Origin of the sequence: Pseudomonas soli (assembly GCF_021283165.2) — a bacterium.
In the GTDB taxonomy this organism is placed as follows: domain Bacteria; phylum Pseudomonadota; class Gammaproteobacteria; order Pseudomonadales; family Pseudomonadaceae; genus Aquipseudomonas; species Aquipseudomonas soli.
This window is the reverse complement of the sequence record NZ_CP128543.1, coordinates 5,591,103-5,700,045: the sequence shown is the minus strand read 5'-3', so window position 1 is coordinate 5,700,045 and position 108,943 is coordinate 5,591,103. Positions and strand designations below refer to the sequence as shown.

The window sequence follows — 108,943 nt, the reverse complement described above, 5'->3', positions numbered from 1 at the left end:
CGGCCTGGAAACCCCGGATGACGGCAGCATCGTGTTCCATGGTGAGGACGTGTCCGGGCACGACGTGCGTGATCGCAACGTCGGCTTCGTGTTCCAGCACTACGCGCTGTTCCGCCATATGAGCGTGTTCGACAACGTCGCCTTCGGCCTGCGCATGAAACCCAAGGGCGAGCGCCCGAGCGAGAGCAAGATCGCCGAGAAGGTCCACGAGCTGCTGAACATGGTCCAGCTCGACTGGTTGTCCGATCGCTACCCCGAGCAGCTGTCCGGTGGCCAGCGCCAGCGTATCGCCCTGGCCCGTGCCCTGGCGGTGGAGCCCAAGGTATTGCTGCTCGACGAGCCGTTCGGGGCGCTGGATGCCAAGGTGCGCAAGGAACTGCGCCGCTGGTTGGCGCGGCTGCACGAAGACATCAACCTGACCTCGGTATTCGTTACCCACGACCAGGAAGAGGCCATGGAAGTCGCCGACCGCATCGTGGTGATGAACAAGGGCGTAATCGAGCAGATCGGTTCGCCGGGCGAGGTGTACGAGAAACCGGCCAACGATTTTGTCTACCACTTCCTGGGTGACTCCAACCGCCTGGCGCTGAGCGAAGGCCACCATGTACTGTTCCGCCCGCACGAGGTGTCGTTGTCGCGCCATGAGACCGAAGGCCACCATGCCGCCGAGGTCCGCGATATCCGCCCGTTGGGCGCCACCACCCGGGTCACCTTGAAGGTGGAAGGGCAGAGCGAGTTGATCGAGGCCGAGGTGGTCAAGGATCATGACAGCCTGACCGGGTTGGCGCGGGGGGAGACGTTGTTCTTCCGGCCGAAGGTGTGGCAGAAGGTGGCGGATATCTGAACTACTGGATGTGAATGAAGAACCCGGGCCTGGTCCCGGGTTTTTTGTTACCTGGCGGACGCAATCGCGGGGCAGTTGCCCACATGCCATTCGAGCATTTTTTTCATGCCTTCCAGGCATGTCGAACACCCGACCCGGCTAGAGGTCGCTGGTGCCAAGGCTTGCAGCGGACCGGACAAAATCGATAGCAAAAAAAGCTATAACAATAAATTTAAACATTCCTTCATGGCCTAAGCCCCTGCCGTCGATGATTCAGCCACACACCTGAATCAACACCCCAGGAGTTTCTAGCAATGGGTAATGTCCAGTCGGCCGTCAGGGCCTTTGAGCAGCCTTGGCACCCGGCATCGGGCGACCTGGTCGAGCTCGGACGCACGCTACGCCTGCCGCTTGGCCAGTTACGCCTGCAACGCACGCCACTGAGCGGCCTCAAACGACGCGACAAGCTGGCGTTGGTGCTGCTGGTGCTGGCCCTGCACGGTGCCGTCGCCTACTGGATCAACCAGGCACCGACCCCGGCGTTGCCCATCGTTCCGCCGCAGATTCCGCCCATGACCATCGAGTTCGCCGCGCCCGCGCCGCCGGTCGTCGAGCTGCCGCCGCCAGCCCCGGCAGCGCCTGTGGTCGAACCGCCACCGCCGGTGATCGACGAGTTGGCTGCCAAGCCAAAGCCCAAGCCGAAAGTCTTGCCCAAACCTGTGGCCAAGCCACAGCCAAAACCGCAGCCGAAACCGAAACCGGTCGAGGCGCCGCCACCCACGCCGACGCCCGTGGCCGCGCCGGCTCCGCCTGCGCCACCCGCCCCGGCCCCGGTGACGCCAGCCTCGGCCAACGCCGCCTACCTCAAGAACCCGGCGCCGGAATATCCGCAGATGGCCCAGCGCCGTGGCTGGGAGGGCACCGTGCTGCTGCGCGTCGAGGTGCTGCCCAGTGGCAAGCCAGGGCAGATCCAGATCCAGAAAAGCAGTGGTCGCGACGCTCTGGACGCCGCCGCGCTAGCCGCGGTGAAACGCTGGAGCTTCGTCCCGGCCAAGCAGGGCGAGGTGGCCCAGGTGGGTTGGGTCAGCGTACCGATCGATTTCAAGCTTCGTTAACTTGCGAGCGCACACAGGAAGGACTTCATCATGAGCTTGTTGGCATCTCCCCTCGAATCCGTTGAAGGCGCGGTCATCTGGCTGCTGGTCGGCTTCTCCGTCGCCACCTGGGCGTTGGCCCTGGTCAAGGTCGTGCAGTTCGTGCGCCTGAAGAACCAGGACAAGCGCTTCCACCAGCAGTTCTGGGCCGCGTCCAGCCTCGACTCTGCCGCGGAGCCGGCCCACGATCTGCCAGGCCCGGCTGCCCGTGTCGCCCAGGCGGGATTCGCGGCGATCGCGGTTGGCGAGCCTGGTCACGCTAACGATTTGAGCCAGGCCATCAACCACCAGGACCGCCTGGAGCGCGCCCTGCGCCAGCAGATCGTTCGCGAGCGTCGTTCGCTGGAAACCGGCCTGGCGGTGGTGGCCAGTATCGGCAGCACTTCACCCTTCATCGGCCTGTTCGGCACGGTGTGGGGCATCATGGAAGCGCTCAAGGGCATCAGCGCGGCGGGCTCGGCGAGTTTGGAGACCGTGGCGGGGCCGATCGGTGCCGCACTGGTGGCCACCGGCGTGGGTATCGCCGTCGCGGTGCCGGCGGTGCTGGTCTACAACTACTTCCTCCGTCGCCTCAAGCTGACCGCCGCCGACCTCGACGACTTCGCCCACGACTTCTACAGCCTGGCGCAGAAGAGTGCCTTCCGCGTGCTGGTGCATCCGGCGGTGCAGCGCCAGCACACCGGCTTCACCCAACCTGTGAAGGAGGCGTCCTGACATGGCCTTCTCGACCCAGGACAGCGATGAAGTGTTGAGTGAAATCAACGTCACGCCGTTGGTGGACGTCATGCTGGTGCTGTTGGTGGTGTTCATCGTCACCGCGCCGTTGCTGACCAACGCCATCCCTATCAACCTGCCCAAGACCGAGGCCGTGGCACCGGTGGAGCAGAAGGACCCGCTGGTAGTGAGCATCGACGGCAGCGGCAAGCTGTTCATCAACAAGGACGAGATCCAGCCCGACCTGCTGGAGACCAACCTCAAGGCTGCCAAGGACAAGGACGCCGAGCTGCGTGTGCAGTTGCAGGCCGACGATGGTGTGAACTACGGCGAGGTCGCCCGGGCGATGGCGGCGATCGAGCGTGCCGGGATCAGCAAGCTGGCGGTGATCACCGCGCGCTGACCGGCGATACCTTCTTCAGGCAAGTGCTTAGGGGCCATTTTCCTTGGCAGGGGATGGCCCTTTTTTTATGCGCGAAGCCAAGCCTCCTCCATATAAGTTTTTTGGTTATTAATAAATAGCTTCTTATTCCTTTACGAATATATCCCCCTCCCTATACTTGCACCCAAGCACGCAAACTTCCGGAGGCGTCCCCATGCGCAATGAGTCGATTCGTTACCTGATTGTGCCGGGCTGGCAAGGATCGCCAGACAACCATTGGCAAAGTCACTGGCAGCGCAGCCTGCCCAACAGCGCACGGGTCGAGCAGAGCGACTGGCTCACGCCACAACGACGCGATTGGGTACAGGCGCTGGAACAAGAGATTGCCGCCGAGCGCTCGCCGGTGATTCTCATCGCCCACAGCCTCGGCTGCATCACAGTCGCGCATTGGGCCGCCCAGGCCAGCCCTGATTTGCAGCAAAGGGTGCGCGGCGCGCTGCTGGTGGCACCGGCGGATGTCGAGCGGCCGAACTGCGCGCCAGCCCTGCGCAATTTTGCGCCGATTCCCCTGCAGGCCCTGCCGTTCCCCAGCCAGGTGGTCAGCTCCGACAACGACCCGGCGGTGAGCGTGCCGCGCGCGTTGTACCTGGCGCAGGCCTGGGGCGCCGAAGCCGGGCTGCTGGCCAACGCCGGGCATATCAACGTCAAGTCCGGGCACCAGCGCTGGGAGCAAGGCTTTGCCTATCTCTACCGGCTGCAGGCCCGTGTCGACCAGCGCGCCCTGCGCCGCGCCTGATCCACAGGTTTTCATCGACTGAGCTGAGTCCCTCGACCGCTTGCGGCCGGGGCGGGAGTATTCCATGACATTTCACACACCATTCGGTCAGCCGCTGCTGACCTTCCCCGAGCTGGACAAGAGCCCGCTGAGCATCCGCGCCAAGGCGCTGGTGTTCGTCGACCCGCGCTCCCAGGCGCTGCGCCAGGCCCTGGAACGGCTGGCGCCACAACCGTTGCCGGTGCTGATCCGCGGCGAGACCGGCACCGGCAAGGAGCTGCTGGCCCGGCAGATTCATCGCGCCAGTGATCGGGGCGGGTTGTTCGTGTCGGTCAACTGCGCGGCCATCAGCCCGACCTATGCCGATGCCGAGCTGTTCGGCTATAGCGCGGGTAGCCAGGGTGGTACTGCCAGCAGTCGCGCCGGATGGTTCGGCTCGGCCAATGGCGGCACCTTGTATCTGGACGAGATCGCCGACCTGCCCCTGGCGATCCAGGGCAAGCTGCTGGCCGCCCTGGAGAATCGTGAGGTGATCCGGGTCGGCGCCACGCAGCCGCAGGCGGTCGATGTGCGGCTGGTGGCCGCTTCCAGCATCGACCTGGCGCTGGCAGTGCGCGCGGGGCGTTTCAACGAGCGGCTCTACCATTACCTGCACGAAGGCGAGCTGGAGTTGCCGGCGCTGCGTGATCGGGTCGGCGATATCCTGCCGTTGGCCGAGTACTTCGTGGGGATCTACAGCGTGCGCCTGGATCGGCCGGTTCCCCTGATCAGCGAGGCGGCACAACAGGCGCTCGAAGCGCATGCCTGGCCGGGCAATACCCGCGAGCTGGAGAACGTCATTCACTTCGCCCTGCTGGTCAGCGATGGCGATGAAATCCTCCCTGAGCACCTCGACCTGCCGGCCACCCGCCCACTGGCCAACCTGGCGCGACAGCTGGAACAGCTACGCCGTGGCGGCGAAGCGCAGACCCTCGCTGAACTGCGTGGGCTGCTGGGCGAAGCCCTGGCGCGACTGGGTGAAACCGCGCCTTAGAGCCGCGCGGTGTCGCTCATGACCAAAGGTCATGATGGCGATTTGTTTTTGGAATAAGCAGCTAAGTAAAAGATATTGTTACGGAATAAAAATAATCGGTATTGTCCGGTTCACGCCCACCCGAACGGATGGGCACCCGACTCGCCATCTGCGATGGCCCAGCTATAGAACAAGGATCACCATGAAAAAGACCCTGCTGACCACCGCCCTGGCCGCCGCCCTGTCGTTCGCGGGCCTCGCCAACGCCGCTGAAAAACTGGTGGTCGCCGCCACGCCTGTGCCGCACGCGGAAATCCTCGAACTGATCAAGCCGACCCTGGCCAAGGAAGGCGTGGACCTGGAGATCAAGGTCTTCACCGACTACGTCCAGCCCAACGTGCAGGTCGACCAGAAGCGCCTGGACGCCAACTACTTTCAGACCCTGCCGTACCTGAAGAACTTCAACGAAGGCAAGGGCACCCACCTGGAGACCGTGATCGGCGTGCACGTCGAACCGTTTGGTGGCTACTCGAAGAAGGTCAAGAGCCTGGCCGAGCTGAAGGACGGCGCGACCGTGGCCATCCCCAACGAAGGCAGCAACAGTGGCCGTGCCCTGCTGCTGCTGCAGAAGGCTGGGCTGATTACCCTGAAGGATCCGAAGAACGCCCTGGCCACGCCGAAGGACATCGCCGAGAACCCGAAGAAGCTCAAGTTCAAGGAGCTTGAATCGGCCATGCTCCCGCGTGTGCTGGATCAGGTCGACCTGGACATGATCAACACCAACTATGCGCTTGAAGCCGGCCTGAACCCGGCCAAGGACGCCCTGGTGATCGAAGGCAGCGATTCGCCATACGTGAACTTCCTGGTTGCCCGCCCGGACAACAAGGACAGCGCGGCCATCCAGAAGCTGGCCAAGGCGCTGACCAGCCCGGAAGTGAAGGCATTCATCGAGAAGAAATACAGCGGTGCGGTACTGCCGGCGTTCTGATACGCGACCTGGTACGAAAAACGCCGACGCATTTTGCGTCGGCGTTTTTGTTTGGGCTGGCTTGAAGAGGGGGCAGCCAGTAGTGGCGCTTCAGCGCTGACTGGCCAGGGCCCGGCGCAGCGCCAGGAGCCACAGCAGTTGTTCGTTCGAAGCAGGCAAGCAGGGGCTGTTCATCGTTGTCTTCCTTGTTGAATGTGATGGGCCGTGCAAGTCACAGTTTGAAATCCCTTGGAGGGGAAAATTCTCGGAAAGATCCGCGTTTGGTGAAGGAAATTTCAGAGCGTCACGGGGTGGTGATATAGATATGCGATAAAGATATTTATAAAAATATTTTTATGCCTTTAGAGTCTATGAATCGTGCTTACCGGCACAGCGCCACTATTCGTGAAACGACGCCGAGCAACCCTCGTGCCGACCCTGGACCTTCCCATGCCGTACCTTCGTGACCCCGTGCCGAGGCCCTTTCCATGAGCTTCGACACCGCTTTCATGCTTAGCACACTGCCGGCCTTCTTCAAGGCCGTTGGCGTGACCTTGCAAGTCGGGGCGATCGCAATCGCCACCTCATTGCTGGTGGCGCTGCTCAACGCGACGATCCTGGTATTGCGAACGCCCTACCTGTGGCGCCTGGTCAAGGGCTACGTGGAGCTGGCCCGCAACACTCCGTTGCTGATCCAACTGTTCTTCGTCTACTTCGCCTTGCCGAGCCTGGGGGTGAAGGTATCCGGCTTCGCTGCCGCGATCATCACCCTGACGTTCATGGGCGGTGCCTACCTCACCGAGGTACTGCGCGCCGGGGTCGAGGCCGTGCCGCGGGCGCAACTGGAGTCCGGGCGCTCCATCGGCCTTTCCGAGGGCCAGCTGCTGCGACATGTGATCCTGCCCCAGGCCGGCATCCTCAGCCTGCCGGCACTGTTCGCCAATTTCGTCTTCCTGCTCAAGGAAACCACCGTGGTTTCGGCGGTGGCGGTGCCGGAGATTCTCTACACCACCAAGAACTACATCGCCCTGTACTACAAGACCTACGAAATGCTCGCCGTGCTGACCCTGCTCTGCGTGCTGATCTTCCTGCCGCTGTCGCTGCTGCTGCGCTACCTGGAACGGAGGCTGCAACATGGCCAGTTCGGGCATTGAGCTGCTGTTGGTTTCGCTGCCGCAACTGGCCATGGGCGCCGGGCAGACCCTGGCGATCTCGGCCCTGGGCATCCTGTTCGCCACCTTGGGCGGCGTGCTCTACGGCGTGCTGGCGACACTCGGTAGCCGTTGGCTAAATATCCTGCTGCAGGTGTACCTGGAGCTGTTCCGGGCGATTCCGGTGCTGGTCTGGCTGTACCTGGTGTTCTTCGGCTTGCCGATCTTCTTCGGCCTGAGCATCCCCAGCTTTTGGTGCGCGGTGCTGGTGCTGGGCCTGTGGGGCGCCAGCGAGGTCGGCGAGGTGGTGCGCGGTGCCTTGCAGTCGCTGCCACGCGGTCAGCGCGAGGCGGGGTTGTCTATCGGCCTGGGCGGCTGGCAGCTGTATGCCTATGTGCTGCTGCCCCAGGCGCTCAAGCGCATGACCCCGCCGACCATCAATATCTACACGCGGATCATCAAGACCAGCTCGCTGGCGGTGCTGATCGGTGTGGTCGAAGTGATCAAGGCGGGGCAGCAGATCATCGAACGCACCTACGAGTCGGTGCTGATCTACGGCGCGCTGTTCCTGTTCTTCTTTCTTGTCTGCTATCCGCTGTCAGCCGCCTCCCGCGTGCTGGAGCGGCGCTGGGCCCACGCATGAATCCATTGATCGAATTCCAAGGCTTCAACAAGTTCTTCGGCCAGCACCAGGTGCTCAAGGATGTCGACCTCGCGGTCCAGGCCGGCGAGGTGGTGGTGATCCTCGGCCCCAGCGGCTGCGGCAAGAGCACCCTGCTGCGCTGCCTCAACGGCCTGGAAGAGGCCCAGGGCGGCAGCCTGCGCCTCGACGGCCAGGAGTTGCTCGGCCCCGACACCGACTGGCGCCAGGTGCGCCAACGGGTCGGCATGGTGTTCCAGAGCTACCACCTGTTCGGCCACATGAGCGTGATCGACAACCTGCTGCTGGGGCCGCTGAAGGTGCAGAAGCGCGAACGCCACGAGGCCCAGGCCCAGGCCGAGGCTTTGCTGGCCCGGGTAGGGCTGCTGGACAAGCGTGACGCGTTCCCGCGCCAGCTCTCCGGTGGTCAGCAGCAACGCATCGCCATTGTCCGTTCGTTATGCATGAACCCACAGGTGATGCTCTTCGATGAGGTCACCGCCGCCCTCGACCCGGAGATGGTCAAGGAGGTGCTGCAGGTGATCCAGGGTCTGGCCCGCGAAGGCATGACCCTGCTCATCGTCACTCACGAAATGGCCTTCGCCCGCGCGGTGGCCGACCGCATCGTGTTCATGGAGGCCGGCAGGATCCTTGAACAGAACCACCCTGAGCGCTTCTTCACTCAACCGCAGACCGCACGCGCGCAGCAGTTCCTGGAGAAATTCTCGTTCGTCGAAAGCCTGCCCAAGACACTGTCTAAGCCATTGCACAAGGAACTGTCATGAAGACTGCCCCGTTCGCCAAACTGCTCGCGCCATTGTTGGGCCTGGCCCTGCTGGCCGGCTGCAACAAATCCGAAGATCCGGCCAAGCCCGCCGCCGCCTCGCCGCCCAGCAGCTACCTGGAAACCATCAAGGCCCGCGACAAACTGATCGTCGGCGTGTTCACCGACAAGCCACCGTTCGGCTTCGTCGATGAAAGCGGCCGCTACGTGGGCTTCGACACCGACATCGGCCGGCGCTTCGCCAAGGACCTGCTGGGCGACGAGAACAAGGTCGAGTTCGTCGCCGTCGAGCCTGCCAGCCGCATCCCGTTCCTGCAGAGCGACAAGGTCGACCTGATTCTCGCCAACATGACCGTCACCCCGGAACGCAAGGAGGCCGTGGACTTCACCAACCCCAACCTGCGCGTGGCGGTGCAGGCCATCGTCGCCGACGGCAGTCCGGTGCAGAAGCTCGACGACCTGGCCGACAAGACCATCATCGTCACCACCGGCACCACCGCCGACATCTGGCTGACCAAGACCCACCCGGACTGGAAACTGCTCAAGTTCGAGAAGAACACCGAGTCGCTGGCCGCGTTGGCCAACGGTCGGGGTGATGCCTATGCCCAGGACAACCTGATCCTGTTCAGCTGGGCCAAGCAGAACCCGGGCTACCGCGTGCTGCCACAGCTGCTGGGTGATGAAGCACCGATCGCCCCGGCGGTGAAGAAGGGCAATACCGAGTTGCGCGATTGGGTGAACACCGAACTGGCCAAGCTCGGCGAGGAGAAGTTCTTGCTCAAGCTGTACGACCAGTACGTGCGCAAGGAACTGAGCGACGATACCAAGCCTGAGAGCGTGATCGTCGAGGGCGGCAAGTGGCAGGGTTGATTATCTGAACGGGGCCGCACAGCGGCCCCCTCCGGTCTCAGCAATTGCGCGGTAACCAGTTCAACAGGAAATCATTCACCACCTGCGGATTCTCCAGGCTGGAGATATGCCCGGCGAATGGAATCTGTGCCGCCAGGCATCCAATCAACTGCGCCATCTCGGCGGACTCCGCCGGTGGCCTTGGGATGTCCTGGTCGCCACAGAGCACGATGGTCCGCTCTCCCGGCAGTTCACCGAGTCGCGCCAGCAGGTCTGGCCGGCCGAAGATCACCCGGCCCATCGGGTCGAGGCTGTCGCGGATGGTTTCGGCGCTGCTTGCCTTGAGGTCCGCACGGAAGGACTCGCGCACCTCGGGCACCGTCTGGCCACCGGCATGGAAGAAGATCGGCACCACGACGTCCAGCAACGGGTCGATGAGGGCTCCCGCTTTGCTTGCCGCATCCAGCAAACCGAAATACTTCAGCCGCGTCGCCTCGGGCTCGGCCCCCAGGTAGGTGTCCATCAGCACCAGGCGGTCGACTCGTTCAGGGTGGTCGACGGCCAACTGCGCGCCCCACATGCCGCCAACCGACAGCCCGACCAGGTGGCACTTCTGGATATCCAGGGCATCGAGCAACGCCAGGTGCTGGCGAGCCAGGGCGGCCATGTCGACGGTACTGGCGGGCGGGGCTGTGGAATCGCCGTGCCCCCACAGCTCAGGCACGATGACCCGGAAGTGCCGTGACAGGGCGTCGATCTGCGGTTGACACATGGCGGACGACCACAGGTAGCTGTGGCCCAGCAGCACTGGGAAGCCATGGCCCTGGTCGACATAGCTCATGCGTGCTCCGTCGATCTCGATGAAGTGTTTCTGCATTGCGTGACCTCATGGATTGCGAGAGGGCCGCTGTGCGGCCCCGGTTTCTATCTGGGCATCAGCCGCAGCGTGCTTTGCGCCGGAATCACCCCCATCCGCGCCTTGTGATAGCGCCCCTCGATGTAGTCCTCGGCCTGGTCGCCATAGTGCCGGTCGAACGGCACGCCACTCTGTCCGACCGGGTTGATGGTCAGCGCGGCGCCGGCGTCGGCGAAGTCGATCAGGCGGCGGGTGGATGGCCCGTAGGTGACCGGCCAGGGCGCCGGTCCGATTTTCGCCGACAGGTTGTTCGGCACCTCATGGGTCCCGGGCGCGGCGTAGGGCCCGACATTGAACAACAGGTTCAGCGGCTTCTTCACGCCCAGCGGATGGTTATGGGTGAGGGTATGGGCCTTGCCCCACTGCCAGCTGGCCGGATCCTTGCCGAAGGTCTCGCGCAGGTGCTTGAGGCTGCGCTGCCAGGCCAGGCGCACGATGGCGTTGCGATCGGTGTGTTCGTTGCTACCGCGCAGATTCCACCACGGTGATTGAGGGTCGCCAGCCAGGCGAGGCAGCGCGGCGTCGATGGCACGGGTACTGATCAGCACCGGGAACCAGGTGTCGCCCAGCTCGTCGTGCAGGGCGGCGAACGCCAGCTCGTAGAGGAACTGGTTGAACAGCGTGGCGCTGGTGGAGTCCAGCGGGTAGTCGCCGCGCCAGGCCGCCAGCTGCTCGACCAGTTCTTTCTCTTCGTCGCCCTGGGCGACGTTGCGCAAGGTGCCGAGCAGCGGTGCCAGGGTACGCGGGCCATAGTCGGTGCTGGTGTCCAGCTGCAAGGCCTGGCTGTTCTGGGTGTCCCACTTGATGTCCGGGTCGCGTAACAGGCGATCGAGCTGGCGTCCTCGGTCGGCCAGGTTGTAGTAGCCGGGCACGGGCAGTGCGCCCGGTGGTTGGTAATTGGCCGAGACGATATAGCCGTTGGCCGGGTTCTCCTGCTGTGGATTGGCACTGAACGGGTAGAACCCCGGCTTGGCGGCCTGGCCGCTGCCCCCGTCGAGGATGAACGCCGGGTTGACGCCATCCGGGCGGATCGGCAGGCGCGCCGCCGCCCACCAGCCGATGTCGCCACGGGCATTGGCCCATACGAGGTTCAACCCTGGCGCCTGGATCTTGCTTGCCGCCTCGCGCATCTTGTCCAGGGTGTCGGCGCGGTTGATCTGGTAGAAGCCCTCGAGTATCGGGTTCTCGGTTTCCAGGAAGGCCCACCACATGGCGATGGGCGTCGGGCCGGCGGTGTCGCCGAGCACGCTATTGACGATCGGACCGTGGGGTGAGCGGCGCAAGGTGATGCTGGCCGGCTGCGCATCCTTGACCGCGATCTGCTGCTCGGTCTTTTCCAGCGACTGCCAGCGGCCATCGACCATCACCTGCTCGGGGTTCTGCGGATTGGTCCGCTCCGCGATCAGGTCGACGTCGTCGTTCTGGAACATGGTCAGGCTCCAGCCGAAGTCGCGGTTGTGGCCGAGCAGGGCGAACGGGTTGAGCGCCTGGAAGTAGCCATACAGGTTGAAGCCTGGCGCCGACAACTCGGCTTCGTACCAGATCGCCGGCACCGCGAAGCTGATGTGCGGGTCACCCGCCAGCAGTGGCCGGCCGCTGCGGGTATGGCTGCCGGCCACGGCCCAGGCGTTGCTGCCCTCGAACTGCGGAATACCCGCATCGCCCAGGGCCTCGTGGCTGAGCCGCGCCAACTGCTCCAGGCTGCGCCAGTCGGCGGCGGCCAGCGGCGTGGCCACGGCGCCGTCGGGCTGCCAGTCGAGGTCGAAGATCTTCAGGTACTCGGGGCCGAGCTGATCGCGAATGTAGGTCAGCGCCGGGTCGGTGCGGAACGCGGCGGCGAAACTGTAGGCGAGGTAGCCGGCAATGCTCAGGGTGTCCTCGGCGGTGAAGGGGCGCGGCGTGATGCCGAGCAGGTCGAACTCCATCGGCTTGGGGTGGCTGGCCTGCCACTGGTTGATGCCGTCCAGGTAGGCCTGCAGCGCCTGCCAGGCCGGTGACTGGCGGTCCTGGCGCTGCACCATCAAGGCCGCCTGGTCGCGAATGCGCAGGCTGCGGAACAGGGTATCGGTGGGCAGCAACTTCTCGCCCAGCACCTCGGCCAGCTCGCCGCGCGCCAGGCGGCGCATGATCTCCATCTGGAACAGACGGTCCTGTGCTTGCACGTAGCCGAGGGCGCGGTACAGGTCCTGCTCGTTCTGCGCCTGCAGGTGCGGCACGCCACGGGCATCGAAGCGCACGCTGACCGGCGCCTGCAAGCCGTTGATGGCCGCTTCGCCATCTCGCTGGGGCTGCTTGCCCTGCACGTACCAGTAACCGCCGCCCGCGGCGGCCACGGCGATCACCACCGCCAGCAAGGTCAGGCTGCGCTTCATCGAGACTCCTTGTGCACTCGAGCGAAAGAATGTGGTCCGATCATCGGCGGATTCGCGAACTGAGCATAGCCCCCCGAAAGGAGTTTCCATGTCCCTGAGCGAAAAACAGAAAATGCTGGCAGGCCAGCTCTACCATGCCGGCTGCCCCGAGCTGCAAGCCGATCAGGCGGCCAACCGGCAGTGGTTGCACCGCTACAACGGCAGCGTCGAGCAACCCAACGAAGCGCGTCATGATTTGTTGAAGGCGCATTTCGCCAGCGTGGGCGAAGGCGTGGTGATCCGGCCGCCGTTCCACTGTGACTACGGCTACAACATCAGCGTGGGCGCCAACACCTTCATGAACTTCAACTGCGTGATCCTCGACGTGCTGCCGGTGCGCATCGGCGCCGACTGCCAGATCGCCCCGGCGGTGCAGATCTACACCGCCGACCACCCGCTGGACCCGGCGCTGCGCCGCAGTGGCCTGGAAAGCGGGCGCCCGGTGATCATCGGCGACAACGTCTGGATTGGCGGCGGGGCGATCATCCTGCCTGGGGTGACCATCGGTGATAACGTCGTGGTCGGCGCCGGCAGCGTGGTGACCCGGGATGTGCCGGCGGGAGCGGTGGTGGTGGGTAATCCGGCGCGGGTGCGTCAATCGATCCAGGGGCAATAGCAGCCGACCGCCAGGGTATTCGAGGCCTGCACCCGACGCCCTTGTGCCAAGGCCTTGAGGATCGGCTCGATGAAACTGTTGCTCGAGTTGCATACCGCGCCTTCGCTGTAGGGGCCGAAGTAGGCGAGGTTGCCGTCGTGGTCCCAGATCGCCACGGCGGGGCTGGCGGGCAGGTGCTCGCTGCCGGGCAGGCTGGCCAGGGGCTTGAGTGTTCCCAGGTTGGCCGGCAGTTGGCCGTGGCTGCCAGGCTTTTGCACGACATGGAAGCTGACCCCGAGCGGTGCGAAGTGCTCGACCAGTTCGCCCAGGTGTTGCTGGTTGCCGACATTGCATGGGCAGGCCGGGTCCCAGAAATGCACCACGCGGATCGGGCCCGGGCCGGCCAGTTCGGCTGGGAGGCGCAGTTGGCTGCCGTCGAAGAAGGTGGCCTGGTTGTCGAACGGACGCAGGTAACGGGACTGGAAGCTGTCGTAGGCCCACCAGGCGGTGGCAGCGCAGAGCAGCAGTGCAAGGAATATCAGAAGTCGCTTCGCCATAGGGGCCCGGTCGCGGTACCTGCAGGAGCGGGCTTGTCCCGCGATGGCTGCGGTGAAGCCAGCATCGCTATCGCGGGGCAAGCCCGCTCCCACGAGGTCGCGTGTTTCGTTGAGAAAGGCAGCAAGCTTGCCATGACGCGGCCCAGAGCTGAATATCGCAGATCAATACTTGCTTCACTCTGGATGTACCGATGCCCGCCAGTTTCCACCCCGACCTGCTGCGCGCCAGCCTGTCGCCCCTTGCCGATCGCCACCTGCTATCCACCCAGGGCCAGGCCTACCAGGGCTTCTACGGCCTGGGTCTGTCCGCGCACAGTTGGCTGGGTGGCTTCCAGGTGGCGGGCTTCGACCTGGTCGGCCAGGTCTGGCTGCCCGAGCGGCCACAGGCGACGTTGTTCCTGCTGCATGGCTACTACGATCACATGGGCTTGTACCGCCACGTGATCGAATGGGCCCTGGGGCGCGGCTACGCCGTGATCGGCTGCGACCTGCCGGGGCATGGCCTGTCCAGTGGCGAGCGGGCCAGCATCGATGATTTCGGCATCTACCAGCAGGTGCTCGAGGCCCTGTTCGAACAGGCCCGCTTGCTCGACCTGCCACGGCCCTGGCATCTCTGTGGCCAAAGCACCGGTGGGGCGATCGTGGTCGACCACCTGTTGCATCAGGGTGAAAGCAGCCCTGTCGACGGCGAGGTGATCTTGTTGGCCCCCCTGGTGCGCCCGCGTGCCTGGGGCTGGTCGAAGCTGAGCTACCGGGTGCTGCGCCACTTCGTCAACGGCATCGAGCGGCGCTTCAGCGAGAACACCAATGACCCGGCCTTCCTGCCCTTCCTCGAAGCCGACCCGCTACAACCACGGCGTCTGCCGACCGCCTGGGTCGGTGCGTTGATGAAGTGGGTCCGGCGCATCGAAGCCGCGCCCAGGAGTACGCGGCGGCCGCTGATCGTGCAGGGCGAGGCGGACGGTACGGTGGATTGGCCGTACAACCTCAAGGTGCTCAAGGCCAAGTTTGCCGAGCCGCAGATCCTCATGCTGCCCGAGGCGCGGCATCACCTGGCCAACGAGCTGCCCGGCATCCGCCAGCGCTACTTCGAGTTCATCGGCCAGCGCCTGGGCTGACTCACTTCAGGTTGGCGGCGTTCTGGCCCACGGCCAGGGCGGCGCGAATCGCGGCCACCGCGGCCTTGTAGTAGGCCTGGCCGTCCGTCGATTCGGCGAAGGTGGCGAACTGCTCGAGCTCGGCGTCCGACAGGTCGCGATAGACGTACAACAACGTGTTGTTCAGGTCCTCGCCCACCTGGTTCATCAACCGCTGGCGCTGGCCATCGAGCAGGTTCTGGGCCTGGCCGCCGCCGAACAGGCCGGGCAACATCGAGCTCAGGCTGTCGGCCGCCACGCCGGCGATCGCCAGGCTGACCTCGGCGCCGGCCTCGCGGGCGGGCAGGGCCTGGGCCAGGTGGCCGACGATCAGCACGCGGTTGTCGCTGGCCTGGATTTTCGGCAAGCCCTTGGCGTGCTTGGCCAGTTGATCCTTGCGCGTGGCAAGCAGTTCGGCGGCCACGACCTTGCGCCCCAGCGGTGACTGGAAGAAGGCCAGGGCTGGCGAGGGGTTGGGCAGGTTGGCGCGCAGTTGTGCCTGGGCCCGTTGGTCCATGGCCTGGGCCTGGAACCGTTGGTTGCTGTTGTTGACCAGCGCCTGGTAGACGGCAGGCGGCAGGCTATTGCGGTAGCGCTGCTGGGCGGCGCTCACGGCATCGTTGAAATGGGCGCGCTGGTCGGGCCAGCCGGCGACCTTGTACAGCTGATCGAGGGTGTCTGCCCAGACAGGCATGGTGCAGATCATCAGCAGAAGCAGGGAAAACAGACGGCGCATTCAGGACTCCTGTCGGCAGGCCGCTATTGTCCTTGGCGTGGCGGGGCTTTGTCGAGTCGCCAGCGGCGCTTCCTGACCAAGTGGCGCTGTGCGAGCGATGGCCGAATGGCTATGATGCGCCATGCACATACCTTCCGAACATCCGCTGCTGTCGACCATCGTCGATGACCTGGCCACCCGTGGTTGGTCGCAGCAACCCCTCTTCCTGCCCGACGAACTGTCGCGCGCGCTGGCGGCCGAATGCCGTCGTCGTTACGCCGAGGGTGAGCTGAACCCCGCCGGCATCGGCCGTGGCGCCGCGCAGGAGATCCGCGAGGCGATCCGTGGCGACCAGATCCAGTGGATCGACCCCGGTGAATCGGAGGTCTGCGACCGCTACCTGGGGGCGATGGACAGCCTGCGCCAGGCCATCAACCAGGGATTGTTCCTGGGGCTGGAGGACTTCGAGTGCCACTTTGCCCTCTATCCGCCGGGCGCCTTCTACAAGCGCCATCTCGACCGCTTCCGCGACGATGACCGGCGCATGGTGTCGGCCGTGCTGTACCTCAACGAGGGTTGGCAGCCGAAGGACGGTGGACAATTGCGCATGTTCCTGAAGGGCGATGTCGAGCACGACGTGGCGCCATTGGCCGGCAGCCTGGTGGTGTTCCTGTCGGGTGAGGTCCCGCATGAGGTACTGCCGGCAGGGCGTGAACGCCTGTCGTTGACCGGTTGGTTCCGGCGCCGTGGCAATGAGCCGTTCTGAGCTGCCGAAGGTACTGGTCAGCGCCTGCCTGCTGGGCCAGCCGGTGCGCTATGACGGGCGTGCCAGTGGCCATCCCGATGTATTGCAGCGTTGGCAGGCTGAAGGCAGGGTGGTGCCACTGTGCCCGGAGGTTGCCGGTGGCTTGCCGACACCGCGACCGCCCGCTGAGATACCCGGTGGGCAGGGCGGGGCGGTGCTGGACGGGCAGGCACAGGTGCTGACGGTGACCGGCGACGATGTCAGCGACGCCTTTCTCGCCGGGGCCCGCCTGGCGCTGGAACTGGTGCGCCGGCATGGCATCCGTGTGGCGGTGCTCAAGTCGGGCAGCCCCTCGTGTGGCAATCTGCAGACCTATGACGGCAGTTTCAGCGGTGTGAAGGTGGCGGGTGAGGGCGTGACCACGGCCTTGTTGCGGCGCGAAGGGGTGCAGGTGTTCAGCGAGCTGGAGCTGGAAGAGGCGCAGCGAGCGTTGAGCCAGATCTGATCGCGGGGCAAGCCCGCTGCCCCGCGATGCGGTGTTACTGTCCGGCGCTCGCCTGCTTGGAACCCTTGAGCCATTTGCTTTCCAGGTCAGCCAGGCGGCCGTCGTCCTTGATCCGTTGCAGGGCATTGTTCAGAGCCGTCTCGAAGGCTGGATTGTCCTTCAGGTACGGAATCACCAGATTCTGGCTGGCCAGGGTCCGAATGGTGTCGAGTTGGTCGCTAGGTTCGACGTCTTGCTTGTTGAAGGCCATGTCGAACTTGCCGCTCTCCACCCCGGGCAGCACCTCTTCGGCTGCGGTCTCGACGAACTCGGCCCGCACATCCAGCTCCTTGGCCAGGGCCTGGCCCAACTCGATCTCGAAACCGGTCAGGTGTTCGTCTTCCTTGAACGCATAAGGTGGTGAATCGCTCAGCACGGCAATGCGCAGTTCGCCACGGTCGTTGATTTCGTCGATCAGTTCGGCCTGGGCCAGTGGGCTGAACAATACCGCCAACAGAATGCCAATGGTCAAACGCATGAGTGCCCCTTTCTTGTTCGGCAGGTGAATGTCATTCGCCGAGGCTTTCTTTTCTGCCGCGGTCGAACGCAGCCTATGACCGTGTAGCCGCGTTAATGTTTACGCCGGCCTGAAATATTTCTGCCGTTGTTTTTGAACCTCTGCCTGGTTGGTTGGACTATGGTGAAGTACCGCTGTGCTTCGTTTAAGTGATAGCGGTCAATTGAAGTGAATCACAGGAGAAGTGAATGAAAAGCCTATTTTCGCGTGCTGCCGTTGCCGGTCTGCTGATGGGGGCGTCGGTGTTCGCCAGTGCTGCGGATGCGCTGAAGAGCCAGCAGCCACCGCAGGGCGCCAAGGTCTTCATCGTTTCCCCCGCCGACGGGGCCACGGTCGACAAGACCTTCACCGTCAAGTTCGGTATCGAGGGCATGGGCCTCAAGCCAGCGGGTGACCAGACCCCGCACACTGGGCATCACCACCTGCTGGTGGATGTGGACAAGGCCCCGGTCGCCGACATGCCGCTGCCGACCAGCCTGATGCCGGAGAACAACGCCCCCCTGCCGGCCGGCCCGCAAGTACTGCACTTCGGCAAGGCGCAGACCGAGGCGACCATCACCCTCACCCCAGGCAAGCACACCCTGCAACTTGTGCTGGGCGACAAGTATCACGTGCCGTTCAAACCGAGCGTCGAGTCGCAGAAGATCACCGTCAACGTCAAGTGATGCTGAACCTGTAGGTGCGACTTCAATCGCGAACTAGATACCGCGGTGCTTGGCACCCGCTTTCGCGGGTGATCGCGGCTGAAGCCGCTCCTACAAGATCGCAACAACGAAAAAGGGAGGCCACCAGGGCCTCCCTTCTTCATGCAGCCGGCAAACTCAGAACAGTACGCGCGAGCGAATAGTGCCCTTCACATGCTGCAGTTTTTCCTGGGCCAGATCGGAGTACTCGGCATCGACGTCGATGACTACGTAACCCACTTTTTCGTCGGTCTGCAGGAACTGACCGGAGATGTTGATACCGTTCTCGGCGAACACCTTGTTGATCTCGCTGAGCACGCCCGGGATGTTTTCGTGGATGTGCAGCAGGCGGTGCTTGCCCGGGTGGGCCGGCAGCGCGACCTCCGGGAAGTTGACCGACGACACCGAGGTCCCGTTGTCGCTGTACTTGACCAGCTTCTCGGCAACTTCCAGGCCGATGTTAGCCTGGGCTTCGGCGGTGGAACCACCGATGTGCGGAGTCAGGATCACGTTGTCCAGGCCGCGCAGCGGGCTCTCGAACTCTTCGTCGTTGGAGCGTGGCTCGACCGGGAACACGTCGATGGCGGCGCCGATCAGGTGCTTGTCCTTGATCGCGGCGGCCAGGTGGTCCAACTCGACCACGGTGCCACGGGCGGCGTTGATCAGGATCGCGCCTTTCTTCATCGCACGGATTTCCTTCTCGCCGATCATCCACTGGGTGGACGGCAGCTCAGGAACGTGCAGCGAGACGATGTCAGCCAGGCCCAGCAGTTCGTTCAGGCTGGTGACCTGGGTGGCGTTGCCCAGCGGCAGCTTGGTCAGCGGGTCGTAGAAGTAGACCTGCATGCCCAGGCCCTCGGCCAGCACCGACAGCTGGGTACCGATCGAGCCGTAGCCGACGATGCCCAGTTTCTTGCCGCGGATCTCGAAGGAGTTGGCCGCGCTCTTGATCCAGCCACCGCGGTGGCAGGAGGCGTTCTTCTCGGGGATGCCGCGCAGCAACAGGATGGCTTCGGCCAGCACCAGTTCGGCCACCGAACGGGTGTTGGAGTACGGTGCGTTGAACACCGCGATGCCGCGGTTGCGGGCCGCGCTCAGGTCGACCTGGTTGGTGCCGATGCAGAAACAGCCGACCGCAACCAGTTTCTTCGCACAGTCGAAGACCTCTTCGGTCAGCTGGGTGCGCGAGCGGATGCCGATGAAGTGGGCATCGGCGATCTTTTCCTTCAGCTCTGCATCCGGCAGCGAGCCAGTGAGGTACTCGATGTTGCTGTACCCGGCAGCCTTGAGGATATCCACCGCATTCTGGTGGACGCCTTCAAGAAGAAGGAACCTGATCTTGCTCTTGTCGAGAGAAGTCTTGCTCATCTGCGTAAACCTGTATCCCGGAGAAAAATGGCGAGGGGGGTGAAGCGGCGCGGCGTCGGCCTTAGCACGAACAGCGGGAGGGCTATGCTAGCATACGCGACACAATCTGAGCCCATCCCGACAGGTGAAGCGTGCTCAGGGTGACTATGAATAAGTCGAGAGTTCCAGCGATGACCCAGTCCGTGGTAATTGATGAACTGATGACCCTGGTCGACCCTGGCAAGGTCCTCACCGACCCAGCCTCGCTCGATGCCTACGGCAAGGACTGGACCAAGCACTACCCGCCAGCGCCCAGCGCGATCGTCTTCCCTAAAACCATCGAGCAAGTCCAGGCCATCGTGCGCTGGGCCAACCGGCACAAGGTCGCCTTGGTGCCATCGGGCGGGCGTACAGGGTTGTCGGGCGCTGCCGTGGCCGCCCATGGCGAGGTGGTGGTCGCCTTCGACTACATGAACCAGATCCTCGCCTTCAATGAGTTCGATAGAACCGTCGTGTGCCAGCCGGGCGTGGTAACCCGGCAGCTTCAGCAGTTCGCCGAGGATCAGGGGCTGTACTATCCGGTGGACTTCGCCTCTTCCGGTTCCAGCCAGGTCGGCGGCAATATCGGCACCAATGCCGGCGGGATCAAGGTGATTCGCTACGGCATGACCCGCAACTGGGTGGCCGGGCTGAAGGTGGTCACCGGCAAGGGCGAGCTGCTCGAGCTGAACAAGGACCTGATCAAGAACGCCACCGGCTACGACCTGCGCCAACTGTTCATCGGCGCCGAAGGCACCCTGGGGTTCGTGGTGGAGGCGACCATGCGCCTGGACCGTGCGCCGCGCAACCTTACGGCGATGGTGCTGGGCACGCCTGACTTCGACGCGATCATGCCAGTGCTGCACGCCTTCCAGGGCAAGCTCGACCTCACCGCCTTCGAGTTCTTTTCCGACAAGGGCCTGGCCAAGATCCTCGCCCGGGGTGATGTGCCCGCGCCATTCGAAACCGACTGCCCGTTCTATGCCCTGCTGGAGTTCGAAGCCAGCACCGATGAGGTGGCCAACGAAGCCCTGGCCACCTTCGAGCACTGCGTCGAGCAGGGCTGGGTGCTGGACGGGGTGATGAGCCAGAGCGACACCCAGCTGAAGAACCTGTGGAAGCTGCGCGAGTACCTGTCCGAGACCATCTCCCACTGGACACCGTACAAGAACGACATCTCTGTCACCGTCTCGAAAGTGCCGGCGTTCCTGCGCGACATCGACGCCATCGTCGGCGAGCATTATCCCGACTACGAGGTGGTCTGGTACGGCCATATCGGCGACGGCAACCTGCACCTGAACATCCTCAAGCCCGACCATATGAGCAAGGATGACTTCTTCGCCTCCTGCGCCAAGGTCAACAAGTGGGTGTTCGAGATCGTCGAGCGTTACAACGGCTCGATCTCCGCCGAGCACGGCGTGGGCATGACCAAACGCGATTACCTGGGCTACAGCCGCTCACCGGAAGAAATCGCCTGCATGAAGGCGATCAAGGCGGTGTTCGACCCGAACGGCATCATGAATCCGGGTAAGATCTTCGCTCCCGAATAAAAAGCAGTGTTCACAGGAGTCGGCCATGAGTTACCAGCACCAGTACGTAGACGGCACGCGCATCCACTTCCCGCTGGGCAAGGTGGTGTGCATCGGCCGCAACTACGCCGAGCATGCCAAGGAACTGGACAACCCCATCCCCAGCGAGCCGCTGCTGTTCATCAAGCCCGGCAGTTGCGTGGTGCCCCTGGAAGGTGGTTTCAAGATTCCGACCGAGCGTGGCTCGGTGCACTACGAGGCGGAAATCGCGGTGTTGCTGGGCAAGCCGTTGTCGACCAAGCCGACCGAGGAAGAGGTGCTCGACGCCATTTCCGGCTATGCCCCGGCTTTGGACCTCACCCTGCGTGACCTGCAGAGCAAGCTGAAGGAAAAGGGCCTGCCGTGGGAGCTGTGCAAAAGCTTCGATGGTGCTTGCGTGCTGCCGCCGTTCGTCTCGGCAGGGGCTTTCGAGGACGTGAAGGACATCGGCATACGCCTGACCATCAACGGCGAGGTGCGCCAGGACGGCAACAGCGCGATGATGCTCAACCCCATCGTCCCGATGATCCAGCATATGGCCGCGTGTTTCTCGTTGCAGGCGGGTGATGTAATCCTCACCGGCACCCCGGCGGGCGTGGGGCCGTTCGAGGTTGGTGACGAGCTGGTGCTGGAGCTTCCAGGTGTCAGCCGGTTCGAGAGCCGGGTGCTCTGACCCACAGGTTCGCGCCTTTCCTACAAAAAGTGCAGAGACGTTTACCGTTTTTTCACACCCTTTGCGGATAATGCGCGAACCTACGCCTACCCTCAGGACCCTTGCATGCCCTTTCCTTCCCGCGCCTCCGTGTCCCCCAAGCGCCCGTTCTACCGGCGCTGGCCGTTCGGCCTGGCAGCAGCAGCGGTTATCGGCTATGGCGTCATCTCGGCCATGCACTGGGACGACCGCGGCCTGCTGTGGATAAAGGAAGGTTTCGAAAGCCAGGCTGAACGCCAGGAAAGCATCTGGCTGCCCAGCTACGTGGTCGACATCGATGCCAAGCCGTTGCCTGGTATGGAGCGTGACGAGGCGTCGGACCTGGCGTTCAACCCGCACACCCGGTCGTTGTTCGCAGTCATGGGAAAGCACCCGTTCCTGGTCGAGCTCACCCTCGATGGCGATGTGCTGCGCAAGATCCCCCTGGTGGGCTGGTCCAATCCGGAAGGCGTGGCGATACTCGAGGATGGCCAGATCGCCATCGTCGACGAGCGCAACCATGACCTGACGCTGGTCAAGGTGGATGCCGCCACCACCTCGCTGAACCGTGCCGACTACCAGTCCCATGACCTGGGTGAAGCGGATGAGGGCAACAAGGGCTTTGAAGCCATTGCCTGGGACCTGATGCGCCAGCGCCTGGTCATCGGCGCCGAGCGTCCGCCCAAAATGTTCACTTGGGGCACTGATGGCCGTAGCCCGCTGAAGGGCGAGAAGCAGCCGCTGGCCAGCGACGAACTGGACCTGCGCAACTTGTCCGCGCTGGGTATCGACCCGCGCACGGGGCATCTGCTGGCATTGTCGGCAGACTCCAACATGCTGCTCGAGCTTGACGAAAAAGGTGAGCAGGTCAGCTTCATGACCCTGCTGGGCGGGTTCAATGGCCTGGCTGACACCATTCCCCGGGCCGAGGGAGTGGCAATGGACGACCAGGGCAACCTGTACATGGTCAGCGAGCCGAATCTGTTCTATCGCTTCAAAAAGAACTGACCGATCAGACATTTCTGATGGTGGCATTAAGCTTTGCTTCAGTTGATAGTGGTTAGCTACGCGCTCCTATTGCCGAGTCCGCCCGCATGCGCCGCCACGTTCGCCTGATCTTCGTCTTCTTCGTGTTTGTCTGCCTGCTCGTGCTGGGGGCTGCCGGGCATGAGTTCCGCTTGTTCGAGCGGGGCTGGTTCAACCTCAAGGCTTGGTGGCAGCCGGCCGAGCAGAGCATCGGCCTGGATCGTTACCAGGTGGTGCTTGAGGCCAGGCCTGTCGAGGGCCTGGACGACGACATCTCGGCGTTGACCTATGATCCCGACCGCAAGAGCCTGTTCACCGTCACCAACGCCCGGTCGGAGCTGATCGAGTTGTCGCTGGATGGCCGTATCCTGCGCCGTGTTCCGCTGACCGGCTTCGGTGACCCCGAGGCGGTGGAGTATGTCGGGCCCAACAGCTATGTGATCACCGATGAGCGTCAGCAGCGGCTGATTCGTGTGCGCCTGGACGATGACACCCTGTTTCTCGATGCCGCCGACGCAGAGCAGTTGTCCCTGGGCATAGGCCTGAATGGCAACAAGGGGTTCGAGGGGCTGGCCTACGACTCGGCAGGCAAGCGCCTGTTCGTGGCCAAGGAACGGGACCCGATGATGATCTACGAGGTGCACGGCTTTCCCCACGACAATCCCGACAAACCCTATGCCGTGCATGTGGTGCAGGATCGCAAGCGTGACCGGCGGTTGTTCGTGAGGGATCTATCGAGCCTGCAGTTCGACGAACGCAGCGGGCATCTGCTGGCGCTGTCCGACGAGTCGCGGCTGGTGCTGGAGCTTGATGTGAAGGGGCGGCCGCTGAGTACCTTGTCATTGCGCAAGGGGTTCCAGGGGTTGAAGCAGACCGTGCCACAGGCTGAGGGGATTGCGATGGATGACGCCGGGACCATCTACCTAGTCAGTGAGCCGAACCTGTTCTATGTGTTCAAGCAGCCTTGATGGGTTGAGAATGGCACTGGCTTCGCCGGTGCTCGCTTGCAAGCCAGCTCCCACAAGGCAGCGCGGACCCTGTGGGAGCTGGCTTGCCAGCGATTCGAGGGCGCAGCTCTCGCTGGCGATTACTCGGCCTTCAGGCTCTTCACGCCTTCAGCGGTACCCAACAACAGCACATCCGCCGGTCGCGCCGCGAACAGACCATTGGTAACCACGCCGACGATGGCGTTGATCTGGCTTTCCAGCTCCACCGGGTTGGTGATCTGCAGGTTGTGCACGTCGAGGATGACATTGCCGTTGTCGGTCACCACGCCTTCGCGGTAGACCGGGTCGCCGCCCAGCTTGACCAGCTGGCGCGCCACGTGGCTGCGCGCCATCGGAATGACCTCGACCGGCAGCGGGAAGGCACCCAGCACCGGCACCAGCTTGCTGGCGTCGGCGATGCAGATGAAGGTCTTGGCCACTGCGGCGACGATCTTTTCGCGGGTCAGGGCCGCGCCGCCGCCCTTGATCAGGTTGAGGTGGGCATCGCTCTCGTCGGCGCCGTCCACGTAGAACTCCAGCTCGCTGACGCTGTTCAGCTCGTAGACCGGAATGCCATGGCCCTTCAGGCGCTGCGCAGTGGCTTCGGAGCTGGCGACGGCGCCGTCGAAAGCGGTCTTGTGCTGGGCCAGGGCGTCGATGAAGAAGTTGGCGGTCGAGCCTGTGCCGACGCCGACGACGCTTTTTTCATCCAGCTTTGGCAGGATGAGGTCGACGGCGGCCTGGGCGACGGCCTGTTTGAGTTGGTCCTGGGTCATGCGGGCTCCGGGAGGGGCAGGGCGGATATCGAAAGTTGCCTAGTATAACGGCTCCGGCGGCTTTGCTGTGGTCGCCCGACGTGGCGCTGCGGTAGACTCCCAGCCCTTGTCCCGCGGCCCAGTGATGCTTTCCGATGCTCGAACAGTACGTCAAGAAGATCCTCACCTCGCGCGTCTACGACGTTGCTGTCGAAACCCCGCTGCACACTGCCGGGCAACTGAGCAAGCGCCTGGGCAACACGGTGCTGCTCAAGCGCGAGGACCTGCAGCCGGTGTTCTCGTTCAAGATCCGCGGGGCCTACAACAAGCTGGCGCAACTGAGCGCCGAGGAGCTGGCCCGTGGCGTGGTCACCGCCTCGGCCGGCAACCATGCCCAGGGCCTGGCACTGGCGGCGCGGGAGCTGGGTATCAAGGCGACCATCGTCATGCCCAAGACCACCCCGGAAATCAAGATCGAAGGCGTGCGCTCGCGTGGTGGCAAGGTGTTGTTGCATGGCGACAGCTTCCCCGAGGCGCTGGCCTACTCGCTGAAGCTGGTGGAGGAGAAAGGTTTCGTCTACATCCACCCCTACGACGACCCACACACCATTGCCGGGCAGGGCACGGTGGCCATGGAGATTCTGCGCCAGCACCCGGGCCAGCTAGACGCGATCTTCGTGCCGGTCGGCGGCGGCGGTCTGATCGCCGGTATCGCCGCCTACGTGAAATACCTGCGCCCGGAAATCAAGGTCATCGGCGTCGAACCGGACGATTCCAATTGCCTGCAGGCCGCCATGGCCGCCGGTGAGCGCGTGGTGCTGCCGCAGGTCGGGCTTTTCGCCGACGGCGTGGCGGTGGCGCAGATCGGCCAGCACACCTTCGATATCTGCCGCCACCACGTGGACGAGGTCATTACCGTCAGCACTGACGAGATCTGTGCCGCAATCAAGGATATCTACGACGATACCCGCTCGATCACCGAACCTGCCGGTGCCCTCGGCGTTGCCGGAATCAAGAAGTATGTCGAGCTCAAGGGTGTGGCCGGGCAAACCCTGGTAGCCATCGACTCGGGCGCCAACGTCAACTTCGACCGCCTGCGGCATGTGGCCGAGCGCGCCGAGCTGGGCGAGAAGCGCGAGGCGATCATCGCCGTGACCATCCCCGAGCGCCCTGGCAGCTTCAAGGCCTTCTGCGAGGCCATCGGCAAGCGCCAGATCACCGAATTCAACTACCGCAAGCACACCTCCGACGAGGCGCACATCTTCGTCGGCGTACAGACTCACCCGGAAACCGACCCGCGTGCGGCATTGGTACAGCAGCTGACGGAGCAAGGTTTCCCAGTCACCGACCTGACCGACAACGAACTGGCCAAGCTGCATATCCGTCACATGGTGGGTGGCCACTCGGCCGGGGCCAGCGATGAGATGGTGCTGCGTTTCGAGTTCCCGGAGCGGCCCGGTGCCCTGTTCAACTTCCTCAACAAGCTGGGCGGGCGTTGGAACATCTCGATGTTCCACTATCGCAATCACGGCGCCGCCGACGGGCGCGTGGTCGCGGGCCTGCAGGTGCCGGAGGAGGAGCGTCACCTGGTGCCGGCAGCCTTGGCCAAGATCGGCTATCCATACTGGGACGAGACCGAGAACCCGGCTTACCGGCTATTCTTGGGCTGAACACGCTTCACCTCGCGGGGGCGGGCCTGCCCCGCGATGAGGCCGAAAGCGAAAAAGCCTGCTGAAGGATGATTTTCACATGGAACACCTGACCACCCTCAAGACCCTGCACATCCTCGCCACGGCCCTGTTGCTGCTTGGCGCCCTGGGCCTGGCGGGCTGGACCTGGCATGCCCGGCGCAAGGGCGATGCCGAGGCCTACGGCAAGTTGTTGCGCCGGCCGCTGGTGTTCGTCTGGCTGCTGATGGGGCTGTGCCTGCTTAGCATGCCGTTCACCGGCTGGTGGCTGGTGCACCTGGTCGGCTGGCCGCTGGGGCAGACCTGGGTGCTGGCCTCCAGCGTCATCTATACCCTTGGCGCGTTCGCCGTGTGGTGGCTGGTGGCGCGCCTGAACCGGCTGCGCAAGGCCGAAGTCGTAGGCTTGAAGTTCACCCTGGCGCTGGCGGTGTTCAGCGGTGTGTGCTTCCTGTCCATCGCCGGCCTGATGGGCGCCAAGCCGGTCTGATGACACTCGTCAGCCTGCTCCCATTGGCAAACTCTGGGAGCGGGCTGGCCCCGCGAGAGGCTGACGCAGTCGCGTCACCTTGCCTTCACGCAAACCCGGTATACCAGTGCCACGCCCGGTGTGGCGACGCTCGCTCAATACGCAGTCTTCACCTCGCCGCAGATAAGCTTGGCGGGCGCGTTGCTGCGCGCTCAGGCTTTGTGGAACAATGCGGCGACATGCGTTTGCGAGGTTGCTGCCGTGATCGACCCGGATGGTTTTCGCCCCAATGTCGGGATCATTCTCACGAATGATGCCGGGCAGGTGCTATGGGCTCGGCGGATCAACCAGGATGCCTGGCAGTTTCCCCAGGGTGGCATCAACCCTGATGAAACGCCGGAAGATGCCCTGTACCGCGAGCTGAACGAAGAAGTGGGCCTGGAACGCCAGGATGTGGAAATACTTGCCTGCACCCGTGGCTGGTTGCGTTATCGTTTACCCCAGCGCCTGGTGCGCACCCACAGCCAGCCGCTGTGTATCGGCCAGAAACAGAAGTGGTTCCTGTTGCGCCTGGTGAGCAACGAGCAACGGGTGCGCATGGACCTGACCGGCAAGCCGGAATTCGATGGCTGGCGCTGGGTCAGCTACTGGTATCCGCTGGGCCAGGTGGTGACATTCAAGCGCGAGGTGTACCGCCGCGCACTGAAAGAGCTAGCCCCGCGCCTGCTGACGCGCGACTGACGACGGAGTCCGACCCCGAGCCATGCTCAATACGCTGCGCAAGATCGTCCAGGAAGTGAACTCCGCCAAAGATCTCAAGACGGCGTTGGGTATCATTGTCTTGCGCGTAAAGGAGGCGATGGGCAGCCAGGTCTGCTCCGTCTATCTGCTTGACCCGGACACCAACCGCTTCGTGCTGATGGCCACCGAGGGCCTGAACAAGCGTTCCATCGGCAAGGTCAGCATGGCCCCTAATGAAGGCCTGGTCGGCCTGGTGGGTACCCGCGAGGAGCCACTGAACCTCGAGAACGCGGCCGACCACCCCCGTTACCGCTACTTCGCTGAAACCGGCGAAGAGAAATTCGCTTCCTTCCTCGGCGCACCGATCATTCACCACCGCCGTGTGGTGGGTGTCTTGGTCATCCAGCAAAAAGAGCGCCGCCAGTTCGACGAAGGCGAAGAGGCTTTCCTGGTCACCATGAGCGCGCAGCTCGCCGGGGTTATCGCCCACGCCGAGGCGACGGGTTCGATCCGTGGCCTGGGCCGTCAGGGCAAGGGCATCCAGGAAGCCCGTTTCGTCGGGGTGCCGGGTTCTCCGGGCGCCGCAGTCGGTCGATCGGTGGTGATGTTGCCGCCCGCCGACCTGGAGGTGGTGCCGGATCGCACTGTCGAGGACATCGACAACGAACTCAAGCTGTTCAACAATGCCCTGGAGGGCGTGCGCGAGGACATGCGCAAGCTGTCGGCCAAGCTTGCCACCCAGTTGCGTCCCGAAGAGCGTGCGCTGTTCGACGTGTACCTGATGATGCTCGAGGACGCCGCCCTTGGTGGCGAGGTGGTCGAGGTCATCAAGACCGGCCAGTGGGCCCAGGGCGCCTTGCGCCAAGTGGTCGGCGAACACGTCAATCGCTTCGAGCTGATGGATGACGACTACCTGCGCGAGCGGGCATCGGACGTCAAGGACCTGGGCCGGCGCCTGCTCGCGTACCTGCAGGAGGCCCGTTCGCAGTCACTGGTCTACCAGGACAACACCATTCTGGTCAGTGAAGAACTGACCCCCGCCATGCTCGGCGAGGTGCCGGAGGGCAAGCTGGTGGGCTTGGTGTCGGTACTCGGCTCGGGTAACTCCCACGTGGCGATCCTGGCCCGGGCCATGGGTATCCCCACGGTCATGGGGGTGGTCGACCTGCCTTACTCGAAGGCCGATGGCATCGAGATGATCGTCGACGGCTACAAGGGCGAAGTCTTCACCAACCCCGGCGAAGTGCTGCGCAAGCAATACAGCGACGTGGTCGAGGAAGAGCGCCAGCTGGCCAAGGGGCTCGATGCCCTGCGCGAACTGCCGTGCATCACCCCGGACGGCCACCGCATGCCGCTGTGGGTCAACACCGGCCTGCTCGCCGATGTGGCCCGCGCCCAGCAGCGCGGCGCCGAGGGCGTGGGTCTGTACCGCACGGAAGTACCGTTCATGATCAACCAGCGCTTCCCCAGCGAAAAGGAGCAGCTGGCGATTTACCGCGAGCAGCTGCAGGCGTTCCATCCGCTGCCGGTGACCATGCGCAGCCTCGACATCGGTGGCGACAAGTCGCTGTCGTATTTCCCGATCAAGGAAGAAAACCCGTTCCTCGGCTGGCGCGGCATCCGTGTGACTCTCGACCACCCGGAAATCTTCCTGGTGCAGACCCGCGCCATGCTCAAGGCCAGCGAGGGCCTGAACAACCTGCGCATCCTGCTGCCGATGATTTCCGGCATCCATGAGCTTGAAGAAGCCCAGCACCTGATCCACCGCGCCTGGGGCGAAGTGCGTGACGAAGGCACCGATGTGCCGATGCCGCCGGTAGGGGTGATGGTGGAGATCCCCGCCGCGGTGTACCAGACCCGCGAACTGGCGCGGCAGGTCGATTTCCTTTCGGTCGGCTCCAACGACCTCACCCAGTACCTGCTGGCCGTGGACCGCAACAACCCACGGGTCGCCGATCTGTACGACTATCTGCACCCGGCGGTGCTGCAGGCCCTGCAGACGGTGGTCAGCGTGGCCCACGAGGAAGGCAAGCCCGTCAGTATCTGCGGCGAGATGGCCGGTGATCCGGCTGCGGCGATCCTGCTGATGGCCATGGGCTTCGACAGCCTGTCGATGAACGCCACCAACCTGCCGAAGGTGAAGTGGATGCTGCGCCAGATCAACCTGAGCAAGGCCAGGGAGCTGCTGGCCGACGCCATGAGCCATGACAACCCGCAGGTTATCCACAGCTCGTTGCAGCTGGCGCTGAAGAATCTCGGGCTGGCGCGGATGATCGGGCCGAACAAGACCCTCTGATCGCCTGTACCGACCTCATCGCGGGCTCCGAAGCAAAGCTGTTGGTGCGAGCCCGTGGGAGCGGGCTTGCCCCGCGATGAGGTCTAATCAGATCTCCAGGCTAACCTCGCCCAGATGCCCACCAAACGGCCCGAAACTGCGTTCGATCATGCGCCGCCGGCCTTGGTCATCGACAATCAGCACCGTACTCGCCCGCGTCCCATAGTTCTGGCTGGCGATGAACACGCTCGACAGCAGCCGCTCGGTGGCCAGCCCCACGCCGGTCTCGGGCAGTTCGCCGGCCGGTGCGGGCTGTGCATCGCCCAGCAGCGTCAGTAGCTGCTGTGGGTCAGCGTTCTCGAGCAATCCCTCAAGCCCGCTGCGAGCCTTCAGCAGCTTCGGCCACGGCGTATCCAGTCCGGCATTCGACAGCCCGTACACCCCCGGTTCAAGCAGGCGTGGTGCCGGCTCGCGGGCATGCAGGTAGCCCAATCGCTCGCCATCGCCGACCAGCAGGTTGAACCCCGAGTACTGGTCACTGCGGCTGGCCACCTGGTCCAGATAGGCCTCGACCCCCAGTTCGCCCTGCAGATAGGCCGCCACCAGTTCACCGCGGGACCGTGGCCCCAACGGCTGGCGTGGATCACGGATATTGGTCAGCGCCGCAAAGCGCCCGTTCGGCCCGACACCCAGCCAGGTGCCACCGGCTTCCAGGTCACGCCCGGCGTGCACGCCCGGGGCGTCCTCCCAATTGCCCAGGGCCTGGGTCGGCCGCGCGTAGAACTCATCACGGTTGGCCGCGACGATCAGTGGTCGGGCTGTCCCCGGCCGCCAGGCGAATACGATCAGGCACATAGGTTGTCCCCTGTGTTTTCGGCCACTCTACCCGCGCCGCCGGCCGCTATCCACCATCTGACACAGAGTTCACTAGAGCGCCGGGCGTGGCTTCCGTTACCATGCCAGATTGTTTTCCACTGGGGCCACGAATGGAATTCGCTCTCTATCTGCTGTTGGGCGCCTGCGCCGGCGTGCTGGCCGGGCTGTTCGGCGTCGGTGGCGGCATCATCATCGTGCCGGTGCTGGTGTTCAGCTTCACCTTGCAGGGCTTCGACCCTTCGGTGCTGACCCACCTGGCGGTCGGCACCTCGTTGGCGACAATCGTCTTCACCTCGATCAATGCCGTGCGCGAGCACCAGCGCAAGGGCGCGGTGCAATGGCCGATCTTCGCCTGGATGACCGTGGGCATCCTGCTCGGCGCGTTGGTCGGGGCCAAGACCGCCTCGCTGATACAGGGCCCGATGCTGCAGAAGATCATCGGTGTGTTCGCCCTGGTGATCGCCGCGCAGATGGCCCTGGATTTCAAGCCCAAGGCCAGCCGCGGCATTCCCGGCAAGCCCGGCTTGACCGCCGCGGGCGGGGTGATCGGCTGGGCCTCGGCCATTTTCGGTATTGGCGGTGGCTCATTGACCGTACCGTTCCTCACCTGGCGCAGCCTGCCCATGCAGCAGGCCGTGGCGACTTCGTCGGCCTGTGGCCTGCCGATTGCCTTGGCCAGTGCCTTGGGCTTCATGTGGCTGGGTTGGCACGAGGAACACCTGCCGGCCCACAGCCTGGGCTACGTCTATCTTCCGGCGCTGGTCGGCATCGCCGCCACCAGCATGTTCTTCGCCCGCTACGGCGCGCGTCTGGCGCACAAGCTGTCGCCGCGCGTGCTCAAGCGTCTGTTCGCCGCGCTGCTGTTCTGCGTCGGACTCAGCTTCCTTATCTGAACCTAGAGGAAAGACAATGCTGCCTTACCCGCAGATCGACCCGGTGGCCGTGGCCCTCGGTCCACTGAAAATCCACTGGTACGGCCTGATGTACCTGATCGGCATCGGCGGCGCCTGGCTGCTGGCCTCGCGCCGGTTGAACCGCTTCGACCCCACCTGGAGCCGCGAGAAGCTTTCCGACCTGGTGTTCTGGCTGTCGATGGGCGTGATCGTCGGCGGGCGCCTGGGTTACGTGCTGTTCTACGACCTGCACCAGTACCTGGCCAACCCGACGCTGATCTTCGAGGTGTGGAAGGGCGGCATGTCGTTCCACGGTGGCTTCATCGGCGTGATGCTCGCCGCCTTGTGGTTCGGCAAACGCAACAACAAGTCGTTCTTCGAGCTGATGGACTTCGTCGCGCCGCTGGTGCCGATCGGCCTTGGCGCTGGGCGTATCGGCAACTTCATCAACGCCGAACTGTGGGGCAAGGCCACCGACGTGCCGTGGGCAATGATCTTCCCGCCGTTCAGTGACCCTGCGCAATTGCCGCGTCACCCGTCGCAGCTGTACCAGTTCGCCCTCGAAGGTGTGGCATTATTCGTCATCCTTTGGCTGTACTCGCGCAAGCCGCGCCCGACCATGGCCGTTTCCGGCATGTTCGCGCTGTTCTATGGCATCTTCCGCTTCATCGTGGAGTTCGTGCGCGTACCCGACGCACAGCTCGGCTACATCGCCTTTGGCTGGTTGACCATGGGTCAGTTGCTCTGCGTACCGATGATTCTCGGCGGCATCTTCCTGATCTGGTGGGCCTACAACCGTAAACCGTCGGCCAAGGCCACCGTCTGATTTCCACGGCAGGGGCGCTCCCCTGCCGTTCTTGTTACAGGTAAGCCATGAAACAGTATCTAGACCTGGTCCGTGACGTCATAGACAACGGCACGCTGCAGGAAAACCGCACCGGTATCCGCACCATCAGCCTGCCCGGTGCCATGCTCAAGTTCGACCTGCAGAAGGGCTTTCCGGCCATCACCACGCGCAAACTGGCGTTCAAGTCGGCGATTGGCGAGATGGTCGGCTTCCTGCGCGGCGTGAAGAACGCCGGCGAGTTCCGCGAGCTGGGCTGCAAGGTCTGGGACCAGAACGCCAACGAAAACGCCCAGTGGCTGGCCAACCCGTTCCGCCAGGGGCATGACGACCTCGGCGAAATCTACGGCGTGCAATGGCGCCAGTGGCCCGGCTACAAGCGTATCCCGCTGAGCAACCCGGCCGCCATCGAGATGGCCGAGAAGGCCGGTTTCCGCCGTATCGCCCAGGACGAGGAGGACGGCCAGGCGTTCGTCATCCTCTACAAGGCCATCGACCAAGTGCGCCAGTGCCTGGACACCATCGCCAACGACCCGGGCAGCCGGCGTATCCTGTTCCACGGCTGGAACTGCGCCCAGCTCGACGAGATGGCCCTGCCACCGTGCCATTTGCTGTACCAGTTCCACCCGAATGTCGAAACTCGGGAAATCTCCCTGACCCTCTACATCCGCTCCAACGACCTGGGCCTGGGCACGCCGTTCAACCTCACCGAAGGTGCCGCGCTGCTGTCGCTGTTCGGCCGCCTGACGGGCTACACCCCGCGCTGGTTCACCTACTTCATCGGCGATGCCCATGTGTACGAAAACCACCTGGATATGCTGGGCGAGCAGATGAAGCGTGAACCGCTGGCGGCACCGAAGCTGGTGATCAGCGACCGCGTGCCGGCGTTTGCCGAGACCGGCAAGTACGAGCCGGAGTGGCTGGAGAAGATCGAACCGAGCGACTTCTGGCTGGAAGGCTACGAGCACCATGCGCCGATGACGGCGCCGATGGCGGTCTAACTCAAGGAAGTGGGGGGGCCGCAAAGCGGCCCCAAGTCTCTAATGCCCGTGGCTGCGCCCCACATGGGAATGCTCGATCTCCGGCACCGACACCGCCCCATTCGTCTCCAACTGCTGCAAGATCGCGCACTCCGCCCCCTGCGCATTGCACTGCTGCCGCAGTTCCACCAGCTGCGCCTGCAGTGCCACCAGCCCATCGATCCTCGCCTGCACATGCTCGATATGCTCGTCGATCAGCGCGTTGACGCTGCCGCATGAGCCATCGGGGCTGTCGCGCAGGTTCAACAGGCTACGGATCTCGTCCAGGGTCATGTCCAAGGTGCGGCAGTTGCGGATGAAGGTCAGGCGCTCGACGTGGGCCTGGGTGTAAAGCCGGTAGTTTCCATCGCTGCGGGCAGGTTCCGGCAGCAGCTGTTCGCGCTCGTAGTAGCGGATGGTCTCCACGGCGCAGTCGGTGGCCTTGGCCAGTTCTCCGATCTTCATGGCAAATCTCCTGCAAAGGGCTTGACCCTATAGTGGCTACAGGGTGTTCACTTGGCAACAACCCACTCTGTGGATCTCTACAGAGGCCAGCGCTCAGTTAAGGATGATTCCATGAACCAGCCTGTCAGCCCCGACCGCAAGCATGATCACGCCCATGACCTCGATCATGGCCACGCGCCCCACGCCCACGGCTGCTGCGCCAGCAAGGGCGCCCCGGCCCTGGTGCAACTGACCGAAAAGGCCAGTGGCCAGGCGCAGCTCAGCCGCTTCCGCATCGAGGCCATGGACTGCCCTACCGAGCAGACCCTGATCCAGGACAAGCTCGGCAAGCTGGCCGGCATCGAGCAACTGGAATTCAACCTGATCAATCGTGTGCTCGGCGTGCGCCATACGCTCGAGGGCACCTTCGAGATCGAGCGGGCCATCGATAGCCTGGGCATGAAGGCCGAACCCTTGGCCGCCGAGGATGATGGCGCCGCCAGCGCGCCCCAGGCCAGCAAGACACGCTGGTGGCCGCTGGCGCTGTCCGGTGTTGCGGCGATCGCCGCCGAAATCGTGCACTTCTCCGGCAAGGCACCGGAGTGGGTGGTCGCCGCGCTGGCCCTGGCGGCCATCCTCGGCTGCGGCCTCGGTACCTACAAGAAGGGCTGGATTGCCCTGAAAAACCGCAACCTCAATATCAATGCGCTGATGAGTATCGCCGTGACCGGCGCGGTGCTGATCGGCCAGTGGCCGGAAGCGGCCATGGTCATGGTGCTGTTCACCGTTGCCGAACTGATCGAAGCCCGTTCCCTGGACCGCGCGCGCAATGCCATCGGCGGGTTGATGCAGCTGGCCCCGGACATGGCCACCGTGCAACAGGCTGATGGCCAGTGGCGCGAGGTAGAGGTGCGCGAGGTGGCAATCGGCGCACGGGTGCGGGTGCGCCCAGGCGAGCGCATCGGCCTGGACGGCGAGGTGGTCAGTGGCCAGTCCAGTGTCGACCAGGCGCCGATCACCGGGGAAAGCCTGCCGGTCGAGAAGTCGGTCGGCGACAAGCTGTTCGCCGGCACCATCAACCAGGCCGGCGCGATGGAGTACCGCGTCACGGCCGCCGCCGGTCAATCGACCCTGGCCCGCATCATCAAGGCCGTCGAAGAAGCCCAGGGCGCCCGTGCGCCGACCCAGCGCTTCGTCGATCAGTTCTCGCGCATCTACACCCCGGTAGTGTTCGCGGTAGCGCTCGCCGTGGCGCTCATCCCGCCACTGTTCATGGCCGGTGCCTGGTTCGACTGGATCTACCGTGCCCTGGTGCTGTTGGTGGTGGCCTGCCCGTGCGCGCTGGTGATCTCCACCCCGGTGACCATCGTCAGCGGCCTGGCCGCGGCGGCACGCAAAGGCATCCTGATCAAGGGCGGTGTGTACCTGGAGGGCGGGCGCAAGCTGGACTTCCTGGCCCTGGACAAGACCGGCACCATTACCCACGGCAAGCCGGTGCAGACCGACAGCAAGGTGCTCGACCCACTGTTCGAAGGGCGCGCCCAGGCGCTGGCCGCGAGCCTGGCCGCCCGTTCCGACCACCCGGTGTCGGGTGCCATCGCCCTGTTCGCCAGGGGCCAGGATCTGGTTCTGAGCGAAGTCACCGAGTTCGCCGCCCTGGCCGGTCGCGGTGTGCGCGGTGATATCGAGGGCCAGACCTACCACCTGGGCAACCATCGCCTGGTGGAAGAGCTCGGCCTGTGCTCCCCGGAGCTGGAAGCGCAACTGGATGTGCTGGAGCGCCAGGGCAAGACCGTGGTGCTGCTGCTCGACCGCTCCGGCCCGTTGGCGTTGTTCGCCGTGGCCGACACGGTCAAGGACAGCAGCCGCCAGGCCATCGCCGAGCTGCACGAGCTGGGTATCAAGACGGTCATGTTGACCGGCGACAATCCCCACACCGCCCAGGCCATTGCGGCCCAGGTGGGGATCGACCGTGCCGAGGGCAACCTGCTGCCCGCGGACAAGCTCGCCAGCATCGAGAACCTGTACGCCCAGGGGCATCGTGTCGGCATGGTCGGCGATGGCATCAACGACGCGCCGGCCCTGGCCCGCGCCGAGATCGGCTTTGCCATGGCCGCCGCCGGTACCGACACCGCCATCGAGACCGCCGATGTGGCGCTGATGGACGACGACTTGCGCAAGATCCCGGCCTTCGTCAGGCTGTCGCGCCAAAGCGCGGCGATCCTCACCCAGAACATCGTGTTGGCCCTGGGGATCAAGGCAATCTTCCTGGCTATCACCTTCGCCGGCATGGCCACCATGTGGATGGCGGTATTCGCCGACATGGGCGTGAGCCTGCTGGTGGTGTTCAACGGTCTGCGCCTGTTGCGCAAATAACGCCTGTGGCGTGAAAAAGAGGTTCTGCCAATGCTGAGCGCCGAGCTCAAAGCCTTCTACATGGTGGCCCGCCTGGGCAGCATCACCCTGGCGGCGAAGAAGCTCGGGCTCAGCCAGCCCACGGTGACCACGCAGATCCGCAACCTCGAGGGCCAGTACAACGTCGAGTTGTTCTACCGCGGCGGCCGGCGCCTGGTGTTGAGCGAGGAGGGCGTGCGCCTGCTGCCGATGGTCAAGGCGCTGCTGCAACAGGAAGCCGAAATCGAGTTCGAGTTGCGCAACAGCGGCCAGGCTCAGGGCAGCCTGCGCATCGCCGCTACCGCGCCGTACTACATCCTCGACCTGGTGAAGATCTTCCGCGAGCGCCTGCCACAAGTGGAGGTGGCGGTGGAGATCGGTAACTCGCAGCAGGTGCTGCAAATGCTCGAGGACTACCGGGTGGATATCGCCGCCTCGTCACAATTGCTCGAAGACGCACGCCTGGTACGCCGGGTGCTGGGCACCGACCCGTTGGTACTGGCGGTGCACCGCAATCATCCCTTGGCCCAACGCCAGGCGGTGTCGATCGAGGTGGTGGCCGGGCATTGCCTGCTGATGCGCGAAAAGGGCTCGACCACCCGCAAGCTCACCGAGCAGATGATGCAGGACGCCGGGGTTAAAGCCGGGGCGCTCTTGGAGATAGGCAGCCGCGAGTCGATCCGCGAGGCGGTGCTGCGCAACATTGGCATCAGCATCATTGCCCGACATGAGGTGCCGCATAACCCCGAGCTGCGGGTGCTGGCGCTGGACGACGCACCGGTGATGCACGAGTACCTGTACTGCCTGAAGGAGCGGCGCCAGGCGCGGTTGCCGGCGGCGTTCCTGGGGGTGGCGCAGGAGGTGGTGGGTTCGCAATTCTGACAGTTCTCTACTGGTTGCACCGGCCTCATCGCCGGCAAGCCGGCCCCCACAGGGTTGGCGCCGACTTGCTTTTGTGGGAGCTGGCTTGCCAGCGATAGGGCCCTCAAGGCCACTACAAAATCTGCCTATACCACTATCGCCGGCTTTTGCCCCAACGCCACGGAACCTTCGCACAGCCTGCCTAGCATGGCCCACATCGCTTCGATGAGGACCTGCCATGAACCACGTCACCCCGGGCGCACAGATGAAAGTGCGCGGCATCCACAAACGCTTTGGCGCTTTCACCGCGCTCAACAACGTGTCCCTCGACATCGCCGCTGGCGAGCTGGTGTGTCTGCTCGGTCCCTCGGGCTGCGGCAAGACCACGCTGCTGCGTTGCATCGCCGGCCTCGAGCGCCAGGACCGCGGCACGCTGTACATCGGCGACCGCGATATCTCCGAGCTGCCGCCCCAGGCCCGTGACTACGGCATCCTGTTCCAGTCCTACGCACTGTTCCCCAACCTCACCGTTGAAGCCAACATTGCCTATGGCCTGACCGGCGGCAACCGCGAGGCCTCGCGCCAGCGGGTGAGCGAGATGCTCGAGCTGGTGGGCCTGGCCGGCAGTGAGAAGAAATACCCCGGCCAGCTCTCCGGCGGCCAGCAGCAGCGCGTGGCCCTGGCCCGCGCCTTGGCGCCGTCGCCCTCGCTGCTGCTGCTCGACGAACCCATGTCGGCCCTCGACGCCCGTGTTCGCGAGCACCTGTGCACTGAACTGCGCCAGCTGCAACGCCAGTTGGGCATCACCACGCTGATGGTCACCCACAACCAGGACGAAGCCATGCTGATGGCCGACCGCATCGCCGTGATGAACAACGGCCAGGTCGAGCAGTACGCCAGGCCCCAGGAAATCTACGACCAGCCGGCGACACCCTTCGTCGCTGAGTTCGTCGGCCAGGGCAACTGGCTGCCGTTCCAGCGCAGCAGCAATAGCCACGCCCAGGTCGGCGGCATGCACATGCGCCTGGCCGACAACGCCAGCACCGTCAGCAGCGGCCGACTGTTCTGCCGGCCCGAGGCGATCACCGTCAACCCGGTGGTGCACGAGGAGAACCTGTTCCCGGCCAAGGTTCGGGAAGTCACCTTCCTCGGCAATCGCTGCCGCATGAGCTTCGAGCTCGAAGCCCTGCCGGGCCATGCGCTGCTCGCGGAGCTGGCGCCCGAAGCCATGCCGCGCCTGGGTTCGCAGGATATCTGGGTGGCCCTGCCGCCGCAGAGCCTGCAGGTGTTCGCCTGAGATGGCCGCGCCCATGACCCTGCCGCTCACTCACGGCAACGACAGGCCACGCAACGGCGTCGCCCTGGGGGATCGACTGTTCGTCGTCGGTGGCAAGAGCCTGTTGCTGAGCCTGCTGGTGCTGGCGGTGCTGCTGCCGTTGCTGGCGATCTTCTGGCGTGGCTTCAGCGCTGAAGCCGGGCAGGGCGGGGGGCTGCTGGCCGCCCGCGAACTGTTTGCCAGCGCGAACTTCCACTGGCTGCTCGGCAACAGTCTGTCGGTAGCCCTCACCGTTGCCGCCATCGTTGTGCCGCTGGCCTACCTGTTCGCCTATGCCCTGCAACGCACGTTGATCCCGGCCAAGGGGCTGTGGCGTGGCATTTCGCTGCTGCCGTTGCTGGCGCCGTCGATGCTGCCGGCGATCGCGCTGGTCTATCTGTTCGGTAACCAGGGCCTGCTGCGCGGGCTGCTCAGCGACAACATCTACGGCTTCTGGGGCATCGTGCTTGGCGAGGCCATCTACACCTTCCCCCATGCGTTGATGATCCTGCTCTCGGCGCTGTCACTGGCCGATGCACGACTGTTCGATGCCGCTTCGAGCATGGGTGCCGGACCTGCCCGGGCATTCTTCAGCATCACCTGGCCGGCCACGCGCCAGGCGGTGTTCGCGGCGTTCTGCCTGGTGTTCACCCTTACCATCACCGACTTCGGCGTGCCGGTAGTGGTCGGTGGTGATTACCAGGTGCTGGCGCTGGAAGCCTACAAGGCGGTGGTCGGCCAGCAGCAGTTCGGCCGTGGTGCGCTGATCGGCATGGTGCTGCTGGTGCCGGCGCTGCTCAGTTTTGCCGTGGATGCCTGGCTGCGCCGCCGCCAGGGCGAGGCCATGAGCGGCCGCGCCCAGGTGTTCGAGCCGAAGCCTTCGAAGCTGCGTGATGGCTGCTACCTGGCCATCGTGTTGCTTGTCTGCGCGGCGCTGCTGGCGGTGATAGGCATGGCGGTGTACTCGTCGCTGGTCAAGTTCTGGCCGTACAACCTGTCGCTGTCGCTCAAGCACTACATGTTCGAAGACACCGCTGGTGGCGGCTGGCTGGCCTATCGCAACAGCGTGACCATGGCCATCGGCACCGCGCTGATCGGCAGCGTGGTGATCTTCACCGGTGCCTACCTCATGGAGAAGACCCAAGGCCAGCGCCTGCTCAATCAACTGCTGCGCCTGCTCAGCTTCATCCCCATGGCGGTGCCTGGCCTGGTGCTGGGCCTGGGCTACGTGTTCTTCTTCAACCTCAACGGCAACCCGTTGCACGTGTTCTACGGCAGCATGGCGCTGCTGGTGGTGTGCACCATCTCCCACTACCTGACCACCGCGCAGATGACCGCCACCACCGCCCTGCGCCAGCTCGACGGTGAGTTCGAAGCCGCCGCGCTGTCACTCAAGGCGCCGCTATACAAGCACTTCGTGCGGGTCACCGTGCCGATCTGCCTGCCGACGCTGCTGGACATCATCCGCTACCTGTTCGTCTCGGCGATGACCACGGTGTCGGCGGCGATCTTCCTCTACAGCCCCGACACCATCCTCGCCGCCGTTGCCGTGCTGAACATGGATGACGCCGGCAACGTTGGCGGCGCCGCTGCCATGTCGACCCTGATCCTCTTGACCAGCGCCGCCGCCTCCCTGCTGTTGGCCGGCGCTTCGCGCGGCCTGCTACGCCGCTCCCAGGCCTGGCGCCAACGCGCCCCCGGCTATTGACCTACTGCCCACACCGATAGGAACCGCATCATGTTCAAGCCCCTTGCACTTGCCGCTGCCGTATCCGCCGTGTTCAGCCTGCAGGCTTCGGCCGCCACCCAGCTGACTGTCTACACCGCCCTGGAGGCCGAGCAGCTCAAGAGCTACAAGCAGGCCTTCGAGAAGGCCAACCCGGACATCGAGATCAAATGGGTGCGCGACTCCACCGGCATCATCACCGCCAAGCTGCTGGCTGAAAAAGAGCGCCCACAGGCTGACGCCGTGTGGGGGCTGGCGGCCTCCAGCCTGGCCATCCTCGACCAGAACGGCATGCTCGAAGCCTATGCGCCGAAGGACCTGGGCAAGATCTCGCCCAACTACCGCGACGCCGCCAATCCGCCGGCCTGGGTAGGCATGGACGTGTGGGCCGCGACGATCTGCTTCAATACCGTCGAGGCCGAGAAGCAGGGCCTGAGCAAGCCGGTGAGCTGGCAGGATCTGACCAAGCCTGAGTACAAGGGCAAGATCGTCATGCCCAACCCGGCCTCGTCCGGTACGGGCTTCCTCGATGTGAGCGCCTGGCTGCAGACCTACGGCGAGCCTCAGGGCTGGGCCTACATGGACGCACTGCACCAGAACATCGGCCAGTACGTACATTCCGGCTCCAAGCCATGCAAGCTGGCGGCAGCAGGTGAATTCCCGATCGGCATCTCGTTCGAGTACCCGGCCGTGCAGCTCAAGCGCCAGGGCGCACCCCTGGACATCGTCCTGCCCAAGGAGGGGCTGGGCTGGGAGATCGAGGCCACGGCGCTGATCAAGGGCTCGCCGAAAGCCGATGCCGCCAAGCGCCTGGCCGACTTCTCCGCCAGCCCTGCCGCCATGGAGCTGTACAAGGAGAACTTCGCGGTGCTCGCCGCCCCCGGCATCGCCAAGCCGCAGACCGAACTGCCGGCCGACTATGAGCAGCGCCTGATCAAGAACGACTTCGCCTGGGCCTCGAAGAACCGCGACCAGATTCTCGCCGAGTGGCGCAAACGCTACGACGGCAAGTCGGAGAAAGTCGCCCAGCAGTAAGGCCCTCATCGCGGGGCAAGCCGGCTTCTATACTCAAGCTGCCCCGCGATGGCGTCAGACCAGGCAACGCAGGAGCCCACGCAATGCCAACTTCTTCCCGGATCATCGACGACACCTTCGCCTTGTACGAGCGTCATGGCAGCGCCGACTATATCGGCGAGGCCATCACCCAGATCGAGCACATGTCCCAGGCAGCCCAGCTCGCCATGGCCGAAGGCTACGACGACGAAGTGATTCTGGCCGCCTTCTTCCATGACATCGGCCACCTGTGCGAGGGCGAGGACATGGGCGGTTATGGCGTTGTCAGTCATGAGCGCATCGGTGCCGAGTATTTGCGCCGGTGTGGTTTCAGCGAGCGGCTGGCCAGGCTGGTGCAGTATCACGTCGAGGCCAAGCGCTACCTGACCTTGCGCCAGCCCGGATACTACGATCGTTTGAGCGAAGCCAGCCGACGCACCTTGGCGTACCAGGGTGGGATGATGAACGATGCCGAAGCCGATGCGTTCGAGGCCGACCCGTTGTTCAGGGTCAGCCTGCGCCTGCGCGAGTGGGACGAGATGGCCAAGCGGGTAGGGGTGCCGGTGATGGATCTGCAAGTGTTGAAGGCAAAGGCATTGGCCGTGCTCTGAACTATCTGGCGACTCTCCCTGCTGCAAGATCCCGCATCACTTCTCCCGGTGCTTGCTCCGTTCCTCTCCCCATACTTCTCCTCCTGGCAGCCGCTTGTCGTAGTGGTGGGTATGGTGTTGATAATTGTCTGTTGGTGGTTATACTAACCACCAATCGGCCGGCCCAAGGAATGGGTGAATGAACAGCCGTGAAATGATTGCTGTGATCGAGGCGGATGGCTGGTATCTGGTGCGCTCCAAAGGCAGCCACCATCATTTCAAGCATCCTGAAAAAGCCGGGCTGGTCACCATCCCGCATCCCAGGAAAGACCTGCTGCCCGCGACTGCGGCCAGCATCCTGCGCCAGGCACGCATCTGCTACGCCAGCTGACGAGGAGACTCATCACCATGTTGTTCCCTATCGCGATCCTCCCCGGTGACGACCAGCACGCCTGGGGCGTGGAAGTCCCGGATATCCCTGGCTGCTTTTCGGCGGGCGAAGACCTCGACAACGCCATCGCCATGGCGCGTGAAGCGATCGAAGGCCACCTCGAACTCCTGGCCCAGGACCAGCAGGAAATCCCCAGGGCCAGCAAGGTCGGCGTGCATGCGGCCAACCCCGCCTATGCCGGCTGCACCTGGGCACTGATCGATATCGACATCACCCGCTACCTGGGCAAGGCCGAGAAGCTCAACATCACCTTGCCGGCGTACCTGCTCACCCGCATCGACAGCTACGTACAGAACCACCCGGAGCACAAGAGCCGTTCGGGCTTCCTGGCCGAGGCGGCGCTGAGGATCCTGCAGGGTGATGGCAAATGATCAGGCGATATTGCCCCTGGGCAATCGTACGCTGACCCGCAACCCGCCCCCTTGGCGGTTCCTCAGCTGCAGTTCGCCGCCATGGCTGGCAACGATGCGCTGGGCGATGCTCAGCCCCAGCCCATAGCCGCCAGAGGCCTGGTTGCGTGAGTCCTCGCCGCGCACGAAAGGCTCGGTGACAGTCGCCAGCAAGCCCGGGTCGATGCCCGGGCCGCGATCGTCGATGTGGATGTACCCATCGGTTGGCGTGCTTTCCAGCACCACCGCGACTTCCCTGGCATAGCGCAGGGCATTGACCAACAGGTTTTGCAGGCACCGTTGCAGTAGCAGGGCATCTACCTGGGCCTGGCCCACCTGGCCATGGATCGATAATGGCTCTTCGGCGTTGGCCAAATCCGCGCATTGGCGTGCCACCAGGCGGTCGAGGTCGACCGTTTGCAGGTTCTGCTGCTCGCCCGCCCGCAGGTAGTCGAGCACCTGGCCGATCATGCCGTCCATCTGTGCGATGTTCTGGCGCAGGCGCTCCTTGTGTTCGCTGTCCTCCAGCCGTTCCAGGCGCAGGCGCATGCGCGTCAACGGCGTACGCAGGTCGTGGGACACGGCGGCGAGGAAGTAGGCCTTGTCGTTGACCATGCGGATCAGCCGTTGCTGCATGGCATTGAAGGCCTGGGCGGCGTGCCGCACTTCCTCGGGGCCGTCCAGCGGCAACGGCGCCTGTTCCAGATTGCCACCCAGGCCACGGGCGGCATCGGCCAGGCGGCGCAGCGGGCGCAGGCACAAGCGTACCGCCACCAGGCACACCACCAGCACGGCGGCGATGCGCAGGGCATAGACCCGCAGCAGGTAGTCGCTGATCAGCACCCATGCCGACTCGCCGCTCCAGCCCTGCAACTCCTGGCCATCGATGACCAGCCAGTGGCCATCGGCGAGGGGCACGGCAAACTCGATATGCGCCTGGGCGGTGCGCAAGCCGAACAGGCTGCGCCAGACGATGGGCTGGCCCAGTTCGTCGGTGAGCCGGACCTTGAGCAACCTCGGCCGCACATCGCCCCCCAATTCGTAGGCCAGTGCCTGATGCAGCAACAGCTCGATGCGCCGCCAGCCGCGCCGTTGGTCATGCTCACCCTCGGGCGGCGCTTCGGCGCAACGCAGCTGGTAGTGCTTCGGTACCTGGCGTGCCGTGCCATGGCAGTCGGCCTGGGCGATCAGGGGCGCGCTGCGCGCCGCGATCAACCGCACCGGCGCTTCCAGCACCTGGGCGAAGCGTACGTCGAACCAGATGCTGCTGGACATCAACTGGATCACCAGGGTGCCGCTGATCATGATCAGCAGCAGTTGGCCGAACAGCGTGCGCGGCCACAGCCGGCGAAGCAGTCGCACCTCAGGCGCCCAACGCTTCGCGGGCCAGGCTCAGCAGATAGCCTTCGTTGCGGATGGTGAGGATCTGCACGCCTTGGCCTGGCGCCCGGCGCAGTTGTTGGCGCAGGCGGCTGATGCACATGTCCACCGAGCGGTCGTCGGGCAGATGGTCGCGGCCGAACGCGCTGCGTGTCAGGTGGTCCCTCGAGACCACGCGGTTGTTGGCGTCCAGCAGTTCACGCAGCACACGGTAGTCGGAGCGTGGCAGGTTGAAGGCTTGGCCGTCAGGGTGAACGAGCAACCGTTTGACGTGATCGAGACGAAAACCCGCAAACAATTGTGGCTCGCTATCCGAAGTATCGGGCTCTACCTCCAGACGATGGGGGCGGCGCAACACAGCCTTGATCCGGGCGACCAGCTCGCGCGGCTCGAAGGGTTTGGCCAGGTAATCGTCGGCGCCTACTTCCAGGCCGATGATGCGGTCCAGAGTGCTGCCCCTGGCCGACAGCATCACCACCGCCAAGCCCGGCTGCGCCTGTAACTGCCGGCACAGGCTCAGGCCGTCCTCGCCGGGCAGCATCAGGTCGAGTACCACCAGGTCGACCTTGTGCCGGGTCAATTGCGCGTGCATCTGCTTTCCATCGACAGCAGCGAGAACCTGATAGCCGGCGTCCGTCAGGTAATCGCAGAGAAGTTCGCGAATCTCGTCGTCATCATCGACGACCAGCAAGGTGGTGTTCATGGCTGTGGGTACCTGTGGAAAGAGGAACTGCGCTGCTCGTTACGTTCGATTACATCCCCATACAAGCCATCCATGGAGCCTAAGGGGTAGATGCCTAGAATCGTAACAAAAAATCATCTGCGAATACGAAGCCTTCCCAAATGGTATGCAAGAGCATCATGACTGACACAACCCCCTTGGTCCGAGGCGGCAGTCGCCTCTCCCCGCTTGCCTTCTGCGTGGCCCTCGGGCTTAGCGGCACAGCCTTCGCTGACGGCCCGGTGCTGGAACTGGGCGCCACCAACATCGACAGCAGTGCGTTGCCGCTGGCCGACGATAGCGGCCAGATCGGCTACACCGTGCAGAACACACGCAGCTCCACGGGCTTGCAGCTGACACCCCGGCAGACGCCACAGTCGGTCACCAGCATTACCCGCCAGCAAATGGAAGACCGTGATATCCACACCCTCGAGCAGGCCCTGGACACCACGCCGGGCGTGAGCATGAGCAAGATGGAAGTGGGCGGGCGCACCGACTTCCGCGCCCGTGGCTACTCGATCAGCAACTGGAAGATCGACGGCTTGCAGTTCCCCGGCGGTTCGGACTTCAGCGGTGGCGGCAACGCGCTGAACATGGACCTGTACGAACGCATCGACATCGTCCGTGGCGCCAACGGCCTGCTCGGTGGCACCGGTGACCCTTCGGCTACCGTCAACCTGATCCGCAAGGCGCCGACCCGGACCTTCGGCGGCAGCGCCTACGCCACCTATGGCAGCTGGGACAAGCGCCGCCTGGGTGCTGACCTGAACCTGCCGCTGTCCGAGGACGGCCGCCTGCGTTCGCGTCTGGTCATGACCCAGCAGGACGCCGGCTCGTTCCGCGACAACCAGTCCGAACGCTCCCGCGCGGCCCTGGCCAACTTCGAATTCGACCTGGACGATGCCACCACCCTGGGTGCCGGCTACCAGTACGAGTACAGCAAAGTGGTCGGCGGCGGCTGGGGCGCCAACATCCCGATCTGGTACGGCGATGGCAGCAAGACCGACCTGCCGCGCAGCACCAACGTGGTACCCAGCTGGAGCTTTGGCGAATACATCACCCGCACCGCCTTCGGCTCGCTGGCGCACCGTTTCGACAACGACTGGAGCCTGGACCTGAAGGTTGCCCAGAGCAGCGGCGAGGCGCTCAACCACCGTGGCCTGGCCAAGGTCAACTCGTCCGGCCGTGGCGTCTACGGCGGCTACTGGAACCAGGACGGCAGCGGCGCGGTGCTCAACGGCCTGCACAGCTCCACCGACACCACCCAGCAATCGGCGCAGATCGACCTGTCCGGCCCATTCCAACTGTTCGGGCGCACCCATCAGGCGATGGTCGGCTACAACGACAGCCGCACCGTGGCCTGGTCACCGCAGTACACTTGCAGCATGGTCGGCGGCGGCAAGGCAGTGAACAGTGGGGTGGGTTGCCAGTTCCGGGCGAACAATGGCCTGGGGCTGGGCAACTGGCTAGACGGCGTGGACGACGACTACGCCATGCTGGCCTCAAAAACCGGCCTGCACAGCAAGACTACCACCCGTCTTCAGGGCATGTATGCCGCCACCCGCCTTAGCGTCACCGACCCCCTGTCGCTCATCCTCGGTGTGCGCAGCACCGACTATTCGGCTACTACCGTCAGCGTCAACGGTGCGCGCAGCAACCAGCAGAACAACGGCATCGTCACCCCTTACCTGGGCGCGGTGTACGACCTCGACGACAACTACTCGCTGTACGCCAGCTACACCGACATCTTCAACCCGCAGACCGAAGAGAGCGCCAGCGGCACCAAGGTCGAGCCGATCCGTGGCCAGAGCTACGAAACCGGGATCAAGGGTGAATGGTTCGATGGTCGCCTGAACGCGTCCGCGGCCTACTTCCGCACCAGGCAGGAGAACAAGGCGGTGATGGACGGCGACCTGCTGACGCCGACCGGCGCCACTGCCTACAAGGCCGGTTCCGGCCAGGAAACCGACGGTATCGACCTGGAAGTCGCCGGCGCCCTGACCCCGAACTGGAACGTCTATGCCGGCTACACCTACCTGCACTTCCGCCGCCTGGACAGCGACGGGCGCAGCGACCCCTCGCACCTGTTCAAGGCCTCGACCACTTATCGCCTGTCCGGCCCGCTGGATCGCCTGACCCTGGGCGCTGGCGTGACCGCGCAAAGCAACATCCGCGCGGTGTCCACCCCCGCCGGGCAGCCGAGCAACGGAGTTAGCCGCAGCGCCAGCGACGTAAACTGGTCGGGCTATGCGATCTGGAACGCCATGGCCAAGTACCAGCTGACCGACGACACCAGCGTCAGCCTCAACGCCAACAACCTGTTCGACAAGCACTACTACACCCGTTACGGGTTCTATGCCGGGGCAATCTATGGCGACCCGCGCAACCTGGCGGTGACCGTGAGCACGGCGTTCTAGAAGAGCTTTTGACACCGCTACTGCTGGTTGATTTTTGATCATGTTCCTTATACGTTACATTTATCTAAATTTGTCACGTATAAAGAACATGGATCACTCATTGATCGTCGAGCGCCTGGGCGCGCAGGTTCGCACGCGAAGGCTTAACCGGGGATTGACCCAGCAGGCGCTCGCAACCTTGGCCGGTATCACCCGGCAAAAGATCATTGCCATGGAGAAAGGTAGCCTCTCAGTGGCCATCGGTGCATATGCACGTGCATTGGCGGCGCTCGGCTGCGAACTGCAGGTCATAGCGGCGGTGATGCCGACGCTTGACGAAATCGAGGGGATGTTCGAATGACGCCGCTGATAGTCGCGACACCCGAGGGTGACAGTGGAGCATTGCTGACCAGTGCAGGCGACTACCTCTTCCGCTATGGCCCGCACACCGGAAGACGTGCTGGCGTTTTCGCTATCCGGCAACAAATCCTTGTTTGCGTCGCGGCAAGGCCTGCTGGACTTCGCACCGCTTTGCGACGTGAGCTACCCGGCTGAAGTCATTCGCAAGCAGCTTGAAGCATTGGAGCGAACACTGGCCAGGGAGTCCGCGCTTTGCGATCAGGCACCCAAGGTAGTTGCCGCCATCAAGGCAAGCGCGGCGCCGTTCATTCAGACTTTTGGTTGAGCGGCATTTCCTGTCCGGGCGCGGCATGCGAAGTGGCTATGGTCGCATCCAGATGATCATCGAGCTGTTCCCAATCCTCGCCGAACAACTCCACCGGGTGCATGGTCCGGTCCGCACCATTGCCGCAGGCCAGCGCCTTGGCCGGGCAGTACAAGTCGCAGCCCCAGCAGATCCGTTCGGGATGGCTGGGGTTCGTGGGAAATCGCTTGGCCATGGTCTCCCTCCATGAAGTGGATGCCTGCGCTCAGGCTATGCCGCGCATGGCCAAGTGGCTTGATCCGGATCAATACCGCTAGCGGATCGGCCCGGGCGCCTGCACCTGTTTCATCAGGTCGTCATTCCACTGCCCCTCCACCTGCACATGCGCGGCGGCACCGAGCATCACCGCCTCGATCAGGTTGTGGTTGAGGTAGGTGTACAGGCCGGGCTGGCGGAAGGTGTACAACGCCGCCCCCGCCGCGCCGCCGGGGATGAACCAGGTCTCCAGGTTGCGCTGCGGCGGGTTGGCGAACTTGCCCGAGGCCCAGACGTAGTCGCCGTGCCCGCCGATCAGGTGCGGGCGGGTATCACGGTTGGCCTGGGAATGAACGATCAGCACGGTCTCGCCCACCTTGGCGGTGAGCGCCTGCTTGCCGGTCAGGGCGCCGACGCTGCCGTTGAACACCACATGGCTGGGCACCAGCCCCTTCATCAGCTGGCTCATGTCACCGAAGCTGGCCATGGGGTTGGCGTAGCGCTTGTACTTGCCGTCCTTGTCGCGGGGGATGTAGTAGTCCTGCTCGCCGATGTACCAGGCCTTGTCGTACTGCAACGGGCGGCCCTCAGGGTCTTTCAGGCCGTCACGGGGCAGCACCATGATCGCGCCGTTCATGCCACACACTACGTGCCAGGGAATCATCGCCCCGCCCGGCGCGCAGTGATACACGAACACCCCGGCACGGTCGGCCTTGAAGCGCAGCACCACCTGCTCGCCCGGCTTCACATGGGTCAACTCACCGCCGCCGAGGGCGCCGGTGGAGGCGTGGAAGTCGATGTTGTGCATCATGCTGTTGCTGGCCGGGTTGACCAGCGTGAGCTCCACGTAGTCGCCCTCGTGCACCACCATCAGCGGGCCGGGCACCGAGCCGTTGAAGGTCATGGCGTGGATGTAGGCGCCGGTGCTGTCGACAGCCAGTTCCTTCTCCTCGATGACCATGCGGAACTCGACAATGCGCGGCTTGCCGGGAGCGCGCTGGCTGTGGGGGTGCACCTGTGGCGGTGCCACCAGTTCGACGCTCACCCGCTCCAGTTTCGCCAGGTCAGGCACCGGGCCGGCGGCGGGCGAAGCGGTAGCGGCCTGGGCCAGGCCACTGCCAAGCGCCGAGGCACCGACGCCCAGCAACACAGTGCCGGCCAGCATGCCACGCCGGGTCAGGGACACGCCTTCTTGCTCGTTCATGGGACTTCTCCTTAAGTCGACGAAAGTCGTCGGGCACAGGAATAGCCGCTTTGAAATTAGGGTTTATTGAGCGAAAACAAGAAGTGGAGAGGGCGGACAATGTGTCGCAGGAGCGGAAACGAAAAAGCCCCGACATTCGTCGAGGCTTTTGAGGATGGTGCCGGCACCAGGAATCGAACCCGGGACCTACTGATTACAAGTCAGTTGCTCTACCATCTGAGCTATACCGGCACAGGGGCGTCATTATAGCGATGGATTCGGCGCTGTAAACCACTTCGTTGCATCCAGCGCACAAAACCCTAAGTCACCGAACTGAAAGGAGAATTTTCTTACCAGCCGCGGTGCATGGAGTTGACGCTTGGCTCGGGCTGGCCGGGGTTGAAGAACAGCTTGCCGTTGTCGCAGCCGCGCTTGCGGCAGCTGCCGTCGGCGTTGTGCAGGGGCAGGCCGCGGTCACCGCCCAGCTGCATGCCGGGCATGTTCCAGTTCAACGGGGCCGGCTTGCTGGATGGCGTGCTGTTGGCGCAGCCGGTCATGGCCAGGGCGAGGGTCAGCAGGGCGAAAGGCTTGGTGTGTTTCACGATGTTCGAGTCCGTTCCGGGATCAGTCTTTGTTCAGGATGCGCTGGATGGTGCCGCCGCAGGCCATGTAGCAGGAGTCGTAGTCATTGCCGCAACTGTAGCTGCTCCCTGTATTGAAGGGGTAGCTCGGGTAGTGGCAACTGTGACGCGCTTCCTTCTTGCTCTTGCCGTTCTGGCAGTACTGGTAGGCCCTCATCTCGGCCTGGTACAGCGCACGTTCGCTGTTGTCCTGCAGGCGGGCCATCTGCTGGCAGTGGTTGCGCTCCGTCGAACAGCTGTTGATGCAGTTCATGCCATGCGCGCTGGGCGGTGGCGAGTATCTATAGGTGTAGCTCGGGCCGCAGCCGGTCAGGGCCAAGGCCAGGCAGGCCAGCACGAGGGCGGCCAGGCCATTGTGGAAAAGTGCCATGGGTGTTGCAGTCCTTGATCATTCGTCGCTGAACTCCAGCAAATCGCCGGGCTGGCAGTTCAGGGCGCGACACAGCTTCTCCAGGGTCTCGATCTTGAAACCCTTGATCTTGCCGTTCTTCAGCAGCGACAGGTTCGCTTCCGTGATACCGATGATTTCCGCCAGGTCCTTGGAACGCATCTTGTTCCGGGCCATGACGACGTCGAGGCGGATGATTATCGGCATAGGAAGCAGTCAGACATAACAGTTGTGTTCATCGCTGATGGTCTTGGCGTCACGCATGAGCAGCGAGAAGGCACACAGCAGGATGCCTTTCATGATCTCGTAGACAGCCTGCGATGATACACCGATCGAGAAGCTGAAGCTCCTTTCCCCGGCCGGCAGGTCGATGGCCAGGGCCAAGCCCTGCAAGGTGTAGGTCACCGGCCACAGCAACGGGGTGAAGATGCACAGCAGGCCGACCCACCACAGCAATTTGATATTGGCCGAGGTCCAGGTCTGCCCACGCGAGAGGCGGTGGAAGAACAGGCCGGTCAGGCCGAGGGCCACAACGGAAATCAGCGTGGGAATCATGTCCACCGCCAGTACCAGGCCGATGGCCAGGGGGGATGCCTGGTAGCCGGGTTCGAGCAGCAGCGGCATCTGGTCGCCGTAGGCTTGCAGGTAGCCGTTGAAGATCTCGGGGAAGTCGAAGATGAAGAGCAAGGGCGTGATGGTCAGCTCGACGACCGCGGTTGTCCAGGCCAGGTAGGCGGCGAATGCGCCTATGGTGCGTAGGCGCGAACGCGCATAGGCCACGGATCTACTGTTCATGGGGTGCCTCCGTACAGTGATGAACGGAGCGGATTATTCTTGAATAATTATCGTAAAACAATAATTAATTTTGAGTATTTACCGATGGCGACGGTTTGTCGCAGGGGTGGCCTTGCTGGTGATCGCGGGGCAAGCCGGCTCCTGCAAAGACAACGTGGGGATTATAATTTACGAAGCTTTCAGCAAGCTTTACGGGGGTTTTTCTTGAGAAGTCCATTTTTCACGAGAAATAATTAGACTCAACCTATCATTTTGACTAAATCGATCAGCCAAGCTAATCTTGTGTTCATTATGTTGAACAGTAAAGCTTTCAAGCTCCTCTCTTCCTCCCGCCTGGTCTCCCGTGAACGTCACTGGACCGGCGACCTCTAGCGCCACCCTCCCTCTACAGCCGTAAACGTCTCTGTCTGGCGCCGATGCCTGTGCGCTCGGCTGCTGTCGCCCATGGGAGGGCACCATGCGTTCTTGGATCTACCTGATCGTTGCCATCACCTTCGAGGTGATGGGCACGGCGTCGATGAAACTCGCCGCCACTCATTTCCCTGTGATGGGACATACCGTCATGTACGTCATGATCTGTCTGTCGTATTTCTTCCTGGCCCTGGCGGTCAAGCGCGTGCCGGTGGGTGTGGCCTACGCGCTGTGGGAAGGGTTCGGCATCGTGCTGATCACCTTGATCAGTGTGCTCTGGCTCGGTGAAAGCCTGGGCTGGACCAAGGCCCTGGGCCTGGCGGTGATGATCGCCGGCATCCTGCTGGTCAAGGCCGGTACCCGCGCCAAGCCCGTCGAGCGTGAAGGGGAGGCCGTGCCATGCTGATTCCATTTGCCTGGCTGGGCCTGGCCATCGTGCTGGAGGTACTGGCCAACCTGCTGCTCAAGTATTCCGACGGTTTCCGCCGCAAAGACCTGGGCCTGGCCTCGATCCTCTGCGTGCTGGCGGCGTTCACCGCGCTGGCGCAGGCGGTGAAGGACATCGACCTGTCGCTGGCCTACGCCATCTGGGGCGGCTTTGGCATCCTTGCCACCGTGGCCATGGGCTGGGCCTTGTTCGGTCAGCGTCTGGCCGGGCGTGGTTGGTTGGGTCTTGCGTTGCTGCTGGTAGGCATGGGCTTGCTCAAACTGGCTTGACAACTGCCCTTCCAAAGCGCTTGGCAAAATTGCTTATGCACAATTGGCCGCTTGGCCGCTTGCGCGAAAGGCATGCCGATAGGGGCTACCACCGGTCTTTGCGCAAAGGCCTGTTTTTACTGGCTTTGAGGCCCACGACGGAATAAGCAAAGCAGCGCAAATAGCCCAAGGATCCAAGATTTCGTGATTTTCATCACAAGCTTGTACACAGAGTTATCCACAGGCTGTCAACCGCGCTGCGGCGTTGCGTCGCGCTCACCCAGCAGCAACAGGTTGCGCGGGGTCAGCGGGTAATCGCAGAACACGCCTAGCCGTACCGAATAGCCTTGCTCCTGCAGGAACAGGGCGCGATCGAGCACCAGCCACATCTCCAGTGGGCGGCGGAACAGGTTGCGTACCTGTTCGAGGTTGCGTACCTCGGCCAGGCGTTGCTGGCCGGCTGCCTCCAGGGCAACCCAGTCGGGTTGGCCGTTGATCGTCAGTTGCTTGAGCTCGGCCAGGTCGCGACAGTAATGCTCGAAAGGTTTTGCCAGCCAACTGACCGGCAGCGAAGGGGTGGGCAGGTATTCGTCCACGTCCCGTTGTTGGCGCTGCAGCAGGTCGAACCCGAGGCGGCGGGCCATGGACTGGTCGCGCTGGCGGCGGGTGCGCTGGCTGGAGGTGACCGCTTCGCTCAGCGGCAGGCCCAGGTCGTCCTGGGTCAATGCCAGGGCCGAGGCCTGGGCGGCGCCGGAGAGCGGCTGATAGCGCTTGCCCTGGATGCGGTTGTAGCAGCAGGGCGCGACGGCGATCTGTCGGCATCCCTGCTCGCTTGCCAGTTGCAGCAGCCGCACATGCAGATCGCCGCAGGCGTGCAGGGCGACCGCGCTCTTGCCGCCATCCAGATGCCGGGCGCTGTCCATGGCCATGACGTCCTGCTGGACATGGGTGGCAGCCAGGTGGTGATGCTCGCTCAGGGCCTTGCCGGCGCTGACCAGCTCGGCGTCGTACTCCAGGCAGGTCAGCTGCTGGCCGGGTTGCAGCAGGCGCCTGCCCAGGTGGCCTTTGCCAGAGCACCAGTCGAGCCAGTGCCGCGCAGGCTGGCTGAACGCCAGGCGGCGGCTGAAGGCTTCGATCTGCTGCCACTTGCGGCCGGGGACGTTGACGTCGAGACGGTGCGCGGCGGGGTGCAGGCCGGCATCGGGCAGCTCGCCGACGACGGACAGTGCCTGCGCCTGTGCGGCCAGTTGTGGAAATGGGGCCGGGGCTGCAGGTTGCTCGGGGGCTTCGGCTTGCTCAAGGGTACGTTGGCGCAGCCAGCAGGACAGCTCGGTGTGTTCGTCTTCCCAATCCAGGCGCAAGTGGTTGAACGGGCGCGGGCGCCACAGTTGTTGGTGCTGCAGCAGGAAATGGTCGAGGGCCTGGAAGCGCTCGAGCAGGTGCTGGTCGTGGAGGTAAGGCGTGGTCGGCATGCAGGCACCGCAGCGCTATCAATAGGGGCCGCCAAGCGGCCCCGATGGTATTTACAGCCTCAACGCCCTTGGCAGGCATCCACGCGCAGCCAGCGCTCCAACAGCTTGAAGCCTTGCACCAGCACGAACGAGATCAGCAGGTAGAACACCCCGGCGGCAAAGAAGATTTCCACCGGCAGGTAGGTGCGGGCAATGATGGTCCGTGCCATGCCGGTCAATTCAAGCAAGGTCACGGTACTGGCCAGGGCACTGGCCTTGAGCATCAGGATCACTTCGTTGCTGTAGGCCGGCAGGCCGATGCGCGCGGCGCGCGGCAGCATGATGTAGAGCAGCGTCTTGCCCCGCGACATGCCCAGTGCTCGGGCCGCTTCGATCTCGCCCTTGGGGATCGCCTGCAAGGCACCGCGCAGGATCTCGGCGATATAGGCGGCGGTGTGCAGGGTCATGGTCAGCACCGTGCACCAGAACGGATCGCGCAGGTACGGCCACAGCGAGCTGTTGCGCACCACGTCGAACTGGGCCAGGCCGTAGTACACCAGGAACAGCTGCACCAGCAGCGGCGTGCCGCGGAAGAAGAAGATGTAACCGAAGGGCAGGGCGCGCACATACCAGTGTCGCGACGAGCGCGCCACGCCCAGTGGAATGGCCAGGATCAGGCCAGCGATGACGGCGATGGCTACCAGTTCCAGGGTCAGGGTGGCACCCTGGGCCAGGCGTGGCAGCCACTTGATGATGACTTCCCAGTTCATTTATTCGGCCCTCATGAAGCCGCGAGCGGCGCGCTTTTCCAGGAAGTGCATGCCGGTCATGGCAATCACGGTCAGGCCCAGGTATATGCAGGCGGCCACGGCGTAGAAGGTGAACGGCTCCTTGGTGACGGTCACGCCGATCTGCGCGTGGCGCATGATCTCTTCCAGGCCGATCACCGACACCAGCGCAGTGTCCTTCATCAGGATCATGAACAGGTTGCCCAGGCCCGGCAGGGCGATGCGCCACATCTGCGGGAGGATGATCCGTGACAGGATACGGCCCTTAGACAGACCAAGGGCCAGGCCCGCTTCACGATGCCCCTTGGGGATGGCCAGGATCGCGCCGCGGAATACTTCCGTGGCGTAGGCGCCGAAGCACAGGCCGAGGGCGATCACGCCAGCGGTGAAGGCACTGAGCTCCAGGCCAGGCATGTTCAGCAGTTCGCCAAGGCTGTTCATCAGCCCGACGGTGCCGAAATAGATGAGCAGCACCCAGAGCAGTTCGGGTACGCCGCGTACCAGTGTGGAATAAGTGCCGCCAAGCCATTGCAAGGGCTTGACCGGCGAGGTCTTGGCCAGGGCGCCGAGCAGGCCCAGGACCAGCCCCAGCAGCAAGGCGCAGAGCGCCAGTTTTACGGTCATCAGGGTACCGGCCATCATGGCCGGGCCGAATCCGTGCAGGTCGATATTCATGGGTAAGTTTGTTCAAGGGACAGGCACCGCCAAGGCGGCGATGCCTGTCGGGGCGAATCAATAGATGCTGAACGGGAAGTACTTGTCGTTGATCTTCTTGTAGGTACCGTCGGCGACGATTTCCTTCAGTGCGGCATTGAGCTTGTTACGCAGCTCGTTGTCGCCTTTGCGTACTGCGATGCCGACCTTGTCGCTTTCGTTCACCGGGTCGCCTTTGAACTCGTAGTTCTTGCCGGCTTCGGATTTCAGCCAGTCGTAGTTGGCGTACTTGTCGGCGAGGATGGCGTCGACGCGGCCGGAGGTCAGGTCCAGGTAGGCGTTTTCCTGGCCGTCATACAGATTGACCTTGAATTTGCCGTCCATACCGCCGTGATCGTCCAACCAGGTAGCGGCCTGGGTGGCGCGCTGGGTGCCAATGGTCTTGCCTTCGAGCGATTTGTCGTCTGTCTTGAAGTCGACGTTCTTCGGCGCGATGAACTGCTGCTTGTTCGAATAGTACGGGTCGGTGAAGTCCACGGCCTGCTTGCGCTCGTCGGTGATCGACAGCGAGGAGACGATGAAGTCGAACTTCTTGGCGTTCAGGGCGGGGATGATGCCGTCCCAGTCGGAGGTGACCACTTCGCATTCGACCTTCATCTTGGCGCACAGGGCGTCGCCGATGTCTTTGTCGAAGCCCACGACCTGGCCGCTGGCATCTTTGTTGTTGAACGGCGGGTAGGCAGCCTCGATGCCCATTTTCAGTTTCTCGGCTGCCATGGCATTGGCCGAGAACACCAGGGTGGCGGCAGCGGCCAGGAGGACTTTCTTATAGGTCTGCATTCGTGTTGCTCCGTTAGCGGTGGCTGGACATGAATTGCTTGCAACGCGCCGAGGTCGGGTTTTCGAAGACCTGCTGCGGCGATCCTTGCTCTTCGACCAGGCCCTGGTGCAGGAAGACCACTTCACTGGACACCTGGCGGGCAAAGTTCATCTCGTGCGTCACCAGCAGCATGGTACGGCCTTCTTCGGCCAGGGCGCGGATGACGTTAAGCACTTCCTGGACCATCTCCGGATCGAGCGCCGAGGTTGGCTCGTCGAACAGGATGACCTTGGGCTTCATGGCCAGGGTACGGGCGATGGCGGCACGTTGTTGCTGGCCACCGGAAAGCTGGGCAGGGTAGCTGTGGCGCTTGTCGAAGATGCCGACCTTGTTCAGCAGCGCCTCGGCATGCTCGATGGCCTCGGCCTTGCTCTGGCCGAGCACGCGGCGCGGCGCCTCGATGATGTTGTCGAGGATCGACATGTGCGGCCACAGGTTGAAATTCTGGAAGACAAAGCCGATCTCGCTGCGCAGGCGGTTGATCTGGCGGTTGTCGGCGGCGATCAGGTCGCCGTTTTTCTGCGCCTTGAGCTTGAGGGCTTCACCGGCGACCAGGATCTCGCCCTGGTGCGGGTTCTCCAGCAGATTGATGCAGCGCAGCAGGGTGGACTTGCCAGAGCCGGACGAGCCGAGGATGGAGATCACGTCACCGTCGCGCGCGGTCAGCGAAATGCCCTTGAGAATTTCCTGCTCGCCATAGCGTTTGTGCAGGTTGCGGATTTCCAGCGCGGGCGTGGCCTGAGCCATTTGCGGTCCTCATGTGTTCGGGTGCGTTCCCAGCTGTTGGCGGCCTTCCTGGCGAGCGCCACGCTAGCATAGCGGCGCAACGGCGGCCAACCGGGTCGCGGGGTGCTCGGGTCGCTGGTGGGACAGTTTGTCGCATCGCTGCAGTGGACTGTCGCCAGGATGTCCGCAATAGCGTTTTGCCCAGCACCGGAGCCTTGATGAAAAAAGGCGCGATGGTGCCAGCTTTGGCCCGGTCTGGGAAGCCGTTTTTAGCCGGGTGGCACTGTGTCGCGGACTTGACGGGGGCAAGGTTGCGCCTGTTGGTTGCGCTTTCTGATGCGCAGAATTCGTGCACAGGTGTTACCCAGGAGCACCTTTGGTGCGTTTGTAAGTGGGTATTTCAGTAATCCAGACTTGGCATGGGGTTTTGGTGGCCTTTCGGTCAAAGCTTGGCGCAATGCCCTGCAAGCCGCGCCGTTATTGGTGGCAGAAACATTTCAGACGAAAGTCATTCTCAGGTGGCCCGCTTATTGCCCTCTGGAAACCACTGAATGCGGCGACGCCTATCCACACCTCGGCGCGCTGGCCAGTCATTCGTGTAGTCCACCTCCTTACAAAGGTAGTTTTATGAGCGGTAACAATTCCAATGACCTCGCTCAGGGGCTCAAGCAACGGCATGTGACCATGCTGTCCATCGCCGGCGTGATCGGCGCAGGGCTGTTCGTCGGCTCCGGCCACGCCATCGCCGCCGCCGGCCCCGCCGTGCTGCTGGCCTACGCCGCGGCCGGTACCCTGGTCGTGCTGGTGATGCGCATGCTCGGCGAAATGGCCGTCGCCTCGCCTGACACCGGTTCCTTCTCCACCTACGCCGACCGCGCCATCGGGCGCTGGGCCGGTTTCACCATCGGCTGGCTGTACTGGTGGTTCTGGGTGCTGGTGATTCCGCTGGAGGCCAACGCCGCCGCCGCCATCCTGCATGCCTGGTTCCCCTCGGTGGACCTGTGGGCGTTCTCGTTGATCATTACCCTGGCGCTGACCATCACCAACCTGTTCAGCGTGAAGAACTATGGTGAGTTCGAATTCTGGTTCGCCCTGCTCAAGGTGCTGGCGATCATCGGCTTCATCGTCGTCGGTTGCGCGGCCATGTTCGGCATGGTGCCGAGCAGCCAGATCAGCGGCGTCAGCCACCTGTTCGACACCCAGGGCTTCATGCCCAATGGCCTGGGCGCGGTGCTGGCCGCCATGCTGACCACCATGTTCTCGTTCATGGGGACCGAGATCGTCACCATCGCCGCCGCCGAATCGAAGGATCCGGGCAAGCAGATCAGCCGCGCCACCAACTCGGTGATCTGGCGTATCTGCCTGTTCTACCTGGTGTCGATCTTCCTGGTCGTGGCCATGGTGCCGTGGAACGATCCGGCCCTGGCCGAGAAAGGTTCCTACCAGACTGTCCTCAGCCTGATCGGCGTGCCGAACGCCAAGCTGATCGTCGACATCGTCGTGCTGATCGCCGTGACCAGCTGCCTGAACTCGGCGCTGTACACCTCTTCGCGCATGCTCTTCTCCCTGAGCAAGCGTGGCGACGCCCCGGCGGTTGCCCAGCGCACCACCAAGGCCGGCACCCCGCACTGGGCTGTGCTGTTGTCCACCGCCGCAGCCTTCCTGTGTGTGTTCGCCAACTTCCTGGCCCCGGCCGCGGTGTTCGAGTTCCTGCTGGCCAGCTCCGGCGCCATCGCCCTGCTGGTGTATCTGGTGATCGCCGTGTCGCAACTGCGCATGCGCAGCCAGCGTGAAGCCAAGGGCGAGAAGATCTCGTTCAAGATGTGGATGTTCCCCGGCCTGACCTGGGCGACCATCGCCTTCATCATCGCCGTGCTGGCGGTGATGGCGCTGCGCGAGGATCACCGTGCCGAGATCATCGCCACGGCAATCCTGAGCATTGGTGTGGTGGCAGCTGGTCTGCTGGTGCACCGCAAGCGTGGCGCTGCTGCGCGTGTGGCGTTGGATAGCTGATCCACAAGTGAAATGAAAAGGCCGCGTCCTGTGAAGGGCGCGGCCTTTTTTGTCTGCACAGGTTTTGGAAGCGGGAGCGGTTCGACTCAGCCGAACTGCTTCTGCTGTTGCTGCTGCTTGGCCACGACCTCCGAGGCGGTGACATAGGCGTCCTGGAACTCGTCGCTCTCCAGCCAGGCCATGGTCGCGTCCTCGTCGGCGCCGTCCAGCCATTTGCGGTAGGCGGTGAACACCAGGACGATATAGTCGGTGGCGTGCTCTTCCTTGTGGCCCTTGAGCACCAGTGCCAGCAGTGGATCGACCAGGAACACCGAGATCATCGGCACTAGACCGTTTGCCTGGGCTTCCTTCATCTTTTCGAACAGACTGTCGTAGCTGCCCGATTCCATGGCCTTGTTGAACACCTGCTCGACACTGGCGCTGTCGCCGGCGCTGGCCTTGACCGCCTGGCCGCTGCGCACCATGCGGTTCTGCTTGGCCTTGGTGGCGGCGCGCTTGGCGCGTTTCTGTTGCTTGGTGCTGGTGGCCATGGGTGGATCCTTGGGATGACTGGTAAAGGCGCGTATTGAAGCGTAGTTGCGCGAGAAACCCAAGAGGCCGCCTAGCGGCCCCAAAGTGTTCAGCTTACCAGCGCCGCCGGTTCATCCTCTTCGAACCCACGCGAAGCCCGCCCGACCAGCAACGGATCCGGTGCATGCGCCACGCTGTGGTCCTTGCCTGGATAATCCAGCGAGTGCAGGAAGTGACGAATGCAGTTGATCCGCGCGCGCTTCTTGTCGTCCGACTTGATCACCGTCCATGGCGCATCGGCCGTGTCGGTATGGAAGAACATCGCTTCCTTGGCAGCGGTGTAGTCCTCCCACTTGTCCAGCGACTTGATGTCGATGGGCGAGAGTTTCCAGTGCTTGAGCGGGTCGTCGCGGCGAGAAATGAAACGGCGCAACTGCTCCTCGCGGTTCACCGAGAACCAGAACTTGAACAACAGGATGCCACTGTTGCACAGCATGCGTTCGAGGTCAGGTGCCTGGCGCATGAACTCCAGGTATTGCAGCGGCGAGCAGAAGTCCATCACCTTTTCGACCCCGGCGCGGTTGTACCAGGAGCGATCAAAGAACACCATTTCACCAGCGGTGGGCAGGTGTTGCACATAACGCTGGAAGTACCACTGGCCCTTTTCCTGCTCGGAAGGCTTCTCCAGTGCCACGATCCGCGCACCGCGCGGGTTCAGGTGTTCCATGAAGCGTTTGATGGTGCCGCCCTTGCCCGCGGCATCACGGCCCTCGAACAGTACGACGATGCGCTGGCCGGTTTCCTTCACCCAGTTCTGCACCTTGAGCAGCTCGATCTGCAGGTCGTGCTTGGCCTTCTCGTAGTCCTGGCGGCGCATGCGCGTACGGTAGGGGTAGCTGGCCGGCAGGCGTGCCGAGGTACTGTCCTCGCTGCTGCCCTTGCGGGCGTTGGCCACTTCCAGGGCGGCGGGCTGTTGGCTGACCTGGGTAATGGTCTCTGGCGCGGCGGCGCTGGCGACCGGCTTGCGCTGGCGCGGACGACGGGTGCGAGGGCTGGGCTTGACGCTGCTGCCGGCCTCGGCAGGCGATGGCAGGAGGAGGGTGGCGGATTCTTCGCTCATGGAGGTCCTTGCGGGGTCGTTCGAATGTCCACCTGCCATCCTATGAGCGCATGGCAAGTGGCTTTTTGATGTCGATCAACCGGGCATGAAGGAGCTAGAAGAAAAATCGCAGGCAACAAAAAACCCGCACTAGGCGGGTTTCTTGTGTCGCTTCGGGTAACTTTGCAACCACCAGAAGCTGAAGGTGGTGCCCAGAGACGGAGTCGAACCGCCGACACGAGGATTTTCAATCCTCTGCTCTACCGACTGAGCTATCTGGGCGACGGGGTGAATTAAATAGATTTTCTCAGAGGCCGTCAACGACTTTTTCAAAAAAATTTAAATTAATTCCGTCGGTTACGTTTTCTGGGGTCAATTCGAGGGTGGAACGTAGCCTTCGGCCTGGGCGTAGTCTTCACCGGCGAAGAACTTGTCCATCTCGGCCTGGATGAATTTGCGGTCCTCGGCATTCATCATGTTCAGGCGCTTCTCGTTGATCAGCATGGTCTGGTGGTCCTGCCACTCCTTCCAGGCCTTCTGCGAGATGTGCTCGAAGATGTCCTGGCCCTTGGCGCCCGGGTAGGGTGGGCGGTCGAGGCCTGGGAGTTCTTCGTTGTACTTGCGGCACTTCACGGTGCGGGTCATCGCTTCTCTCCTGCAATCAGTTCGTCGGCCGCGCGTTGCAGCAGCTTCTTGACCGGGGCGGCGAGGCCCAGGCGCGGCGGGGTGGCGAGGTTATACCAGAGCCAGTCGGGCTCGGCCACGTGCGCGCCGAGGGGGTCGACACGCACCAGCCATGGCTCGATGGCCAGCTGGAAATGGCTGAAGGTGTGGGTCAGTCCGTCGAGCGCCTGGCTGCCGGCCAGGCGCAGGCCGTGCTGGTAGGCGAGGTCTTCGAGCTGCTCGAGGCTGTCCAGCTCCGGCAGGCTCCACAGGCCGCCCCACAGGCCGGTGGAGGGCCGACGATAGAGCAGGATCGCGCCTTCGTGGTTGGTCAGCAGCGGCATCAGGGTCTTGCGCTGGGGCAGGGCCTTGCGCGGCTTGGGCTCGGGGTAGCGGGTCTCTTCGCCGTGCAGGTGCGCTTCGCAACCGCGTTGCAACGGGCAGATCAGGCAGTTGGGCTTGCTGCGCGTGCACAGCGTCGCGCCCATGTCCATCATCGCCTGGGTGTAGTGGTTGGCCCGGGTCATCGGTGTGAAGCGCTCGGCGCTGGCCCACAGCTGGTTGGCCACCTTCGGCTCGCCCGGGTACCCGGCCTGGGCGGTGAAGCGGGCCAGTACGCGCTTGACGTTGCCGTCGAGGATCGGCGCGCGGATGCCCATGCTGATGCTGGCGATGGCCCCGGCGGTGGAGCGGCCGATACCGGGCAGCTCGGTGAGCTGCTCGACGCTGCGCGGGAACTCGCCGCCATGTCGCTCGACGACGATCTTAGCGGCCTTTTGCAGGTTACGGGCACGGGTGTAGTAGCCCAGGCCCGTCCACAGGTGCAGCACCTCGTCCTCCGGCGCCTCGGCCAGCGCCTGCACGGTGGGCAGGGCCTGCATGAAGCGGTCGAAGTAGTTGAGCACGGTGCTGACCTGGGTCTGCTGCAACATGATTTCAGACACCCACACCCGATACGGGGTGATGCCCTGTTGCCAGGGCAGGTCATGCCGACCGTGCTGGTCGTACCAGTCCAGCACGGCGCTGGAGAACTGCTGGGGTGTCATCGCTTGAACAGCCCCTTCAATGCATCTTTGAGTTCAGGGCTCACCTTGTCTCCGAGTTTCTCTTCGAGCTTTTCATCGATCTTGTCCTTGAGGCGGTTGCCGGCAAGCTTGGCGGCAACCTTGCCCAGGCCGTCCTGGTCCAGGCGGCAGGCCTTGGCACCCAACTCCAGCGGGCCGCGGCAGCGCAGCGGCACTTCGACGCCGACATAGCGCTCGTTGACCTGGCAGGCCGGGTCGGGCATGGCGCGTTGGTCGCCTTCGACGACCACGCCGACGTTGTAGTCCATGCCCAGCACGCGCAGGTCGAGGTCACCGTGGCCGTTGACGGTCAGGCCCGGGATACGCACCTTGAGGTCCGGATTGCTGGCCACGCCGTTACGCATTACCAGGCTGCCGCGCAGCTCCTGGAACGGCGTGTCCTTGCCACGGGGTTCGCCGCTGAGCTGCTTGCGGTTGAGGGTGGCGATGGCCTGGCACAGTTGCTGTTCCAGGTTGGCATTGACCAGCACGCCGTCGTTGATGGTGAAGCTGGCATTGCCATTGAGCGTATCGACCAGTGCCTTCTGGCTGTTGCCGGTAGCGGTGAGGTCACTGTTCAGGGTCAGCAGGCCCTTGACCGGCGGTGCCTGTTCCGGGGATTCACGCTTGATGAAATGTTCGACTGGCACGCGGTTTATCTTGGTGTTCACGCCGATCTGCGGCACGGCAGGGCGTACATCCACGGTGCCCTTGGCCTCGAAGGTGCCGTTGTACAAGGCGCCGCGCAGGGTCTGCAGGGTGACCAGGCCGCCTTGGCCGCTGGCGGTCAGCTGCGCGTCGCTGATCGGCAGCCTGTCCAGCGTCAGGGCGCCGAACGACAGGTCGGCCTGCAGATCGAGGGCGCGCAGGCGATCGACCGGCAGCAGCTTGTCGCTGCTCCAGGCGACTTGCGTCGGTGCGTCGGGTAGCGGCGTGGAGCCGGCGCCGGCGACGGCAGTGGCTTCCTGCTGCTTGACCTCGGCCTGGCGCGCAGCGGTGGCACCCTTGGCTTCCTCGCTCTTGGCCGGCAGGTAGCGGTCGGCGTCGAACTTGTCGCCCTTGAGGCGCACGCGCAGGGCCTGCTTGGCGAAGTCTTCCACGGCGACCCGGCCGGTGAAGGTGCTGTCGTCCAGCTTCACCGCCAGGTCTTCGAGGGCGATGCTGTTCGGCGTGCCTTGCAGGCGGGTGACCAGTTCCAGCTTCTTGAACGCTGCCGCGTCGGCGGTGGCGGGCAGCGGGTGGCCGATACCGTCGAGGAAGGTGCGCAGGTCGAACTGGGCGATGGACAGGCCGCCGCTGACCTGCGGCGTCTTGTCGAGGTCGCGCACGTTCAGCTCGCCCAGGGCGCGCAACTGGTTGGCCGAGACCTTCAGGCCGCTCCATGAGGCGACATTGGCCGCCAGGTCGACCAACACCTGGCCTTGGGCGGCGAAGGTCATGGTCTTGCCGGCCAGTGGCTCGCCCGAGGTTTCGCCAGACAGGCGCATGTCCTCGAGGTTGTAGCGCTTGAGACGCCGGTCGAAGCGCAGTTCGCCGGTCAGTTCGGTACGCGCCTTCAGGTTCGGCTGGCTGGCGCTGAGGAAGGCGCTGGCCTTGAGCGGGATGTTCACACCTTCGTGCACGGGGCCGGTGCTCAACTGAATGCTTTCTGCGCCGTAGGTCTGGCCGGCTTTCTCGTCGGTATAAAGCACGCGGGCGTTGTTGACGGTCAGGCTGTCGATATCGAGCTTGACCGAGCGCTCGCCACTTTCCGGCTTGGCAGGTTCCGTCGCTGAGCTTGCATCGGGCGTGCTTGTCGGCGCGTTGGCGATCGCCGGGTCCGGCAATGGCTTGCCGATGTCTTCCCAGTTGCCATGGCCGTTGGCATCGCGGGTCAGCGTCAGGTTGAGGCCTTCGACCCGCACGTCGCTCATCTGCACTTCACGGCGCAGCAGCGGCAGCACGCGTACAGACAGGCCGAGCATCTGCAGGTCGGCGAATGGCACCTTGGGGTTTTTCAGCGTGGCGATGCTGGCCTCGTGCAGTTCCAGGCCCAGCCAGGGGAACAGGCTCCAGCCGATGTCGCCGTTGAGGGTCAGTTCCACGTGGGCCTTGTCACGGGCCAGCTGGCGGATTTCTTCTTTGTAGTCGTTGGGATCGAATAGGTGGGTCAGGGCGAAGCCCAGCGCCACGATGATCAGCAACAACCCGAGAAGCCCCAGCCCCAGGATTTTGCCGAACGCTTTCATGGGCGAGTCCTTGTAGTCCGATTATGAATTTCAGCGGCGAGTATAGCGCTGTGGCACTTGGCTCTGCGTATCCGACATTTCGACAGTGGCAATGGCAGCAGTTCATTTATTGCTTGTCCTGGCCTCATCGCCGGCAAGCCGGCTCCCACAGCGACCGCGCAGGCCTCAAGACTTGCGTTGTCCCTGTGGGAGCCGGCTTGCTGGCGATGCAGACGCCACCGATAGCGGATTGATCGTTTCAGTTGACAAAAAAAACACGATATCAGATTGCTTTCATGTCACCCGCTGCTGGTAATCTTGCGCCCGCCCGTGGAGCCCCGCGACCCATTGTCGCGGGTGATGCCTGAAGCGGCCGGGCTGCCTTGCGTGCAGCCATACAGAGCCGTCCACGCGCACAGCCCACCTACAAAAGGATCAATCCATGAACAGCAGTATCACGGCGGGAGCGGCGGCGAGCACGCCGGGCTTCCTGTCGAAGGAGCGCATCATCGCCCGCCCGGGCTTCAACCGCTGGCTGGTGCCGCCGGCGGCCCTGGCCATTCACCTGTGCATCGGCATGGCCTATGGCTTCTCGGTGTTCTGGCTGCCGCTGTCCCAGGCCCTGGGTGTCAGCGCGCCAGTGGCCTGCGCCGCCGACATGGGCTTCGTCGCCCGTCTGTTCAGCGCCGAGTGCGACTGGCCGATCTCCATGCTCAGCTGGATCTACACCCTGTTCTTCGTGTTCCTCGGCTGCTCTGCCGCGGTACTTGGTGGCTGGTTGGAGCACGCCGGCCCGCGCAAGGCCGGCCTGGTCTCGGCACTGTGCTGGTGCGGCGGCTTGCTGATCTCGGCGATTGGCGTGAAGACCCACCAGCTGTGGTTGATGTGGCTGGGTTCGGGGGTGATCGGCGGGATCGGCCTGGGCCTTGGCTACATTTCGCCAGTGTCTACCCTGATCAAGTGGTTCCCGGACAAGCGCGGCATGGCCACCGGCATGGCGATCATGGGCTTTGGTGGAGGTGCCATGGTGGGCGCTCCTCTGGCCACCGCGCTCATGGGCCACTTCGGCAGCGCGACCGAGGTGGGCGTATGGCAGAGCTTTGTCGCCATGGCCGCGATCTACTTCGTGTTCATGACCGCGGGCGCCCTGGCCTACCGAGTGCCGCCAACCGGCTGGAAGCCCGAAGGCTGGACACCGCCGGCGAAGAAAGCCAACGCCATGGTTACCGACCGCCACGTGCATGTGAGCGTGGCCTGGAAAACCCCGCAGTTCGCCCTGGTGTGGTTGGTGCTGTGCCTGAACGTCTCGGCCGGTATCGGCATTCTCGGCATGGCTTCGCCACTGCTGCAGGAAGTGTTCGCCGGCAAGCTGCTGGGCAACGAGCTGACCTTCAGTGAGCTGAATGCCGCGCAACTGGCGCAGATTGCCGCGATTGCCGCCGGTTTCACCGGCCTGCTGAGCCTGTTCAACATCGGCGGGCGCTTCTTCTGGGCGTCGTTCTCCGACTATATCGGCCGCAAGAACACCTACTTCGCGTTCTTCGCCCTGGGCGTGGGGCTCTACAGTCTGGTGCCGAACATGGGTCACATCGGCAACGTGGCGCTGTTCGTGGCGGCCTTCTGCATCATCCTGTCGATGTACGGCGGCGGCTTCGCCACCGTGCCGGCGTACCTGGCCGACCTGTTCGGCACGCAGATGGTCGGTGCCATCCATGGTCGCCTGCTGACTGCCTGGGCGGCGGCCGGCGTACTCGGCCCGGTGCTGATCACCTACCTGCGCGAGGCGCAGCTGGCGGCGGGCGTGGAGCGGGCCGCGGCCTACGACATGACCCTGTACATCCTGGCCGGCCTGCTGGTGCTGGGGTTCATCTGCAACATGCTGGTACGCCCGGTGGCGGACAAGTACTTCATGACCGACGCCGAACTGGCGGCCGAGCGCGCGCTGAGCCATGACAAGGGCGCCGATTCCGCGCGTTCGCTGGAGTGGCACGCGGCGCCGGGCAGCCTGCCGCTGGTGCTGGTGGCCTGGGCGGTGGTGGTGATTCCGCTGGCCTGGGGGGTGTGGATCACCCTGCAGAAGACTGCGGTGCTGTTTCATTGATGGATGACACGGCTGGCTGACTGGCTGGCTTCAAGGGCCCTGTCGCGGGGCAAGTCGCATCGGCGCACCGCGATGGGGTCAACAGAAAAATCTGCTTGTATAGACCTGTAGGTCTCTCCCACCCCCGAATTACTAGCCCTGCCATATGTCATCCGCGTTTCAAGCTGGCGCGTTCTGGGCCTATAATGGAGCCCTTTTCGCCCAATGATTTTGCGGAGCTGGTGATGGTCGAACGTAAGGCTTCCGTCGAGCGCAATACCCTGGAAACCCAGGTCAAGTGCTCGATCAACCTCGATGGCAGCGGCAAGGCCCGATTTGAAATCGGCGTGCCTTTCCTTGAACACATGCTCGACCAGATCGCTCGGCATGGGCTGATCGACCTGGACATCGAGTGCAAGGGCGACCTGCATATCGACGACCACCATACCGTCGAGGACGTCGGCATCACCCTGGGCATGGCATTCGCCCAGGCCATCGGCGACAAGAAAGGCATCTTCCGCTATGGCCATGCCTATGTGCCGCTGGACGAGGCCCTGTCGCGCGTGGTCATCGACTTCTCCGGTCGTCCGGGCCTGCAGATGCACGTGCCGTATACCCGCGCCACCGTGGGCGGCTTCGATGTCGACCTGTTCCAGGAGTTCTTCCAGGGCTTCGTCAACCATGCCCTGGTGACCCTGCATATCGACAACCTGCGTGGCCACAACACCCACCACCAGATCGAGACCGTGTTCAAGGCGTTCGGCCGCGCGCTGCGCATGGCCGTTACCCTCGACGAGCGCATGGCCGGGCAGATGCCGTCCACCAAAGGGTGCCTGTAAATGCAGACGGTAGCCGTAATCGACTATGGCATGGGCAACCTGCACTCGGTGGCCAAGGCCCTGGAGCATGTGGGCGCCGGCAAGGTGCTGGTGACCAGCGATGCCGCGGTGATTCGTGAAGCCGACCGCGTGGTGTTCCCGGGCGTCGGCGCGATCCGCGACTGCATGGCCGAGATCCGCCGCCTGGGCTTCGACAGCCTGGTGCGAGAAGTCAGCCAGGACCGCCCGTTCCTCGGCATCTGCGTAGGCATGCAGGCCCTGCTCGAGCGCAGCGAGGAAAACGACGGTGTCGACTGCATCGGCCTGTTCCCCGGCCAGGTGCGCTTTTTCGGTAAAGACCTGAAGGAAGACGGCGAGCACCTGAAGGTGCCGCACATGGGCTGGAACGAAGTCGGCCAGACCATCGACCACCCGCTGTGGCATGACATCCCCGACCGTGCGCGTTTTTACTTCGTGCACAGCTACTTCATCGAGGCCGGCAAGCCGGGCCAGGTGGTCGGTCGCGGCCACTACGGCGTCGATTTCGCCGCCGCGCTGGCCGAAGGTTCGCGCTTCGCCGTGCAGTTCCACCCGGAGAAGAGCCATACCCATGGCCTGCAGCTGCTGCAGAACTTCGTCGCCTGGGACGGGCGCTGGTAAATGAGCCGATCGAAGACCAAGGCCCCGATCATCACCCTGACCCCGGAGCAGGAGCGCGAGGCGCTCGACACGCTCAAGCGCTTTCTCGAAGACCGCTTCGAGCTGGAGCTGGGGTCGTTCGAGGTGGCCGAGGTCCTCGAGCTGTTCAGCAAAGAGATTGCACCCCATTACTACAACAGGGCGATTGCCGATGTTCAGCTGCACCTCAAGGAGCGGTTCGAGAGCATCGAAAGCGACCTGTGGGCGCTCGAGAAGCCCTGAATTCCAACGATTAGACAGGTTCCTCACATGCTGATTATCCCCGCTATCGATCTCAAGGACGGTGCCTGCGTACGCCTGCGCCAAGGCCGCATGGAAGACTCCACGGTATTTTCCGACGACCCGGTGAGCATGGCCGCCAAATGGGTCGAGGGTGGTTGCCGCCGCCTGCACCTGGTCGACCTAAACGGCGCTTTCGAAGGCCAGCCGGTCAACGGTGAAGTGGTCACGGCTATCGCCAAGCGCTATCCGACCCTGCCGATCCAGATCGGCGGTGGCATTCGCTCGCTGGAAACCATCGAGCACTACGTCAAGGCTGGTGTCAGCTACGTGATCATCGGCACCAAGGCGGTCAAGCAGCCTGAGTTCGTCGCCGAAGCGTGCAAGGCGTTCCCTGGCAAGGTCATCGTCGGCCTGGACGCCAAGGACGGTTTCGTCGCCACTGACGGCTGGGCCGAAGTGAGCAGCGTGCAGGTCATAGACCTGGCCAAGCGTTTCGAGGCCGATGGCGTCTCGGCGATCGTCTACACCGACATCGCCAAGGACGGCATGATGCAGGGCTGCAACGTGCCCTTCACCAAGGCCCTGGCCGAAGCCACGCGTATTCCGGTGATCGCCTCGGGCGGCATCCACAACCTGGGCGATATCAAGGCCCTGCTGGACGCCAAGGCACCAGGCATCATCGGCGCCATCACCGGCCGTGCCATCTACGAAGGCACCCTCGACGTCGCCGAGGCCCAGGCCTTCTGCGACAACTACCAAGGCTGAGGAGCGACCATGGCACTGGCCAAGCGCATCATCCCTTGCCTGGACGTGGATAACGGCCGGGTGGTCAAGGGCGTCAAGTTCGAGAACATCCGCGATGCCGGCGACCCGGTGGAGATCGCCCGGCGCTACGACGAGCAGGGCGCCGACGAGATCACCTTCCTCGACATCACCGCCAGCGTCGATGGCCGTGACACCACCCTGCATACCGTCGAGCGCATGGCCAGCCAGGTATTCATCCCGCTGACCGTGGGTGGTGGCGTGCGCACCGTGCAGGACATCCGCAACCTGCTCAACGCCGGTGCCGACAAGGTGTCGATCAACACCGCCGCGGTGTTCAACCCGGAGTTCGTGGGCGAGGCGGCGGACCGTTTCGGTTCGCAGTGCATCGTCGTTGCCATCGACGCCAAGAAAGTCTCCGGCCCGGGTGAAACCCCGCGCTGGGAGATCTTCACCCACGGCGGGCGCAAGCCTACCGGGCTGGATGCGGTGGAGTGGGCGAAGAAGATGGAAGGCCTGGGGGCTGGCGAGATCCTGCTTACCAGCATGGACCAGGATGGCATGAAGAATGGCTTCGACCTGGGCGTGACCCGCGCCATCAGCGATGCACTGGGGATCCCGGTGATTGCTTCCGGTGGCGTAGGCAACCTGCAGCACCTGGCCGACGGTATCCTGGAAGGGCATGCCAGCGCGGTGCTGGCGGCGAGCATCTTCCACTTTGGCGAGTACACGGTACCGGAAGCCAAGGCCTACATGGCTTCGCGCGGTATTGTCGTACGCTGAAAAAATGATTGGGGCCGCAACGCGGCCCCAATTGAATCACCCGTGATTCTTGCCGAGCAACGCGTGATACAACTCGGTATCCCCGAGTATCCCCACCACCTTGTCGTTATCCTGCAGCACTAGCTTGTTGCCGGTTTGATAACGGATCTGCAGTGCCTCGCGCATGCCGATATCGGCGTGCACCACGGTTGGCCTGCGCTCCAGCAAGCCGACGTCCTGCCCTGGCGCCCAGTTCTGCATGTCCAGGCCATTCTGGCCCTGGCGTGCGCGCTTGAGCGAGCCGCCTTCGCCAAGGTCCAGCCATGAGTCGATGCCAGGGTCCAGGCACACCGAACCGTTGACCCGCCGGCAATTGTCCAGGCTGCGCATCAGGCTGCGGCCGCACAGCACGTTGAGCGGGTTGGTGTGGGCGACGAAGGTGCGCACGTATTCGTCGGCCGGGTTGAGCACGATCTCTTCCGGCTTGCTGTACTGGATGATGCGCCCGTCCTTCATGATAGCGATGCGGCTGCCCAGTTTCAGCGCCTCGTCCAGGTCATGGCTGACGAACACGATGGTCTTGCTCAGCTTGCTCTGCAGGGCCAGCAATTCGTCCTGCAGACCCTGGCGGATCAGCGGGTCGAGTGCCGAGAATGGCTCGTCCATCAGCAGGATGTCGGCGTCCATCGCCAGCGCCCGGGCCAGGCCCACGCGCTGCTGCATGCCACCGGAGAGTTCGTCCGGTTTCTTGTTGCGCCACTGGGTCAGGCCCACCAGCTCGAGCTTTTCATCCACCAGCTTGCGCCGTTCCTTCTCTGGCCGGCCCTGCATCTCCAGGCCGAAGCTGATGTTCTCGCGCACCGTCAGCCAGGGCATCAGGGCGAACTTCTGGAACACCATGGCGATGCGCTTGGTGCGCATCATCTTTAGTTCTGCCGGGGTGCAGTGGGCGATGTCGATGTGCTTGCCTTCGTGCTCGACGAACAGCTTGCCGCGGCTCACGGTGTTGAGGCCGTTGATGCAGCGCAGCAGGCTGGACTTGCCCGAGCCGGACAGGCCCATCAGTACGCAGATCTCGCCCTTGTTGATGTCCAGGTTGGCCTTTTCGACGCCGACCACCAGGCCCGTCTGCTTGAGGATCTGCTCGCGGGTCTTGCCCTGGTCGAGCAGGGCCAGCGCCTCGCGCGGCTTGCTGGAGAAGATGACGTCGACGTCTTCGAAACGAATGATGCTCATGCCTCACCCCTTACCGGCAGCTCCGGTTGCTTGCAGATACGGTCGAGCATGATCGCCAGCAGCACGATGGCCAGGCCCGCTTCGAAGCCCAGGGAGATATCGGCGGTGTTCAGTGCGTTGACCACGGGTTTGCCCAGGCCGTCGGCGCCGACCAGGGCGGCGATCACCACCATCGACAGCGACAGCATGATGCATTGCGTCACCCCGGCGGCGATGCTCGGCATGGCGTGGGGCAGTTCGATGCGGGTCAGCAGCTGGCGGCGCGAGCAACCGAAGGCCTTGCCAGCGTCCATCAGCTCCTGCGGCACGTCGCAGATACCCAGGTAAGTCAGGCGGATGGGCGCTGCGATGGCGAATACCACGGTGGAGATCAGCCCCGGCACCACGCCCAGGCCGAACAGGGTCAGGGTCGGGATCAGGTAGACGAAGGTGGGCACGGTCTGCATCAGGTCCAGCACCGGGCGCATGGCGGTGTAGAACATCGGTTTGTGCGCGGCGGCGATGCCCAGCGGCACGCCGATGACCACGCAGACCACCGTGGCGAAGGTAACTTGCGCCAGGGTTTCCATGGTCTCCTGCCAGTAGCCCAGGTTGAGGATCAGCAGGAACGACAGGGCGACGAAGACGGTGAGCGCCCATTTGCGCTGGATCAGGTGCGCGAGGGCGGCGAACAGGGCGATGAGCACGAACGGGTTGAACCAGGTCAGGGCGCTGGTGACCCCATGGATCATGAACTCCAGGCCTGCGGCGATGGCGTCGAAGTAGCTGGCGCCATTCTGGGTCAACCATTCGACGAATGAGGCGATGTACTGCCCCAGGGGTATTTTCTGATCGATAAGCATGATAGCGAGCTTCCACCTGCAAAGATTGAAATCAGTCCGGGGTGGGCACGGTCCCACCCCGAGGTGTTGCCATGGCGTCTTGCGTTATTGCGTCAGTTTGGCCTTGGCCGCCTCAAGGCCGGGTTTGCCATCCACGGTGGTCACGCCGGCGAGCCAGGCGTCGAGTTTGCCAGGGTTGTCCTTCAGCCATTTCTTAGCGGCCGCCTCGGGCTTCATCTTGTCGTCCAGGACATAGCCCATCATGGTGCTTTCATCCTTGAGCTCGAACGACAGGTTCTTCAACAGCTGGCCAACGTTGCCGCATTCCTGTGCGTAGCCCTTGCGGGTGTTGGTCAGCACGGTGGCCTTGCCGAAGTCGGGACCGAAATAGGCATCCCCACCGGTCAGGTACTGCATCTTGAAGCGGGTGTTCATCGGGTGCGGTTCCCAGCCGAGGAAGACGATCGCGTCTTCACGCTTCTGCGCCCGGTCGACCTGGGCCAGCATGCCCGCCTCGCTGGACTGCACGATCTGGAACCCGGCGTCCTTCAGGCCGAAGGCGTTGTCGTCGATCATTTTCTGGATGGTGCGGTTGCCGTCGTTGCCCGGTTCGATACCGTAGATCTTGCCCTTGAGCTCCTGCTTGAACTTGGGAATGTCGGCGAAGTCCTTCAGGCCCTTGTCATACAAGGCCTGGGGCACGGCCAGGGTGTACTTGGCATTTTCCAGGTTGGCGCGCACGGTCTCGACGGTGCCGGCGTCACGGTACTGCTTGATGTCGTTCTCCATGGTCGGCATCCAGTTGCCGAGAAACACGTCGAGGTCCTTGCCGGTCGCCAGAGACTTGTAGGTCACCGGTACCGAGATCATGGTGGTGTGGGTCTTGTAGCCCAGGGCTTCGAGCACGACGCTGGTGGTCGCGGTGGTGACCGTGATGTCGGTCCAGCCGACATCGGAGAACCGCACCGTCTGACACTGCTCGGGTTCGGCGGCCTGGGCCAGCAGCGGAGCGGACAGCAACGCGACCAGCAACAGCTTGGGTGAACCTTTCATGGATGGACTCCTGTGATTTTATCTTCGGGTTCGCGTGGGCCGCCGGGCGTTCTCAGGGCTCCGGTCGACCAGGCCTGCAGAGGGCAGGATGCGAGGCCGTGCAATACGAGTCGCTTTCGATAATCCTCCAGCGTTCGGCAATCGCCTACTGGTGGCGTCGTATCCAGTACAGGACGGGTCGTATCCAGTACGGACGATGTCGCAACTGGATTTTTCCACCCCCATACCTCGGTTTTTGCGTCGTCCCGCCGCTGGAAAACGGCGCACGAAAGGCCCGTGCAGCGGCGGCGCTGCTGGACAAAAGTACGTCGGTTGCAGACGGCGAAGGGCTGGGCAAAAGCCCGATGATGCGAGCATTCAAGGCGGCTCGACTGTTTCAGCCTAGCAGTTGCTCCGCCCTGCGCCTGGCGCGCAGAGACAAGCCCAGCAAGAGGTGATTCGACAATGGCCATCAGCGTGTTCGACCTGTTCAAGATCGGTGTCGGGCCTTCCAGCTCGCACACCGTCGGCCCCATGCGCGCCGCTGCGCTGTTCGTCCAGGGGCTGCGTGAGCGCGGCGAGCTGGAGCAGGTACGGCGTATCGAAGTGAGGCTGTATGGCTCGCTGTCGGCCACCGGTGTCGGCCACGGCACCGACAACGCCACGATCATGGGGCTGATGGGCGAATGGCCGGACGCCATCGATCCCAGCCAGATCACCCCACGTATCGCCGACCTGCGCGAAACCAACGTGCTCAAGCTCGATAATCGCCTGCCCGTCGAGTTCGTCTGGACCCGCGACATGCTGCTGCTGGACGAGAACCTGCCTTACCACCCGAATGCCATGACCCTGATTGCCGAAGGCGAGGCGGGCGAGCTGCACCGCGACACCTATTACTCGGTGGGCGGCGGTTTCGTGGTCGATGCCGCCCAGGCCGCCAGCGGCGTGCTGGACGCCGACCAGACCGTGCTGCCCTACGACTTCGACAGCGCCGCCGAACTGCTGCGCCTGTGCAAGCAAAACGACCTGCGCGTGTCGCAATTGATGCTGGAGAATGAAAAGGTCTGGCGCAGCGAAGCCGAGATCCGCGCCGGCCTGCTCAAGCTCTGGCAAGCCATGCAGGAGTGCGTGAACAACGGCCTCAAGCATGAAGGCATCCTGCCCGGCGGGCTCAATGTGCGTCGCCGCGCCGCCCGCCTGCACCGCAGCCTGCAGGAGCTGGGCAAGCCCAATGTGATCGGCTCGACCATGAGCGCCATGGAGTGGGTCAACCTGTTCGCCCTGGCGGTCAACGAAGAGAACGCCGCTGGCGGGCGCATGGTCACCGCGCCCACCAACGGCGCTGCTGGCATCATCCCGGCGGTGTTGCACTACTACATGCGTTTCTCCGATGCGGTGGATGAGTCCAACGTGGTGGACTTCTTCCTCGGCGCTGCTGCCGTGGGCATCCTGTGCAAGAAGAACGCCTCGATCTCCGGCGCCGAGGTTGGTTGCCAGGGCGAGGTCGGTTCGGCCTGCGCCATGGCTGCCGCAGGCTTGGCCGATGTACTTGGCGCCACCCCGGCGCAGTTGGAGAACGCCGCCGAGATCGCCCTGGAACACAACCTCGGCCTGACCTGCGACCCGGTCGGTGGCCTGGTGCAGGTCCCGTGCATCGAGCGCAACGCCATCGCCGCGGTGAAGGCGATCAATGCCGTGCAGATGGCCTTGCGCGGTGATGGCGAACACTTCATCTCGTTGGATCAGGTGATTCGCACCATGCGCGACACCGGCGCCGACATGCACGACAAGTACAAGGAAACCTCTCGCGGAGGCCTGGCGGTCAGCGTCATCGAATGCTGATGCGCCGTTCTGGCCCACACGTGACCGATGCGCCACATTCTGGCGCAGCGGTTGTCATCTACCGGCCGTCGCCTGTCGTTACCAGCAGGTTGGTTGTCGGTGACACTTAAGTCTGTCGCATCTGGGCAACCTTCCCACAAGTGCTACCGAATTGCTCAGGAGTGACGCGCAGAGGCGCTGGCGCGCCTGTTTGCGTTTGACCTGACGCTCATCACCCACGCCGCTGGAAGGCGCATGCCGACGTCGCTTTTGGGTTTTATTGGATGGGCGTTCAAATTCAGGCATGCCATTTGCGTTGAGATTGGCAAAGCCCCTGCATACGAAACGGGGCCATTACAAGAACAGTGCTCGCCTGAAGCACACCCTGCATTGTGTGAGGAGAAATCGCGATGACGTCGTACACCTCCGGGACCCCAACCCAGAACCGCACAGCACCCCAGTCCATCGGCTTTCTCCTGCTGGACAACTTCACCCTCATTTCCCTGGCCTCGGCCGTCGAACCCCTGCGCATGGCCAACCAGCTTTCCGGTCGCGAGCTGTACCGCTGGCACACCCTGACCGTCGATGGTGGCCAGGTGTGGGCGAGCGACGGCCTGCAGATCACCCCCGACGCGGCCATGCACAGTGCGCCGCCAATGGACACCGTGATTGTCTGCGGTGGCGTTGGCATCCAGCGCACTGTCACCCGCGAGCACGTCACCTGGCTGCAGGCCCAGGCCCGCCAATCGCGTCGCCTGGGCGCGGTGTGCACCGGCAGCTGGGCGCTGGCCTGCGCCGGGCTGCTTGACGGCTTCGATTGCAGCGTGCACTGGGAATGCCTGGCGGCAATGCAGGAGGCCTACCCGCGGGTGAACATGAGCACCCGCCTGTTCACCCTCGACCGCAACCGTTTCACCAGCTCCGGTGGCACCGCGCCGCTGGACATGATGCTGCACCTGATCAGCCGCGACCACGGCCGCGAGCTGTCGGCGGCGATCTCCGAGATGTTCGTCTACGAACGCATCCGCAACGAGCAGGACCACCAGCGCGTGCCGCTCAAGCATATGCTTGGCACCAACCAACCGAAGCTGCAGGAAATCGTCGCGCTGATGGAAGCCAACCTCGAGGAGCCGATCGACCTCGACGAACTGGCGGTCTATGTGGCAGTGTCGCGGCGCCAGCTCGAGCGCCTGTTCCAGAAGTACCTGCACTGCTCGCCGTCGCGCTACTACCTCAAGCTGCGGCTGATCCGCGCCCGGCAACTGCTCAAGCAGACGCCGATGTCGATCATCGAGGTGGCCTCGGTGTGCGGGTTCGTCTCCACGCCGCACTTCTCCAAGTGCTATCGCGAATACTTCGGCATTCCACCGCGTGACGAACGGGTGGGCTCGAACACCACCCAGCAGGTGGCGATGATGCCGATCCCGCAGGCAATGGCGCTGTCGCCCCACAGCGGGCCGATGGCGGCGCTCAGCCAGGCGCGCAATGAGTCGACGTTTGCCAGTGTGAGGCTCTGAGCTCCGCGTTGCCTTTGTGGAATACACGCGGAGGGGGTAGCCAAGGAGTGTTGTCGTTCATGTTGCCCGGTCGCGTAATGCGGCCGGGCTTTTTGTTTTTTTGACCTGATATTTTTGCTAGTTGCAGACTGTGGACGGTTACGAAAGGATGGTCATGAGCGATCTATCAAGCCGGATTTCTGCAAGCCCGCAGATGTCCGAAAAATGGTTCTAGTTCTCATGAGGGCAATATAGCCATGAAAGCAAGAGCAATTTATGTTTCTATTTTTATGAGTTTGTTGGTGGTTTCATCTTTTTCGGCCTGTACGTCGGTACCATCAACTAATTCCGGTCATGAAATAAAAGTGACCACCTATACGAAAATTCGCATGCAAGGCGACAATTGTCTCACGGTGGCGGGGCAAGGTGAAACTCTAATGTGCAGAGAAACAAGAAATAAGATGATAGACTCGATCGCTCTTGGTAATCTGCCAAGAGGCCACATGAAGCTTTGTTTTCAAACTGAGAGTCGGGTGAACGCTCTGTGCATTGAGGGTGAGCTTGATAAAGAGTATCGCGAGCGTTTTTTGATTAGCCTAAGGCCCTTGGAAACTTCACTTCTTTCCCCATACCAAGTTACGCGAAGTAACCGGGATTTGTTTGATAAGATTGAGTTTATACAGTATTCGGCTCCTCAGGGTTTTGCAGGTAAATGACTTGGTGGCATGCCGTAAAGCCTGGGCCTGCAATCTCGCATATATTAATCGAAACAGTCAGGCCCGGCGTGTCTCCCTGATTTCGCGTTGAATCAAGCGTGTTTGTTATATTGTGCCAGCGCCGGCAGCAACTGCTTGTCGATGGCTTGGCGTACCGCTGGCAGGATCGTCGCGCTGCCGGTATACATCTGCTCCACCATGCCCTTGAGCGCCCGGGCATTGGGTTCGGTCAGCCCACGCACTACCACCTCGCAGGCCTGCTCGGCGCTGGCGCCGGCCGGAATGTCGAAACCCCGTGAGCGCAATTGACCCAACAGGTCGTCCTGGTCGATCAGATCCGCATGCATCATGGCCGTTGCCCTTCGCTTGTGTTGTTTGCAATTGATTCTGTGACGGAGTCGCCGGCGCGGCAAGGGCAGAATGCCGCGATGGCCGCTTTGGCTAAGAACAGGTCGTTTACGGCTAAATCGTCGGGGCGGCAAGCCTGCACACTGATGTCATTCACGGCACCGAGGGTTTGGTCACCCTCATTCCACGCAAAGTGAATGTTGCCCGCGCTTGGCCCCGGATGCTCACGGCTTACCGGGGTTTCTTTTTTGCGCTACGCGCTACCTGGTAATTCTGCCAGTTGTCGGATACCTCATCCGCCTGTCCAATTGAACCTCGTCTATTTTCGGAGGTGAGGTATGAGAGACCTGACATTGAAGTGCTGGGCGCATGCCGTGCTTTTGGTAGTGTTGTTACTGATTTCCTTACGCCCTGCTTTAGCGCAGGAAGCCCTGCGGTTGGCCACACTGGAGCCTTCGGTAAACCGTGAGGCGCTAGAAGCTGAAAAAGCCGCTGGCCGGCACAAGCTGGGGGTATTGCTTGATAGGCCGGGGAAAGAAAGCATTCAGTTGATACGTGTAGACCCTGAGGTCGTAAGGAAGTCGACAAACCGCTTGTCTGTATTGCTGCCAGGCGGAAGAGCTGTAGAGTTTAAACTGCGCAACTATAAAGGGCATGAATCTGATGAGGTTGGCAGCCGCGCAGAGGCGGCGCTGAAGTATACCCCCGCTGACTATTGGTTCGGTGATGCCTCATCTGATGTGAAGGATGGACATTTCAACGCAGCGAATTTCATTTTTCTAGCCCGTCGCGGCGATTCACTCAGGGGGCGAGTGGTTGTCGAGGGTAAGCTCTATGTTCTGGAGGATGTAGGTAACGGCCAGCATGGGTTGATGCAGGTCGACATGGCGGCAGCACCGCCCTGCCTGGTACTAGAAAATGAGCCAGCTGTGCAAGAGCACGCTACTAAAGCGGTAGCATCAAAGTCTATCTCGAAGGCCAAACCTTCGATCTCGGTACTTCTGGTTAGCACCAGGAAAACCAATACAATGGAACCGTCAGCGATGATTGTCCTGAGAGACGAGCTTGAGTGGTTCAACGAAATGACTAATCAGGGGGATGGCGTATCTCTGAAACTCACCGTGGCTCACATGACCGCATCGAATGCAGCTGACAGTATTTTTCATCACAACGATAAAATTCTGCTGGATTTTACAGATGCAGAAACTGAAGCCACAAAAGAAGTGGCTAGACTTCGTAAGCAGCATGCTGCCGATGTGGTCATCGTGGGGGCGTACTGGGTGGACAAGAAAGAAGTAACTTATGATGAAGCCGAAAAAGATAACGCGTTTTATGTGTTCAATATTAAAAGTCCAGAATATTTTTTGCACGGCTTTGGCCATTTAATGGGGATTAATCATGTATGGAAACCAGGGGGGCCGGAATATGTCCCTCCTTACCAATTTGGTTTCATAAGTCCGACTTATGAGGGTAAGCGTTATGCATCAATTGGCTATGATCCGAAGGATTGCACTGGCAACTGTGAGTATATCTATCGCTGGTCTGATCCTGGCGTAACTTATCTCGGTGTGCGATTCGGCGACGACCACTCTCATGAAAAGCGCCGTCTGAACGAGCGGGCTGTTGTTATATCGAACTTTTATTAAGTCTTCCAAGGGGTGCGTTTGGGCGAATTGCCAAGGGCATTCAGCTTGGCAACCGAATTACTCTTCCTGTCAGCGCCGGCAATGGGAGATCGTATTGCTGCTGCGTCAGCTCCCGCAGCAGCATCACGCTATGCTCACCAAAGGCGGTCGACCTGGGACCGGCCAGGTCGACATGGAGCAGCATCTGTTCGCTGGCCGACAGCGCTTCGTCAAACCCATTGCGATGGAGGCTGTGATATAGGTGCAGACGCTTCTTGTCGAAGCCGATGATGTGAGTCTGCACCCACACCTCGATGTCAAGTTTCACCTCGTGCAGGTAATTGATATGTGCCTCCAGGGTGAATAATGAGTGCCCACTCTGGCCCCGTGCTTGGCCATCCAGGCCGATGCGCTCCATCAGCGCATCGGTGGCAAAGCTGAAGATCAGCAGGTAGTAGGCATCGCGCAGGTGGCCGTTGTAGTCGACCCACTCGGGCAACACGCGAGTGCGATAGGTGATCAGGGCGGGCATCGTTTTCTCCTCAGTCGCTGAAGGCCATGCCGTGCTTGGCCTTGCTGGTTTTCACCGCTTCCAGCACCGCCAGCAGGGTGTCGTCACGATAACGCTCCAGCGCGGCGATGCTGTGTTCGCCCAATTGCTCCGAGGTGCCTTCAACCACGTCGTCAATCAGCTTGTCCGTCAGTTCCGGCGCTGGCAGGTAGGTCCAGGGTAGCTTCAATGCCGGGCCGAACTGGGCCATGAAGTGGCGCATGCCGGCATCGCCTCCAGCCAGAGTGTAGGTGAGGAACGTACCCATGAACGACCAGCGCAGCCCAGCGCCAAAGCGAATCGCGTCGTCGATCTCGCCGGTGCTGGCGACACCGTCGTTGACCAGGTGCAGGGCTTCGCGCCATAGCGCTTCGAGCAGTCGATCAGCGATAAAACCGGGGACCTCCTTGCGCACATGCAGCGGGCGCATGCCCAGGCTGGTGTAGATGCTTTTCGCCGCTTCGATGGCTTCAGGGCTGGTCTTGCGACCGCCGACGATTTCCACTAGTGGCAGCAGGTAGACCGGGTTGAACGGGTGCCCCACCACACAGCGTTCGGGGTGGGTCGCCGACTCGTAGAACTCGCTGGGCAGCAGCCCCGAGGTGCTGGAGCCGATGATTGCGTCGGGCTTGGCGGCGGCGCTGATCTTCGCGTGCAGGTCGAGCTTGAGGTCCAGACGTTCGGGGGCGCTTTCCTGGATGAAGTCGGCATCGCGCACACATTCCTCGATGGTGGGCACGAACCTCAGGCGATCCTGCGATGCGCCGGGTGCCAAGCCTTGCTTTTGCAGCGCCGGCCAGGCGTTGGCGATGCGCTTGCGCAGCGCGACCTCGGCACCGGGGGCCGGGTCCCAGGCAACCACGTCGAGGCCGTGGGCCAGGGCGCGGGCGACCCAGCCGCTGCCGATCACGCCGCTACCCAGCGCGGCGAAAGTCTTGATGTCGGTGATAAAAGGCATATCTGGCTCCTGCGGGGATATTAGCGACGCTTGAGGTTCATCTTTTCCCGGCCTTCGGCCGGGGTGAGCACACGGCCACCCATGCGGGTGATGATCTCAGCGGCCCGCTCGACCAGTTGGCCGTTGCTGGCCAGCACGCCACGGTCCAGGTACAGGTTGTCTTCCAGCCCGACCCGCACGTTGCCGCCAAGCAGCACCGCCTGGGCAGCCATCGGCATCTGCATGCGACCAATGCCGAAACCGGCCCAGGTAACGTCGGCAGGCAGGTTGTCGACCATGGCCTTCATGGTGGTGGTGTCGGCCGGAGCGCCCCACGGGATGCCCAGGCACAGCTGGAACAGCGGGTCTTGCAGCAGACCTTCCTTGATCATCTGTTTGGCGAACCACAGGTGGCCGGTGTCGAAAATCTCCAACTCTGCTTTCACTCCCAGCTCGGTGATGCGCTTGGCGCCGGCACGTAGTTGGGCGGGGGTGGAGACATAGATGGCGTTGCCATCGCCGAAGTTGAGGGTGCCGCAGTCCAGGGTGCAGATCTCCGGCAGCAGCGCTTCGACATGGGCCAGGCGCTCCAGCGGGCCGATCAGGTCGGTGCCCGGGCCGAACTCCATGGGCGATTCGCCGGGACCGATCTCCAGGTCGCCGCCCATGCCGGCGGTGAGATTGACGATGATGTCCACGTCGGCCTCGCGGATGCGTTCCATCACCTCGCGGTAGAGGTTGACGTCGCGGCTGAAGCGGCCGGTCTGCGGGTCACGGACGTGGCAGTGGACCACCGTGGCGCCGGCCTTGGCGGCTTCGACGGCGGACTCGGCGATCTGTTTCGGCGTGATCGGGACCAGGTGGCTCTTGGCGACCGTGTCGCCGGCACCGGTGAGGGCGCAGGTGATGATGACGTCGTGGTTCATGGTGGGTTCCTTTGTATCTGTCAGGTCGCTATCGCGTGGCAAGCCCGCTCCCACAGAGAGGCCGTGTGCTGGCGTGGGAGCGGGCTTGCCCCGCGATGGAGGAATGTCAGTTGGCGGTGAGCTTGAGGTTGTCCGCGGCCGGTTTGCCGTCGAAGGTGGTCACCCCGTCAAGCCAGCGGGCCTTGTCCTCGGGGTGGTCATTGAGCCACTGGCGCGCGGATTCCAGCGCGTCCTTGTGGTCCAGCAGCGGCTGCATCATCCGGCTCTCGTCCTCGGCGCTGAAGCTGAGGTTGGTCAGCAGGCGATGGGCGTTGGGGCAGCGCTGGGCATAGTCCGGCGCGGTCACCGTCCACACTGTGGCGCGGCCCTCGTCCGGGCCGAGGGCGTCCTGGCTGTCGCCCAGGTAGACCATGTCGATGTTCACGTTCATCGGGTGCGGCGCCCAGCCGAAGAACACCACCGCTTCCTTGCGCCGCACGGCGCGGTCGACGGCGGCGAGCATGCCGGCCTCGCTGGACTCGACCAGCTGGAACTTGCCGAGGTCGAACTGGTTCTTGCTGATCATCGCCTTGATCTGGGTATTGGCGCCGGAACCGGGCTCGATGCCGTAGAGCTTGCCGCCCAGCTCCTTGTGGAACTTGTGGATGTCGGCGAACGTCTTCAGGCCCTTGTCGGCCAGGTATTTCGGCACGGCGAGAGTGGCGCGGGCATCTTCCAGGCTGGGCTTGTCGAGCACCTTCACCTGGCCGGCCTGGACGAACGGGGTGATGGTCTGGGTCATGATCGGGTTCCAGTACCCGAGGAACATGTCCAGGCGCTTGTCGCGGATGCCGGCGAAGATGATCTGCTGCGAGGCGCTGGTCTGCTTGGTCTGGTAACCCAGGCCGTCGAGCAGCACCTGGGCCATGGCGCTGGTGGCGATCACATCGGTCCAGTTGACCACGCCCAGGCGCACATCCTTGCAGGTGGCGGGTTCGGCGGCGAAAAGCGGAGTGGCTACGGTAGTGCTGAGCGCGAGGGACAACAGGCTGCGGCGGATAAAGCGATGCATGGTGGCTCTCCATCGGCAGTGCGTATTGTTATCGGATCCGGCCTCTGCGGGCCGTGAGAACACGCTACGCTGGCGGCAGGGTGGAAAATCGCACCCTGGCGACCAACACTTGCACGGAGGCGACCACCTTTGCCGCGGAGCACGCGATGCCGCAAACCATAGACTTCCTGTTGCTGCCAGGCTTCTCCGCCATGGGCTTCATCAGCGCCATCGAGCCGCTGCGCGTGGCCAACCGTTTTCGTGGCCCGCTGTACCGTTGGCGTGTGTTGAGCCTGGACGGTGGTGCGGTGCAGGCCAGCAACGGCATGTCGGTGAATGCCGACGGCGCGCTGGGGGAGGGAGAGCACGGGCGCCTGCTGCTGCTGGTGGCCGGGTTCGAGCCACTGGCGTGCTATGGGTTGAAGTTGCAGCACATGCTGCGTCGTCTCGACCATGAGGGCGTGGTGCTGGGCGGGATCGACACGGGCGCCATGGTATTGGCCGAGGCTGGCCTGCTCGATGGTCACCGGGCCACACTGCATTGGGAGGCACTGGAGGCGTTCAAGGAACGTTATCCACGCCTGCAGGCGACCCAGGAGCTGTTCGAGATCGACCGCCGACGCATCACCTGCGCCGGCGGCACGGCCTCCATCGACCTGATGCTCGACCTGATCGCCCAGGCCCACGGCAGCGAACTGGCGGTGCAGGTGTCCGAGCAGTTCGTGCTCGGGCGCATCCGCCCGCGCCAGGATCACCAGCGCATGCAAATCGCCACGCGCTATGGGTTGCGCAACAAGAAGCTGGTGAAGGTGATCGGCGAGATGGAGCGCAATACCGAGCTGCCACTCAACACCCAGGTGCTGGCCGATGGCGTGCAGGTGACCCGGCGGCAGCTGGAGCGGCTGTTTCGCCTGCACCTGGACGACACGCCCAGTGGCTTCTATCTGCGGCTGAGGCTGGACAAGGCCCGGCAGTTGCTGCGCCAGACCGACATGAGTGTGCTGGAGGTAGGAGTCGCGTGCGGATTCGAATCGGCGTCGTACTTCACCCGTTGTTATCGGGCACGGTTCGAGCGCTGTCCCAGGGAGGATCGACGGCTGGCGCTGCCGTCATGACGCCTGGACCGGGTCGAGCCTCGGCAAGCCGGCTGCCACAGGTGCCGCACAGCGCGAAACCTGTGGAAGCCGGTGCAGCTTAGCTGTTGGGCAGCAAGCGGCAGGTGATGCTCTTGATGTAGCGGGTCTCGGCGATGGCCGGGTGCACCGGGTGGTCCGGGCCCTGGCCGCCGCGCTCGAGCAGTTGCAGGTTGCGGTCCAGGTGGCGGGCGCTGGTCAGCAGGATGTTGTGCAGGTCGTCCTCGGGCAGGTGCATCGAGCACGAGGCGCTGACCAGGATGCCGTCCTTGGTGAGCATGCGCATGGCCTGTTCGTTGAGGCGGCGGTAGGCGGCCTCGCCGTTCTTCAGGTCTTTCTTGCGTTTGATGAAGGCGGGCGGGTCGGCGATGATCACGTCGAAGCGCTCTTCGGCGGCTTTCAGCTCGCGCAGGGCTTCGAACACGTCGCCTTCGATGCAGGTCAGCTTCTCGCCGATGCCGTTGAGCGCGGCATTGCGCTCGACGCCGTCGAGGGCGAAGCCCGAGGCGTCCACGCAGAACACTTCGCTGGCGCCGAACGCGCCGGCCTGCACGCCCCAGCCACCGATGTAGCTGAACAGGTCGAGCACGCGCTTGCCCTTGACGTAGGGGGCCAGGCGGGCGCGGTTCATGCGGTGGTCGTAGAACCAGCCGGTCTTCTGGCCTTCACGCACCGGCGCTTCGAACTTGACGCCGTTCTCTTCCAGCGCGACCCAGTCCGGCACTTCGCCGTAGACGGTCTCGACATAACGCTCCAAGCCTTCGGCGTCGCGGGCGGCGGAATCGTTCTTGAACAGGATGCCGCTGGGCTTGAGCACCTGCACCAGCGCGGCGATTACCTCGTCCTTGTGCGCTTCCATGGTGGCCGAGGCCAGCTGGACCACGAGGATGTCGAAGAAACGGTCGACCACCAGGCCCGGCAGCAGGTCGGAGTCGCCATACACCAGGCGGTAGCATGGCTTGTCGAACAGGCGCTCGCGCAGCGACAGGGCCACGTTCAGGCGGTGCACCAGCAGCGACTTGTCCAGCGGCAGCTTGGCATCGCGCGACAGCAGGCGCGCGCAGATCAGGTTGTTCGGGCTCATGGCCACCACGCCCAGCGGCTTGCCGTTGGCGGCTTCGAGAATGGCCTGCTGGCCGGCCTTCAGGCCTTGCAGCGGGGTCGCGGCAACATCGACTTCATTGCTGTAGACCCACAGGTGGCCGGCGCGCAGGCGGCGATCGGCATTGGCTTTGAGGCGAAGGCTGGGCAGGGACATGACGTCGCTCCGGGAAAAAAGAGCGGGAGTATACCGTGTTGGCCCCAGGTTCGCTGGTGACTGCGACCAACTGGTCGGCGCCCACAGCTAAAGAAATTCTTGGATCCAACGATTCACTGATAGTCACCCTGGCGGCGTACAGGGTTAGAATCCCCCGTCCCCAGCGAGAATGCACGAATGTCCCAGGAACTCACCGCCGAACAGATCCAGCAAGCCCTGCAGGGCATCACCATCCCGCCACAGCCGCAGATCATGGTCGACCTGCAGTTCGAGCAGTACATGCCCGACCCGGACCTGGAGACCATCGCCAAGCTGATCGCGCAGGACCCGGGTCTGTCCGGCGCCCTGCTCAAACTGGTCAACTCGGCGCAGTTCGGCCTGGCGAACAAGATCGGCTCGATCCAGCGCGCGGTAAACCTGCTGGGCAGCCGTTCGATCATCAACCTGATCAACGCGCAATCGATCAGGGGCGAGATGAGCGACGAGACTATCGTCACCCTCAACCCGTTCTGGGACACCGCCCAGGATGTGGCCATGACCTGCCTGACCCTGGCCAAGCGCACCGGCATCCAGGCCGTGGACGAGGCCTACACCCTTGGCCTGTTCCACGATTGCGGCGTGCCGCTGATGCACAAGCGCTTCCCCAACTACATGGAAGTGCTGGAGGAATCCTACGCCAAGACCAATGACGAGGTCCGCGTGGTGGACACCGAGAACCGCGTGTTCAACACCAACCATTCGGTGGTCGGCTACTTCACCGCCAAGTCCTGGTGTCTGCCCGAGCACATCAGCGCGGCCATCGCCAACCACCACAATGCCTTGGCGGTGTTCCGCGATGAATCCTCGCGCAATACCCAGACCCAGCTGAAGAACCTGCTGGCGGTACTGAAGATGTCCGAGCACATCTGCGCTTCGTACCGTGTGCTGGGCAACCAGAGCGTCGATCACGAGTGGAACATGGTGGGGCCGCTGGTGCTGGACTATATCGGCCTGACCGAATATGACTTCGAGCAGCTCAAGCAGAACATCCGCGAAATGGGCGGGCACTGAGCCATGCCGGAGCTGCCAGAGGTCGAGACCACGCGGCGCGGCATCGCGCCCCATCTGCAAGGCCAGCGGGTCAGCCGCGTGGTGGTGCGTGACCCGCGCCTGCGCTGGCCGATCCCGGAAGACCTGGATGTGCGCCTGTCGGGGCAGCGCATCGTCAGTGTCGAGCGCCGCGCCAAGTACCTGCTGATCAACGCCGAGGTCGGCACCCTGATCAGCCACCTGGGCATGTCGGGCAACCTGCGCCTGGTCGAGTTGGGCTTGCCGGCGGCCAGGCACGAACATGTGGATATCGAGCTCGAGTCGGGGCTGATGCTGCGCTACACCGACCCGCGCCGCTTCGGGGCGATGTTGTGGAGTCTCGACCCGCTCAACCATGAGCTGCTGATTCGCCTGGGGCCAGAGCCGCTGACCGACCTGTTCGACGGTGAGCGCCTGTTCCAGCTGTCCCGGGGACGGTCGATGGCAGTCAAGCCGTTCATCATGGATAACGCGGTGGTGGTTGGCGTGGGCAACATCTACGCCACCGAAGCCTTGTTCGCGGCCGGGATCGATCCGCGCCGCGAAGCTGGCGGGATTTCGCGGGCGCGCTATCTGAAGCTGGCGATCGAAATCAAACGAGTGTTGGCGGCGGCCATCGAACAGGGCGGGACCACCTTGCGTGACTTCATCGGTGGCGATGGCCAGCCGGGCTACTTCCAGCAGGAGTTGTTCGTGTATGGGCGTCGTGGGCAGCCATGCAAACTGTGTGGCACCGAGCTGCGCGAAGTGAAGCTGGGCCAGCGGGCGAGCGTGTTCTGCCCGAAATGCCAGCGCTGATGCCACAGGCCTGATCGCGGGGCAGGTGGAAATGGATCAGTCGACGATCGCGGCCTGGCCTACGCCCCTGGGGTCACTGGCCGCTTCCAAGGTCCCGGCAGCTTTGTTCCAGTACAGCACCTGCTGATTACCGTACTGACGCCCGACATCCTTCAACCGATACCCGCGCCCTTCAAGCTCGGCCTTCTGCCGGGCACTGAACGTCCCCGGTTCATGCTCCACCACGTCCGGCAGGTACTGGTGGTGATAGCGTGGTGACGCCGGCCACTCGGCCACCGGTCGGCCCTCGAGGAACCCCAGCACCGACAGCAGCACCATGCTGGGTATGCGGCTGCCGCCTGGCGTGCCGAAAGTGGCGAGCTGGCTGGGGCTTTCGATGAAGGTCGGGCTCATGCTCGACAAGGGGCGCTTGCCCGCCGCCACCGCATTGGCCTGGCTGCCGGCCAGGCCATAGCTGTTGCTGCCGCCAGGGTCGGCGGCGAAATCGTCCATCTCGTTGTTCAGCACCACCCCGGTCCCCGGCACGCTGAACGCCGCGCCAAACGGCAGGTTGACCGACAGCGTGGCGGATACGGCGTTGCCGTCGCCATCGATCACCGCGAAATGGGTGGTGTGGTCGCCTTCACGCCAGGCGGGTGAGGGCGGCAGCGCGCTGCTGGGGGTGGCCTGGTGCACATCGATGCTGTCGGCCAGCCCTGTCAGGTACTGGCGCGCCAGCAGGCGGTTGATCGGGTTGCTCACATAGTCCGGGTCGCCGAGCAGGCCGCGGTCGCGGTAGGCGCGGCGCAGCACTTCGATCACATAGTGGCTGCGCTGCACGGGCGCGGCGCTCTGCCAGGGCAGGCGCTGGAGCATGGCCAGGCTTTGTGCCAGGGCCACGCCGCCGGCCGAGGGCGGCGGGCTGCTGATCAATTCACGCTGGTCGGCCAGTGGATAACGCAGCGGTTCACGCCACGCCGTACGGTAGCCGGCGAGGTCGTCGAGGGTCCAGATACCGCCGGCCTGGCGCACGCCTTCGGCCAGGCGGCGGGCCAGCGGGCCACGGTAGAAGCCGTCGCGGCCCTGCTCGGCCATGGCTTGCAGGGTGGCGGCCAATTCGGGTTGGCGGATCACCGTGCCCAGGGCCGGTACATCATTGCCACTGAGGAACAGCCGCGCGCTTTCGGCATCGTCGCGCAGGGCGCTCAGGCGCATGGTGGCGCGATCTCGATAGATGCGGTCGACGGCGAAGCCCTGGTTGGCCAGGCGGATGGCCGGGGCCAGGCTGTCCTTGAGCGGCAGCTTGCCGTGGGTGCTGGCGAGGTCGGCCAGGGCCTGAGGCAGGCCGGGGATCGCGGCGGCCAGCGGCCCGTTGATCGACAGGCCGGGCTGCACCTTGCCGTCCTTGAGGTACATGTCCGCACGGGCCGCGGCCGGAGCGCGTTCCCGCGCATCGAGGAAGGTATACCGTGGCGTGGCGCCGCTCTCGCGCAGCAGGAAGAAGCCACCGCCACCCAGGCCCGAGCCATAGGGCTCGACCACGGCCAGCGTGGCGCTGATGGCCACGGCGGCGTCGAAGGCGTTGCCGTCTTGTTGCAGGATCTGTTGCGCCGCCGAGGTCGCCTCGCTGTGCGGGCTGGCGATAGCCGCACGCCCGGGGCCTTGCGCCTGGGCGGCGCAGGCCAGCAGGGCCAGGCAGGCGCCTAGGGCTGCGCGCTGTAACGCGGCGACGAACGGCATCAGGCCTTGCCGGTGATCCGGCGGTACTTGGCCATCAGCTCGTCTTCGGTTTCCGGGTGGGCTTCATCCAGGGGGATGCAGTCGACCGGGCAAACCTGCTGGCACTGTGGCTCGTCGTAGTGGCCCACGCACTGGGTGCACAGGTTCGGGTCGATCACGTAGATCTCTTCGCCTTGCGAGATAGCGGCGTTCGGGCACTCGGGTTCGCAGACGTCGCAGTTGATGCAATCGTCGGTGATGATCAGGGACATGGGGACTCCGGCCTGGGCATCGGGCCCGGGCATGTTTCAAAGCGATGGGCGCAATTGTGCCGGATTCGCGCCCGCAGTGCACGCGGGCGCGACATCGTGACCGCGAGGGTTACTTGCGGAAGCGCTCGGTCAGTGCGTCGGCCACGGCCGGGTGCACGAACTTGCTGATATCACCGCCCAACGCGGCGATTTCCCGGACCAGCGTCGAGGAAATGAACGAATAGCGCTCCGACGGCGTGAGGAACAGGCTCTCGACGTCTGGCGCGAGCTGGCGGTTCATGTTGGCCAGTTGGAACTCGTATTCGAAGTCGGACACGGCACGCAGGCCGCGCAGGAACACATTGGCGCCTTTTTCCTTGGCGAAATGCGCCAGCAGCGAGGAGAAGCCGATGACTTCGACATTGGGCAGGTGCTTGGTGACCTCGCGGGCCAGCTCGACCCGCTGTTCCAGGGGGAACAAGGGGTTTTTCTTCGGGCTGGCCGCCACGGCGATGATTACATGGTCGAACAGGCGCGAGGCGCGCTCGACCAGGTCGCCATGGCCTTTGGTAATGGGGTCGAAAGTACCCGGGTACAACACTCGGTTCATCGCGTCATCCTGGCTGGAGTGCGTTGGGGAGTCGGATGGTAGCGCAGCGATTGCGCCCGGCCAAGTCGCGTGGCCGGCTGATGGCACTATAGACAGCGCGGCCATTGGCTGTCATGTGCCGCGTGCCAGGCGGCCGACCAGCGCTTCGCTGAGCAGGGCGGCCAGGGCGTAGACCGACAGCTGCGGGTTGGCGCCGATGCTGGTGGGGAACAGCGAACCGTCGTGGATCGACAGGTTCTCCAGCTGGTGATGCCGGCCCAGGCTGTCGCACACTGCTTGGCGCGGGTCCTCGCCCAGGGCGCAGCCGCCCATGACGTGGGCGCTGCCCAAACGCATGCGCAGCAGCTCCAGGGTCAGGCCGTCGATCAGTGCCTGGGCTTGCGCCGGGGTGCTGACATAGCGCGCATCTCCATGCACCGGCATCACCTGGCGGGCACCGGCGGCGAACTGGATCTGCGCCATGCTGTGCCAGGCTCGGCGCAGGCCATCGCGCAGGTAGCCGGTGACGGGGTAGTCGAGCACCGGTGAGCCATCGCCGCGCAGCTCCACCTGGCCGCCGGGGCTGTCGGGATGAAAGCCGTCGCGCAGCAGCGCCAGCATCACATGGGTATGGGGCAGTTCAGCCATGCGCTGGGCGTTTTCCTGGCCATGGCCGCCGAGCAGGGTGCTGGCCAGGGCCGGGTGCAACGGTGGTACTTCGAGTTTGTAGCCTACCGCGCCGGCGACACCGTCCTGCCACTGGAACTGGTCGCTGTAGATCGATTGCGGCGCCCCGTAGTACGGGTCGATCTTCGCTTCGAACTGTGCGGCGCTGAAATTGACCAGGTGCAGGAAGGTGCGCTTGCCCAGGCGCTGGTGCGGGTCAGGCGCGTCTGAGCGCAGCAGCAGTGCCGGGCTGTTGATACCGCCGCCGGCGAGCACATAGTGGCGGGCGCGTACGCGAATATGGCGGCCTGTGGGCTGAATACCCCGGGCGTCCAGGGCCTGGCATTGCAAGTGGGCAATGCGCTGGCCGTCATGACTGAACCGCTCGGCACGGGCCAGGTAGAGCAGTTCACCGCCGTGCTCCAAGGTAGCCGGGATGCTGGTGACCAGCATCGACTGCTTGGCGTTGACCGGGCAGCCCATGCCGCAGTAACCCAGGTTCCAGCAGCCGCGCACGTTGCGCGGAATCACCGCCCAGCGGTGACCAAGCGCCTCGCAGCCGCGACGCAACACGTCGTTGTTGGCATTGGGCGGCATGGCCCAGGGGCTGATGCCCAGATGCTGCTCCATGCGCTCGAACCACGGCTTCAGGGTGTCGTTGTCCAGGCCCTTGACCCCATGCTCGCGAGCCCAATGTTCCAGGGTCTGTGGCGGTGTGCGAAAGCTCGATGTCCAGTTGACCAGGGTGGTGCCACCCACCGCCCGGCCCTGCAGAATGGTAATGGCGCCGTCTTTGCTCAGACGGCCCAGGCCCTCCTGGTAGAGGTCGGCGTAGGCTTTGTGCTCGAGCAGGTGGAAGTCGCTGCTGGTTTTCAGCGGTCCCTCCTCAATCAGCAGCACCTTCAAGCCGGCGGCGCTGAGCCGTTCGGCGGTGGTGGCGCCGCCCGCGCCGCTGCCGATGACGGCGACGTCGACGGCGAGGGTCAGGTCCTGTTCCAGGCGCGAGCCGTCGTGGGTGATCCAGCCTCGTTCGAGGCCTAGGCGGAATGGGTCGGGGACGGGCATTTGGCGGTGCTCTTGTCTGGTATTCAGATCTTTGGTGGGCCGGGGTAGCCGCACGCCGCCCAGGCTTCGGGGCGTTCGTACCAGGCCATCAGCAGCAGTTGCAGCAACGAGGCGTGGCCCTGGCGCAGCAGGTTCAACGAGCTGTCGCGCCAGCGTTCGAGGAAACGTTCAATTTCGGCGTCGGTGGCCTCTGCCCAGCTGCCCCAGACCCCGGTCAGCGGGCCGCGGGTGAGGGGCAGGGTGAGCAGGTCGAACAGTTGTCGGGTCAGCTTGAGCATGGCAGGCGACAGTGCCGCCAGCTTGTGGTCGAGGCTTTGCAGCACCTGCTCCGTGGAGGCCTGGGTGCCGGCCAGCACGACGGGGATCAGGGCCTGCAACAACGGCAGGTCGTCTTTGCGCAGCGCCTGGTAACCCGCCGACGGCGTCTGCTCGCTGCAGCCGACCAGGCTGGCCGCCCCCAGAAACAGGCTGGCGCCCAGGCCGAAGCGCAGCAGGTCGCGGCGCTGCATCAGCGGATAAACAGCTTGTAGACCAGGCGCTGCAAGGCCTTGCCATAGGGCGGATAGATCACCTTGGCGGCATTGATGCGTTGCTTGGCCAGCACGGCCTTGGCCTTGCTGAAGGTCAGGAAGCCTTCGTGGCCGTGGTAGTGACCCATGCCCGACGGGCCGATGCCGCCAAATGGCAGGTCATCCTGGGCCACATGCAGCAGGGTGTCGTTGAGGCAGACACCGCCGGAGTGGGTGTCGCGCAGCACCCGGGCCTGCTCGCCACGTTCATAGCCGAAGTAGTAGAGCGCCAGGGGGCGAGGTCGCTGGTTGATGTAGGCCAGGGCCTCGTCCAGGCGGTCGTAGGGCACCACGGGCAGCAATGGACCGAAAATTTCATCCTGCATCACCTGCATGCTGTCGTTTACGTCCAACAGCAGGTGTGGGGGCAGGCGGCGCCCCTGGCGCGGCTCGTCGGGATAGAGGTCGATCACTTGGGCACCCTGCTCACGGGCATCGTCCAGCAGCCGGTTCAGGCGGCCAAGCTGGCGCTCGTTGATGATCGCGCTGTAGTCGGGGTTGCCAGCGAGCCGCGGATAGAGGCGACGCACGGCATGCCGGTAGGCCTCGGCGAAGGCGTCCAGGCGCTCGCGGGGCACCAGCACGTAGTCGGGGGCGACGCAGGTCTGGCCGGCGTTGAGGGTCTTGCCGAAGGCGATGCGTTCGGCGGCGGTCTCCAGCGGCACGTCGGCCGAGACGATGGCCGGCGACTTGCCGCCCAGCTCCAGGGTCACCGGCGTCAGGTTCTCTGCGGCGGCCAGCATCACATGGCGACCGACGCTGGTGGCGCCAGTGAACAGCAGATGATCGAAGGGCAGGCGGGCAAAAGCCTGGCCGACTTCCACCTCGCCAAGCACCACGCTGACCAGATCAGTGGGGAACACGCGCTCGAGCAGGTTCTTGAGGGCCTGGCCACTGGCCGGGGTCGACTCGCTGAGCTTGAGCATCACCCGGTTGCCGGCGGCCAGGGCGCCGGTCAGCGGGCCGATGGCGAGAAACAGCGGGTAGTTCCACGGCACGATGATCCCCACAACGCCCAGTGGCTGGTATTGCACCCGGGCGCTGGCTGGTTGGAAGGCCAGGCCGACCTTGCGCCGCGATGGGCGCATCCAGCGGCCCAGCTGTTTCTCCGCATCGCGCAGGCCCATGACCGACGGCATCAGTTCGGCGAGCAGGGTTTCGTCACGGCTGCGGCCACTGAAGTCGGCATCGATGCTCGTGATCAAGGCCTCCTGGTCCGCCAGCAGCGCCTCGCGCAGGCTTTTCAACCACTGCCGGCGTTGCGTGGCCGGGGGCATCGGGTTGCCGGCGAACGCCTGTCGCTGGGCGTCGAACGTCGCTTGCAGGTCGAGGTCGGATTGCACAGGGGGAAGTACGGCAGGCGAGGTCATGGCGGCTCCAGGGCTGACGAGTGAGTAGAGCATATACTCTAATTGGTACCATGGTGCACCATTTTTCACTTGGCCGCCGATGCACCCGACGGGCTGGAGGCCGTAAGATGGGCCCGATCATTACACGCTGGAGACTGGAGCTGAGCATGGCCCCGCGCATGAAGACCCGAGAGCGCATCGTGCAGAGCAGCCTGGAGCTGTTCAACCAGCAGGGCGAGCGTTGCGTCAGCACCAATCACATTGCCGCGCACATGGAAATCTCGCCCGGCAACCTGTACTACCACTTCCCCAACAAGCAGGCGATCATCGCCGTGCTGTTCAATCAGTATGAAGAGCTGGTCGACAGTTTCCTGCGTCCGCCCCAAGGCCGCAGCGCCACCGTCGAAGACAAGCGCTTCTACCTCAAGGCGCTGCTGGCGGCGATGTGGAACTACCGTTTCCTGCATCGCGACCTCGAGCATCTGCTTGACAGCGATCCGGAGCTGGCGGCCCGCTACCGGCGTTTCTCGCAGCGCTGCCTGCAGCAGGGTCAGGCCATCTACCGCGGCTTTGTCGAGGCCGGCATCCTGAACATGGACGCCGCGCAGCTGGAGTCGCTGACCATCAATGCCTGGATCGTGCTGACTTCCTGGGTACGTTTTCTCAGCACCACCCGCGAGCATTCCGCGCACCTGGGTGAAGAAGCGTTCAAGCGCGGCGTCTATCAGGTGGTGGTGCTGGAGCTGGGGTATGTCACCCCGGCCGCGCGTGCCGCGGTGCAGGCGCTGTGCGCTGAGTTTCATGTCCCGTTCAACCAGGCCCTGGAGCAGTGATCCGGGGTTTCGAGCCATTCATCAGGAGATTGTCATGCCCCTCGCGCAATTGATCACCCCTCAACAGCTGGCCGAACGCCTGGATGCGCCCGGCCTGGTGATCCTCGACTGCCGCTTTGCCCTGGAAGATGTCGACTACGGTCAACGCAGTTATGCCGAGGGACATATTGCCGGGGCGCACTTCGCCGATCTCGAGCGCGACCTGAGCGGGCCGGTGCTCAAGGGCAGCACAGGCCGCCACCCGCTGCCCGACCCGCAGCGGCTGGTGGAGCGCCTGCGCGAGTGGGGCGTGGACAACGACAGCCAGGTGGTGCTCTACGACGACGGCCCCGGCGCCTTTGCCGCCAGGGCCTGGTGGCTGCTGGCCTGGCTTGGCAAGCGCGACGCGGTGTTCATTCTCGATGGCGGCCTCAAGGCCTGGCACGCGGCGCACCTGCCGTTGAGCCTGGACCCGCCGGTACGCCGCGAGGGCAACTTCAGCGGGGAGCCGGACATGAAGCTGCTGATCGATGCCGCCCACCTGTCCAAGCGCCTGGGCGACCCTGCTATGACCTTGATCGACGCTCGCGGCCTGCCGCGTTTCCGTGGCGAGGTCGAGCCGATCGACCCGGTGGCCGGGCATATCCCTGGCGCCCAGTGCGCGGCTTTCACCGACAACCTTGGCGAGGACGGGCGGTTCCTGCCGGCCGACAAGCTGAAACAGCGGTTTGCCGAAAAACTGGGGGCCCGGTCGCCGGAGCATCTGGTGGCTTATTGCGGCTCTGGCGTGACGGCGTGCCACAACCTGTTTGCCCTGGCGCTGGCGGGTTATCCGCTGGGGCGGCTGTATGCCGGGTCGTGGAGTGAGTGGATCAATGATCCACAGCGTGGCATAGCCACTGGCGAGTAATTCGTAACGTGGGAGCGATGGCCCGGGAGTGCTATCGCGGGGCAAGCCCGCTCCCACAACCCCCTCTTACACCTCTTGCTTGGAGGGGGGCTATCGGCCTTCCATCAGCCACTGCGGAATCCTTCGTTCCAGGTAATACCCCGGATTGCGCAGGCTGCCCTCGACAAAACCCACATGGCCACCCCGGCTGTGCAGTTCGAACTGCGTCTGCGCCGCCAGCTCACTGGCATCGGGCAGGCTATGGCCAAACACGAAGGGATCATCGTTGGCGTGGATGATTAGCGTCGGCGTGCGGTTCTCGCCCAGGTAATAGCGGCTGGAGGCGCGCCGGTAGTAGTCATGGGCATCGCTGAAGCCATTGAGGGGCGCGGTCACCTTGCCATCGAAGTCCCAGAACGTGCGCAGGTTGCGCAGCGAGCCCAGGCCTTCGAGGGTGGCCAGCCCTTCATGGTGGCCCTTGTCGCGGAAGTGCCGTTGCTTGTCCTGCACGTAGGCCAGCATCTCGCGCATGAAGTGCGCCTGGTAGACCTTCGAGAAACCCAGGCCGATACGGTCGGCGCACTGGTCCAGGCGAAACGGCACCGACACCGCTACCGCTGCCTCCAGTTGGCTGGCCGCGCCGCTTTCCCCCAGGTACTTGAGCAGCACATTGCCGCCCAGCGAGTAGCCCACGGCATACAGCGGCGCCAGCGGCCGCTGCGCCCGCAGGTGACGGATGGTTTCGGCCAGGTCTTCGCTGGCCCCTGAATGGTAGCTGCGCGCCAACAGGTTGGGTTCGCCTGAGCAGCCGCGCCAGTTCAGCGCGACACTGGCCCAGCCGCGTGTCTGCAAGGCCAGTTGCAGGCCTTTGACATACGGCGAATGGGATGAACCGGTCAGGCCGTGGAGTACCAGCACCAAGGGCACATCGGCCTGATGCGGGCCGTGCCAGTCGAGGTCGAGGAAGTCGCCGTCGGCCAGCCACAAGCGCTCGCGGGTGCGCTCAAGTGCGGGGAGTTTGCGCCATAGTGGCCCCCACAACGTCTGCAAGTGGGGGTTGGACAGGCCGGCGGCCGGGCGGAAGGTGGCGGTGAGGCTGATCATGCTGGGCGACTCGTGATGTGCCCGCTTAGAGTGCCATGAAACACCGCCGCCGCGCCTGTGCTATTGGTCGCCAGCCGCACGCTGCCACAGGGCGTAATGCACCTGGCCGGTCTTCTTCTCGCGGTGCAGGCGCCAGTTGCCCGGCATCGGCAGCGAAGAGGGCACGGCTTCGCTTTCGGTGTAGATCCACGCCTGCTCGCGCAGCCACTGGCCCTGTTCCAGCAGGTTGCAGGTATTGGCCAGCAGGTCCTGGTGGAACGGTGGGTCGAGGAACACCACATCGAATTGCTGCTTGGCCGGGCCTTGCAGGTAGCGCAGGGCGTCGGTCTGCAGGATCTGCCCGCGCGGGCAGCGCAACACTTCGAGGTTGTCCTTGAGGTTGCTGGTGGCCGCAGGGTTGCTGTCCAGCGCCACGGCATCCTTCGCGCCACGGGACAGCGCTTCGAGCACCAGGGCGCCGCTGCCGGTGAAGGCATCGAGCACCAGGGCGCCCTCGATGTAGGGCGCCAGCCAGTTGAACAGGGTTTCGCGCACGCGATCAGGGGTCGGGCGCAGGCCTTCGCCTTCCGGCACGGCCAGGCGACGGCTGCGCCATTCGCCGGCGATGATGCGCAACTGGCCGGGGCCCTTGCTGGCGCCCGGGGCCGGGCGCGCGGGAGTGTTGGGTCTTGCCATTAGTGCTCCGGTACGCCGAGCGGCTGCTCGGCGGGTTTGTCAGTAGGGGCCGGCAGCGGTTGCTGCGCCACCTTCGGGCCGACGGTGACGATCACCAGCTTGTCCGCCGCAAGATGCTTGTTCATGGCGGCCTTGACCTGCTCGACGCTCAGCGCCTGGGACTGCTGCATGAAGTCCTCCAGCCAGCTCAGCGGCAGGTTGTAGAAGCCGATCGCGCCCAGCTGCCCGACAATACTGGCGTTGCTGGCATTGGACAGCGGGAAGCTGCCGGCCAGCTCGCGCTTGGCATCGTCCAGTTCCTGCTGGGTGGGGCCGTTCTTCAGGTAGTCGGCCAGGATATCCTGGACCAGCTTGAGCGTGCCCTCGCTGAGTTCGGCGCGGGTCTGCAGGTTGATCATGAACGGGCCGCGCACCTGCATCGGGCTGAATACCGAGTACACGCCGTAGGTCAGGCCGCGCTTTTCACGCACTTCGCTCATCAGGCGGGTGCCGAAGGCACCGCCGCCGAGGATCTGGTTACCCAGCGACAGCGCCGGCCAGTCCGCATCGTTGCGGTCGATACCCAGCTCGGCCAGCATCAGGTGGGTCTGCTTGGACGGGAAGTCGATATGCGTGGTCCCCGGCTTGGGCTCGACAGGTTGCTCCGGCTTGGCCAGTGCCGCGCCCTTGGGCAGGCCGGCGGAGACCTGCGCGGCGATGGCCTCGGCTTCGCCGCGGCTGAGGTCGCCGACCAGGGCGATCACCGCGTTGCCGGCCGCGTAGGCCTTGCCGTGGAAAGTGCGCAGCTGCGCCAGGGTGATGCCCGGGATGGACTCGGCGGTACCGTCGCTGGGGCTGGCATAGGGGTGCTGGCCATAGAGGTTGGCGAACAACGTCTTGCCGGCGATCTTGCCGGGGTTCTGCTTCTCGTACTCGAAACCTGCCAGCAATTGGTTCTTGATGCGCTTGAGGGCGTCCTCGGGGAAGGTCGGCTGGCCCACCACCTCGGTGAACAGCTTCAGCGCCGGTTCGCGCTTGTCCGAGGCGCTGAGGCTGCGCAGCGAGGCCACGGCCATGTCGCGGTAGGAGCCATTGCCGAAGTCGGCACCCAGGCCTTCGAAGCCTTCGGCGATGGCGGTGACGTCCTTGCCGGCCACGCCCTCGTTGAGCATGGCGTTGGTCAGGGTGGCCAGGCCCGGGGTACCGCCGTCCTGGCTGCTGCCGGCGGCGAAGGTCACGCGCAGGTCGAACATCGGCAGCTCGCGGGCCTCGACGAACAGTACGCGGGCGCCTTCGGCGGTGGTCCAGTGCTGGATGTTCAGCTGGCGCCGGCTGGGGGCCTTGCCGTCCAGTTCGGCCAGCGATTGCAGGGTGTTGGCCGGGCGGGCCGCAGTGTCCGCCTTGCCTTGGCTGTCGGACTGGGCAGGGCGCGCCAGCAGCGCGGCGATGGCCACCACCAGCACGATGATCGCCAGGCCGAACAGGGTGTAGCGCGGTGCGCTGCGATCACTCATGAGCGGACTCCTCGGGCAGTACATGGGCAACGCTCAGGCGTTCGCGGGTGAAATAGGTGCGGGCGGCGGCCTGGATGTCCTCCGGGGTCACGCGCTTGAGGTCGTCGAGCTCGCTGTCTATCAGCTTCCAGGACAGGCCGACCGTTTCCAGTTGCCCGATGGTGGTGGCCTGGCTGCTGATCGAGTCGCGGTCGTAGACCAGGCCGGCGATCACCTGGGCGCGGACGCGCTCGAGCTCTTCGGCGGTGGGTGGCGTGGTCTTGAGCTCATCGAGCAACTGCCAGATGCCTTTCTCCACTTCGGCCAGGGTCTTTTGCTTCTGCACGTTGGGCGTGGCCGAGATCATGAACAGGCTGTCGCCGCGGGTGAAGGCGTTGTAGCTGGACGAGGCACCGGCAACCAGCTCCTGGCCGCGTTCCAGGCGCGCCGGCATGCGGGCGCTGTAGCCGCCGTCGAGCAGGGCCGAGATCAGCCGCAGGGCGTTGACGCTGCGTGGGTCCTTGGCGGTGGCCAGGGCCGGGACATTGAAGCCGTAGATCAGGCTGGGCAGTTGCGTGCGCAGGTGCAGGGTGAGCAGGCGCTGGCCTGGCTCGGCCAGTTCCAGCGGCAGTTTGCTCGGCGGCACGGCGCGTTTGGGGATGGAGCCGAAGTACTTCTGCGCCAAGGCCTTGACCTCGTCCGGCTTGACGTCGCCGACCACCACCAGGGTGGCGTTGTTCGGGGCGTACCAGGACTCGTACCAATGACGCAGCTCCTCGACTTTCATGCGCTCGAGGTCGGCCATCCAGCCGATGGTCGGCGTGTGGTAGCCGCTGGCCGGGTAGGCCATGGCGCGGAACAGCTCGAAGGCCTTGGCATTGGGCTGGTCGTCGGTGCGCAGGCGACGCTCTTCCTTGATCACCTCGATCTCGCGGCTGAACTCGTCGGCCGGCAGGCGCAGGCTGGCCAGGCGGTCGGCTTCGAGCTCCAGGGCCACCGGCAGGCGGTCGCGGGCCAGCACCTGGTAGTAGGCGGTGTAGTCGTCGCTGGTGAAGGCGTTCTCCTCGGCGCCGAGATCGCGCAGGATGCGCGAGGCCTCGCCGGGGCCGATCTTGGCGCTGCCCTTGAACATCATGTGTTCCAGGGCATGGGACAGGCCGGTCTGGCCCGGCGTCTCGTAGCTGGAGCCGACCTTGTACCAGATCTGCGAAACCACCACTGGCGCCCGGTGGTCCTCGCGCACGACAACTTTCAGGCCGTTGTCGAGGATGAATTCGTGGGTGGGTTGCACATCGGCGGCGAAAGCCGCCAGCGGCAGGCACAGTGTGCCGAGCAACAGGCCAGCGGCGCGGCGGGCTAGAGCATTCATACGGTGTTCAACCTGTTCGGCGGCCCGCTTGGGTTTAGCGTCGGCGGGCCAGGAGGTGCTAGGATACTGATCCGGTTGCCTGGCGACCATGCCTGTCGCCGTTCTGGCCCGCAGGCCCTTACGACAAAACGTTGCGCATGAACCCGCTGGCTTCACAGTAGTCTGTTCTGCGTGAGTTAAGAATTCCCGATGCGCCGCTGCTGGCCCATCGCTACCCTGAGATAGCCGTCTTCCATGTTTGGTTCCAACGACGACAAAAAAGCGCCGGCCGCGGCTGGCGAGAAGAAAGGCCTGTTCAGCTGGTTCCGCAAGAAGCCGGAACAGCCTGCCGCCGAACAGCCGCAAGCCCCTGCACCGCAAGCGCCCGTCGAGCAGACCGCACCGGCTGCCGAGCCGTTGCAGGCGCCTGTGCCAGAGCCGGTGGTTGCCGCGCCGCAGCCGGAGCCTGTGCCAGAGCCGGTGGTTGTAGCGCCGCAGCCGGAGCCCGTGCCAGAGCCGGTGGTTGTAGCGCCGCAGCCGGAGCCCGTGCCAGAGCCGGTGGTTGCTGCACCGCAGCCGGAGACTGCGCCAGAGCCGGTGGTTGCAACGCTGCAACCGGTCGAGGTCGAAGTAACTGCGGCCCCGGTCAGCAACCTGGTCTTGCCTGTCGCCGAAGAGCCGGTGGCATTGGTCGAGGACCTGGAACCCAAGGCGCCGCCCGTCATCCCTGCCCGGCCGTCCGTCGAAACGGTAGACGCTGCCATTGTCGCTCCAGCACCGGTTGTCGAAGCCGCGCCGGTCGTTGTGCCGGCTCCAGTCGACCCAGAGCCTGTCGTCGTTGCGGCCGCCGAGCCATCCAAGCCTGGTTTCTTCGCCCGCCTCAAGCAGGGCCTGTCGAAGACCAGCGCCAGCATCGGCGAGGGCATGGCCAGCCTGTTCCTCGGCAAGAAGGTCATCGACGACGACCTGCTCGACGAGATCGAGACCCGGCTGCTGACCGCCGACGTCGGTGTCGAGGCCACCTCGACCATCGTCCAGAACCTGACCCAGAAAGTTGCCCGCAAGCAATTGGCCGACGCCGACGCGCTGTACAAGTCGCTGCAGGAAGAGCTGGCCGCGCTGCTGCGCCCGGTCGAGCAGCCGCTGAAGATCGAGGCGCAGAACAAGCCCTACGTGATCCTGGTGGTTGGCGTGAACGGCGCCGGCAAGACCACCACCATCGGCAAACTGGCGAAGAAGCTGCAGCTCGAAGGCAAGAAAGTCATGCTCGCGGCCGGCGACACCTTCCGCGCCGCCGCGGTGGAGCAGTTGCAGGTGTGGGGCGAGCGCAACCAGATCCCGGTGATCGCCCAGCACACCGGCGCCGACTCGGCTTCGGTGATCTTCGACGCGGTGCAGGCCGCCAAGGCCCGTAATGTCGATGTGCTGATCGCCGACACCGCCGGCCGCCTGCACACCAAGGACAACCTGATGGAAGAGCTGAAGAAGGTCCGTCGGGTCATGGGCAAGCTTGATGTCGAGGCGCCGCACGAGGTGCTGCTGGTGCTCGACGCCGGTACCGGGCAGAACGCCATCAGCCAGGCCAAGTACTTCAACCAGAGCGTCGAGCTGACCGGCCTGGCTCTGACCAAGCTGGATGGTACAGCCAAGGGCGGCGTGATCTTCGCCCTGGCCAAGCAGTTCAACATCCCGATCCGCTTCATCGGTGTGGGCGAAGGTATCGACGACCTGCGCACCTTCGAAGCCGAACCTTTCGTCAAGGCGCTGTTCGCCGAGCGTGAACCTTCATGATCCGATTCGAACAGGTAGCCAAGCGCTATCCCAACGGCCATGTCGGCCTGCACGAGCTGAGCTTCCGGGCGCGTCGTGGCGAGTTCCTGTTCGTCACCGGCCACTCCGGCGCCGGCAAGAGCACCCTGTTGCGGCTGCTGCTGGCCATGGAACGTCCGACCAGCGGCAAGCTGCTGCTGGCCGGGCAGGACCTGGGCCAGATCAGCAATGCGCAGATTCCGTTCCTGCGCCGGCAGATCGGCGTGGTGTTCCAGAACCACCAGTTGCTGTTCGACCGCACGGTGTTCAACAACATCGCGCTGCCGTTGCAGATTCTCGGGCTGTCCAAGGCCGAGATCGCCAAACGCGTCGATTCGGCGCTGGAGCGCGTGTCGCTGAGCGACAAGGGCGAGCTGTTCCCGGCCGACCTGTCCACCGGCCAGCAACAACGGGTCGGCATTGCCCGGGCCATCGTGCATCAGCCAGCCCTGCTGCTGGCGGACGAGCCCACCGGTAACCTCGACCCGCGTCTGGCCGCCGAGATCATGGGCGTGTTCGAGGACATCAACCGCCTGGGCACCACGGTACTGATCGCCAGTCACGACCTGGCGCTGATCGCGCGCATGCGCCACCGCATGCTGACGCTGCAACGCGGCCGCTTGATCGGCGATGGGGAGGCCGGGCAATGAGCACCACACGTACACCAAAGGTTTCCGAGCGCGTCGCGCCGAAAGCCGCCGACCCGCAGCCGTCGAAGAAAAAGCGTGGCGATCACGATGACGATGGCCCGGACTTCCGCAGCCTCCTGCACGCCTGGCTGGAAAGCCACCGTGCCAGCCTGGCCGACAGCTTGCGCCGCTTGGGCAAGCAGCCGATCGGCAGCTTCTTCACCTGCCTGGTAATGGCGGTGGCGCTGAGCATGCCCATGGGTCTGTCGCTGTTGCTCAAGAACGTCGAGAAACTCGGCGGTTCCTGGCAGCGCGCGGCGCAGATCTCGCTGTATCTCAAACTCGATGCCAGCAGCCGCGATGGCGAGGCCCTGCGTGACGAGATCAAGGGCATGCCCGGCGTCGCCGAGGCGCAGTACGTCAGCCGCGAGCAGGCGCTGGAAGAGTTCCAGCAACAGTCGGGCCTGGGCGAGGCGCTGCGCGAACTGCCGGACAACCCACTGCCCGGCGTGGTGGTGGTGACCCCGACCGAGGTCGACAAGCCAGCCCTGGAAGCCTTGCGTCAACGCCTCTCCGAGCTGCCTCGCGTGGAAGCGGCGCAGCTGGACCTGGTGTGGGTCGAGCGCCTGGCGGCGATTCTCAAGCTGGGTGACCGGTTCGTCTTCGGCCTGGCGGTAATGCTGATTTCCGCGCTGCTGTTGGTAATCGGTAACACAATTCGTCTACATATCGAAAACCGCCGGGTCGAGATCGAAGTGATCAAGCTCGTCGGTGGCACCGACAGCTACGTACGGCGGCCTTTCCTGTACATGGGCGCCCTGTATGGACTGGGTGCGGGCGTGCTGGCCTGGGGCATTCTGGCGTTCGGCCTGAACTGGCTGAACGACGCGGTGGTCGGGCTTTCCGGCCTGTATGGCAGTGATTTCGCCCTGGGTGGCGTACCGGCCTCGGATGGCGTTTCACTCTTGATCGGGGCGGTGCTGTTGGGGTATATCGGTGCATGGATCGCAGTCGCTCGTCACTTGAACGAGCTTGCACCGCGATAAATGTTTCATGGCCAGTATTGACAAATTTTTCATCCTGGAACTTGTACAACGGTTCCTTGTCTATGCTGGCAGTGCCCAAAAGGCATGAGTCTGTAAGCCGGAGGTACTTGAATGACCAATTCGTTGCAACCTGCCTATGCCCTGGTTCCCGGTGCAAACCTGGAAGCCTATGTGCACACGGTCAACAGCATCCCCTTGCTGACGCCGGAGCAGGAGCGTGAACTGGCCGAGCGTCTCTATTACGAGCAGGATCTCGAGGCCGCTCGGCAAATGGTGATGGCCCACCTGCGTTTCGTCGTACACATCGCGCGTAGCTATGCAGGCTACGGGCTGGCCCAGGCCGACCTGATCCAGGAAGGCAACGTGGGCCTGATGAAGGCGGTAAAGCGTTTCAACCCGGAAATGGGCGTGCGTCTGGTGTCCTTCGCCGTGCACTGGATCAAGGCCGAGATCCACGAGTTCATCCTGCGCAACTGGCGCATCGTCAAGGTGGCCACCACCAAGGCCCAGCGCAAGCTGTTCTTCAACCTGCGTAGCCAGAAGAAGCGCCTGGCCTGGTTGAACAATGACGAAGTCCATCGAGTGGCCGAGAGCCTGGGTGTGGAGCCGCGTGAAGTACGTGAGATGGAAAGCCGCCTGAGCGGTCAGGACATGGCCTTCGACCCGGCGGCGGAAGCCGACGACGACAGCGCCTTCCAGTCGCCTGCGCATTACCTGGAAGACCACCGCTACAACCCGGCCGTGCAACTGGAGGACGCTGACTGGAGCGACAACTCCACCAGCAACCTGCATGAAGCGCTGCAGGGCCTGGATGATCGCAGCCGCGACATCCTTTACCAGCGTTGGTTGGCCGAAGAAAAAGCCACGCTGCATGAGCTGGCAGAGAAGTACAGCGTGTCGGCCGAACGTATTCGCCAGCTGGAGAAGAACGCTATGAACAAGGTCAAGGCATTGATCACGATCTGATCGGCGCCCTGGCTGGATTGAAAAGCCGCTGCTCTCGGAAGAGGCAGCGGCTTTTTTGTGTGTTGAAGCTGACTGGGGCGTGGAAGCGGGCCTTAAAGCCTGCGCGAAGCATCCAGTTGCATCAGGTAGCTCGGCCCGCCCAACTGGCTCATCTGCCGGCGGATCCACCCCGCACGGCTTGCCACATAGGCGCTGGGACGGCTGGCACTCCACTTGATCGGGCTTGGCAGCACCGCCGCGAGCTGTGCGGCCTGTTGTCGCGTCAGGCGGCTGGCATCCACGCCGAAGTGATAACGCGCCGCCGCCTGGGCACCGAACACGCCCTTGCCCCATTCGGCACTGTTCAGATACACCTCGAGTATCCGCTCCTTCGACCAGAACAACTCGATCAGGGCGGTGAACCAGGCTTCCAGCCCCTTGCGCAGCCAGCTGCGCCCGGACCACAGGAACAGGTTCTTGGCCACCTGCTGGGTCAGCGTGCTGGCGCCGCGTACCTTGCCGCCACGCTCGTTGTAGGCCAGCGCCGCCTGGATCGCGGGGATATCGAAGCCCCAGTGGCTGGCGAACTTCTGGTCTTCGCCGGCGATGACCGCCACCTTGAGCTCGTCGGAGATATCCTCCCACGGCGTCCAGTCGCGTTGCAGGTCGATCGGCTCGCCGCTGGCCCATGACTGCACCTTGCGCTCGACCATCAGCGCGGTGCCGGGCGGCGGCACCCAGCGCAACACCAGGACCACGGCGATGCTGCCAGCAGCAAACCAGAGCAGGGCGCGGGAAAGGCGGCGAAGAAGGGATGACAGCATGGTGATGGCTTGGCCGGACCGTTGGAACGGGCCATTATACAGACCCCTCCCGAGGAGTCGTCCCATGCTTCGCAGCTTCCTGATGCTCGCCGCGTTCTTCGGCTTTACCGGCGTCGCCCTCGGCGCTTTCGCCGCCCATGGCTTGAAAAACCGCCTCAGCGCCGACTACCTGGCGATCTTCCATACCGGTGTCACCTATCAACTGGTGCATGCCCTGGCGATCCTTGGCGTGGCGGTGCTGTCGGCGCACTTGCCCGGGCGCCTGGTCGGCTGGGCCGGTGGCTTGTTCGCCGTAGGTATCCTGCTGTTCTCCGGTAGCCTCTACGCCCTCACGCTCAGCGGTCTGGGCAAGCTCGGCATGATCACTCCGCTGGGTGGCCTGTGCTTCCTTGCTGGCTGGCTTTGCCTGGGGCTGGCCGCCTGGCGGCTGGGCTGACCGGTCGGTCCACAATCGCGACTAATGGCGTGTGTCGCCCTTGGGTTGCAGGGCGGATCGGGGCTAGAATGCGGGCCCCCAAAGAACAATGGTGGCCGTGCGCATGCGCATTCAATTGAACGGTGAACCTTACGAACTGCCCGCGGGCGAGAGCGTCGCGGCGCTGCTGGGCCGGCTGGAGCTGGCCGGCCGCCGGGTGGCGGTGGAACTGAACCTGGACATCGTGCCGCGCAGCCAGCACGAGAGCACGCAGCTCAAGGACGGCGACCAGGTCGAGGTGGTCCACGCCATCGGTGGCGGCTAACCGCCCCTGAAACCTCGCCAGCAAAGTCCCGCAATCTTTCCTGAGGAACAACGATGAGCAACGTTCGCAGCGACAAGCCCTTCATCCTGGCCGGGCGCACTTTCCAGTCGCGCCTGCTGGTAGGCACCGGCAAGTACCGTGACATGGAAGAAACCCGCCTGGCCACCGAGGCCTCGGGTGCCGAGATCGTCACCGTCGCCGTGCGTCGTACCAACCTGGGCCAGAACGCGGGCGAGCCGAACCTGCTCGACGTGCTGTCGCCAGACAAGTACACCATCCTGCCGAACACCGCCGGTTGCTTCGATGCGACGGAAGCGGTGCGCACCTGCCGCCTGGCCCGTGAGCTGCTCGATGGCCGCAAGTCCCATGAGTCCAGGACGCTGGTGAAGCTGGAAGTGCTGGCCGACCAGAAAACCCTGTTCCCCAATGTGATCGAAACCCTCAAGGCCGCCGAAGTGCTGGTCAAGGAAGGTTTCGACGTGATGGTCTACACCAGCGATGACCCGATCATCGCCCGTCAGCTGGCCGAAGTCGGCTGTATCGCCGTCATGCCGCTGGCCGGCCTGATCGGCACCGGCCTTGGCATCTGCAACCCGTACAACCTGCAGATCATCCTGGAGGAATCCAAGGTGCCGGTGCTGGTCGATGCCGGCGTGGGTACCGCCTCCGACGCCACCATCGCCATGGAAATGGGTTGCGAAGCGGTGCTGATGAACTCGGCCATCGCCCATGCCCAGCAGCCCGTACTGATGGCCGAGGCCATGAAACACGCCATCGTTGCCGGTCGCATGGCCTACCTGGCCGGCCGCATGCCGAAAAAACTCTATGCCAGCGCCTCTTCGCCGCTGGATGGTCTGATCAAGTAAGAGCTCCTGATGACTGAATCGCAAGAAACGCCGATCTCCAAAGACGGCGAAACCCGTCCGCACCGCCGTATCAAGAGCTTCGTGATGCGCGCTGGGCGCATGACCGAAGGCCAGCAGCGCGGCCTGGACCAGGGCGGCCCCCTGTTCATCCTGCCGCTGACCGACAGCCCGGTGGACTACGACCAGGTGTTCGGCCGTTCGGCTCCGCGTACCCTGGAGATCGGTTTCGGCATGGGCCACTCGCTGCTGGAAATGGCCGCCGCTTCGCCCGAGCTGGACTTCATTGGTGTCGAAGTGCACCGCCCGGGTGTCGGCGCGCTGCTCAATGGCGTGCTGACACAGGGGCTGAAGAACCTGCGGGTGTACGACTGCGATGCCATCGAAGTGCTCAACCGCTGCGTGGCGGACAACAGCCTTGACCGCCTGATGCTGTTCTTCCCCGATCCGTGGCACAAGGCGCGTCACCACAAGCGCCGGATCGTTCAGCTGGAGTTCGCCGAACTGGTGCGCCGCAAGCTCAAGCCCAGTGGCGTGTTCCACATGGCGACCGACTGGGAGCCTTATGCCGAGTACATGCTGGAAGTGATGAACGCAGCGCCCGGCTATCGCAACCAGGCGGCTGATGGTACCTACGTGCCACGCCCGGAAGAGCGGCCGATCACCAAGTTCGAGCGTCGCGGCGAGAGGCTAGGGCATGGGGTGTGGGACCTGAAGTTCGAAAAACTGGCTTGATCCTCTCCCTGCCAGAGGTGTCGTTGCGCCTCTGGCCCCTTCCCTGTGCGTAAAGGACTGCGCTTTGAAACATCGTGTTGTGCTGTCGCTGACAGGGCTCGTCCTTGTTGTCTGTCTTGGGATCGCCGACCTATTGAGTGCGCCCCCACTTTCTTCACAGCAGCACCTGGTACATGCCCAAGCGCTGATGCAGCAGGCCAATGAGCAGCTCAAGGAGCTTGCTGCGGGCGAAGCAAGAGGGGAGGCCGACGACTTTGAGCGCCTTTTGGCAATGAACGTCGCCATTGCCGAGGCGCGTGCTCACATCGATCAGGCAGCTGATGCGGGCGAGGTGCTGGCGCTGTTCTGGCAGTCAGGTCTCCACCCCCTTACTGGCGGGCATGATGAAACGCCGCAGTCAGAGTCTTGTGTTCGCTTGCATCAGGCGGTGGATCAAGGATTCTTGGCAGCGGCGATCGCTTATCAGTACCGGTGCAGGCCCGCGGCTAAGGGTTTTGAGTACACCGCGGAACAGGCCGAGCAATTCCAGGCACTCAGGCGTGCGTTGGAGCGAGAGGATCCTTTCCTGTCGCTTTATCCGCAGGTTTTGCGTGAAAGTCGTTGTTCAACCCCGCCAAACGCCTTTTCCGTTCAGCTGCCAGGAGGCCCCCGCTGGTTCTCCGAAGCCGTGGAGGCATCGACACGTTCGCTGACATACGACATGTACAAGGCCGAGGGGTTGTATCTCTTGGCCATGCAGCCTGATTTGGCATTATCCGAGCGTTTGGCGCTGCTGCGTCAGTCGGAAGCCTTGGGTTGCAAAAAAGGGGGGCACTGGAGGCAAAGGCTGGAGTCGGAATTGGCGCGTGAGCGATCCTGATTGTGCTCATGGTGATCGGCTTACGTAAGCTCGCCGGGCTCCCTCAATACCAGAAGCTTCATTTTCAGAACCGTCAGGGACTTCCTGTGTGATCACTTCGACGATGCCCGTTAAGAGGTTAGTCGGGTGAGAAGCCGCCCTGGCCCGCCAGGGCGGCTTTTAGCGGACGCTCACCCCCGCCGATCAGCGACCACGCCGATCAAAACCAGCACCACCAGCAGCACCGGCGCCAGCGCATAGTTGTTGAACTGCCCCAGCCCCTTGACGATCCACGGCGTCGCATAGATCAGCGCCGCACCGCTGCCGATCATCACCAGCAGTGCCATGAACGGCACGCGCAGGGCGCCGGCCAGGCCGCCCAGGCGCCCTTCGACCCAGCCTTTGATATCGGTGCCGAACAGCACCAGCAGGCAGCCCACCAGGGCCAGCGAAATCTCCGAGAGGTTGCTGCGGCTCCAGCGGGAAACGGTCGAGAGCAGGTCAAGTACCAGGTCCATGGGTCATCCTTAATTCAAGAAGTACTGCAGCAGGTCGTTGAGGAACAGCTGGCCGCGCGGCGTGGCGGCCAGCCGATCCGGTTCGACCCGCAAAAGGCCTTTTTGTTCGGCTTCACGGCGGGCTTCGGCCAGTTGTGCAAGGGGCAGGCCGGTACGCAGGTTGAACAGCTCGGCCTCCACGCCGTCGGTGAGGCGCAGCGCGTTCATCAGGAACTCGAAGGGTAGCTCATCGGCCGGCAACAGCTTCTCACCGGCCTTGAACGGCTTGGACGGGTTCAGGTAGTCCTTGGGCAGGCGGGTCTTCCAGGTACGCAGGATGCGCCCGTCCGGGAATGACAGCTTGCCATGGGCGCCGGCACCGATGCCGATGAAGTCGCCGAAGCGCCAGTAGTTCAGGTTGTGCCGCGCGGCACGACCGGCTTGGGCGTAGGCCGAGACTTCATACTGGCGGTAACCGTGGTCGGCCATCAGCGCCTGGCCGGCTTCCTGGATATCCCAGAGGATGTCGTCCTCGGGCAGCTCAGGTGGCTGGTTCCAGAACACGGTGTTGGGTTCTACCGTCAGCTGGTACCAGGACAGGTGCGTCGGCGCCAGTTCGATGGCCTGGCGCAGGTCACTTAGGGCGTCGTCGAGCGACTGGTCCGGCAAACCGTGCATCAGGTCCATGTTGAAGTTGTCGAAGCCCGCAGCGCGGGCCATATCGGCGGCGCGCACCGCTTCGGCGCCATTGTGGATGCGCCCGAGCCTTTCGAGCTTGGCGGGCTGGAAACTCTGCACGCCGATGGATAGCCGGTTGATGCCGGTCTGGCGGTAGGCCTTGAACTTCTCCTGCTCGAAGGTACCCGGGTTGGCCTCGAGGGTGATCTCGATGTCCGGGGCGAACGGGATGCGTTGCTCGATACCGCGCAGCAGGCGCCCAAGCGCGTCGGCGCTGAACAGGCTCGGGGTGCCGCCGCCGAAGAAGATCGTGCTGATCGGACGGCCCTGCACGGCATGCATTTCCTGGTCGAGGTCGGCGAGCAGGGCGTCGATGTACTCGGCTTCCGGCAGGATCGGGCCGGCCTGGTGCGAGTTGAAGTCGCAGTACGGGCATTTGCGCACGCACCAGGGAATATGGATATAGAGCGACAGCGGCGGGAGTTCGGGAAGGATCAGGCCCGCCGGCTGTACCAACAGCTTTTCGCTCATGCCAGGCCCAGACGCTGACGCAGCAGGGCCATGGCGCGGGCGCGGTGGCTGAGCTGGTTCTTGTCGGCAGGCGCCAGGTCGGCGCTGGAGC

Annotated in this window: 114 protein-coding genes, 2 tRNA genes and 1 pseudogene (2 of these 117 only partly in view); 65 read left to right on the top strand and 52 right to left on the bottom strand. The window is 63.9% G+C overall.

Annotation, left to right across the window (positions count from 1 at the left end; genetic code table 11):
* From LU688_RS26295 to LU688_RS26245, 11 genes are all read left to right on the top strand, one after another.
* On the top strand, positions 1–844 hold the 3' portion of the coding sequence (locus tag LU688_RS26295; protein ID WP_008093195.1) for a sulfate/molybdate ABC transporter ATP-binding protein. The gene continues 146 nt to the left of window position 1, outside the view; only the last 844 of its 990 coding nucleotides appear in the window; the start codon falls outside the window, past its left edge; the stop codon is at positions 842–844.
* Between the two features lie 293 nt (positions 845–1,137).
* Positions 1,138–1,938 (top strand): energy transducer TonB, encoded by an 801-nt coding sequence (locus tag LU688_RS26290; protein ID WP_094010959.1) that lies wholly within the window; start codon positions 1,138–1,140, stop codon positions 1,936–1,938.
* A gap of 30 nt (positions 1,939–1,968) precedes the next feature.
* Positions 1,969–2,691, top strand: a complete 723-nt coding sequence (locus LU688_RS26285) for a MotA/TolQ/ExbB proton channel family protein (protein WP_038707008.1) — start codon at positions 1,969–1,971, stop codon at positions 2,689–2,691.
* 1 nt (position 2,692) lies between these two features.
* On the top strand, positions 2,693–3,094 hold the full coding sequence (locus LU688_RS26280) for an ExbD/TolR family protein (RefSeq protein WP_028688526.1): 402 nt from the start codon (positions 2,693–2,695) through the stop codon (positions 3,092–3,094).
* Between the two features lie 193 nt (positions 3,095–3,287).
* Entirely contained in the window at positions 3,288–3,869 is a 582-nt protein-coding gene (locus tag LU688_RS26275) for an alpha/beta hydrolase (protein WP_038707007.1), read from the top strand.
* A 64-nt stretch (positions 3,870–3,933) separates the two neighbouring features.
* Positions 3,934–4,881 (top strand): sigma 54-interacting transcriptional regulator, encoded by a 948-nt coding sequence (locus LU688_RS26270; protein ID WP_094010960.1) that lies wholly within the window; start codon positions 3,934–3,936, stop codon positions 4,879–4,881.
* Between the two features lie 181 nt (positions 4,882–5,062).
* Positions 5,063–5,848: a MetQ/NlpA family ABC transporter substrate-binding protein gene (locus LU688_RS26265; protein ID WP_094010961.1), complete on the top strand. Its 786-nt coding sequence runs from the start codon at positions 5,063–5,065 to the stop codon at positions 5,846–5,848.
* 467 nt (positions 5,849–6,315) lie between these two features.
* Positions 6,316–6,981, top strand: coding sequence for an amino acid ABC transporter permease (locus LU688_RS26260; RefSeq protein ID WP_023630800.1), 666 nt, complete (start codon positions 6,316–6,318; stop codon positions 6,979–6,981).
* A complete protein-coding gene (locus LU688_RS26255; RefSeq protein ID WP_094010962.1) occupies positions 6,962–7,621 on the top strand; it encodes an amino acid ABC transporter permease in 660 nt (219 codons plus the stop codon). Before LU688_RS26260 ends, LU688_RS26255 begins: the two co-directional genes overlap by 20 nt.
* Positions 7,618–8,403, top strand: coding sequence for an amino acid ABC transporter ATP-binding protein (locus LU688_RS26250; RefSeq protein ID WP_094010963.1), 786 nt, complete (start codon positions 7,618–7,620; stop codon positions 8,401–8,403). The genes LU688_RS26255 and LU688_RS26250 overlap by 4 nt, the downstream gene beginning before the upstream one ends.
* Complete coding sequence (locus LU688_RS26245; RefSeq protein ID WP_023631065.1) at positions 8,400–9,272, top strand: transporter substrate-binding domain-containing protein; 873 nt, start codon at positions 8,400–8,402, stop codon at positions 9,270–9,272. The genes LU688_RS26250 and LU688_RS26245 overlap by 4 nt, the downstream gene beginning before the upstream one ends.
* A gap of 37 nt (positions 9,273–9,309) precedes the next feature.
* On the opposite strand, the gene LU688_RS26240 is transcribed toward LU688_RS26245, so the two are convergent.
* Entirely contained in the window at positions 9,310–10,128 is an 819-nt protein-coding gene (locus LU688_RS26240; protein ID WP_232887954.1) for an alpha/beta fold hydrolase, read from the bottom strand.
* Between the two features lie 47 nt (positions 10,129–10,175).
* The gene (locus LU688_RS26235; RefSeq protein WP_094010965.1) at positions 10,176–12,539 is read right to left on the bottom strand and encodes a penicillin acylase family protein; all 2,364 of its coding nucleotides are present in this window, start codon (positions 12,537–12,539) and stop codon (positions 10,176–10,178) included.
* 88 nt (positions 12,540–12,627) lie between these two features.
* Here LU688_RS26235 and LU688_RS26230 point away from each other — a divergent pair, with 88 nt between their 5' ends.
* A complete protein-coding gene (locus tag LU688_RS26230; protein ID WP_232887955.1) occupies positions 12,628–13,194 on the top strand; it encodes a sugar O-acetyltransferase in 567 nt (188 codons plus the stop codon).
* Here LU688_RS26230 and LU688_RS26225 read toward each other — a convergent pair.
* On the bottom strand, positions 13,173–13,730 hold the full coding sequence (locus LU688_RS26225; protein ID WP_094010966.1) for a DUF6436 domain-containing protein: 558 nt from the start codon (positions 13,728–13,730) through the stop codon (positions 13,173–13,175). The genes LU688_RS26230 and LU688_RS26225 overlap by 22 nt on opposite strands.
* A gap of 191 nt (positions 13,731–13,921) precedes the next feature.
* On the opposite strand from LU688_RS26225, the gene bipL reads away from it, so the two are divergent.
* Positions 13,922–14,848 carry a phospholipase BipL gene (bipL, locus tag LU688_RS26220; protein WP_094010967.1) on the top strand — a complete coding sequence of 309 codons (927 nt, stop codon included), beginning with the start codon at positions 13,922–13,924 and terminating at the stop codon, positions 14,846–14,848.
* Position 14,849: 1 nt separating this feature from the next.
* Here the strand turns inward: bipL and LU688_RS26215 are convergent, their stop codons facing one another.
* Entirely contained in the window at positions 14,850–15,602 is a 753-nt protein-coding gene (locus LU688_RS26215; RefSeq protein WP_038707001.1) for a DUF2059 domain-containing protein, read from the bottom strand.
* Positions 15,603–15,723: 121 nt separating this feature from the next.
* Between LU688_RS26215 and LU688_RS26210 the strand changes: the two genes are divergently transcribed.
* Together LU688_RS26210 and LU688_RS26205 are read left to right on the top strand one after the other, a co-directional pair.
* The gene (locus LU688_RS26210) at positions 15,724–16,347 is read left to right on the top strand and encodes a 2OG-Fe(II) oxygenase (protein ID WP_094010968.1); all 624 of its coding nucleotides are present in this window, start codon (positions 15,724–15,726) and stop codon (positions 16,345–16,347) included.
* Positions 16,334–16,831 carry a 2-thiouracil desulfurase family protein gene (locus LU688_RS26205; RefSeq protein ID WP_094010969.1) on the top strand — a complete coding sequence of 166 codons (498 nt, stop codon included), beginning with the start codon at positions 16,334–16,336 and terminating at the stop codon, positions 16,829–16,831. The genes LU688_RS26210 and LU688_RS26205 overlap by 14 nt, the downstream gene beginning before the upstream one ends.
* Before the next feature lie 34 nt (positions 16,832–16,865).
* Here LU688_RS26205 and LU688_RS26200 read toward each other — a convergent pair whose 3' ends face one another.
* The gene (locus LU688_RS26200; RefSeq protein ID WP_023632416.1) at positions 16,866–17,348 is read right to left on the bottom strand and encodes a transporter substrate-binding domain-containing protein; all 483 of its coding nucleotides are present in this window, start codon (positions 17,346–17,348) and stop codon (positions 16,866–16,868) included.
* 227 nt (positions 17,349–17,575) lie between these two features.
* Between LU688_RS26200 and LU688_RS26195 the strand changes: the two genes are divergently transcribed.
* Positions 17,576–18,052 (top strand): DUF4399 domain-containing protein, encoded by a 477-nt coding sequence (locus LU688_RS26195; RefSeq protein WP_094010970.1) that lies wholly within the window; start codon positions 17,576–17,578, stop codon positions 18,050–18,052.
* 156 nt (positions 18,053–18,208) lie between these two features.
* Here LU688_RS26195 and serA read toward each other — a convergent pair whose 3' ends face one another.
* Positions 18,209–19,438: a phosphoglycerate dehydrogenase gene (gene serA, locus LU688_RS26190; RefSeq protein ID WP_023629826.1), complete on the bottom strand. Its 1,230-nt coding sequence runs from the start codon at positions 19,436–19,438 to the stop codon at positions 18,209–18,211.
* A 170-nt stretch (positions 19,439–19,608) separates the two neighbouring features.
* On the opposite strand from serA, the gene LU688_RS26185 reads away from it, so the two are divergent.
* The 4 genes from LU688_RS26185 (at position 19,609) to LU688_RS26170 (ending at position 23,709) form a co-directional block, all read left to right on the top strand.
* Positions 19,609–21,006: an FAD-binding oxidoreductase gene (locus LU688_RS26185; protein ID WP_094010971.1), complete on the top strand. Its 1,398-nt coding sequence runs from the start codon at positions 19,609–19,611 to the stop codon at positions 21,004–21,006.
* A 25-nt stretch (positions 21,007–21,031) separates the two neighbouring features.
* Positions 21,032–21,697, top strand: a complete 666-nt coding sequence (locus LU688_RS26180; protein ID WP_046853765.1) for a fumarylacetoacetate hydrolase family protein — start codon at positions 21,032–21,034, stop codon at positions 21,695–21,697.
* Positions 21,698–21,802: 105 nt separating this feature from the next.
* Positions 21,803–22,723, top strand: coding sequence for an SdiA-regulated domain-containing protein (locus LU688_RS26175; RefSeq protein WP_104444756.1), 921 nt, complete (start codon positions 21,803–21,805; stop codon positions 22,721–22,723).
* 86 nt (positions 22,724–22,809) lie between these two features.
* On the top strand, positions 22,810–23,709 hold the full coding sequence (locus tag LU688_RS26170) for an SdiA-regulated domain-containing protein (protein ID WP_094010973.1): 900 nt from the start codon (positions 22,810–22,812) through the stop codon (positions 23,707–23,709).
* A 119-nt stretch (positions 23,710–23,828) separates the two neighbouring features.
* Here LU688_RS26170 and rpiA read toward each other — a convergent pair whose 3' ends face one another.
* Positions 23,829–24,503 (bottom strand): ribose-5-phosphate isomerase RpiA, encoded by a 675-nt coding sequence (gene rpiA, locus LU688_RS26165; RefSeq protein WP_038707000.1) that lies wholly within the window; start codon positions 24,501–24,503, stop codon positions 23,829–23,831.
* A 134-nt stretch (positions 24,504–24,637) separates the two neighbouring features.
* On the opposite strand from rpiA, the gene ilvA reads away from it, so the two are divergent.
* The 4 genes from ilvA (at position 24,638) to ptsP (ending at position 29,673) form a co-directional block, all read left to right on the top strand.
* Positions 24,638–26,152 (top strand): threonine ammonia-lyase, biosynthetic, encoded by a 1,515-nt coding sequence (gene ilvA, locus LU688_RS26160; RefSeq protein WP_038706999.1) that lies wholly within the window; start codon positions 24,638–24,640, stop codon positions 26,150–26,152.
* 79 nt (positions 26,153–26,231) lie between these two features.
* A complete protein-coding gene (locus LU688_RS26155; protein ID WP_038706998.1) occupies positions 26,232–26,657 on the top strand; it encodes a DUF2269 family protein in 426 nt (141 codons plus the stop codon).
* Between the two features lie 240 nt (positions 26,658–26,897).
* The gene (locus tag LU688_RS26150) at positions 26,898–27,377 is read left to right on the top strand and encodes an RNA pyrophosphohydrolase (RefSeq protein ID WP_028688498.1); all 480 of its coding nucleotides are present in this window, start codon (positions 26,898–26,900) and stop codon (positions 27,375–27,377) included.
* 22 nt (positions 27,378–27,399) lie between these two features.
* Positions 27,400–29,673 carry a phosphoenolpyruvate--protein phosphotransferase gene (gene ptsP / locus LU688_RS26145; protein WP_046853769.1) on the top strand — a complete coding sequence of 758 codons (2,274 nt, stop codon included), beginning with the start codon at positions 27,400–27,402 and terminating at the stop codon, positions 29,671–29,673.
* 87 nt (positions 29,674–29,760) lie between these two features.
* Here the strand turns inward: ptsP and LU688_RS26140 are convergent, their stop codons facing one another.
* A complete protein-coding gene (locus tag LU688_RS26140) occupies positions 29,761–30,507 on the bottom strand; it encodes an NRDE family protein (protein WP_104444758.1) in 747 nt (248 codons plus the stop codon).
* A 131-nt stretch (positions 30,508–30,638) separates the two neighbouring features.
* Here LU688_RS26140 and LU688_RS26135 point away from each other — a divergent pair, with 131 nt between their 5' ends.
* From LU688_RS26135 to LU688_RS26125, 3 genes are read left to right on the top strand one after another with little or no spacing between them, the layout of a single operon-like run.
* Positions 30,639–31,421, top strand: a complete 783-nt coding sequence (locus LU688_RS26135; RefSeq protein ID WP_104444759.1) for a sulfite exporter TauE/SafE family protein — start codon at positions 30,639–30,641, stop codon at positions 31,419–31,421.
* 16 nt (positions 31,422–31,437) lie between these two features.
* Positions 31,438–32,247 carry a prolipoprotein diacylglyceryl transferase gene (lgt, locus tag LU688_RS26130; RefSeq protein ID WP_023630701.1) on the top strand — a complete coding sequence of 270 codons (810 nt, stop codon included), beginning with the start codon at positions 31,438–31,440 and terminating at the stop codon, positions 32,245–32,247.
* Positions 32,248–32,294: 47 nt separating this feature from the next.
* On the top strand, positions 32,295–33,266 hold the full coding sequence (locus LU688_RS26125; protein ID WP_023630700.1) for a thymidylate synthase: 972 nt from the start codon (positions 32,295–32,297) through the stop codon (positions 33,264–33,266).
* A 39-nt stretch (positions 33,267–33,305) separates the two neighbouring features.
* On the opposite strand, the gene cadR is transcribed toward LU688_RS26125, so the two are convergent.
* Complete coding sequence (gene cadR, locus LU688_RS26120) at positions 33,306–33,749, bottom strand: cadmium resistance transcriptional regulator CadR (RefSeq protein ID WP_023630699.1); 444 nt, start codon at positions 33,747–33,749, stop codon at positions 33,306–33,308.
* Between the two features lie 111 nt (positions 33,750–33,860).
* Here cadR and LU688_RS26115 point away from each other — a divergent pair, with 111 nt between their 5' ends.
* The 8 genes from LU688_RS26115 (at position 33,861) to LU688_RS26080 (ending at position 42,489) form a co-directional block, all read left to right on the top strand.
* Positions 33,861–36,104, top strand: a complete 2,244-nt coding sequence (locus LU688_RS26115; RefSeq protein WP_104444760.1) for a heavy metal translocating P-type ATPase — start codon at positions 33,861–33,863, stop codon at positions 36,102–36,104.
* 30 nt (positions 36,105–36,134) lie between these two features.
* On the top strand, positions 36,135–37,004 hold the full coding sequence (locus tag LU688_RS26110) for a LysR family transcriptional regulator (RefSeq protein WP_094010978.1): 870 nt from the start codon (positions 36,135–36,137) through the stop codon (positions 37,002–37,004).
* A gap of 217 nt (positions 37,005–37,221) precedes the next feature.
* On the top strand, positions 37,222–38,280 hold the full coding sequence (locus LU688_RS26105; RefSeq protein WP_094010979.1) for a putative 2-aminoethylphosphonate ABC transporter ATP-binding protein: 1,059 nt from the start codon (positions 37,222–37,224) through the stop codon (positions 38,278–38,280).
* Between the two features lies 1 nt (position 38,281).
* Positions 38,282–40,006 carry a putative 2-aminoethylphosphonate ABC transporter permease subunit gene (locus LU688_RS26100; RefSeq protein WP_104444761.1) on the top strand — a complete coding sequence of 575 codons (1,725 nt, stop codon included), beginning with the start codon at positions 38,282–38,284 and terminating at the stop codon, positions 40,004–40,006.
* Between the two features lie 30 nt (positions 40,007–40,036).
* Entirely contained in the window at positions 40,037–41,059 is a 1,023-nt protein-coding gene (locus tag LU688_RS26095) for a putative 2-aminoethylphosphonate ABC transporter substrate-binding protein (protein WP_094010981.1), read from the top strand.
* An 83-nt stretch (positions 41,060–41,142) separates the two neighbouring features.
* Positions 41,143–41,688, top strand: a complete 546-nt coding sequence (locus LU688_RS26090; protein ID WP_094010982.1) for a phosphonate degradation HD-domain oxygenase — start codon at positions 41,143–41,145, stop codon at positions 41,686–41,688.
* 178 nt (positions 41,689–41,866) lie between these two features.
* Entirely contained in the window at positions 41,867–42,058 is a 192-nt protein-coding gene (locus LU688_RS26085; RefSeq protein WP_023630583.1) for a type II toxin-antitoxin system HicA family toxin, read from the top strand.
* A gap of 17 nt (positions 42,059–42,075) precedes the next feature.
* Positions 42,076–42,489 carry a type II toxin-antitoxin system HicB family antitoxin gene (locus LU688_RS26080; protein ID WP_094010983.1) on the top strand — a complete coding sequence of 138 codons (414 nt, stop codon included), beginning with the start codon at positions 42,076–42,078 and terminating at the stop codon, positions 42,487–42,489.
* On the opposite strand, the gene LU688_RS26075 is transcribed toward LU688_RS26080, so the two are convergent.
* Both LU688_RS26075 and LU688_RS26070 read right to left on the bottom strand, forming a co-directional pair.
* On the bottom strand, positions 42,490–43,869 hold the full coding sequence (locus tag LU688_RS26075) for an ATP-binding protein (RefSeq protein WP_038706992.1): 1,380 nt from the start codon (positions 43,867–43,869) through the stop codon (positions 42,490–42,492). It abuts the gene before it with no gap.
* A gap of 1 nt (position 43,870) precedes the next feature.
* Positions 43,871–44,590 carry a response regulator gene (locus LU688_RS26070; protein ID WP_023629985.1) on the bottom strand — a complete coding sequence of 240 codons (720 nt, stop codon included), beginning with the start codon at positions 44,588–44,590 and terminating at the stop codon, positions 43,871–43,873.
* A 140-nt stretch (positions 44,591–44,730) separates the two neighbouring features.
* On the opposite strand from LU688_RS26070, the gene LU688_RS26065 reads away from it, so the two are divergent.
* The 3 genes and pseudogenes from LU688_RS26065 to LU688_RS26055 all read left to right on the top strand — a co-directional run.
* On the top strand, positions 44,731–47,025 hold the full coding sequence (locus LU688_RS26065) for a TonB-dependent siderophore receptor (RefSeq protein WP_094010984.1): 2,295 nt from the start codon (positions 44,731–44,733) through the stop codon (positions 47,023–47,025).
* A gap of 88 nt (positions 47,026–47,113) precedes the next feature.
* A complete protein-coding gene (locus LU688_RS26060; protein WP_094010985.1) occupies positions 47,114–47,365 on the top strand; it encodes a helix-turn-helix domain-containing protein in 252 nt (83 codons plus the stop codon).
* 78 nt (positions 47,366–47,443) lie between these two features.
* Positions 47,444–47,689, top strand: a pseudogene (locus LU688_RS26055) (type II toxin-antitoxin system HipA family toxin); the annotation flags it as partial.
* Here LU688_RS26055 and LU688_RS26050 read toward each other — a convergent pair.
* From LU688_RS26050 to LU688_RS26020, 7 genes are all read right to left on the bottom strand, one after another.
* A complete protein-coding gene (locus tag LU688_RS26050) occupies positions 47,670–47,903 on the bottom strand; it encodes a DUF3079 domain-containing protein (RefSeq protein WP_094010986.1) in 234 nt (77 codons plus the stop codon). The pseudogene LU688_RS26055 and the gene LU688_RS26050 sit on opposite strands and share 20 nt — an antisense overlap.
* Positions 47,904–47,981: 78 nt before the next feature.
* Positions 47,982–49,127: a copper-containing nitrite reductase gene (gene nirK / locus LU688_RS26045; protein WP_094010987.1), complete on the bottom strand. Its 1,146-nt coding sequence runs from the start codon at positions 49,125–49,127 to the stop codon at positions 47,982–47,984.
* Between the two features lie 155 nt (positions 49,128–49,282).
* Positions 49,283–49,358 (bottom strand) — tRNA-Thr (locus LU688_RS26040).
* Between the two features lie 98 nt (positions 49,359–49,456).
* The gene (locus LU688_RS26035) at positions 49,457–49,663 is read right to left on the bottom strand and encodes a hypothetical protein (RefSeq protein WP_104445326.1); all 207 of its coding nucleotides are present in this window, start codon (positions 49,661–49,663) and stop codon (positions 49,457–49,459) included.
* Positions 49,664–49,730: 67 nt separating this feature from the next.
* Positions 49,731–50,117 (bottom strand): hypothetical protein, encoded by a 387-nt coding sequence (locus LU688_RS26030; protein ID WP_046853791.1) that lies wholly within the window; start codon positions 50,115–50,117, stop codon positions 49,731–49,733.
* Positions 50,118–50,135: 18 nt separating this feature from the next.
* Positions 50,136–50,342: a helix-turn-helix domain-containing protein gene (locus LU688_RS26025; protein ID WP_023629980.1), complete on the bottom strand. Its 207-nt coding sequence runs from the start codon at positions 50,340–50,342 to the stop codon at positions 50,136–50,138.
* Positions 50,343–50,351: 9 nt separating this feature from the next.
* Positions 50,352–50,930: a hypothetical protein gene (locus tag LU688_RS26020; RefSeq protein ID WP_104444764.1), complete on the bottom strand. Its 579-nt coding sequence runs from the start codon at positions 50,928–50,930 to the stop codon at positions 50,352–50,354.
* A gap of 457 nt (positions 50,931–51,387) precedes the next feature.
* Between LU688_RS26020 and LU688_RS26015 the strand changes: the two genes are divergently transcribed.
* Together LU688_RS26015 and mdtI are read left to right on the top strand one after the other, a co-directional pair.
* Positions 51,388–51,747, top strand: a complete 360-nt coding sequence (locus LU688_RS26015) for an SMR family transporter (protein WP_160290615.1) — start codon at positions 51,388–51,390, stop codon at positions 51,745–51,747.
* Positions 51,741–52,058 carry a multidrug/spermidine efflux SMR transporter subunit MdtI gene (gene mdtI / locus LU688_RS26010; RefSeq protein ID WP_104444766.1) on the top strand — a complete coding sequence of 106 codons (318 nt, stop codon included), beginning with the start codon at positions 51,741–51,743 and terminating at the stop codon, positions 52,056–52,058. Before LU688_RS26015 ends, mdtI begins: the two co-directional genes overlap by 7 nt.
* Positions 52,059–52,285: 227 nt before the next feature.
* On the opposite strand, the gene LU688_RS26005 is transcribed toward mdtI, so the two are convergent.
* The 5 genes from LU688_RS26005 to LU688_RS25985 are packed head-to-tail and all read right to left on the bottom strand — an operon-like array spanning position 52,286 to position 56,557.
* Positions 52,286–53,509: a methyltransferase gene (locus LU688_RS26005; protein ID WP_094010995.1), complete on the bottom strand. Its 1,224-nt coding sequence runs from the start codon at positions 53,507–53,509 to the stop codon at positions 52,286–52,288.
* 59 nt (positions 53,510–53,568) lie between these two features.
* A complete protein-coding gene (locus LU688_RS26000) occupies positions 53,569–54,258 on the bottom strand; it encodes an ABC transporter permease (RefSeq protein WP_023630847.1) in 690 nt (229 codons plus the stop codon).
* Complete coding sequence (locus tag LU688_RS25995; RefSeq protein WP_094010996.1) at positions 54,259–54,951, bottom strand: ABC transporter permease; 693 nt, start codon at positions 54,949–54,951, stop codon at positions 54,259–54,261.
* Positions 54,952–55,008: 57 nt separating this feature from the next.
* Positions 55,009–55,770: an ABC transporter substrate-binding protein gene (locus LU688_RS25990; protein WP_094010997.1), complete on the bottom strand. Its 762-nt coding sequence runs from the start codon at positions 55,768–55,770 to the stop codon at positions 55,009–55,011.
* 13 nt (positions 55,771–55,783) lie between these two features.
* Positions 55,784–56,557 carry an ABC transporter ATP-binding protein gene (locus LU688_RS25985; protein WP_046853793.1) on the bottom strand — a complete coding sequence of 258 codons (774 nt, stop codon included), beginning with the start codon at positions 56,555–56,557 and terminating at the stop codon, positions 55,784–55,786.
* A gap of 606 nt (positions 56,558–57,163) precedes the next feature.
* On the opposite strand from LU688_RS25985, the gene gabP reads away from it, so the two are divergent.
* Positions 57,164–58,549 (top strand): GABA permease, encoded by a 1,386-nt coding sequence (gene gabP / locus LU688_RS25980; protein WP_094010998.1) that lies wholly within the window; start codon positions 57,164–57,166, stop codon positions 58,547–58,549.
* A gap of 86 nt (positions 58,550–58,635) precedes the next feature.
* Here the strand turns inward: gabP and LU688_RS25975 are convergent, their stop codons facing one another.
* The 6 genes from LU688_RS25975 to LU688_RS25950 all read right to left on the bottom strand — a co-directional run bounded on the left by LU688_RS25975 (position 58,636) and on the right by LU688_RS25950 (position 64,113).
* On the bottom strand, positions 58,636–59,079 hold the full coding sequence (locus LU688_RS25975; RefSeq protein ID WP_094010999.1) for a hypothetical protein: 444 nt from the start codon (positions 59,077–59,079) through the stop codon (positions 58,636–58,638).
* A gap of 89 nt (positions 59,080–59,168) precedes the next feature.
* Complete coding sequence (gene ppk2 / locus LU688_RS25970; protein WP_094011000.1) at positions 59,169–60,179, bottom strand: polyphosphate kinase 2; 1,011 nt, start codon at positions 60,177–60,179, stop codon at positions 59,169–59,171.
* Positions 60,180–60,364: 185 nt separating this feature from the next.
* A tRNA-Phe gene (locus LU688_RS25965) sits at positions 60,365–60,440 on the bottom strand.
* 90 nt (positions 60,441–60,530) lie between these two features.
* Complete coding sequence (locus LU688_RS25960; protein WP_011536185.1) at positions 60,531–60,803, bottom strand: oxidative damage protection protein; 273 nt, start codon at positions 60,801–60,803, stop codon at positions 60,531–60,533.
* A complete protein-coding gene (gene mutY / locus LU688_RS25955; protein ID WP_160290616.1) occupies positions 60,800–61,867 on the bottom strand; it encodes an A/G-specific adenine glycosylase in 1,068 nt (355 codons plus the stop codon). Before mutY ends, LU688_RS25960 begins: the two co-directional genes overlap by 4 nt.
* A complete protein-coding gene (locus tag LU688_RS25950; protein ID WP_094011001.1) occupies positions 61,864–64,113 on the bottom strand; it encodes an AsmA family protein in 2,250 nt (749 codons plus the stop codon). Before LU688_RS25950 ends, mutY begins: the two co-directional genes overlap by 4 nt.
* Positions 64,114–64,534: 421 nt before the next feature.
* Between LU688_RS25950 and LU688_RS25945 the strand changes: the two genes are divergently transcribed.
* The 6 genes from LU688_RS25945 (at position 64,535) to hisF (ending at position 69,456) form a co-directional block, all read left to right on the top strand.
* A complete protein-coding gene (locus LU688_RS25945; RefSeq protein ID WP_046853801.1) occupies positions 64,535–66,193 on the top strand; it encodes an OFA family MFS transporter in 1,659 nt (552 codons plus the stop codon).
* A 224-nt stretch (positions 66,194–66,417) separates the two neighbouring features.
* Positions 66,418–67,011 carry an imidazoleglycerol-phosphate dehydratase HisB gene (gene hisB / locus LU688_RS25940; protein ID WP_028688464.1) on the top strand — a complete coding sequence of 198 codons (594 nt, stop codon included), beginning with the start codon at positions 66,418–66,420 and terminating at the stop codon, positions 67,009–67,011.
* Complete coding sequence (hisH, locus tag LU688_RS25935) at positions 67,012–67,650, top strand: imidazole glycerol phosphate synthase subunit HisH (RefSeq protein ID WP_046853802.1); 639 nt, start codon at positions 67,012–67,014, stop codon at positions 67,648–67,650.
* On the top strand, positions 67,651–67,911 hold the full coding sequence (locus tag LU688_RS25930) for a DUF2164 domain-containing protein (protein ID WP_023629859.1): 261 nt from the start codon (positions 67,651–67,653) through the stop codon (positions 67,909–67,911). It abuts the gene before it with no gap.
* 27 nt (positions 67,912–67,938) lie between these two features.
* Positions 67,939–68,676: a 1-(5-phosphoribosyl)-5-[(5-phosphoribosylamino)methylideneamino]imidazole-4-carboxamide isomerase gene (gene hisA, locus LU688_RS25925; RefSeq protein WP_046853804.1), complete on the top strand. Its 738-nt coding sequence runs from the start codon at positions 67,939–67,941 to the stop codon at positions 68,674–68,676.
* A 9-nt stretch (positions 68,677–68,685) separates the two neighbouring features.
* Positions 68,686–69,456, top strand: coding sequence for an imidazole glycerol phosphate synthase subunit HisF (hisF, locus tag LU688_RS25920; protein ID WP_023629858.1), 771 nt, complete (start codon positions 68,686–68,688; stop codon positions 69,454–69,456).
* Between the two features lie 36 nt (positions 69,457–69,492).
* On the opposite strand, the gene choV is transcribed toward hisF, so the two are convergent.
* The 3 genes from choV to LU688_RS25905 form a co-directional block, all read right to left on the bottom strand.
* Positions 69,493–70,671, bottom strand: coding sequence for a choline ABC transporter ATP-binding protein (gene choV / locus LU688_RS25915; RefSeq protein WP_023629857.1), 1,179 nt, complete (start codon positions 70,669–70,671; stop codon positions 69,493–69,495).
* The gene (gene choW, locus LU688_RS25910; RefSeq protein ID WP_172402369.1) at positions 70,668–71,516 is read right to left on the bottom strand and encodes a choline ABC transporter permease subunit; all 849 of its coding nucleotides are present in this window, start codon (positions 71,514–71,516) and stop codon (positions 70,668–70,670) included. The genes choV and choW overlap by 4 nt, the downstream gene beginning before the upstream one ends.
* Positions 71,517–71,597: 81 nt before the next feature.
* Positions 71,598–72,545 (bottom strand): choline ABC transporter substrate-binding protein, encoded by a 948-nt coding sequence (locus tag LU688_RS25905; RefSeq protein ID WP_023629855.1) that lies wholly within the window; start codon positions 72,543–72,545, stop codon positions 71,598–71,600.
* Positions 72,546–72,989: 444 nt separating this feature from the next.
* Here LU688_RS25905 and LU688_RS25900 point away from each other — a divergent pair, with 444 nt between their 5' ends.
* The 3 genes from LU688_RS25900 (at position 72,990) to LU688_RS25890 (ending at position 76,557) form a co-directional block, all read left to right on the top strand.
* The gene (locus LU688_RS25900) at positions 72,990–74,366 is read left to right on the top strand and encodes an L-serine ammonia-lyase (RefSeq protein WP_094011003.1); all 1,377 of its coding nucleotides are present in this window, start codon (positions 72,990–72,992) and stop codon (positions 74,364–74,366) included.
* Positions 74,367–74,755: 389 nt separating this feature from the next.
* Positions 74,756–75,862, top strand: coding sequence for a choline metabolism transcriptional regulator GbdR (gene gbdR, locus LU688_RS25895; protein WP_046853807.1), 1,107 nt, complete (start codon positions 74,756–74,758; stop codon positions 75,860–75,862).
* Positions 75,863–76,098: 236 nt separating this feature from the next.
* On the top strand, positions 76,099–76,557 hold the full coding sequence (locus LU688_RS25890; protein WP_143067540.1) for a hypothetical protein: 459 nt from the start codon (positions 76,099–76,101) through the stop codon (positions 76,555–76,557).
* Positions 76,558–76,649: 92 nt separating this feature from the next.
* Here LU688_RS25890 and LU688_RS25885 read toward each other — a convergent pair whose 3' ends face one another.
* Complete coding sequence (locus LU688_RS25885) at positions 76,650–76,907, bottom strand: hypothetical protein (RefSeq protein WP_094011004.1); 258 nt, start codon at positions 76,905–76,907, stop codon at positions 76,650–76,652.
* Between the two features lie 336 nt (positions 76,908–77,243).
* Between LU688_RS25885 and LU688_RS25880 the strand changes: the two genes are divergently transcribed.
* A complete protein-coding gene (locus tag LU688_RS25880) occupies positions 77,244–78,551 on the top strand; it encodes a hypothetical protein (RefSeq protein ID WP_104444768.1) in 1,308 nt (435 codons plus the stop codon).
* Between the two features lie 40 nt (positions 78,552–78,591).
* Here the strand turns inward: LU688_RS25880 and LU688_RS25875 are convergent, their stop codons facing one another.
* The 4 genes from LU688_RS25875 to choX all read right to left on the bottom strand — a co-directional run bounded on the left by LU688_RS25875 (position 78,592) and on the right by choX (position 81,994).
* The gene (locus LU688_RS25875) at positions 78,592–79,062 is read right to left on the bottom strand and encodes a thioesterase family protein (protein WP_094011006.1); all 471 of its coding nucleotides are present in this window, start codon (positions 79,060–79,062) and stop codon (positions 78,592–78,594) included.
* 10 nt (positions 79,063–79,072) lie between these two features.
* The gene (locus LU688_RS25870; RefSeq protein WP_094011007.1) at positions 79,073–80,038 is read right to left on the bottom strand and encodes an L-carnitine dehydrogenase; all 966 of its coding nucleotides are present in this window, start codon (positions 80,036–80,038) and stop codon (positions 79,073–79,075) included.
* A 20-nt stretch (positions 80,039–80,058) separates the two neighbouring features.
* Positions 80,059–80,943 carry a 3-dehydrocarnitine:acetyl-CoA trimethylamine transferase CdhC gene (gene cdhC, locus LU688_RS25865; protein WP_023631618.1) on the bottom strand — a complete coding sequence of 295 codons (885 nt, stop codon included), beginning with the start codon at positions 80,941–80,943 and terminating at the stop codon, positions 80,059–80,061.
* A 106-nt stretch (positions 80,944–81,049) separates the two neighbouring features.
* Positions 81,050–81,994, bottom strand: a complete 945-nt coding sequence (choX, locus tag LU688_RS25860; RefSeq protein ID WP_094011008.1) for a choline ABC transporter substrate-binding protein — start codon at positions 81,992–81,994, stop codon at positions 81,050–81,052.
* Positions 81,995–82,140: 146 nt separating this feature from the next.
* On the opposite strand from choX, the gene LU688_RS25855 reads away from it, so the two are divergent.
* The gene (locus tag LU688_RS25855; protein WP_094011009.1) at positions 82,141–83,088 is read left to right on the top strand and encodes a GlxA family transcriptional regulator; all 948 of its coding nucleotides are present in this window, start codon (positions 82,141–82,143) and stop codon (positions 83,086–83,088) included.
* A gap of 79 nt (positions 83,089–83,167) precedes the next feature.
* On the opposite strand, the gene LU688_RS25850 is transcribed toward LU688_RS25855, so the two are convergent.
* Entirely contained in the window at positions 83,168–84,364 is a 1,197-nt protein-coding gene (locus LU688_RS25850) for a class I SAM-dependent rRNA methyltransferase (protein WP_046853814.1), read from the bottom strand.
* A 231-nt stretch (positions 84,365–84,595) separates the two neighbouring features.
* On the opposite strand from LU688_RS25850, the gene LU688_RS25845 reads away from it, so the two are divergent.
* Together LU688_RS25845 and mutM are read left to right on the top strand one after the other, a co-directional pair.
* Positions 84,596–85,414, top strand: coding sequence for an HDOD domain-containing protein (locus LU688_RS25845; protein WP_232887959.1), 819 nt, complete (start codon positions 84,596–84,598; stop codon positions 85,412–85,414).
* A 3-nt stretch (positions 85,415–85,417) separates the two neighbouring features.
* The gene (gene mutM / locus LU688_RS25840) at positions 85,418–86,230 is read left to right on the top strand and encodes a bifunctional DNA-formamidopyrimidine glycosylase/DNA-(apurinic or apyrimidinic site) lyase (protein ID WP_094011010.1); all 813 of its coding nucleotides are present in this window, start codon (positions 85,418–85,420) and stop codon (positions 86,228–86,230) included.
* 36 nt (positions 86,231–86,266) lie between these two features.
* On the opposite strand, the gene ggt is transcribed toward mutM, so the two are convergent.
* The 6 genes from ggt to LU688_RS25810 all read right to left on the bottom strand — a co-directional run bounded on the left by ggt (position 86,267) and on the right by LU688_RS25810 (position 92,438).
* On the bottom strand, positions 86,267–87,949 hold the full coding sequence (gene ggt / locus LU688_RS25835; RefSeq protein ID WP_094011011.1) for a gamma-glutamyltransferase: 1,683 nt from the start codon (positions 87,947–87,949) through the stop codon (positions 86,267–86,269).
* The gene (locus LU688_RS25830; protein ID WP_011531711.1) at positions 87,949–88,200 is read right to left on the bottom strand and encodes a YfhL family 4Fe-4S dicluster ferredoxin; all 252 of its coding nucleotides are present in this window, start codon (positions 88,198–88,200) and stop codon (positions 87,949–87,951) included. The genes ggt and LU688_RS25830 overlap by 1 nt, the downstream gene beginning before the upstream one ends.
* A 109-nt stretch (positions 88,201–88,309) precedes the next feature.
* Complete coding sequence (gene coaD, locus LU688_RS25825; RefSeq protein ID WP_023631729.1) at positions 88,310–88,789, bottom strand: pantetheine-phosphate adenylyltransferase; 480 nt, start codon at positions 88,787–88,789, stop codon at positions 88,310–88,312.
* Between the two features lie 111 nt (positions 88,790–88,900).
* On the bottom strand, positions 88,901–90,499 hold the full coding sequence (locus tag LU688_RS25820) for a GMC family oxidoreductase (protein WP_094011012.1): 1,599 nt from the start codon (positions 90,497–90,499) through the stop codon (positions 88,901–88,903).
* A gap of 23 nt (positions 90,500–90,522) precedes the next feature.
* Positions 90,523–91,008, bottom strand: coding sequence for a hypothetical protein (locus LU688_RS25815; protein WP_023632095.1), 486 nt, complete (start codon positions 91,006–91,008; stop codon positions 90,523–90,525).
* Entirely contained in the window at positions 91,008–92,438 is a 1,431-nt protein-coding gene (locus LU688_RS25810) for a coniferyl aldehyde dehydrogenase (protein WP_094011013.1), read from the bottom strand. Before LU688_RS25810 ends, LU688_RS25815 begins: the two co-directional genes overlap by 1 nt.
* 146 nt (positions 92,439–92,584) lie before the next feature.
* Between LU688_RS25810 and LU688_RS25805 the strand changes: the two genes are divergently transcribed.
* Together LU688_RS25805 and LU688_RS25800 are read left to right on the top strand one after the other, a co-directional pair.
* Positions 92,585–93,250: a TetR/AcrR family transcriptional regulator gene (locus LU688_RS25805; protein ID WP_031315521.1), complete on the top strand. Its 666-nt coding sequence runs from the start codon at positions 92,585–92,587 to the stop codon at positions 93,248–93,250.
* Positions 93,251–93,284: 34 nt separating this feature from the next.
* The gene (locus LU688_RS25800) at positions 93,285–94,139 is read left to right on the top strand and encodes a sulfurtransferase (protein ID WP_094011014.1); all 855 of its coding nucleotides are present in this window, start codon (positions 93,285–93,287) and stop codon (positions 94,137–94,139) included.
* Between the two features lie 90 nt (positions 94,140–94,229).
* On the opposite strand, the gene LU688_RS25795 is transcribed toward LU688_RS25800, so the two are convergent.
* The 4 genes from LU688_RS25795 to LU688_RS25780 are packed head-to-tail and all read right to left on the bottom strand — an operon-like array spanning position 94,230 to position 98,738.
* Complete coding sequence (locus tag LU688_RS25795) at positions 94,230–95,222, bottom strand: hydrolase (protein WP_038706978.1); 993 nt, start codon at positions 95,220–95,222, stop codon at positions 94,230–94,232.
* Between the two features lie 60 nt (positions 95,223–95,282).
* A complete protein-coding gene (gene rsmD, locus LU688_RS25790) occupies positions 95,283–95,897 on the bottom strand; it encodes a 16S rRNA (guanine(966)-N(2))-methyltransferase RsmD (RefSeq protein ID WP_038706977.1) in 615 nt (204 codons plus the stop codon).
* Positions 95,897–97,390: a M16 family metallopeptidase gene (locus LU688_RS25785; RefSeq protein ID WP_038706976.1), complete on the bottom strand. Its 1,494-nt coding sequence runs from the start codon at positions 97,388–97,390 to the stop codon at positions 95,897–95,899. Before LU688_RS25785 ends, rsmD begins: the two co-directional genes overlap by 1 nt.
* Entirely contained in the window at positions 97,383–98,738 is a 1,356-nt protein-coding gene (locus LU688_RS25780) for a M16 family metallopeptidase (protein ID WP_094011015.1), read from the bottom strand. The genes LU688_RS25785 and LU688_RS25780 overlap by 8 nt, the downstream gene beginning before the upstream one ends.
* A gap of 234 nt (positions 98,739–98,972) precedes the next feature.
* Here LU688_RS25780 and ftsY point away from each other — a divergent pair, with 234 nt between their 5' ends.
* The 4 genes from ftsY (at position 98,973) to rpoH (ending at position 103,167) form a co-directional block, all read left to right on the top strand.
* Positions 98,973–100,508 (top strand): signal recognition particle-docking protein FtsY, encoded by a 1,536-nt coding sequence (ftsY, locus tag LU688_RS25775; protein ID WP_038706974.1) that lies wholly within the window; start codon positions 98,973–98,975, stop codon positions 100,506–100,508.
* Positions 100,505–101,176, top strand: coding sequence for a cell division ATP-binding protein FtsE (ftsE, locus tag LU688_RS25770; protein WP_011531723.1), 672 nt, complete (start codon positions 100,505–100,507; stop codon positions 101,174–101,176). Before ftsY ends, ftsE begins: the two co-directional genes overlap by 4 nt.
* Positions 101,173–102,201, top strand: coding sequence for a permease-like cell division protein FtsX (gene ftsX, locus LU688_RS25765; protein ID WP_038706973.1), 1,029 nt, complete (start codon positions 101,173–101,175; stop codon positions 102,199–102,201). Before ftsE ends, ftsX begins: the two co-directional genes overlap by 4 nt.
* 111 nt (positions 102,202–102,312) lie before the next feature.
* Positions 102,313–103,167 carry an RNA polymerase sigma factor RpoH gene (rpoH, locus tag LU688_RS25760; protein ID WP_023630664.1) on the top strand — a complete coding sequence of 285 codons (855 nt, stop codon included), beginning with the start codon at positions 102,313–102,315 and terminating at the stop codon, positions 103,165–103,167.
* 92 nt (positions 103,168–103,259) lie between these two features.
* Here the strand turns inward: rpoH and mtgA are convergent, their stop codons facing one another.
* Positions 103,260–103,970, bottom strand: a complete 711-nt coding sequence (mtgA, locus tag LU688_RS25755; protein ID WP_023630665.1) for a monofunctional biosynthetic peptidoglycan transglycosylase — start codon at positions 103,968–103,970, stop codon at positions 103,260–103,262.
* Positions 103,971–104,034: 64 nt separating this feature from the next.
* Between mtgA and LU688_RS25750 the strand changes: the two genes are divergently transcribed.
* The 5 genes from LU688_RS25750 to LU688_RS25730 all read left to right on the top strand — a co-directional run bounded on the left by LU688_RS25750 (position 104,035) and on the right by LU688_RS25730 (position 107,167).
* Positions 104,035–104,406: a DUF423 domain-containing protein gene (locus LU688_RS25750; protein WP_094011016.1), complete on the top strand. Its 372-nt coding sequence runs from the start codon at positions 104,035–104,037 to the stop codon at positions 104,404–104,406.
* Between the two features lie 103 nt (positions 104,407–104,509).
* Positions 104,510–104,710, top strand: a complete 201-nt coding sequence (gene thiS / locus LU688_RS25745) for a sulfur carrier protein ThiS (protein WP_038707614.1) — start codon at positions 104,510–104,512, stop codon at positions 104,708–104,710.
* Between the two features lie 53 nt (positions 104,711–104,763).
* A complete protein-coding gene (locus LU688_RS25740) occupies positions 104,764–105,576 on the top strand; it encodes a thiazole synthase (RefSeq protein ID WP_023629908.1) in 813 nt (270 codons plus the stop codon).
* 9 nt (positions 105,577–105,585) lie between these two features.
* On the top strand, positions 105,586–106,308 hold the full coding sequence (gene trmB / locus LU688_RS25735; protein ID WP_160291172.1) for a tRNA (guanosine(46)-N7)-methyltransferase TrmB: 723 nt from the start codon (positions 105,586–105,588) through the stop codon (positions 106,306–106,308).
* A gap of 64 nt (positions 106,309–106,372) precedes the next feature.
* Positions 106,373–107,167, top strand: a complete 795-nt coding sequence (locus tag LU688_RS25730; RefSeq protein WP_094011018.1) for a hypothetical protein — start codon at positions 106,373–106,375, stop codon at positions 107,165–107,167.
* Between the two features lie 170 nt (positions 107,168–107,337).
* Here LU688_RS25730 and LU688_RS25725 read toward each other — a convergent pair whose 3' ends face one another.
* The 3 genes in view from LU688_RS25725 to rdgB are tightly spaced (at most 9 nt apart) and all read right to left on the bottom strand, a layout consistent with a single transcriptional unit that may run on beyond the window.
* On the bottom strand, positions 107,338–107,664 hold the full coding sequence (locus LU688_RS25725) for a DUF3392 family protein (protein ID WP_011531731.1): 327 nt from the start codon (positions 107,662–107,664) through the stop codon (positions 107,338–107,340).
* A 9-nt stretch (positions 107,665–107,673) separates the two neighbouring features.
* A complete protein-coding gene (gene hemW, locus LU688_RS25720) occupies positions 107,674–108,852 on the bottom strand; it encodes a radical SAM family heme chaperone HemW (protein ID WP_094011019.1) in 1,179 nt (392 codons plus the stop codon).
* Positions 108,849–108,943: the 3' end of an RdgB/HAM1 family non-canonical purine NTP pyrophosphatase gene (gene rdgB, locus LU688_RS25715; RefSeq protein WP_104444773.1), read on the bottom strand. It continues 502 nt past the right edge of the window; 95 of the gene's 597 nt are visible here — the last part of the coding sequence; its start codon lies off the right edge, out of view; its stop codon occupies positions 108,849–108,851. Before rdgB ends, hemW begins: the two co-directional genes overlap by 4 nt.

Bases quoted from the DNA above. Each gene is read 5' to 3' on its own strand.
- LU688_RS26240 (WP_232887954.1), bottom strand. From the start codon at position 10,128: ATGCAGAAACACTTCATCGAGATCGACGGAGCACGCATGAGCTATGTC.
- LU688_RS25740 (WP_023629908.1), top strand. From the start codon at position 104,764: ATGAGCAACGTTCGCAGCGACAAGCCCTTCATCCTGGCCGGGCGCACT.
- LU688_RS26080 (WP_094010983.1), top strand. From the start codon at position 42,076: ATGTTGTTCCCTATCGCGATCCTCCCCGGTGACGACCAGCACGCCTGG.
- lgt (WP_023630701.1), top strand. From the start codon at position 31,438: ATGCTGCCTTACCCGCAGATCGACCCGGTGGCCGTGGCCCTCGGTCCA.
- ftsE (WP_011531723.1), top strand. From the start codon at position 100,505: ATGATCCGATTCGAACAGGTAGCCAAGCGCTATCCCAACGGCCATGTC.
- LU688_RS25950 (WP_094011001.1), bottom strand. From the start codon at position 64,113: ATGAAAGCGTTCGGCAAAATCCTGGGGCTGGGGCTTCTCGGGTTGTTG.
- LU688_RS26025 (WP_023629980.1), bottom strand. From the start codon at position 50,342: ATGCCGATAATCATCCGCCTCGACGTCGTCATGGCCCGGAACAAGATG.
- rsmD (WP_038706977.1), bottom strand. From the start codon at position 95,897: ATGGCAAGACCCAACACTCCCGCGCGCCCGGCCCCGGGCGCCAGCAAG.
- LU688_RS26015 (WP_160290615.1), top strand. From the start codon at position 51,388: ATGCGTTCTTGGATCTACCTGATCGTTGCCATCACCTTCGAGGTGATG.
- LU688_RS26030 (WP_046853791.1), bottom strand. From the start codon at position 50,117: ATGGCACTTTTCCACAATGGCCTGGCCGCCCTCGTGCTGGCCTGCCTG.
- LU688_RS26065 (WP_094010984.1), top strand. From the start codon at position 44,731: ATGGTATGCAAGAGCATCATGACTGACACAACCCCCTTGGTCCGAGGC.
- LU688_RS26095 (WP_094010981.1), top strand. From the start codon at position 40,037: ATGTTCAAGCCCCTTGCACTTGCCGCTGCCGTATCCGCCGTGTTCAGC.
- LU688_RS25900 (WP_094011003.1), top strand. From the start codon at position 72,990: ATGGCCATCAGCGTGTTCGACCTGTTCAAGATCGGTGTCGGGCCTTCC.
- trmB (WP_160291172.1), top strand. From the start codon at position 105,586: ATGACTGAATCGCAAGAAACGCCGATCTCCAAAGACGGCGAAACCCGT.
- LU688_RS25855 (WP_094011009.1), top strand. From the start codon at position 82,141: ATGCCGCAAACCATAGACTTCCTGTTGCTGCCAGGCTTCTCCGCCATG.
- mdtI (WP_104444766.1), top strand. From the start codon at position 51,741: ATGCTGATTCCATTTGCCTGGCTGGGCCTGGCCATCGTGCTGGAGGTA.
- hisH (WP_046853802.1), top strand. From the start codon at position 67,012: ATGCAGACGGTAGCCGTAATCGACTATGGCATGGGCAACCTGCACTCG.
- LU688_RS26290 (WP_094010959.1), top strand. From the start codon at position 1,138: ATGGGTAATGTCCAGTCGGCCGTCAGGGCCTTTGAGCAGCCTTGGCAC.
- LU688_RS26140 (WP_104444758.1), bottom strand. From the start codon at position 30,507: ATGTGCCTGATCGTATTCGCCTGGCGGCCGGGGACAGCCCGACCACTG.
- LU688_RS26230 (WP_232887955.1), top strand. From the start codon at position 12,628: ATGTCCCTGAGCGAAAAACAGAAAATGCTGGCAGGCCAGCTCTACCAT.
- thiS (WP_038707614.1), top strand. From the start codon at position 104,510: ATGCGCATTCAATTGAACGGTGAACCTTACGAACTGCCCGCGGGCGAG.
- ppk2 (WP_094011000.1), bottom strand. From the start codon at position 60,179: ATGAGCGAAGAATCCGCCACCCTCCTCCTGCCATCGCCTGCCGAGGCC.
- mutY (WP_160290616.1), bottom strand. From the start codon at position 61,867: ATGACACCCCAGCAGTTCTCCAGCGCCGTGCTGGACTGGTACGACCAG.
- LU688_RS26170 (WP_094010973.1), top strand. From the start codon at position 22,810: ATGCGCCGCCACGTTCGCCTGATCTTCGTCTTCTTCGTGTTTGTCTGC.
- LU688_RS26085 (WP_023630583.1), top strand. From the start codon at position 41,867: ATGAACAGCCGTGAAATGATTGCTGTGATCGAGGCGGATGGCTGGTAT.
- LU688_RS25890 (WP_143067540.1), top strand. From the start codon at position 76,099: ATGAAAGCAAGAGCAATTTATGTTTCTATTTTTATGAGTTTGTTGGTG.
- mtgA (WP_023630665.1), bottom strand. From the start codon at position 103,970: ATGCTGTCATCCCTTCTTCGCCGCCTTTCCCGCGCCCTGCTCTGGTTT.
- LU688_RS25870 (WP_094011007.1), bottom strand. From the start codon at position 80,038: ATGCCTTTTATCACCGACATCAAGACTTTCGCCGCGCTGGGTAGCGGC.
- LU688_RS26100 (WP_104444761.1), top strand. From the start codon at position 38,282: ATGGCCGCGCCCATGACCCTGCCGCTCACTCACGGCAACGACAGGCCA.
- hisF (WP_023629858.1), top strand. From the start codon at position 68,686: ATGGCACTGGCCAAGCGCATCATCCCTTGCCTGGACGTGGATAACGGC.
- LU688_RS26280 (WP_028688526.1), top strand. From the start codon at position 2,693: ATGGCCTTCTCGACCCAGGACAGCGATGAAGTGTTGAGTGAAATCAAC.
- LU688_RS25875 (WP_094011006.1), bottom strand. From the start codon at position 79,062: ATGCCCGCCCTGATCACCTATCGCACTCGCGTGTTGCCCGAGTGGGTC.
- ftsY (WP_038706974.1), top strand. From the start codon at position 98,973: ATGTTTGGTTCCAACGACGACAAAAAAGCGCCGGCCGCGGCTGGCGAG.
- LU688_RS26005 (WP_094010995.1), bottom strand. From the start codon at position 53,509: ATGCCGACCACGCCTTACCTCCACGACCAGCACCTGCTCGAGCGCTTC.
- LU688_RS26255 (WP_094010962.1), top strand. From the start codon at position 6,962: ATGGCCAGTTCGGGCATTGAGCTGCTGTTGGTTTCGCTGCCGCAACTG.
- LU688_RS26135 (WP_104444759.1), top strand. From the start codon at position 30,639: ATGGAATTCGCTCTCTATCTGCTGTTGGGCGCCTGCGCCGGCGTGCTG.
- LU688_RS25805 (WP_031315521.1), top strand. From the start codon at position 92,585: ATGGCCCCGCGCATGAAGACCCGAGAGCGCATCGTGCAGAGCAGCCTG.
- hisB (WP_028688464.1), top strand. From the start codon at position 66,418: ATGGTCGAACGTAAGGCTTCCGTCGAGCGCAATACCCTGGAAACCCAG.
- bipL (WP_094010967.1), top strand. From the start codon at position 13,922: ATGCCCGCCAGTTTCCACCCCGACCTGCTGCGCGCCAGCCTGTCGCCC.
- LU688_RS25930 (WP_023629859.1), top strand. From the start codon at position 67,651: ATGAGCCGATCGAAGACCAAGGCCCCGATCATCACCCTGACCCCGGAG.
- nirK (WP_094010987.1), bottom strand. From the start codon at position 49,127: ATGAACGAGCAAGAAGGCGTGTCCCTGACCCGGCGTGGCATGCTGGCC.
- LU688_RS25905 (WP_023629855.1), bottom strand. From the start codon at position 72,545: ATGAAAGGTTCACCCAAGCTGTTGCTGGTCGCGTTGCTGTCCGCTCCG.
- LU688_RS25990 (WP_094010997.1), bottom strand. From the start codon at position 55,770: ATGCAGACCTATAAGAAAGTCCTCCTGGCCGCTGCCGCCACCCTGGTG.
- LU688_RS26225 (WP_094010966.1), bottom strand. From the start codon at position 13,730: ATGGCGAAGCGACTTCTGATATTCCTTGCACTGCTGCTCTGCGCTGCC.
- LU688_RS25785 (WP_038706976.1), bottom strand. From the start codon at position 97,390: ATGAGTGATCGCAGCGCACCGCGCTACACCCTGTTCGGCCTGGCGATC.
- LU688_RS26265 (WP_094010961.1), top strand. From the start codon at position 5,063: ATGAAAAAGACCCTGCTGACCACCGCCCTGGCCGCCGCCCTGTCGTTC.
- gbdR (WP_046853807.1), top strand. From the start codon at position 74,756: ATGACGTCGTACACCTCCGGGACCCCAACCCAGAACCGCACAGCACCC.
- ftsX (WP_038706973.1), top strand. From the start codon at position 101,173: ATGAGCACCACACGTACACCAAAGGTTTCCGAGCGCGTCGCGCCGAAA.
- LU688_RS26185 (WP_094010971.1), top strand. From the start codon at position 19,609: ATGACCCAGTCCGTGGTAATTGATGAACTGATGACCCTGGTCGACCCT.
- LU688_RS25780 (WP_094011015.1), bottom strand. From the start codon at position 98,738: ATGAATGCTCTAGCCCGCCGCGCCGCTGGCCTGTTGCTCGGCACACTG.
- LU688_RS25725 (WP_011531731.1), bottom strand. From the start codon at position 107,664: ATGGACCTGGTACTTGACCTGCTCTCGACCGTTTCCCGCTGGAGCCGC.
- LU688_RS25815 (WP_023632095.1), bottom strand. From the start codon at position 91,008: ATGCAGCGCCGCGACCTGCTGCGCTTCGGCCTGGGCGCCAGCCTGTTT.
- LU688_RS26210 (WP_094010968.1), top strand. From the start codon at position 15,724: ATGCACATACCTTCCGAACATCCGCTGCTGTCGACCATCGTCGATGAC.
- LU688_RS26105 (WP_094010979.1), top strand. From the start codon at position 37,222: ATGAACCACGTCACCCCGGGCGCACAGATGAAAGTGCGCGGCATCCAC.
- LU688_RS26260 (WP_023630800.1), top strand. From the start codon at position 6,316: ATGAGCTTCGACACCGCTTTCATGCTTAGCACACTGCCGGCCTTCTTC.
- choV (WP_023629857.1), bottom strand. From the start codon at position 70,671: ATGAGCATCATTCGTTTCGAAGACGTCGACGTCATCTTCTCCAGCAAG.
- LU688_RS26275 (WP_038707007.1), top strand. From the start codon at position 3,288: ATGCGCAATGAGTCGATTCGTTACCTGATTGTGCCGGGCTGGCAAGGA.
- LU688_RS26070 (WP_023629985.1), bottom strand. From the start codon at position 44,590: ATGAACACCACCTTGCTGGTCGTCGATGATGACGACGAGATTCGCGAA.
- LU688_RS25885 (WP_094011004.1), bottom strand. From the start codon at position 76,907: ATGATGCATGCGGATCTGATCGACCAGGACGACCTGTTGGGTCAATTG.
- LU688_RS26035 (WP_104445326.1), bottom strand. From the start codon at position 49,663: ATGACCGGCTGCGCCAACAGCACGCCATCCAGCAAGCCGGCCCCGTTG.
- LU688_RS26250 (WP_094010963.1), top strand. From the start codon at position 7,618: ATGAATCCATTGATCGAATTCCAAGGCTTCAACAAGTTCTTCGGCCAG.
- LU688_RS26020 (WP_104444764.1), bottom strand. From the start codon at position 50,930: ATGAACAGTAGATCCGTGGCCTATGCGCGTTCGCGCCTACGCACCATA.
- LU688_RS25750 (WP_094011016.1), top strand. From the start codon at position 104,035: ATGCTTCGCAGCTTCCTGATGCTCGCCGCGTTCTTCGGCTTTACCGGC.
- LU688_RS25795 (WP_038706978.1), bottom strand. From the start codon at position 95,222: ATGATCAGCCTCACCGCCACCTTCCGCCCGGCCGCCGGCCTGTCCAAC.
- hemW (WP_094011019.1), bottom strand. From the start codon at position 108,852: ATGAGCGAAAAGCTGTTGGTACAGCCGGCGGGCCTGATCCTTCCCGAA.
- hisA (WP_046853804.1), top strand. From the start codon at position 67,939: ATGCTGATTATCCCCGCTATCGATCTCAAGGACGGTGCCTGCGTACGC.
- LU688_RS25820 (WP_094011012.1), bottom strand. From the start codon at position 90,499: ATGCCCGTCCCCGACCCATTCCGCCTAGGCCTCGAACGAGGCTGGATC.
- LU688_RS25975 (WP_094010999.1), bottom strand. From the start codon at position 59,079: ATGGCCACCAGCACCAAGCAACAGAAACGCGCCAAGCGCGCCGCCACC.
- LU688_RS25850 (WP_046853814.1), bottom strand. From the start codon at position 84,364: ATGTCCCTGCCCAGCCTTCGCCTCAAAGCCAATGCCGATCGCCGCCTG.
- LU688_RS26060 (WP_094010985.1), top strand. From the start codon at position 47,114: ATGGATCACTCATTGATCGTCGAGCGCCTGGGCGCGCAGGTTCGCACG.
- coaD (WP_023631729.1), bottom strand. From the start codon at position 88,789: ATGAACCGAGTGTTGTACCCGGGTACTTTCGACCCCATTACCAAAGGC.
- serA (WP_023629826.1), bottom strand. From the start codon at position 19,438: ATGAGCAAGACTTCTCTCGACAAGAGCAAGATCAGGTTCCTTCTTCTT.
- LU688_RS26050 (WP_094010986.1), bottom strand. From the start codon at position 47,903: ATGGCCAAGCGATTTCCCACGAACCCCAGCCATCCCGAACGGATCTGC.
- LU688_RS26110 (WP_094010978.1), top strand. From the start codon at position 36,135: ATGCTGAGCGCCGAGCTCAAAGCCTTCTACATGGTGGCCCGCCTGGGC.
- LU688_RS26090 (WP_094010982.1), top strand. From the start codon at position 41,143: ATGCCAACTTCTTCCCGGATCATCGACGACACCTTCGCCTTGTACGAG.
- LU688_RS26000 (WP_023630847.1), bottom strand. From the start codon at position 54,258: ATGAACTGGGAAGTCATCATCAAGTGGCTGCCACGCCTGGCCCAGGGT.
- LU688_RS26115 (WP_104444760.1), top strand. From the start codon at position 33,861: ATGAACCAGCCTGTCAGCCCCGACCGCAAGCATGATCACGCCCATGAC.
- LU688_RS26200 (WP_023632416.1), bottom strand. From the start codon at position 17,348: ATGCGTTTGACCATTGGCATTCTGTTGGCGGTATTGTTCAGCCCACTG.
- LU688_RS26175 (WP_104444756.1), top strand. From the start codon at position 21,803: ATGCCCTTTCCTTCCCGCGCCTCCGTGTCCCCCAAGCGCCCGTTCTAC.
- LU688_RS25945 (WP_046853801.1), top strand. From the start codon at position 64,535: ATGAACAGCAGTATCACGGCGGGAGCGGCGGCGAGCACGCCGGGCTTC.
- LU688_RS26215 (WP_038707001.1), bottom strand. From the start codon at position 15,602: ATGCGCCGTCTGTTTTCCCTGCTTCTGCTGATGATCTGCACCATGCCT.
- ilvA (WP_038706999.1), top strand. From the start codon at position 24,638: ATGCTCGAACAGTACGTCAAGAAGATCCTCACCTCGCGCGTCTACGAC.
- ggt (WP_094011011.1), bottom strand. From the start codon at position 87,949: ATGCCGTTCGTCGCCGCGTTACAGCGCGCAGCCCTAGGCGCCTGCCTG.
- LU688_RS26285 (WP_038707008.1), top strand. From the start codon at position 1,969: ATGAGCTTGTTGGCATCTCCCCTCGAATCCGTTGAAGGCGCGGTCATC.
- cadR (WP_023630699.1), bottom strand. From the start codon at position 33,749: ATGAAGATCGGAGAACTGGCCAAGGCCACCGACTGCGCCGTGGAGACC.
- LU688_RS25985 (WP_046853793.1), bottom strand. From the start codon at position 56,557: ATGGCTCAGGCCACGCCCGCGCTGGAAATCCGCAACCTGCACAAACGC.
- LU688_RS25800 (WP_094011014.1), top strand. From the start codon at position 93,285: ATGCCCCTCGCGCAATTGATCACCCCTCAACAGCTGGCCGAACGCCTG.
- cdhC (WP_023631618.1), bottom strand. From the start codon at position 80,943: ATGAACCACGACGTCATCATCACCTGCGCCCTCACCGGTGCCGGCGAC.
- LU688_RS26205 (WP_094010969.1), top strand. From the start codon at position 16,334: ATGAGCCGTTCTGAGCTGCCGAAGGTACTGGTCAGCGCCTGCCTGCTG.
- mutM (WP_094011010.1), top strand. From the start codon at position 85,418: ATGCCGGAGCTGCCAGAGGTCGAGACCACGCGGCGCGGCATCGCGCCC.
- ptsP (WP_046853769.1), top strand. From the start codon at position 27,400: ATGCTCAATACGCTGCGCAAGATCGTCCAGGAAGTGAACTCCGCCAAA.
- LU688_RS25960 (WP_011536185.1), bottom strand. From the start codon at position 60,803: ATGACCCGCACCGTGAAGTGCCGCAAGTACAACGAAGAACTCCCAGGC.
- rpoH (WP_023630664.1), top strand. From the start codon at position 102,313: ATGACCAATTCGTTGCAACCTGCCTATGCCCTGGTTCCCGGTGCAAAC.
- LU688_RS26155 (WP_038706998.1), top strand. From the start codon at position 26,232: ATGGAACACCTGACCACCCTCAAGACCCTGCACATCCTCGCCACGGCC.
- gabP (WP_094010998.1), top strand. From the start codon at position 57,164: ATGAGCGGTAACAATTCCAATGACCTCGCTCAGGGGCTCAAGCAACGG.
- LU688_RS26235 (WP_094010965.1), bottom strand. From the start codon at position 12,539: ATGAAGCGCAGCCTGACCTTGCTGGCGGTGGTGATCGCCGTGGCCGCC.
- LU688_RS26195 (WP_094010970.1), top strand. From the start codon at position 17,576: ATGAAAAGCCTATTTTCGCGTGCTGCCGTTGCCGGTCTGCTGATGGGG.
- LU688_RS26245 (WP_023631065.1), top strand. From the start codon at position 8,400: ATGAAGACTGCCCCGTTCGCCAAACTGCTCGCGCCATTGTTGGGCCTG.
- LU688_RS25830 (WP_011531711.1), bottom strand. From the start codon at position 88,200: ATGTCCCTGATCATCACCGACGATTGCATCAACTGCGACGTCTGCGAA.
- LU688_RS25810 (WP_094011013.1), bottom strand. From the start codon at position 92,438: ATGACCTCGCCTGCCGTACTTCCCCCTGTGCAATCCGACCTCGACCTG.
- LU688_RS26270 (WP_094010960.1), top strand. From the start codon at position 3,934: ATGACATTTCACACACCATTCGGTCAGCCGCTGCTGACCTTCCCCGAG.
- choX (WP_094011008.1), bottom strand. From the start codon at position 81,994: ATGCATCGCTTTATCCGCCGCAGCCTGTTGTCCCTCGCGCTCAGCACT.
- LU688_RS25995 (WP_094010996.1), bottom strand. From the start codon at position 54,951: ATGAATATCGACCTGCACGGATTCGGCCCGGCCATGATGGCCGGTACC.
- LU688_RS26125 (WP_023630700.1), top strand. From the start codon at position 32,295: ATGAAACAGTATCTAGACCTGGTCCGTGACGTCATAGACAACGGCACG.
- LU688_RS26180 (WP_046853765.1), top strand. From the start codon at position 21,032: ATGAGTTACCAGCACCAGTACGTAGACGGCACGCGCATCCACTTCCCG.
- rpiA (WP_038707000.1), bottom strand. From the start codon at position 24,503: ATGACCCAGGACCAACTCAAACAGGCCGTCGCCCAGGCCGCCGTCGAC.
- LU688_RS25880 (WP_104444768.1), top strand. From the start codon at position 77,244: ATGAGAGACCTGACATTGAAGTGCTGGGCGCATGCCGTGCTTTTGGTA.